This window comes from Litoreibacter meonggei, assembly GCF_003663885.1.
GTDB classification, from domain to species: Bacteria; Pseudomonadota; Alphaproteobacteria; order Rhodobacterales; family Rhodobacteraceae; genus Litoreibacter; species Litoreibacter meonggei.
Genome location: NZ_RCCE01000003.1, coordinates 168,647 through 280,584 on the forward strand (window position 1 = coordinate 168,647; position 111,938 = coordinate 280,584).

Below are 111,938 nucleotides of genomic sequence, written 5' to 3' on the forward strand. Positions count from 1 at the left end.
AGTGGTCTTTGCCGCGCCAGTGTTTTTCCACGTCACGCGCCATTACTACGGAGGCTAGTGCGTCCAAACCCCACGGCGGTTCGTCGCGAAGTTCTCACCGTAGCCGCCCGGACGGATCACCGGTTTGCGTTTCTTGGGGTCAGTGACGACCGCGACGATGCCCTTGTCTTTGGCATAATCCAACGCGGCTTCCTTGCTGTCGAAGGTCAGCTTCACCTGCGCTTGCGTGTCAGCCGACGACGTCCAGCCCATCAACGGGTCCACTTCACGGGCCGTTTCGTTCACGAACTCCAAAACCCAATTTTTGGTCTTGGCCGTGCCCGATTGCATGGCGGTTCTGGTTGGCTGGTAAATGCGTGCGCGCATGGGATTTTCTCCAAAAACTCTATGTATATATCGCGCTCCTGACACCCTATGGCAAGAGCACAAAACAGCACGGGTTGAAGCTGCTGCCAAAAGCATCATCTTAGGGGCAACCTCCGAGGAATCGCGCGACATGCACAGCAACTCCCCTGAATCTATGCCCCAACAGCTTCCGATCCTGTCCAATCCGGCACCGGACGTGAAAACCCGTGGAAAGCTGGAAGGCGGAATCAAATTCCGGCTGGAAACGGAATTCGAGCCCGCCGGTGACCAGCCGACGGCGATCCGCGAGCTGAAAGCGGGTATATTAAGCGGCGACCGCGACCAAGTCCTCCTTGGGGCCACAGGTACCGGCAAAACCTTTACGATGGCTAAACTCATCGAAGAAACCAACCGCCCCGCGATTATCCTTGCCCCGAACAAGACCCTCGCGGCGCAGCTCTACGGCGAGTTCAAAGGCTTCTTCCCCGATAATGCCGTCGAGTATTTCGTCAGCTACTACGACTACTACCAGCCCGAGGCCTATGTCGCCCGCTCGGATACTTTCATCGAGAAGGAATCGCAGATCAACGAGCAGATCGACCGTATGCGCCACTCCGCCACCCGCGCGCTGTTGGAGCGTGACGACGTGATCATCGTCGCCTCGGTCTCGTGCATCTACGGCATCGGCTCCGTCGAGACATACGGCGCGATGACCCAAGACCTGCATGTCGGCCAGGAATACGACCAACGCAAAGTCATGGCCGACCTGATCGCGCAGGCCTACAAACGCAACGACCAAGCCTTCCAGCGCGGCACCTTCCGCGTGCGCGGCGACTCTTTGGAAATCTGGCCCGCCCACCTAGATGATCGCGCATGGCGGCTGTCCTTCTTCGGCGAGGATCTGGAAACCATCGCCGAATTCGACCCGCTCACCGGCACCAAAACCGACACTTTCGACCGCGTGCGCATCTACGCCAACTCCCACTACGTCACGCCGCGCCCCACGATGCAGCAAGCCATTAAAGGCATCAAAAACGAGCTGGCAATCCGCCTGCCGCAGCTGACAGGCGAAGGCAAACTGCTGGAAGCCCAGCGGCTGGAGCAGCGGGTCAATTTCGACCTCGAAATGCTGGAAGCCACAGGCGTGTGCAACGGGATCGAGAATTATTCGCGCTACCTCACGGGCCGCGCTCCGGGGGAGCCGCCCCCCACCCTGTTCGAGTTCATCCCCGACAACGCCATTGTGTTCGCCGACGAGTCCCACGTCTCCGTCCCGCAAATCGGCGGCATGTACAAAGGCGACTACCGGCGCAAATTCACGCTGGCCGAACACGGCTTCCGCCTGCCCTCCTGCATGGACAACCGCCCGCTGAAATTCGAGGAATGGGACGCCATGCGCCCGCAATCCGTCTTCGTCTCTGCCACGCCCGCCGCGTGGGAGATCGAGCAATCCGGCGGCGTTTTCGTCGAGCAGGTGATCCGCCCCACGGGCTTGCTGGACCCGATGATCGAAATCCGGCCCGTCGAGACGCAAGTCGACGACGTCATGGACGAAATCCGCCGTGTGACCGCCAAGGGCATGCGCACGCTGGTCACCACCCTGACCAAACGCATGGCCGAAGACCTGACCGAATTCCTGCATGAAAACGGCATCAAGGTCCGCTACATGCACTCCGATATCGACACGATCGAGCGGATCGAAATCCTGCGCGACTTGCGCCTCGGTGCCTTCGACGTGCTTATTGGCATCAACCTGCTGCGCGAGGGGCTCGACATCCCCGAATGTGGCCTCGTCGCAATCCTTGACGCCGACAAGGAGGGCTTCCTGCGCTCGGAGACGTCTCTCATCCAAACCATCGGCCGCGCCGCGCGCAACGCCGACGGCCGCGTGATCATGTATGCCGATCGCATCACCGGCAGCATGGAGCGCGCCATGGGCGAAACCGACCGCCGCCGCGCCAAGCAGATCGCCTATAACGAGAAACATGGCATCACGCCCGCCACCGTGAAAAAAAACGTCGAGGACATCCTCGCCGGTCTCTACAAAGGCGACGTCGACATGAACCGCGTCACCGCCACCATCGACGCCCCCGCCGGTGCCAACCTGCAAGCCGTCCTCGACGGCCTGCGCACCGACATGCGCAAGGCCGCCGAGAACCTGGAGTTCGAAGAGGCCGCCCGCCTGCGCGACGAGGTAAAACGGCTGGAAACGGTCGATCTGGTGATCTCCGACGACCCGCTGGCACGCCAGTATGCGGTGGAGAAAGCCGTGAGTGACGGTCAGAAAATGAGCGGTCGGTCAACGGCTGGCAGGCCGGGGCAACGAGGTGGTGTTAAGAGACGGGGGGGTAAATTTTCGGACTACTCCTAAAGTTCAAATTTCTAGATTTGAGAGATTTATGTTAGTATGTATTTTTGTGGGGTTTTTTTGGGGATGGCGAACGAAAACTCTTGGTTAAGCGACCTGCTTGGCAATCTGCCAAAAATACTACAAACATTGCCTCAAAATACTGCTGGGATAGTTTCGATGTCCCTGTTTTTTCTGTTTTTTCTCGGTTTGGTTTTCTTTTGGAATTCAGATGCAAAAGTCAAACTAACCGCATTTGTGCTTATGATATTATCCGGAGCCGCGGTAGGCTACACCGCGTATTCACTTACAATAGTAAGTTCAATCACTGGAGGGGGGGGCAGTCTCAAACTTCCTTCTGATGCCAGATTTGGTTTCCTCAAAGGGGATCGAAATGTCCTAATTTTTGACGCTAGTAGTGACAAAAAGAAAGCCAAGGAACTCGCCAAGGCAATTATCGATGAGTCGAGCATTTCCAGCGTCGATATTTTAATCGCTTGGAAAGGCGAGTGGGCCATGGACCACACCAGAATTTACTATCAAGGGGAAGACGAAAACGAGAGTCAGGCGTATGAGATTGCTTCATCGCTCCACGGGACGCAGTTTGTGATCGACTACGAAAAACAACTTGATTTTCAGGACCCAGCCTTCTGGCCAGACAAATCGGAGGGCGATTTCACTAGGATGGTGGGTTTCAACGAAGATAGGGATCTCGTAATTTTTGCCGGAAATGACATTAATCTAAAATAGCAAGCTTAGGATGGGCGCCGCACCCATCACCCTCTCACGCAAACGTTTCTGCCAACTTATTCATTACCCGCTCAAAGCACTCGTAAATACCGCAGATCAACGGGTTGCGATTGTGCGCATCTCGTCGGGGCGAACCGTTGTCTGAAAATCCTCGTGTCTCCTCCATTGGGAACAGCAGCCACAGGGCTGGGTTCACCCCTCACACATTCCTCACGCGCCGTAACCGACCAAATCAGCTACACTCCCTGACATATTAACAAGTTCCTTTGTCAGCCCACGGGGGTGCCCCGATGCTCAATATTGCTCTTGGATACGGATTTTGCCTGCTCACCGCGTTGATCGTCATCACTGGTGACTACCTGCTGAAAGTCGCCGCGGACGGCGGCATGGCCCTCAACTCGCGCCACGTGATTGCAGGCGGCCTGCTCTACGCCTTTTCCGCCATCATGTGGTATTTCGCCATGCGGTATATGACCTTGGCACAGGCGGGCGTGGTGTTCTCGATGCTCACCCTGCTGGCTTTGTGCCTGATCGGATACTACGCCTTCGGGGAGCGGTTCTATTTGCGTGAATACGCCGGTGTCGGCTGCGCCTTGGCAGCCATGGTTCTACTGGTGCGCGTCACCTGAGGGGTAAAGAGACGCTCACCCGAACCCCTCCACCACATCATACATCACCGGCTCAAAGCTCTTGCACAGCCCGCTGATCACACGGTTGCGCTTGCGCATCTCGTCGGTCCTCAGCATCGCCTGAAAATCCTCGCGCCGCGCCCATTGGGAGTAGTTGGCGATCCGCGTTTGCGCGTCGTTCACATGCAAGGCGGCGGAAATGAACCCCTCCTGCTTCGAGATAAATTCCGCATAGGCCAAGGTCAGCTCGTCCAGCAAATCCTGACACGTCCCCGGCGTCATCTCGAAGGTGGTGATCACCGTCTGGCATTGCGATTGTTTTGAGATTACAGTCATTAAATGGCCCTCCTGCAATTAAGTCTAACATATCAATTTCCAGATTGGAGCGGTGCTTTTAACGAAGCCGCAACCCGAATCCGCACAGCATCGGGGGATGACAGACCGCACAACAGACCCGCTGGCCCTGCGCCACGGCCCGCTGATCGCCCAAATCTGGGACCAGATCGCGGAAGCCCGCAACGCAGCACGCCAAAACCCGACCCAAAACCGCGCCGCCTTCTGGCTGCGCCGCATCCGCCATCTGCGACGGCAGGTTCTGACAGCCCATAAACTTGAATTGACGCGGCATGATGCCTCCACACCCGCCATCGACGGCTGGTTTCACCCCGTAACCTCGACACTAGACCGTGCCGAGGCTCATTTTGCGGCTCACCTCGCGGCGAACACGCTGGCCCAAAACGAGAAAACCGCCGCAGCCAGATGACTGCGGCAGCAAATATTATATGTGATCGCCGTTAACGCACCACATGCACGGCGCACTGGGCATACCGCACCACCCGCGCAGCCGTACCACCAAGGAAGTAGTCCTGCACACCGGGTTTGTGCGACGACACGATGATGCAATCATTGCCATGCGTGTCGGCCCATTCCAGAATGGTCCGGGCCGAGTGCCCCGTGACCACCATGGCCTCCCCGCCGGGAACCATGCCAGCGATCTCGTCAAGGCGAGCTTTCACGTCCTCGCGACTCTTCTCGATAAAGTCCCCCGAAACATATCGGGACGCATAACTCGGTAGCTCCTCGATAACGTGCAAAATGGTGACCCGCGCGTCGTCTGCAGAAATGGCTTTCGCCACTTCAAGTGCTGCGTCAGGCGTGTTGTCAGGGTCGAACACAACGGGGACAAGGATTCTGGAATACATGGGGCTTCTCCTATTATTTGCCTGACTTTTACCGCTGAACCTTGGTCGCGCGCCTTGATCCACGTCAAGCAGACCTTCCAGAGAAGGGGCTGGCCGAATGATTGTTAGCATCTTCGGCCAGCCACCATACTCGCCCCTAGTACGGGTTATCGACCCGCGCAGTAACGTTCACTTTACCCTTCACAGCCGTTCCCCAGATAATGTCAACGGTGCCACCGCCAACCCCCTCGTTAGGATCGGTGTAATGCGTCACGAACTGTTTCACGTTATTTGCATTGCGAAGCGCCCCCACCGGCGTCACATCCGTCACATTCCGCGCGCGCCCTCCAAACGGAAGCCAGTCGGAAAAATCACAACTCCAGGTTTCAACAGGGCTACTTTCACTAAAGGACAGCATCACCGGGCTTTGCGTCCACTGGTTGATCGCGTGATACGTATTGCCCGACCAATTGATATTGCGGAAGCGACTGGTGTCTAACGAAGCAACACTGCCATCCATCTTGTCCACGCGGTCGATATTCCCATTGGTCACCTTGAACGTGTTTCCAGATACGTTCAGCCCGTTGATGAAATGGCCCGTTCCGTAAGGCTTGATAACGATGAAGCGAAAATACGACGCAGCTCCGATCGCCGTGAAGATGTTGCCCACAATCGACAGTGCCCCAAAGCTCAGCTCGCTGGAAAAATTCGGCAACGCGTCGTGCTCGTTGTTCCACTCAATGTAGTTGTTGTCGCTGTAATTGCCGTTGATGACAATTTTGGAAGACGGCTTCGTCAGGATCAGCCCCGCCACGCGCGGGGCGCCGTTCAGGTTGTCCCCGTGGAACCAATGATTGCCCAGGATCATATGGCCCGACCCGTGAATTACCGCAAACGCGCCCATCCTGATGCATCGGTTGTCGCGGATCTTCGCGTCATTCGCGTTGATATTGAAGCCGATCGACGTGCGCGCCGTCGCCGCCAGCGATTGCTCGTTGGAAATGAACTGACAGCGGTCAATCATCATCCCCTGACACGCCAACCCGATGGACGTCACCGCACGGTCCAGCGGCTGGTTAAAGAAGCAGTCACGCAGGTGCCAGATCAACCCGGCAGGCGGCAACATCACACAGCTGGCCACGCCGTCCGCCTTCAGATCGACATCCGCGATGTTGAACTGCGACAGCTTCTGGAACCCGCTAAAGTCCAACATGTAGCGGAAGCGCTTGAAACTATAGGATTGCGTCCCCACCGCATCATAAAGCTGCTGGCTAAGGGTCAATGTCTGGGCGCCGACATTCTTGCTGGTCACATAGACCTCGCGCCCGACACCATTTCCGCTGACCAGACTGCCAATCTCGATATTGGCGACATTGGTCACGTTGCTCAGCCGGTAGGGCTGGGACGTGGAATAGGTGCCGCTCGACGTCGCCGTACCCGTGGTCCACGCCGGATCGCTGATCGCGTCAAGCTGGCCATTGCGGATCACCCGCCGCGACGTGAAAGACGACACATCAGGCACCGCAGCGCGCATATCCACCGGCCCACGCAACCCGATGGAGCGTCCGCACAGGTCAAGACTGTCATGGCTCGACTGCTTCAAAAGCGCCTGGAACGCCTTGCGAAACGCCAGTTCTTCATCCCCGAAGGCCGCAGCATAATGGTCGAAGTCGAAATTCTGCGACAGGGCCAGATACTTGTCGGTCGGCATCGTCACCGTGCCTTGGAACCGGACGCGGTTGTCAAACGTCACATTGCCCGCCAAGTGGAAAACCCCGTCAGACACCAGCACCTCGCGCCCGTCGGCAGCCGCGTCAGCGGCCTCGAAGGCGTCGGTGTTGTCCGTGGTCCCGTCACCCACAGCGCCGAAGTCTTTGACATCGACCCAATCCATCATAGTGCGCAGGAAGGCTCCCGTGACATCCTCGATTTGCACATCATCAATGCGAACCACGCCGCCATTCGGGCCCGCCAGATCAATGCCGAAATGCCCGTAAAGCGCGTCACGCCCCCAGCTCAGATCGACACCATTGCGCGCACCACCGCCTACAATTGCGGTGACTTCGACCACATTCCCGTAACTGGTCAGCGCCACGCCCGGCCCCTGCGTCTGCACGCCAGTGATTGCAGTACCGCCCGCACCACCGGCGAAGGCACCCACCCGCACCGTTGGCAAATTGCCCGATATCGCCTTGATCCGCACCTTGATCTGCAAATAGCAGCCCGGCAGCAATGGCGTCTCGCCCATGTAGCGCAGGCGCTGCGTGTTCTCGGTTTTCAAAACCTCAAGACAGCCACCAAAATCCTGATCCGCAGGGACAAAGGCCGCCGTGGCATAGCCGTCATATGTCGCGGTTCCCGGCGTCCCGTCACCGCGAGACCACACGTCCAGACCGTTTGCAAATGGGGGCGGCGTCAACACCAGCCCGTCAGTAATCGCCTTGTTCATCGGTAGCCCTTTTCAACTTGGTTGGAACGGGCGTGTCGGACAAATAGGCGCGCAAGGCACAGGCCAAGCGCCCCTTTGGCAGGGGGTATTAGATTTGCTCTGAATTGGAAGTATCGGACACGCCGTCCTGACGTGGGCGGTTTAACTCCGAACAGTTAAGGCTGGCTTAAAAAGCACCGTGCGCAGGTCGGGCGATCACGCACCAACGGGCGGGGCTACAAGGTATTGCACACCGTCTATCACCCAGCCCTGCGCGGTCTGCATCATTTTGTATTCCAGCACATGCGGCGCGCCGTTTTTGTCCACGAACAGCACCTTCTGGAACAACAACTCTCCTTGTCGGCGCAGCTCCAGAAACCTCACTTCGGCCGGTGCCCACACCATCGGGTAGCCGCTCTGCACCATCGTGCCAAACCGCTCCGGCGTGCCAAACAGGCGCTTTAAATTCGGGGAGGCGTAGGAAAATGCTGTCGCGGTGTCTTCCGCCAAGAAGGCATCCACTTGGCTTTGAATGGTGTTCTCGATGCCAGCCGACGGCTCTTCGGCCATTGCCGAACCCGCCACAAACACCGCCGCTACTATCGCCAACAAAACCCGCATCGCACTCTCCTTGTTGCTTTCAAGGTAGACGCGACGCGGGTTTAGTCAAATCACACGACTGTCAGCCAACCAGCTTGCCAGCCAACGCATCATCAATTAGCGCAATGGTTTCATCCACACCATATAGCGCGATGAACCCGCCAAAACGTGGCCCTTGAGACGCCCCAAGCAGCACTTCATACAGCGCTTTGAACCAGTCCCGCAGCGGATCAAACCGCTCGCGACCGCAGGCGAACACCACCGATTGCAGCGCCTCCGCGTCCAAACCGCCATCCCAGTCCGCCAACTGTCCACGCAGATCCAACAACGCCTCGCGCTCCAGATCGCTGGGCAGGCGGAACACTTTGTTCGGCTTCACAAAATCGTTGTAATAACGCACGGCATACCCCGCCGCCTGATCCAGATCGCCATGCGTCTCCGGCGTCGCGTCCGGCGCATAGCGCTGGATGAAGCCCCAAAGCTGCTCCTTTTCCTCCGCATTCGCCACAGAAGCCAAGTTCAGCAACATCGAGAACGGCACCACCATCTTCGACTCAGGCACATCCGCGCCGTGAATATGGAACACCGGATTATTCGCCCGCGCCACCGCATCCTGATCCACATAAGCCCGCAATTGCTGGTGATATTCGTCCATCGCTTTCGGGATCACATCAAAATGCATCCGCTTCGCCGTCTTCGGCTTGGCATACATGAAGTACGACAGCGATTCCGAGGACGCATAGGTCAGCCACTCGTCAATCGACACGCCATTGCCCGACGATTTGGAAATCTTGTGCCCGTCGGCATCCAGAAACAGCTCGTAAGTGAAATGCTCCGGCTTACGCCCGCCCAGAATTTCGCAAATCCGGTCATAAATCGGCGTGTTGGTCGAGTGGTCCTTGCCATACATCTCGAAATCCACGTCTAGCGCAGCCCAGCGCGCGCCAAAGTCCGGCTTCCATTGCAGCTTCACGTTACCGCCCGTGACAGGCAACGTCCATTCGCGGCCATCCTCGTCGTCAAAGGTGATCTCGCCCTTCTCGGCGTCCACATTCTTCATCGGCACATACATGACGCGCCCGGTTTCGGGATGGATCGGCAGGAAAATCGAATAAGTCTCCCGACGTTCTTCACGAAGGGATTTCAGCATCACCTTCATGATGTCATCATACTTCTCGCAGGCACGCAGCAGCACTTCGTCGAACTGGCCGGACGCATAAAATTCAGTGGCCGAGATGAACTCGTACTCAAACCCGAACGTATCAAGGAACCGGCGCAGCATGGCGTTGTTGTGGTGACCAAAGCTCTCGAACTCGCCAAACGGGTCCGGCACTTTCGTCAGCGGCATTTGCAGGTATTGCGCCAGCTTCTCGGGGTCAGGCACATTCCCCGGCACTTTGCGCATCCCGTCCACATCATCCGAGAAGCAGATCAACCGCGTCGGGATGTCCGAGATCACTTCGAACGCGCGCCGGATCATCGTCGTCCGCGCAACCTCGCCAAAAGTCCCGATATGCGGCAGCCCTGACGGGCCATAACCTGTCTCGAAAAGCACATACCCCTTGTCCGGCGCGCCCTTTTCATACCGTTTGAGCAACGTGCGCGCCTCCACAAAGGGCCAGGCTTTCGAGGTCATTCCAGCGTCACGCATATCCGTCATCGGAGCACATCCAGTTTTATCGCACGGCACACCATATGCCGCAGCAGTGTCGCTACCTATTGTGTGCTATGGCTCAGGTCAATATTCTGCGCTGCAACAATACAATTGGCCGGAGGCCGCGATGACACTCGATACAGCAACCCTGTCCCCTCAAGACGCCCTTGTCGCCATAATGATCTCGGTCTCCATGTCCGACCAGAACGTCCGCACGTCAGAACTGGTCGCCATCCAGCAAGCGGTGAACTATTTGCCGATATTTGCCGGCTACGACGTCGATCGCATCAAAGAAATCTCTCAGATTACAACTGAACTTTTTGAGGAAGAGGAAGGTCTCGATGCCCTGTTCGGTATGGTCCGCGCAGCATTGCCTGAACATCTCTATGAGACCGCCTATGCCTTTGCATGCGACGTCGCAGCCGCAGACGGGGCCTTGTACCAACCCGAACTCCGGCTCTTGGAAGAAATCCGCTACGAGCTGAAAATCGACCGTCTCCACGCGGCGGCAATTGAACGCGGGTCGCGGGCGCGGCACCTGAAAGGCTAGGTTCCGTGCAGCACCGCCCAGCGGTTGATCAACTGCGCCTGTAGCTTCTTCGCCCGCCCGTTCCATGACCGCGATCCGCGCGGGGCTTCCCGTTCAGACTTTTTCAACGCCCTGCGGCGCGGCACATCCGCCATGAAAATCGCGAAGGCCAGATCGCGCCCATCGGGCGTGCGCACATATCCGGCCAGCGCACTGACAAAGTTCAACGTCCCCGTCTTCGCAACGACCTTGGTCGGGCTGTTCTGGACGACTTTGTTGTTCTCATCGCGCACCGCAATCGGCTTTAGAATCGACCGAAGCTCGCCCTTGGCTCCAGCACCCACAAGCGCTTTGACCATTTCCTGAGCACTGATCTGCGACGCATCCCCAAGGCCGGAGTGGTCAACAAACTTCGCCTTCCTCACCCCGTGCCTGGTTTTCAGCCAATCCGTCATCGCTCGTGCGGACGCTCTCAGGCTTCCCGCCCCGCTCGATTGCAACCCCAGCACTTCCGCGGTCAGGTTGGTTGAATACCTCAACATGTCTTTGGCAATCACCCGCACGTCTTGGCTAAGATGCTCAACCAGCAACGTCCCTCGTGGCGCGCTAGAGGCCTGCACAGGAAACGGCAGCTGAATGCCATGCGAGCGGGCAACCGTTTGCAGCACGTCGCCCGCGTAGATCTCGGGGCGACGCACCGGAAGCCAGCGCCCGCCGCCTTTGCCCAGCGCCTTGCTGGCGACGCTCCAATTGTCGCGCCCGCCTTGGCCCGAGTATTTGAAAATCGGCAAACTCCGCGCCTCGACCGTGGTTTTCGCGAACCCGACCCCGGGCCGGATCTTGTTGGATCGCGCGTCCATGGTGACGGCATACCCGCCCCCGTTTCGCTTCCATTCCAGATAGACGCGGTTGAAATTCAGGTTCAGCCCGGCCACGGCAGGATTATACCCCACATGGTCCGGCTGGTCGGCGTCGATGCGGTCGATCACGGACGCACCGCCATACACGCGCAGCTTGCCTTTGACCGAGGTCACGCCCGCGGTCTTCAACCTGCCCGCCATTTTGAACAGATCGTCCGTGCTCAGCGTCGGGTCACCGCCGCCCTTCAGCACTAAATCTCCGGCCAATGCGCCTTTCTGCACCGGCCCGGTCGCGATCAGCTGCGTCTTGAACCGTTTGCCGCCACCCAATCGGTCCAGCGCAAACAGGGTCGTGATTGCCTTCGCCACGCTGGCAGGCGGCTGTCCGGCAAGCGGGTTATGCGCCTCCAAAACCTGCCCCGTCCGGGCGTCGGCCACAACGAAGCTGACCTTGCCGCCCAGTTTGGCGTCCGAGATCAGCGCATCGACGCCTTTGACCGCACGCTTGATCGCGTCAGACGGCTTGCGCACCGGACGCAGCGAAACAGCCGGAGCACCCGCCAACGCGGCGTCAGCCACACCGAACATCAAGAACCCCAAAACGGTACGTCGACCAAATCTTGCCACGGCAGCGCCCTCCTCGTCCTAAACTTAATCGCCGATGCGGTTGATGGTGGCAAGCGCCCTTGCGCCCTGATACGCAGCTGTGATGGAGCGTTCAATTCTTTTGGCCGTCACGACGATGTCGATGGGCATGCTGCTGATCCCCTTGGGGGATACGGCCGGAAAACTGATGACCTCATCAGGCATCGCGCCGTTCTTCGTGGCGTGGACCCGCTACCTGATCGGGCTGGTCGTCCTGCTCCCCTTTGCGATGCACAAGGACGCCGTTCGCCTGCTGTCAAACTGGCGCATCTGGTTGCGCAGCTCCATTCAGGTCGTGACAATCACTACAATCCTCACCGCCCTGCAAACAGAGCCGATTGCCAACGTCTTCGCCGCCTTCTTCCTTGGCCCGACGGTCAGCTACATCCTGTCCGTCACGCTCCTGAAAGAGCAGGCCAGCGCCATGCGGATCATCCTGCTCGCCATTGGTCTTGGCGGGGTGATGCTTGTCGTGAAGCCCGGCTTCGGTATGACCACCGGCCTCGCATGGGCGGCGTTTTCAGGCTGTTGCTACGGTATGTTCCTGACCGCCTCCCGTTGGGTTTCCCCGCTGGGTAAGCCCGTGCATCTGTTGATTACACAGCTTTTCATCGGGGCGCTTTTGCTGACCCCGTTGGGCCTGCTAAACCTCCCGCCGATCACGCCAACGCTTTCGGGCCTCGTGGTATGGTCTGCCATCGCGTCAATGCTGGGAAATCTGCTGCTGGTGTTCGCCTATGCCCGCGCCGGCGCGTCGGTGCTGGCGCCTTTCGTCTATGTCCAGCTGGTCGGTGCCACGGCCTATGGCTGGCTGGTGTTTGACAACTGGCCCGACGGCTTGTCCGCGCTTGGTCTCGTGGTAATCTTCGTTTCGGGCTTCGCCACGCTGTTTCTCAGGAAATCCAAGCCCCGGACGCTCTGATCGCGCTCGAAGACGCATCGCTTAGCGGCAGGTTGATGTAGCACCAACGCGGGGCGGCCCCATGTGCCAACAACTGCGACGCCACACCCGGCAACTGGTCAGTTGCATACCGCTGGGCCGCAACAGACCGACGGGCCGAAATCCGGTCCCCCGGCCGCGCCAACACGCCCACCGGCACGTTTTCCATGATCCAGTCCCAGTCCTGCCACCGGTGAAAACTCGCCAGATTATCCGCCCCCATCAGCCACACGAAATTCACCCTCGGGTATCGGTCCTGCAGGGCTTTGAGGGTTTGCGCGGTATATCGCGTCCCCAGTTTCGTCTCCAGATCGGTGACCTTCACTCTGGGATGCTGCATCACCTTGCGCGCCCGCATCATCCGCGCATCCATCGGCGCAGGCCCGCGCTCTTTAAGCGGATTGCCCGGACTGACAAGCCACCAGACAAAATCCAGATCGAACCTCTTCAAAGCTTCACGCGTGATATGCGCATGTCCCGTATGCGCCGGATCAAACGACCCGCCCAAAAGGCCAACAGTTTGCCCCGCTTGCGCCACAGGCCAGCCCGCCCTCATGGGATCAGTCGGTCTCAGAGGATTTTGCCCAAAGGTTGATCTCCTCCTCGGAAGAAATGCGGTCAATCTCCGCCAGCTCGTCGGCGGTGAACTCAAGATTGGCAACAGCGCCAGCGCAATCCTCGATCTGGCTCGGCTTCGACGCACCAATCAGCGCGGTCGTCACCCGTCCGCCACGCAACACCCAAGCCAGCGCCATCTGCGCCAAGGTTTGCCCACGGGCCTCCGCCACGTCATTCAGCGCACGCACGCTGGCCAAAGACCGCTCGTTAATCATGCCGTCCAGTAGCGATTTGCCTTGCGTGGCGCGGCTTCCTTCGGGAATGCCGCCCAGATATTTCTTCGTCAGTATCCCCTGCGCCAAAGGCGTGAACGCAATCGACCCCATACCCAGATTATCCAACGTGTCCAGCAACCCGTCATGCTCCACCCAACGGTTCAGCAAGTTATACGACGGCTGGTGGATCAGCATCGGCGTGCCAAGGTCTTTCAGGATCGCCACGGCCTCACGGGTTCGCTGCGAGTTATACGATGAAATCCCCGCATACAGCGCGCGCCCCGACCGCACGATATAATCCAGCGCGCCCATGGTCTCCTCCAAAGGCGTGTCAGGATCAAAGCGGTGCGAGTAGAAAATATCGACATAGTCCAGCCCCAGCCGCTTCAACGATTGGTCACAGGACGCCAACAGATACTTCCGACTGCCCCATTCGCCATACGGCCCCGGCCACATGTCGTAACCCGCCTTGCTGGAGACAATCAGCTCGTCCCGATGCCCTGCAAAATCGGTTCGCAAAATCTCGCCAAACGCGCTCTCCGCACTCCCCGGAGGCGGGCCATAGTTGTTCGCCAGATCAAAATGCGTGATCCCGTGATCAAACGCCGTCCGGCACAAACCACGCTTCACTTCATGCGGGGTATCCCCGCCAAAATTGTGCCACAGCCCAAGGCTGATGGCAGGCAGTTTCACACCGGATTTCCCGCAGCGACGGTATACCATGCGGTCATAACGGTCGTCGGCGGGGCGGTAGGTCACGGGGCGGGGCTTTGCGGGGCGGCTGGGTTTTGTCATGCCGCGCAATCTGCGCTGTATCCGACCCGCCGTCAAATCAAAGCGCTACGATTGCCCTTGGCCGCAAGCCCGACTAAACACGGCCCCAAAGCATTCTCATTCTAGTCCGGAGCTCATCCCATGGCAGCCAATCAATTCGTCTATTTTATGGACGGCGTCTCAAAGCATTATCCCGGCGGCAAGAAGGTGTTCGAGAACATCCGCCTGAACTTCCTCCCCGGCGTCAAAATCGGCGTCGTCGGCGTCAACGGTTCCGGTAAGTCGTCGCTGATGCGCATCATGGCGGGCACCGACAAGGACTTCACCGGCGAGGCTTGGGCCGCCGAGGGCGCGCATGTGGGCTACCTGCCTCAAGAGCCCGCATTGGACGAAACCCTCGACGTGCGAGGCAACGTGATGCTGGGTGTGAAGGCCAAGAAGGACATCCTCGACCGCTATAACGAACTGGCGATGAACTACTCCGACGAGACCGCCGACGAGATGGCCAAGCTGCAAGACGAGATCGACGCCCAGAACCTCTGGGACCTCGACGCGCAAGTCGACGTCTCCATGGAAGCCCTGCGCTGCCCGCCTGATGATGCATCGGTCGACACCCTGTCCGGCGGTGAAAAACGCCGCGTGGCCCTGTGCAAGCTGCTGCTCGAAGCCCCTGACATGCTGCTCCTTGACGAGCCGACCAACCACCTTGACGCCGAAACCATCGCATGGCTGCAAAAGCACCTGATCGACTACAAAGGCACCATCCTGATCGTCACCCACGACCGCTATTTCCTCGATAGCATCACCGGCTGGATTCTCGAGCTCGACCGCGGTCGCGGCATCCCTTACGAGGGCAACTATTCCAGCTGGCTGGAACAAAAAGCCAAACGGCTGGAGCGCGAGGCGAAAGAGGACAAATCCAAGCAAAAGACGCTGGAGAAAGAACTCCAATGGATTCGCGCAGGTGCCAAGGCCCGCCAAGCCAAGTCCAAGGCCCGCATCAACTCCTATAACGAGATGGCCAACCAGTCAGAGCGCGAAAAGCTCGGCAAAGCCCAGATCATCATTCCCAATGGCCCCCGCCTTGGGAATAAGGTGATCGAGGTCGAAAACCTCACCAAGGCTTACGGCGACAAGCTGCTGGTCGAAGACCTCAGCTTCTCCCTGCCTGCGGGCGGGATTGTCGGCGTGATCGGCCCCAACGGCGCAGGTAAATCCACGCTGTTCCGGATGCTCACAGGGCAGGAACAGCCCGATTCCGGCACTGTAACCTTTGGCGAGACTGTGCAGCTATCCTATGTCGACCAGTCCCGCGACGCGCTGAAAGCCGACGCCAATGTGTGGGAAGAAATCTCCGACGGCGGGGAAATCATCCAGTTGGGCGACGCCCAGATGAACTCCCGCGCCTACTGCTCCGCCTTCAACTTCAAGGGCGGCGACCAGCAGAAAAAGGTGGGCCTGCTGTCTGGTGGTGAACGCAACCGAGTGCACATGGCGAAACTCCTCAAATCCGGCGGCAACGTGTTGCTGCTCGATGAACCTACCAACGATCTAGACGTGGAAACGTTAAGGGCGCTTGAAGATGCCATCGAAGATTTCGCCGGTTGCGCCGTGGTCATCTCCCACGACCGCTTCTTCCTCGACCGCCTCTGCACACACATCCTGGCCTTCGAAGGCGAGGCCCATGTGGAATGGTTCGAGGGCAACTTCGAAGCCTACGAAGAAGACAAAATCCGCCGCCTTGGGCCGGATGCCGTGGAGCCGAAACGGGTGAAGTATAAGAAGTTTACGAGGTAGCAAATGGCGCCTAAAATTTCGAATACAAAGAGCAGGCAGTTCCCAGTAAGAGTTGCTATAGTCAGTTGGATCGATTTGCTCGGCTTCGGAAGCCAAATCGGAGCTCTAGGCCTCAACCCACTGGCTGAGGGTGCAGACGTAGCGATCAATAGACTCCGTTCATTTCATGAAGTGGTCGCCAGTTGCAGTAAGCGAAATTTTCCAACACTAGTTATAAACGACGGTGCCGTTGCGTTCAGGGACCTGTCTTACAGATCGCAAAGCACTACTTACGACTTTTTCAAAGACAGCTGGAAGTTATTCAAAGCTGTTTCGCATAAAGAAAGTCAAGTAGGTCACCCAGGCCCTAGAATGGTGACGGCAATCGGCTTTAGACGACTCGGCAGGGGTAACGCTATCCGATCTTCTGAGGATCAATTTACGTCCCTTTTAAAGCGACTAAAGGATGGAAAAATCACTAAAGAGCAAGCCATCTATGAAGCGAGAACGATAAAAAAAGACTTTGACATAGTCCCGCAGTTGCAAGCAAATTTCGCGTTTTCCAAAGCTTATGTCGCTGAAAGCGGCGGGAAAAAAGAGGGATTTGAAGGACCAAATTGGTTTGTTGAACTGAAGTGTTTTTCTGGAGGGAAATGTCAGTGTTTTGATTTTTCAAGTCAATTTCCTTGGGAGTCCAAGGAGCTTGGTATTAGCACTGAATTTGGAAAGGTTAGAGAGTTCAGACCACACAAGGGTGACGGCATTTATCCACCAGATTTCCTAAACGCGGAGGATATAGCCAAGATGCTCTCCTCCGATCCAAATGTGATTGCTTCACTACGAAAACATACAAAACCCAACACTAGTTCCCGTGTGAAATCCAGTTAGAGACTTCCCAAAAGATAGTAACTACATGTGCGTAGCTGCGCTCCCTCCCTATATGCCACACAGACCTAACCCTCAAACCTCCCCCTCCTGCGGCCCCTCCTCAATATCGTCCGGCACCGGATCGTTGTACTTGTCCAACGTCTCCTCAACGACAAACTTATAAAAATCCTTCTCAATCGTCAGGTAGTCCGCAATCCTCGCCTGCGCGTAGGTCGCCAGTATCCGGTTGATCCGCGCCTGATAGCCGTTGCCCCAAGCGCGGTAGAACTTCGCCACGCTGCGGTCGACGCGTAGGGTGATCTTCACCTTCGGCTCCTCGACATCAATGTCATGCTCCAGCCGGTGCCATGCCTGCGGGATCAGATCGCGGACCAGTTCGGTCACGTTGTCCTCCAAATCCCCCAGCTGCAAAAGTCGGCCCAGTTTTTCCTTCGCGATGCGTTGCGACTTGGGGCGGGTGTTGGGAGTGAAACTCATGGGGCAATCCTGATGAATATCTGATGGCTCACCCTATCCCATCAGCCGTTAAATCCGCGCAAACCCAGCGCGCGCAACTGCCCGACACATCGCCGACGCTTTGCCGACGGGATGCAGACCCTCCGAAAAACGCAAAAAACGCTCAGGCGGTCCTGAGCGTTTTCTGGGGGGAAGGGACCGACATGTCGGCCCTTGGCGGAGCGCTTTACGTGTAGCGAGCGGCGCTCCTATCGCGGCTTACGCAGCGACGAATAGGTTGTGCATAGGGTTCTGCGCCCGGCGAGACGTAAACATGATCTGATCCGCTTCCCGATCTGCGCTAGGGAACAGCGTAACACGATCAGAACCGGACTTGCGGATCTGGATAGCACGCAGAGCGATGATGCGGTTGTGACGGGCTTTTTCGACGAGGGATACGGTCATGGCAGTCTCCTAAAATTCATTTGGCTGGCGATTGGTTAATGGCAGGTGGCGAAGAACTGATTACGCAACAATAAGGCGAAAATACTTCATTTCACGCAAGTAAGTTTCTCCTTACCGGAGCTCATTGACATAATATTTTCACATTTTCCGCGATTTACGAACACATTTCCGGCGCTTTTCGCTTCATTTTCAGCCATTTAAGGCAGAGATGTGGCGAAAACCACAAGATCATTAAGATTGGTGTGTTAAAAATAAGTTAACTTGGGGCGATTTTTGCCGGAATTCACGCTCAAAATTGCCTCGAACTGGGATGACTTTTTTCCAATTTTGGCAATTTGAGACCGGACTCACCCAAATCGCTGCAGAAATAAGCAGGCCCTTTGACCCATATCAATGCCCCTCGTCACGTCGCGTCCATATTCATCAAGAAGAAACATAGCTAGGGAGCAGAATATGTCTCACACACCCCACGAACTCGCCGAAGAATTCCCGGACAAAGTCGCGCAGATGCACGAACTTAAGGAATCCGACGCCCATTTCCGCAAGCTGTTCGACGAATACCACGAGGTGAACCGCGCCGTGCACCGCGCCGAGACCAATGTGGAGCCGACAGACGAGGCCCATGAGGCAACCTTGCGCAAACAACGCCTGGCTCTGAAGGATCAGATCGCTGCGATGCTATAAGCGGAAAAAGCTTTACTTGCAGGGCGAAGTCTGGCAAACGCGCCCTGCAACGTTTGCCTCTTTCGACCCACTGTCTTCCCTAATACGGCCGCCAGTCTATCGTCACAGACCAATCGAGCCGGGTTGCCGCGATCATGCGGGCAGCATCAATTAAGGAATAACACGATGGCTAATGGCACCGTGAAATGGTTTAACTCTACTAAAGGCTTCGGCTTTATCGCACCAGAAGGTGGCGCTAAGGACGTGTTCGTGCACATCTCCGCACTGGAACGCTCCGGCCTGTCCACACTGGACGACAACCAAGCTGTAACTTTCGACATCGAAGCTGGCCGTGACGGCCGCGAAAGCGCAGTGAACATCGCTCTGGCCTAAGCCACCGCGATCAAGAATTTGAGGGCGTGCGAAGGCAACTTCGCGCGCCCTTTTTCTTTGGGTGTTACTTTTTCTTCACAAACTCGGTCAGAATCACGATCCGCTGACCTTCGACGCGCCCTTCGATATGGCCCGCATTATCCGACACCAGAGAAATGCTGCGGACCGCAGTGCCACGCTTGGCTGTAAAGCCCCCACCTTTGACCGGCAGGTCCTTGATCAGGACCACATTGTCACCAGCGGACAGCAAGGCTCCATTGGAGTCGCGGTGCTCCAACGGCACATCCGCCGCCCATGCTGCCAAGTCATCATCAAGGTAGACCATATCCAGCGTCTCTTGCGCCCAAGGCGCATCCAGCTTGCGCAGCTGACGCACGGCCTGCACCTGAACTGCAGGGACTTCCGACCAAACCGCCCCCTGAAGGCACCGCCAATGGCTGTCATCTGCATCGCCTGATGCGCAAGTCGCACACAAGGCAACGATGTCCTCGCGCGGGGTCACTGCCACGCCTACTGACGCCTCGGCGCCGCAAAGCTCACACGCCCCATTGCTCCGTGTCACTACAGTCTCTGGTATCATGCTGTGCCCTCTAATTGCGTCGCCTGATTTACCGCGAAACCTGCTGAAAGACCATCACGCATTGGCAGCAACGTCCCAATCCCCTAAAAGCCCCCCATGTCAGAATATGATCTCATCATTGTGGGCTCAGGCCCCGCAGGTTCCGCCGCCGCGACCATCGCCGCGAAGGCCGGCTTGTCTGTGGCCGTAGTCGATAAGGCTACGTTTCCACGCGATAAACTGTGTGGTGGGCTTTTCACCGGGCGTAGCGAAAAAGCAATGCGCGCTATTTTTGGACGCGAGGTGACGGACGATCTGTTCGTGACAACCGATCACATGCGGTTCCTCTCAAAAGGTCGCCTGCTCGCTGATATCCCCAACGCGCCACCCGTTCACCTGACCATGCGCCGCGACTTCGACGCGATGCTGCACGCGGAGGCCGTCAAAGCGGGTGCCACACCCTATTTGGGTCAACCGATCACCGAGTTGGGCGACAACGCGCTCACCCTCAGAGATGGCACGCAACTCGGGTTCAAAGCACTGATTGGCGCGGACGGCGTGAACTCTTTCGTCGCGCGGACGCTATTTGGCAGGCCGTTCGACCCCGAAACCATCGGCTTTGGTCTGGAGATTGAGTCCCCACGCGCTCCCTCTTGCGATGGCGCTGTCGAGATTGATTTCGATGCCGCAAGCTGGGGCTACGGCTGGTCGTTCCCAAAGCGCAAAACCGTGACAATCGGCGTTGGTGGCATCAATTCACGCAATGAAGACATGAAGGCCAACATGTCTGATTATGTCTCGCAGACCGCCAGCGATGAAACCCTACGTTATAAGGGGCAGTATCTGCCCTTTGGCGATTACAAAAAGAAACCGGGCCGCGATCACATCCTGCTCGTTGGCGATGCTGCCGGACTGGTTGACCCGATCACGGGGGAGGGCATCGCGCTGGCGATGGAAAGCGGGCAACATGCGGCGCACGCTGTGATTGAAGCGCTCGCACAGGGGCAATCCAAAACCGCCTTGGCCCGCTATATGAAACTGGTGAAGCCCATCCAGAAGTCGATCGACCAAGCGAAAATGTGGCGGATGATCATGTTCCCCAAAGCCACCGAAGGCTACTTCAGGAAAGCGTTCGAGCGGGGAAGCTCGCTGCAAATGAAGTATCTGGAACTTCTTGCAGGGGAAGCGGAATACGCCGATCTGCGCGGTGCGCTGCTACGGCGTATTCCAAAGCTTGGATGGCGGTTAATGAAGCACCGCCTCGGGTTTAAAGGCCCGGCTTAGTCTTCCAGAACGAAGGTGACTTTCAATATCACCCGGTATTCCGAGATTTTGCCGTTCTTAACGGTGCATTTTTGGTCCTGAACCCATGCACCTTCGACGTTTTTCAACGTCTTGGACGCCCGCTCGACGCCGCTTTCGATAGCGTCTTCAAAGCTTTTCTTAGAAGAAGAGATAATTTCGGTAACGCGTGCAACTGACATATTGATTTCTCCGGTTTGAGTATGAACACCTACGCTACGCTGTTTTGCCGATAACTCAACTTGTGCCTGCGGGGAAAATCCGGTCACATCCGCCAATGCAAGATCCATATTTCTTCGGCTACGGCTCACTCGTGAACGCCGCGACCCACGCCTACACCACGACCCACCCCGCGCAACTCACGGGATGGAAGCGCGTTTGGCGGCATACGTCGCTGCGGGAATTGGCCTTTCTCAGCGTCACACCAGCAGATGGCTTTCAAATCGACGGTTTGGTGGCCGAGGTGCCTAATTCAGATTGGCACGCACTGGATTTGCGCGAAACAGGGTATTTCCGCAGTCGATTGCCCGAGACGTCACTAACCCATGGCGCGGGTGCTGTTGACGTACATATGTATCAAACACACCCCGAACATCTGGCCCCGCCCGATCAGCCGCATCCAATCCTGCTCAGTTATCTCGACGTTGTCGTACAGGGCTTCCTTCGCGTGTTTGGCGAAGACGGGGTAGAGCAGTTTTTCGACACAACGGACGGATGGGCCGCGCCAATTCTGAACGACCGCGTCAATCCGCTCTACCCACGCCACCAAGTGCTAACCCCGCAGGAAACGGAGCTCGTGGATAGCCATCTCGCTGACCGCAAAGTTCACTTCATTCTGGCGTAGGGTTCCCTAGACAGACATCGTCGCCGCGACAGCTTTCTTCCAACCGGCATACTTCCGGTCCCGCGTCGCATCGTCCATATCCGGCTCGAAACGGCGCTCCAACGCCCAGTTCTTGGCGAAGCCTTCCATATCAGGATAAACTCCCGCCCTCGACCCTGCGAGCCATGCAGCACCTAATGCGGTCGTTTCCAACACCTCGGGCCGGTCGACCTGCGCACCAATGATGTCACTCAGGAATTGCATCGCCCAGTCACTGGCCGTCATTCCGCCATCAACGCGCAATACATCCTCACCATCCGCATCCCAATCCGCCTTCATCGCCTCTAGCAAGTCGCGCGTTTGGTAGCCCACGCTTTCCAGTGCTGCGCGGGCAAATTCTTCGGGCCCCGTTCCCCGCGTCAGCCCGAAAATTGCCCCACGGCAATCCGCATCCCAATACGGCGCACCTAATCCCGTGAAGGCAGGCACCATGATGACATCCTGTCCCTGATCGGCCTTCTCCGCCAAAGGCTGTGTCTCGCTGGCTTCACGAATAATCTTGATCCCGTCCCGCAGCCACTGAACAACAGCACCCGCGATAAAGATGGACCCTTCCAAGGCGTAGGTAGGTTTGCCGTCAAACTGATAGGCGATCGTGGTCAGCATCCGGTTCTTGGAGGCAACTGGCGTGTCACCCGTATTCAACAGTGCGAAGCATCCGGTCCCATAGGTCGATTTCAGCATCCCCGGCTGGAAGCACGCCTGCCCGACGGTCGCCGCCTGCTGATCCCCCGCAACACCCAAGATAGGGAGGGACTTGCCAAACAAATCCGCGCGGCACATTCCGAAATCCGCCGCACAATCCTTCACCTCGGGCAACATCTGCATCGGGATGCCCAGCATCTCGCAAATCGTACTACTCCAGCGTCCCTTGCGAATATCGTAGAGCAGCGTTCGCGCCGCGTTGGTCGCGTCCGTCACATGCGAGGCACCGCCGGTCATTTTCCAGATCAGAAAGCTGTCAACGGTTCCGAACAACAGCTCCCCCGCTTCCGCCCGCGCCCGAACGCCTTCTACGTTCTCAAGTATCCAGCGCAGCTTGGTGCCAGAGAAGTACGGGTCCAAAAGCAGCCCCGTCCGCTCCGTGAACATCTCCTCATGCCCCGCATCGCGCATCTCACGGCAATAGTCCGACGTTCTGCGGTCCTGCCAGACAATCGCGTTATGCACCGGCTTTCCGGTGGTTTTGTCCCAAACCAAAGTCGTCTCGCGCTGGTTGGTGATGCCGATCGCCGCAATCTCTTCGGCTGTGATCCCTGCGCGTTCGATCGCCGCGCGGCACGTCCCTGCGGTCGTGGACCACAGGTCGTCAGGATCATGCTCGACCCAACCGGATTGCGGGAAGTGCTGTTTGAACTCTTCCTGCGCCGACGCGACGATTTTCATGTCACCGTCAAAGATGATCGCCCTGCTTGAGGTCGTTCCCTGATCAATTGCCAGAATATGTGTCATTGGTCCCTCCTTGCCGCAGCGCGCTCGGCTTGCATCCAGTCATCAAGCAGCTTGATTTCGCCCTCACTCATCCGCAACCCCAGTTTGGAGCGCCGCCAGACAATATCATCCCCGTGTCGCGCGTATTCATTCGTCATAAGCCAGCGCACTTCGCGCTCGGTCAGATTGGCACCGAAACGCTGCCCCAAGTCGGAGGCTGCACCGGCATCACCCAGCATCCGCGGTGCGTCGGTGCCATACGCGCGCACCAAACGTTTCGCCCAAGCATCATCAAGGAAAGGATAATCAACGATCAAACCGTCGATCAAATCTTGAACTCCATCAACCGGGAAGTCACCGCCGGGCATGGCAACGCCCGCGGTCCAATCGCCTTTTACCTCATCAAAGAACGGCGCGATTTTGGCTAAGGCGTTTTCCGCCAATTTCCGGTAAGTCGTGATCTTGCCACCAAAGACATTGAGCAATGGCGGGCCATCATCATAGACGCTCAGCACGTAATCCCGCGTTGCCGCTGTCGCCGATTTTGCGCCGTCGTCATAAAGCGGCCGCACACCGGAATAGGTCCAAACCACGTCCTCAGCCGTTATGTCGTGCTTGAAATACCCGTTCGCGAACTTGACCAGATAGTCCCGCTCCTCATCCGTGCACTCCGGCTTCACGGAGGCATCCGAATGCTCGGCATCTGTTGTGCCAATCAAGGTGAAATCTGTCTCGTAGGGAATGGCGAATATGATCCGCCCGTCTTCGCCCTGAAAGAAATACGCCTTGTCATGTTCGAACAGCCGCTTGGTCACGATATGGCTCCCCCGAACCAACCGAACGCCCTCGCTGGAATTGGTATGTGTCACATGCCGGATCACATCTTCGACCCACGGGCCACCTGCGTTGACCAACATACGGGCACGTCGTTCAGTCGTTTCCCCAGTTTCGCCATCGCGTAATGAGACCACCCAGTGACCCTCCGCGCGCTCGGCTGACACTACTTTGGTTTGCACCATAATCTCCGCGCCGCGCGCCTCCGCATCGCGGGCGTTGAGAACCACCAAACGCGCATCCTCGACCCAGCAATCGGAGTATTCGTAGGCAAAGGTAAAACGGTCCTCGATACCCCGACCCACCGCGTCGGCGGTCAGATCAACCTTGCGGGTCGCGGGCAAAATTTCGCGCCCCCCCAGATTGTCGTATAAAAACAGCCCCAACCGGATCAACCATGCGGGCCGGCGGCCCTTCATCCAAGGCATGAAAATGCCCAGCAGCTTCGACGTAGGTGTATCCCCTTCAAAGCGCATGTCCTTGTGGTACGGCAGCACAAACCGCATCGGCCAGCTGATATGCGGCATCGCGCGCAGCAATGTTTCGCGTTCGATCAGTGCCTTACGCACTAGACCGATCTCGAAATACTCGAGATACCGCAATCCACCGTGAAACAGCTTGGTCGATGCACTCGATGTGGCCCAGCCAAGGTCGTTCATTTCCGCCAAGGAGACCGACAGGCCCCGCCCCGCAGCATCCCGCGCGATTCCAACGCCGTTTATCCCACCACCGATGATGAAAAGGTCAACAATATCCTCTTGCGCCATACCAACGACTCCTCATGCGTTCCCCACCACTAATCACAAGTTTACTTTCGTTTGGTCAAGGTTTGCTTTCGTTTTAGCGCTAAATGGGGCAATTCATGGCCGAATATTACCAAAAATCCGCAAATACAAACACTACACCGTGAAAAGACGGCCCACAAAACCATAACATCGCAATCACTTCCTTACGCAGGGCGGGGAGTTCTCCCATGCTACACCCTCAATCGTCGTCAGGAATACCCATCAATGCCATCGGGCTTTCGCCCAGCTTGGCCGACGCGAACGGCCCGCCGTGGCAGGTCAGCCCCAGATCGTTCAAATCCGCAGGCGGCGTGTCAGCCAAAGTCTCGGTGGCGTACTCCTCGGCATTGTCTTTCGGCCGGTAGCCCAAATGGGACGCTGATGAATTGTCAACGGGCGAGCGGTCATTGTTCGACACCCCATAGACCACCGTGCACCCAACCACAGGCGTATCAATCGCCCGCGTCACCAGTTGCACCAGATCGTCAGGGCTAAGCCACGTTCCCAACGCGCGCGCATTCCCGGGGCGCGAGGTCGCGGTCAAAATACGGATGTGGACTGACTCCAGCCCTTCCTTTTCCCAGAACATGCGTCCCAGATCCTCGGTAAAGCACTTGGCCAGCCCGTAATACGTATCAGGGCGGTGCGGCATATCGGGTGTGATCGCCACGGTTTTCGGATACATCCCCATCACATGGATCGACGACGCATAGATCACGCGACGCACACCATGCTCTTTTGCGGATTGCCAGATGTTGTACGAGCCGACGAAGTTCGGCCCCCAAATTTCCTCAAACGGCACCTCGTCCACCAGCGCACCAAAATGCACGACCATATCCGCACCTTCCAGCAACGGGCGGATGTCGTCCATCTTCGCCAGGTCGGCCTGCACGAAGGTCTCGTTCTCGATCAGATCACCCACGCTTTCGGCAATGTCAGTGGATAAAAGCTCGTCACACATCGCAGCCAGAGGGCCGCGCAGGACTTTCCCAAGGTTTCCGGCGGCGCCGGTCAACACGATCTTTTTCATGGTAATGTCTCCCAAATCTATCGGGGAGACATCAACACTCCGGAATGTTGACCGCAAGCCCCCCTTGCGAGGTTTCCTTGTATTTCGTGCTCATATCAATGCCGGTCTGGCGCATCGCTTCGATGCAATTGTCCAGCGGCATGAAATGCGTCCCGTCCCCGCGCAGCGCCAGAGACGCCGCCGAAACCGCCTTGATAGCACCCAGCCCGTTGCGCTCGATGCACGGCACCTGCACCAGCCCCGCGACCGGATCGCAGGTCATGCCCAGATGATGCTCCAGCGCAATCTCCGCCGCGTTCTCGACCTGCTCGTTGGTGCCGCCCAAAGCCGCGCACAGCCCCGCCGCAGCCATGGAAGACGCGGAGCCGACTTCCCCCTGACAACCAACTTCCGCCCCCGAAATCGAGGCGTTGTGCTTGATCAACCCGCCAATCGCCGCCGCCGTCAGCAGGAACTTGCGCTGTCCCTCTTCCGTCGCGCCAATGCAATGCTCGCGGTAGTAGCGCAGCACCGACGGCAGCACACCCGCCGCCCCGTTAGTGGGCGAAGTCACGACCTTGCCCCCCGCCGCGTTCTCCTCGTTCACTGCCATGGCATAGACGCTCATCCAGTCATTGATGGTATGCGGCTGGCTGCGGTTCATGCCTTGTTCGGCCAGCAACTGGTCATGGATACGCTTGGCGCGGCGCTTCACGTTCAATCCGCCCGGCAAAATCCCGTCCATCCGCAACCCTCGATCAACGCAGTCAAACATCGCATCGCGGATCACCGTCAGGTTCCGGTCCAGCTCCGCGCGCGACAGGTTGGCCAACTCGTTGGCCTCCTTCATCTGCGCGATAGTTTTCCCATGGGCCTTGCCCATTTCCAGCATCTCTGCGGCAGAGCCAAACGGATAGGGGAACCCCGCTTGCTCCTTCTGAACATGCAGGTCCGGCTCGTCATTCGCCAGCTCCGCCTCTGTCATCACAAAGCCGCCACCGACGGAATAATACGTCTCCTGCATATACAGGTTGCCCGCCGCATCCCACGCTTTCAGGATCATGCCGTTGGCATGACCGGGCAACGTCAGATCGTAGTCGAAAACCACGTCTTTCGCTGGATCAAGGGACAACTCGGGCAGCCCGTCAGGCCGCACGACCTTCTCAACCGCCAACGTGTCGATCAACTCGTCCACCGCATCGGGGTCCATCGTCGCGGGCAGATATCCCATCAGCCCCAACATCACCGCACGGTCCGTCGCATGGCCCTTACCCGTAAACGCCAACGAGCCGTGCAGCGACGCCGAAACGCCTGCCAACTCCCCCGCACCGGGTTCTTTCTCCCGACCACCGCGCAGGTCGTTCAAGAAGCGCCCCGCAGCCGTCATCGGCCCCATAGTGTGGGACGAGGACGGGCCGATGCCCACTTTGAATATGTCGAAGATACTTAAAAACATGTGCGCATATACGGCCCAAACGAAAACCGCCGCCTATCGAAACAAGACAGGCGGCGGTGAATTCACGACATGGGGTCGAATTTTAGCTGCGGCCCTTCCAAGGCACCAGCAGACGCTCCGCCCAGCGCATCAGCACGTCGATGGAGAACCCGATCACGCCGATCAGGATAATCCCCATCAACACGATGTCCGTGTTCTGGAACTTCGACGCGACCATGATCATCATGCCCGCGCCCTTCTCGGCAGCGACCAGTTCGGCGGCCACAACCGTGCCCCAACACACACCCATCGCAACCCGCGCGCCGGTGAATATCTCCGGCAAGCTGTTCGGGATAATGACATGGCGCATGATCTGCCACTTGGACGCGCCCAGCGAGTAGGCCGCGTGCACCTTGGTGATGTTGACCCCCGACACGCCGGATCGCGCGGCAATCGCCATGATCCACAGCGCGGCAAGGAACAGCAGCACGATCTTCCCGACCTCACCAATACCGGCCCAGATGATCACCAGCGGGATCAGTGCCAAGGGTGGCACGGGCCGCATGAACTCGACCACCGGATCGAACCAGCCGCGGAACCAGTTGGACAGGCCCATGGCGTAGCCCAGCGGGATGCCCACGGCGGCGCCGATCAGGAAGCCCACGATCACGCGGAACAACGAGTAGCCAAGATGCTCCCACAAAGTCGAGTTACGAAACCCCGTGCTGGAAATCTCCACCAATCTGCTGGCCACCTTTTCAGGGGGTGGCAAGTACAATGGCTGCATTTGCCAGCCCGTCTTCGGAACGATATTCAGCGTGCCTTTCGGTGTCATGGCGATGCGAGCAAAATCAACGATCACCTCTCCGCCCGGCTCGATCGCCTTGCCATTTACGGCGACGATTTTCGCCCCTTCGTCACGACCTTGCTCGTCATTCGCGTCGACGCGCAGCAGCTTGGAGCGGTATTTGGCAATCGAGATGGAATCGTTCTTGGCAAATCCATCGCCTGGTTCAACTTCGGGAACGGCCGCTTCGCCATCGGTTTCATGCACATTGACAGTCACCGTGGCGTCGTCCGTCTGCCCATTGGCGTCCACCGTGTAGTTGAACTCGCCCAGGCCGGTATAGGCTGCCGGAGCATGCAAGAAGGACGGGATCAGGCTTGAGCCGGTAAACGACCCCCACAGCAAAAAGATCGTCACAATGGAAATGATCGACGCCGCACGGTTTGGCCGCACTGCACTTTCGTCCCCGAAGGTCACTGTTTTCAGCGAGGTGTAGTCTTTGGGCTGCGTAGAGGCGGTGATATACTTAACCGCAAAGAAACCGCCGATGAAAATGGCGACGTAGATTGCAAGAATGGTCATGCGCTTTCCTCCGTGCGGCCCATAATTTCCTCTTCCATGTCCCAGATCATGGCGAGGATTTCCTCACGGGTTTTGTTGTAGTCAGGGTGTTTCTTGACCTCCCGCAGGTCTTGGTCGACGCCAAGATCGGCAAACGGCAGACGGTATTCCTTGTGGATACGGCCGGGGCGCGGGGCCATGACCAGCAGACGCTCGCCCAACAGCAGCGCTTCCTCGACCGAGTGGGTGATCAGGATGATGGTCTTGCCCGTCTCTTTCCACAGCTTCAGCACAAGGCTTTGCATCTTCTCACGGGTCAGCGCGTCCAACGCACCCAGCGGTTCATCCATCAAGATTACGTCGGGGTCATTGGCAAGGCAGCGGGCCAAGGCCACACGCTGCTGCATCCCGCCGGACAACTCATAAATGGCTTTCTCTTTGAAATCCTGAAGGCCGACAACGTCGAGCAAATGGTCCACATTCGCCCCGTATTGCGCCTCGCGCTCGCCTTTCATCCGTGGTCCGAAGGCCACGTTCTCGCGAACGCTCATCCACTCGAACAAGGCACCTTGCTGGAACACCATGCCGCGCTCGGCATCAGGGCCATGCACTGTATGCCCGTTCATCGCGATGCGCCCTTCGGTGGGGGCCAGAAAGCCCGCGACGATGTTCAACAGCGTGGTTTTACCGCAGCCTGATGGCCCAAGAACGCTCATCAGCTCGCCCGGTTTCAGGTCGAGGGTGACGTCCTTCAACGCCTGCACTGATCCGCCATTTGGCAGATCGAAGCGCATGGAAATATTCTCGATTGTTAGGCCCGACATGGCTGCCCCACTCCTTGTTTAATCGGTTTCGGAAGCGAAAAGGGTGGAGCGGAAACTCCGCTCCACCCCTAGTCGGTCTTACATTTCAGACGCGGCTTTCAGCGGGCCTGTGTTTACGGTCGCGTCGTAGCTGTCGAGCGCCGCGTCGATGGACTTGGCGTTAACAAAGACGTCAGCCACACCCTTCATGAAGGTTTGAGCACCACCGCCAAGCCACGTGCCGCCAAGCTGATCCGCCATGTTCGGAAACGCGAACCCTGCAAGGGTCGACGCCGTTGCTGCTTCATCCATACCAGCATCTTTAGCAATCACCGGCAGCATTTTCGCGTGGTTGGCCTCGTCAGCCCACATAGCGTTGGCATCAGCAGTTACCTTCAAGAACTTGGCAGCCATGTCACCGTTCTCAGCGACGAAACCCGCAGGTGCGGAGGTGACATCGAACACCAGAATGCCCAGTGCTTCTTTTTCAGCGCCGGTTAGCAGGATGTTGCCGGATTCTTTCATAGTGCGAAGCGCGCCGCCCCAGCCACAGGCCATGTCTACGGAGCCTTGCGCAAGTGCCGCAGCACCTTCAGCAGGGGCCATGTCAACAACGCTCATACCCGAGATGTCGACACCGAAGTGGTTCATCTGGCTCAGGAAACCGTAATGCGCAGCGGTGCCCAGCGGTACAGCGACTTTCTTGCCAGCCAGTTCGGCAGCGGAGGTCTTGTCGATTTCCAAACCGGTCGCAACAACACAGTTGTCGTTCTCGGAATAGGACACAGCAACGTCAAGAATCTGGATGTCTTGACCAGCGGAGGTTGCGACCACGAAAGGTGGCACACCTTGGGAAACGGAAATATCCACATCGCCGGACGCCATGGCAGCCGACATCGCGGTGCCGGTGTCGAACGAAACCCAAGTGACAGGCGCGCCCAGCGCTTCGTCATAGGTGCCGTTTACTTTGGCGTATTGGAACGGCATCGGCCACTCAAGGAAATAGCCAACGGTCAGCCCGTGGCCATCAGCCATGGCAGCTTGCGCGCCGGACAGCAGTGCAACGCCGGCAACGGCGCTCATCAATTTGGTGGTAAGTTTCATATGTTCATCTCCCATGTTGAACAGCGTGCGCCACTCGGCGCGTATATTTCCTTCAATGTCGCCAGCCCGGTTTGCCGGGTCTCGGGCCACACGAAAGGGTCGTTTGAACAGACCACAAGGCCACTAAGAAGCCAGTGCAGTTTGCCCTCGCAGTCGGAGTTTCATGTTTTCGCACGTCTCCATCCTGCTTTTCCACATGCAAACTAGGCGGCGGAGGGCGGGTGCAGTCAATGGATTTAATCAAGTCGGACTCCGTCGCTTTTTTGCGCTTTCACCCATTCCACGCACCTCTAAGCGTATGAAAACAAATGATACCACATTTGAACACCCCATGAAACGCCCGTCTTAAGAGCAGATTCTGGCTATATGCGTGATGGGTTACTGGCCCTATTCCACGCCCAGATAACATGCAGCTTTATGTTTAGCGCCATACTTGGCGTAAAATAATATGGAATCGCCGGGCTCACGCACCCGGCCCCCTCAAAATCTGGAGCAAGCCGATGGACGGTAATCTGCAAAGCAATGATCTCTCCGGCGTTGTCGAAGCCGACCGCGCCCATGTCTGGCACCATCTCAGCCAGCACGCCGGCTACATGGCCGAAGAAAACCGCACCGACCCCAAAATCATCGTCGAAGGCAAGGGCCTGCGTGTTTGGGACCAAAACGGCCGCGAGCATATCGACGCCGTGTCCGGTGGCGTCTGGACCGTCAATGTCGGCTATGGCCGCGAGAGCATCGCCAACGCCGTGCGTGACCAACTGGTGAAAATGAATTTCTTCGGCGGCACCATGGGCTCGATCCCTGCCGCCATGTTCTCCGAGCGGCTGATCTCCAAAATGCCCGGCATGAGCCGCGTCTACTACGCCAACTCCGGCTCCGAGGCGAACGAGAAGGGCTTCAAAATGGTCCGCCAAATCGCCCATAAGCGCTATGGCGGCAAGAAGCACAAAATCCTCTACCGCGACCGTGACTACCATGGCACCACCATCGCAACCCTGTCCGCTGGCGGTCAGGACGAACGCGGCGCGCAATATGGCCCGTTCACCCCCGGCTTCGTGCGCGTTCCACATTGCCTTGAATACCGCGCCATGGATCAGGGCTTGGGCGATCTGTCCGGCGAGGCCTACGGCATCGCCTGCGCCAACGCGATCGAGGAGATCATCCTGCGCGAAGGCCCCGACACCGTCGGCGCACTGTGCCTTGAGCCGGTCACTGCAGGCGGCGGCGTCATCACGCCCCCCGAAGGCTACTGGCCGCGCGTGCAGGAAATCTGCAAAAAATACGATATCCTGCTGCATATCGACGAGGTCGTTTGCGGCATGGGCCGCACCGGCACGTGGTTCGGCTACCAGCATTACGGCGTGCAGCCCGACATCGTGACCATGGCCAAGGGTGTGGCCTCCGGCTACGCGGCCATTTCGTGCTGCGTGACGACCGAGGCCGTGTTCGACATGTTCAAGGACGACAGTTCCGATCACATGAACTATTTCCGCGACATCTCCACCTTCGGCGGCTGCACCGCTGGCCCTGCGGCGGCGATGGAAAACATGCGCATCCTTGAGGACGAGAACCTGCTCGAAAACACCATTGCCATGGGCGACTACATGCTGGGGCAACTTGAAGAGCTAAAAGGCAAACACGCCTGCATCGGCGACGTGCGCGGCAAGGGCCTGTTCCTCGGCGCAGAGCTGGTCGCGGACGTTGAGACCCGCGCGCCCCTGCCGGAGAAGCTGGTGGCCCAAGTCACCGGCCACTGCATGGCAAAGGACGCGGTCATCATCGGCATGACCAACCGTTCAATCCCCGGCTTCAACAACACACTGTGCTTCTCCCCCGCGCTGATCGCCACCAAAGACGACATCGACGCGATCATCTCCTCCGTCGACAGCGCCCTGACGGCAGTGATGGGGTAACAGCTCGTCCCCAGACACGGAAAAGCCCGCGACCTCGGCCGAGGTTGCGGGCTTTTTTTGTTTGGGGCGATGAGCGCTTTGCGTGACGGACAGCAGAGCAAAATTCCGACAAAAGTGGCTCGATAGCTGTGGCCTGCAGTGGACCAATTTGGCGTATGCCGTCTTCAGCAGCCTCAAAACTGAGGCCTTTAGCAACGCTGGAACCGTCAGACTTGAAAACGGTGGTAAAATTATTCATCCTGAGCTGACACTTTTTTGAAAATACCCGATGCAGAGTGCATTCAGTCAGCGCTTTTGAACCCCTGTGAGATATATTTGAATACCGAATTTAACGAACACGATTATTGGACACAGACTGGCGGTGCGACTTCTTCGCCTGAGGACGGGCCGGAGCGGCTTTGGATTAAGACGATTGCTGATATCGAGCCTTTGGGAGATCAGTTCGGGGTTACCGTGCCGCAGTCTTCGCCCGCGCAGCTCCGACAGGCGCTTTTTGGCCACCCGGAGGGTAGGGCTGACGACGCGCCGTTTTACACCTATGCGCTCCTTGACGGGGCGAAGCTGGTTGGCCTTCCTGAAATTCTGGAGGAGTCCGGGCTGGAATGTGCAAGCCTCTTTCAAGGGGCTGCGGAGGAAGACCTGCGTGATGTGGCACCTTGGATCGTGCGGCTAGACGAGAAGAGCCGCCTCACCCGAGGGCTGTTCACACGAGGCAATGCGGCGCATCACCTATGGGACGCGGAACCTGGCCTGTATCTGCGATCGAAACAGTCCTTGACCGGTATTCGAAATCAGTTGCGCAAATTCACGCGGTTGCGGTCCGAGGCGGACAAATGGTACTTTTTCCGCTTCTGGGAGCCTTTCTATTTCCATGTCTATTCCGACCGGATGGCGCGCTTTCCAAATCTGGAAGCCCTTTGGCTGAAGACCTTTGCCGGGATGGACGTTCTGGTGCCACGGGTAACGACGTCGTCGGCAATCCATATTCAGGTGCAAGAACTTAAGCGCAAAGACCCGACGCTGATTGATACGAAGCTGCGCGCCGAGCTAAAACTCTCGGTGTTGTATCGAAACATGATCGGAGCCGCCGAGGACCTGTTTGAGCTGCATGAGGACGAGGCCCGAAGATACGGAGAAAGCCCCGCCGACCTTTGGCCCTTGCTCTATGATTTTGCCGACGAGGTCCGCGCAGTTGGACTGACGGACCCCGAATTGAGAGGCCGCATGATGCTTTTGGCATTTTTGAAGTTTCATCAGCCTTGGCCTGCGTTTCTTGACTTGCCGTTTTGGCAAAAAATCAGGCAATCGCCCGGCCAGGCAAATGATCTGTTCGAAGATTTTTGCGCGCGACTGAAATATCAATCTGGCCGCGCAGAGGCTGACTTAGAGGTGTGGTGGTAGGATGGTCGTTTTCGTTTATCCAATCGCTTGGGGTATCGCGATCCTCGCGGCAGCGGGTGCCAGCGCTCTGGCGCTGCAACGCTACCGAGAGGAGGAATTGGAGCTGGGGCGGATTGAGCTGCCGGACTATCTACAAGGAAACCAGGACCCGGACCCAGACCCGGAGCGCACACCACCAAGACTGTCGCGGCCAACGAACACGGCGCTGCGTCAGGCGTTGGAGCAAATGGTGCGCACGCAACGCCGCATTCGCGACCGCTGCGACGACGAAGAACAAGAGGACTGCCCCTATTGCAAGCCTGCCGTGGACGGGCGGGCGACAAGCCCGTGGCACATCTTTCAAGCCGGGCCGGTTCGCAAACCGTCGCCGCGCGCGCGGGGCGCGCTGTATCAGCACTACGTCATCCCATGGTTCGGCTTCAACGCGGTAGAGTCCGGTGATCAGCTTACTGTACATATCGAGGAATGGGAGTGGAAACGCGGACGAGCGGGCAGCTGGGACGGCTTGCACCATGCCATGTGCAAACTGATCGAATGCAAACTGGGGTATCGCGACTGGCTTGACGAAACCCTAATCGTGCCCCGCGCCTTTGGCGACCCCGCACCCGCGCAGCGGCCACATCTTTCAGGTAACCCCAGAAAGCCTTGGCTTTCGTCCCTGATGGATGAGTGGCAAGGTCAGATCACCGAGCAACACGCGGCGTTTGACCCTGACTGGCCCGTTGTGACGCTGGAATGGACATTCAGCGACAGCAACGTGCTGACCGCCTTCCTTATGATTCTGGGCGACATGGGTATCTACAATATCCAAACCAAGCATGTGCCGTATAGCCTTGCCCCGACAGGGACCACTTTTATCCGCGAGCTTTATGCGAGTGGTGAGGAAGACTACGGCTACTGGGAGGACAATTGATGGCAGATCGAGAAGCATTGCTGCGCGAAGCTGAGCGCAAACTGAAAGAGCAGCTCAGAGAACGCACCAGCGAAGACCCGGACGGCACGCCGTCGCTGGACGCGTGGTTACACCCAGTTCCTCAGACCCTCGATCAGGCGGTAGCGTCGCTGCTCCCGGTGTTGTCGGCACTAAAAGGGCAAAACGACTACGTGCAGGGCTGGCGCGTCGTGCGCACGGCTCAAGAACATGAGACGGCGACCGGCCTTGACGTAATTGCGGATCCGGAGGCCTTGGTAGAATTTTTGCGGGGCAGCCGCGGCATCGGAGATGACAGCTACAGCTTTTCTATCCTTGGCTTCAGCAAGCGCATCTACCCTGATGACCCAAGCAGCTACAGCGCCCAGCTGAGCTACACAGGCGGTATGGCGCCGCGCAACTCCGACGTGGTGCGGTTCACCACCCGCGCCCCACGCGCCGGCGACACTCTGAGCTTTGAGCAATGGGTGCAGCTGGTCGGGACTTTGGTGACATGGCGGCGCGCCCGATTTGTGGGCGTCGGCCCCGCGTCATATGGCATCCACAACGCGGTCTACGACCATCGGGTCTGGCCAGGCTGGATGGGCTGGTTCCCAGATACGCTGGAGCCGCGCCAGCTGCCTGACTTTGCCTTAGTGCGTCCTGTGGGGATGGGCACCTTGGTTGCGGCGCAGGAGCGCACCATTCGGGCGGATAGCCAAGCCGACCTGGACCGCGCGGCGCAGCTTGAAATAGCGCTGGCGGAACTGGGTGTGTTGCCCACGAGCCGCGAGGTGAAGTGAGCACCCAGCGCCTCTAGCATGATCACGCCGTTTGACGTGACGGGCGCAGCGCAGCATCGGTGTAAACTGGACTCCGAGCAGACCATTGCCCCTTGCCACTCCACGCCTGGTAGCAAGCCTTAGGCGCCGGGCGATCACTCACCATTCCTCAACACACTTCACCGCTCCCCGCGTTACCCCCACAAGACACAAGAATGCCCGCAACCTTGGCTGAGGTTGCGGGCTATTATTTGCCATCAGCAGTCACGCTTGGTCGGACAATGCCCGTTGCGATCAATTCCCACTCAAAGGGCGATGCCTGTTTCGCCTAGCCGAGAGCCGTGACCGGCGGGATCTTGCGGCCTTGTGACAGCGCGCTTGCAGACTGGATCAAGGCATCTGCATCAATGCGGAAGTGACGGTATAAATCCGCAATCGTGCCGGTTTGCCCAAAATGCTCCACACCGTGCGAGATCGTCCGGTGTCCGTAAACCGCGCCCAACCACGACAGGGTTGCGGGGTGGCCATCAATGACGGTGATCAGGACACAGTGGCGCGGCAGGTCGTTCAACAATGTTTCGATATGGGCTTGCGCGCCATCCGTCCCGCCCGCCCGCGCGCGCTGTGCCGCTGTCCAGCCTGCATTTAACCGATCCGCAGAGGTCACGGCGAGAACTCCAACATCGCGACGTCCTTGGGCAATAGACCCTGCGGCTTTAATCGCTTCTGAGGCGACGGCCCCTTGATAAGCGATCACTACCTCGCAGTTTGGTCCGGGTTTGCGCAGCCAATAGGCCCCGTCGATGGCCCCTTGGCGGAAGTCGTCATCCGCACGTTTGCCGGTCTGTTCAATCGGATTGGTGGTCAGCCGCAGATAGACAGACCCGCCGGTTTCATCGCGCAGCCAAGTGCGTTCGTCCGGATCGCCCTCGCCGTCCTTTTGCAAATAGGCGAAGGCCCATTCCATGATCACGGCCAACTCGTCGGCAAAGGCGGGCTCGAACGCGGCCAAACCGTCCTGCGACATTCCGATCAGGGGTGAGGCGATGGATTGATGCGCGCCACCTTCCGGTGCCAGTGTGACACCCGAAGGCGTGCCCACGATCATGAAGCGCGCGTCCTGATAACAGGCATAATTCAACGCATCGAGGCCACGAGACACAAAGGGGTCATAGACCGTTCCAATGGGGATCAGGCGTTTACCGAAAACCGAATGAGACAGACCGGCCGCGGCCAGAAGCAGAAACAGGTTCATTTCGGCAATGCCAAGTTCGATGTGCTGACCGTCCGGCGTAAACTCCCATTTGGCAGTAGAGGGGATATTCTCCGCCTTGAACGTATCCGCCTGCGGCGCGCGCGCGAACAGTTTGCGACGGTTGACCCACGGGCCAAGATTCGTCGTGCCCGTCACATCGGGCGAGGTCGTGACGATGCGCTCCGCCAACAAGCTGTCGCCCTTGGACAGATTGTCGAGGATCTTGCCAAACGCCATCTGGGTCGAGATTTCCCGATCCGAGGACAGCTCGATCGCGGGGACATCAATCACATCGTCAGCGTAGCGGCGGCGACCCTTGGCAAAGAAGGGCGCTTTGGCCAGCATTGCCTCAAACGCATCCGGGTCAGCAATGGTGGCGAATTTATCCCATTCCGCGCCTTCGGCCACACCCATGTATTTCTGCCACTCAGCCATCTGGGTCTTGTTCATCAGACCGCCGTGGTTGTCTTTATGTCCCGCAATCGGCGTGCCCCAGCCCTTGATCGTATACGCCAGAAAACAGACCGGACGGTCGTGATCAATGGCGGCGAAGGTGTCCGCCATTGTGGTCACGCAGTTCCCGCCAAGGTTCTCCATCAACGCGGCCAACTCCTTGTCGCTGCGCTTTTCGATCAACGCCGTCACATCGCCCTGATCGCCCAAGGCATCCATCAGGCGCTGCCGCCATACCGCGCCGCCCATGAAGGTCAGCGCGGAATACAGCTGGTTCGGGCAATTATCTATCCACTGCCGCAGCTTCTCTCCGCCCGGCTCTTCGAATGCTGCGCGTTGCAGCACACCGTATTTGACGCGCACGACGTCCCAGCCAAAGGCGTCAAAGATTTTCTCAACCCGCCCGAACAGCCCTTCGCGCACGATCCCGTCCAGCGATTGGCGGTTATAATCAATGATCCACCAACAATTACGCAGGTCGTTCTTCCACCCCTCCTGCAGGGCCTCATAGATGTTGCCTTCGTCCAGTTCCGCATCGCCAACCAATGCGATCATGCGTCCCAACTTTTGCTCCGCTCCCCAAGACTTGGCTTGCACATAGTCTTGAACCAGCGACGCAAATGACGTGATCGCCACCCCAAGCCCCACAGAGCCGGTGGAGAAATCGACATCGTCAATATCCTTGGTACGGCTGGGATAGCTTTGAACGCCGCCGAAGCCGCGGAAATTTTCCATCTTCTCACGGGTTTGATTGCCCATAAGATACTGGATCGCATGAAAGATCGGCGACGCATGGGGTTTGACCGCGACGCGATCTTCAGGGCGCAACGTTTGGAAATAGAGCGCCGTCATGATCGACACCATCGAGGCCGACGATGCCTGATGCCCGCCGACCTTGATGCCATCCGTTTTAGGACGGATGTGGTTTGCGTGGTGTATCATCCAGTGGGACAGCCACAGCAAACGCTGCTCGATCGCTTTAAGGTCTGCGGGCATCGTAAATTTCCTTAGGCTGCTTTGCGGATTCGGGACTTCGGCAGGGCTTGCTCCAGGTCATAGATGACATCATCAATTCCTTCGAGGCCAATAGACAAGCGTACTAGACCCTCGCCGATACCGTGCAAAGCACGTTCTTCTGGGGTGTAGGTGGAATGAGTCATGCTGGCGGGGTGCTGAACCAGTGTTTCGGCATCGCCCAGAGATACCGCACGTTTGATCATCTGCAGCTTGTTCATCATAACGCGCCCCGCCTCCAGCCCGCCTTCGAGTTCAAACGCAATCATGCCACCGAACTGCGACATCTGCCGCTCGGCAACATCATGTTGCTCGAAACTGGCGAGCCCAGGATACCAGACCTTTTGCACACCTTCCGATTGTTCGAGAAACGCCGCGACACTCGCGGCACTGCTGCAATGGCGGTCCATCCGCAATTCAAGCGTCTTGATGCCGCGCAGGATAAGCATGGCGTTGAACGGAGCCATTACTGCGCCTGTCATGTCCTTCATGCCGTAAAGGCGAATTTCCGAGACCAATTCAGCCGATCCAGCCAGCAGGCCCGCAACCACATCGCCGTGCCCGCCCAGATATTTCGTCGCCGAATGCAGCACGATATCTGCCCCATGCTTAATCGGCTGGGTGAGATAGGGGGTCGCATAGGTATTGTCGACCACCACATAAGCCCCTTGCGCATGCGCGATGGCGGACACCGCCTGAATATCGACCAGACGCATGTTCGGGTTGGCAGGTGTTTCGAAATAGACCACTTTGGTCTTGTCACTAATCGCCGCGGTCAGGTTTTCCGGTGTCGTAAGATCCACATGGGTCACGGTCACGCCAAACTTCGCAAGCCCGTGCTGCATGAACGAAAACGTGCAGCCATACAGCGTCTTATCGAGGATCACCTCGTCACCCGGGGCCAGTAGCGTCCACATCGTCGCGGTGATCGCGCCCATTCCAGAGGCCAGCGCCAATCCGGCCTCTGCGCCCTCAAGAACCGCGATGCGCCGCTCCAACAGATCGCAGGTCGGGTTTGAGATGCGTGAGTAGATATGCCCGGGACGATCCCCGGCAAACATCTCGCCGCCCGCTTCTGCCGTCTCGAACGCGAAGGTAGAGGTCAGGTGCAACGGCGGCGTCAGCGCGCCTTCATTGTCCATCGGGTCATATCCGTGATGGATGGCCAAAGTGGAAAAGCTGTCGGGGCGATTGCGCATGGAAATATCTCCTTGATTTTCAAGAAGCAAAATATGGTAATATGCGCCGCCATTTATTCCAATTTATGCTTTATCTTAGCATAATATTGGCATTATATGCTCACAATATGAAAAAACTGGACGATAAAGACCAACAGATCATTCGGGCGCTTCAACGCAATGGTCGAATGACGAATCAAGATCTAGCGGCAGAGGTAAACCTGTCGCCCTCGCCCTGCCTCCGGCGGCTGAAGCTGCTCGAGCAAAACGGGGTCATCACCGGTTACAGCGCCAACATTGACGCCGACGCCTATGGTCTGCCGGTGACCGTCTTCGTTCACGTCACGCTAGAAAGCCACACAGAGACAACCGTAAAGCAATTTGAAGCAGACATTGCGCGGGTTGATCAGGTGCTGGAATGCTTCGTCATGACAGGCACATCGGATTACCTGCTGCGCGTGGTCGTGGCAGACCTGTCCGACTATGAAGCCTTCGTCCGCCGCAAGCTGCACCCGATTGGCGGCATTGCGTCTATCGACAGCAGTTTCGTCTACGGCGTCGTAAAGAAAACCAATGTATTTCCGGTGACGGGGTAACCTAGAAAGCCGCGGTCACGATGATCTCGACCTTCAGATCGGCACGGGCGAGCTTTGCCTCGCAGCAGGCCCGCGCCGGGGCATGGCCAGTTGGCACCCACGCGTCCCATACGTCGTTCATTTCGGCAAAATCAGACATGTCAGCCAGCCAGATCACGGCCTGCAACATCTGCTCGCGCGACGACCCGGCCTTGGTCAACAACGCATCCACGCGCGACAGGCAATCGCGGGTCTGTTCGGCCACGGTCGCGCCCTCACCGACCTGCCCACACAGATAGGCCACACCGTTATGCTTGACGATCTTGCTCATGCGCGCGCTGGTGTCGATCCGTTCGATCATGTCTGTCTCCTATTCCGCTGCATCCAGCGTGTTATCGTCCATCGCCGCAAGCTCGCCCAGTGTGACCGGCTTGATTGGCGGGCGGATGCGGTAATATCCCGTCTCGTCCGCCGTTTGCCCCGTGGCGTCGGCCAGCAGGACGGTGACGCTGAGACCGCAATAGCGGCCCTGACAGGGGCCCATTCCGGCCCGACCGAAAGCCTTGGTTTGGTTCGGCCCGATGCAGCCCAGTTTCGCATAGCCGCGAATGTCGCCTGCGGTGACCTCTTCGCAACGACAAATCAGGGTCTTGTCATCAGGAAGCAGTGCCTCGGCACAGGGGGGATAGGCCGCGTCGAGGAATGGCCGGGCGGCCAGCTCAGACTCCAGTTTGGCGCGTGGGGCGGCAGCAAAACGGTCGCGCTCTGCAAGAGGCAGGCGGCCTGCCTGATGCGCTACCTCCAGCGCCGCGAGCTTGCCTGCGCATTCGGCGGCCTTGGCCCCGCCGATGCCCGCGCCGTCGCCTGCGATGAACAGGCCGTCCTTATCCGTCTGACCCCATTCATCGGCCAGAGGCACGAAGCAGTGCTGCGCCGCGTCCCACCTGTGGGAGACCTCGAGAGACCGCGCGGCTTGCGTGTTCGGGACGACGCCGTGGTGCAGGAATACGGTGTCGCAGGCGATACGGTGGGAGCGGCCCTTGCTGGTAAAGCGCACGGCCTCGGCCTTGCCGTCCCCTTCGATCGCGATGCCGGTCGCGTCGGTATAGCGTGGAACGCGGGCGCGGGTAATTTCTGCAAGCATTTTCAACCCCTTGGCCAGATATCGCCAACCACGAAGCGCCCCGCCCATATGCGGGGCCGCGCGCATCACATCGCCGCGCGACTGGGTCTCGACCATCGCAACTGGCGGCGTACCCGCCCGAACCATCTGGGCCGCGATCAGGTAGAGCAGAGGGCCGGAACCGACCAACACCGCATTGCGCGCCAGAATGCCCGACTGCTTGAGAAGGATCTGCCCGGCCCCGGCGGTCATCACGCCGGGCAGCGTCCAGCCGGGCAACGGCATTGGCCGCTCCAGCGCGCCGGTGGCCAGCAAAATGCGATCCGCCTCGATCTGCGCGCCGCGCCCGCCGCGGGTATAGGAGATGCGGAACTGGTCCTCGATTGCCCAGACGACCGCACCGGTGAGGTGGACAATCGCGTCATGCCGCATCGCCGCTGTCAGCGTTGTGCCATGGGTGAAATCGGGGCCTAGAATCCCGCCCCTAATGGGGGCGATGCGGTCCACGTCGCGGTAAATCTGCCCGCCCGCGTGAGGCTGTTCGTCCAACACGGTGACGCTGAGGCCCAGATCGGCGGCTTGGGCGGCAGCCGCCATGCCAGCGGGGCCTGCGCCGATGATAACCAGATCACGACGGCTCATGGCGGACCTCGGCGCTGTGGGGCGGGGTGATGAGCATGCCTTCGGTGACTTCGACCATGCAGGCCTGCCTTGTGATACCGTCGATGTCGACAAGGCACTCGAAACAGGCGCCCATCATGCAAAACGGCGCACGGGGGGCGCCAGACACGGGGGTATTGCGGAACACGTCGATGCCAGCGGCGAGCATTGAGGCCGCGAGGTTTGCGCCCGTGGGCAGGCTGAGCGTGCGGCCATCGAACGACACCTCCACGCGCGGGGCATCCTCCAGTTCAAGAAACGGCGAAACGGTCTTCACTGAACACCTCCAGATTAGGGGCTGCGCTCGTGCCTTCGAGCCAGTCCGGCAACACACGCGCATGGGCTGCGGCAAGGGTGATGCCACTGTGACAGGTCACCAGATAGGCCCCCGGCATCTCTGCGCTTTGCTGATAGATCGGCAGCCCGTCGGGCGACAGCACCCGCAGCGCACCCCAAGAGCGCACAAGCTGCGCACGGGCGAGGGCTGGGTAGGCGGCAATCGCCTCGGCGGCGAGGCCGGATAGACCCGGCTGCGTGACGCGGTCGTCAAGGCCGACCTCTTCGTTGGTGGCACCGATTTGGATGCCGCCCTCGTCGACTTGCCGCGCAATCAGCGACGGGCGGTTGATAAGTTTCGGCAGCTTTTCGGTGATCAACACCTGACCGCGCTGCGGGCGTATCGGGGCCTTGAAACCCATGGAGGGGCCAAGCTGGGTCGCGCCCAGCCCGGCAGACAGGACAACCTTGCCGGATGTGACCGCGGTGCCGTCAGCGCAGGTGACGCGGAAGGCGTCGGGCTTTGTGACCTCGGTTACGGTTTTACCAGTCAGCACGCGCCCGCCCAGGCGGCGCACGTCGGCGGCCAGTGCGGTGAGTAGTTTCAACGGGTTCGCGTGCCCGTCCTGATGGTGCAGGATTGCGCCCACGACCGTTGGCCCGATGTTGGGCTCTTCCTTACGCAGAGCGTTGTGGCCCAGCACCTCGTAGGGGTAGTTGCCGCCGAGCTTCCCTTTGAGAACCTCGTATTGTGCAACAGTGGCTTCCAGCGTCTCTTCGGAGAAATGCAGATCGTATCCGCCTTTCTGCTCCAGCGGGACGGTCTGGCCGGTGTTGTTCCCCAGCTCATCCGCAAAGGCGGCCCAGATCGCGGCGGAGTGTTGTGACCATTCGGCATAGCGGGGTTGCTTCATCCCTTTGGATTGCACCCACACCAACCCGAAATTTCCCCGACTGGCGCGGAATGATCCGTCATCGCCATCCAGAACGGTGACCGTCAGCCCGCGCCGGAGAAGACCCCAGGCGACAGACAGGCCAACAATGCCGCCTCCGACAATGATATAATCGGTATCCATGACTGGGTTTCCAAGGGTGAGAAAAGATGTGTCAGGGCGGCCAAAGCCGCCCTGACGGAACGTAGGCCTAGTTGCCGGCTGCGGCAACCTTGTCGAGGATCGCCTGACCCCAGTCTGCGCCGACATCTTCCAGAACGGCGGGCCAGACGTCTGCGCGGACCTTGGCCGCCATCGCGGCCAGATCGTCATCGCTCAACTCGGCAACGGTGGCACCCAGATCATCGACCAGACGCTGCTCGTTCTTGCCCTGATCGGCTTCGGCCACTTCCCAGCGGGTCGCCTCGAATGCGGCGGCTTGCTCTTTCAGGGCGGCTTGATCTTCGTCGGACAGGCCAGCGAGGCTTTCATTCGAGATGATCATGTACCAGACCTCGAAGTGGGTGTTGGCGGGGATGTAGGTCTTGGTCACGTCGCGGAATGATGCGTAGTAGCCCTCTGCGCCGGAGCCGATCACGCCGTCAACCACGCCGGTTTGAACCGCCGTGAAAGCCTCCGAGAACGGGATGGGAGCAGGAATGTAGCCCAGTGCCTCGCCGGTCAGCTGGAAGCTCTTGATGCCGGGAACACGCACTTTGATGCCATTGGACTCGACCGAGGCGGGGTTGGCGTTCTCGACGTTCAGCGCGATGCCGCCGAAATACACCGGATAGGCGGCGAGCATGGTGATGTCTTGTTCCGCATAAAGACCGGCCATGGTGTCACGCACCACGCCGCCCGGCCCGTAGACCGCACGGGCCTGCGCCCAATTGCCTGCCAGATAGGGGAAGGAGCTGATCTGCATCCGGCGGTCGGCGGCTGCGGCGGCTGGTTGTGTCGCCATGTCGATGGCGCCCACGCTGATGCGTTCCTGCACTGTCGTATAGTCGCCCAAGGCGGATGCCGGGAACAGCTTGACGTTGACGCTGCCATCCGTGGCTTCGGACAGGGCGGCGGAAAACGCGCGCAGTTCCATGTCGATGGTGGCGTCCTGCGGGCGCACGTGGCTCATCTTCAGGTCGGCCGCGCTGGCATAGCTGCCAATCGCCATAAGCGCCGCTGCGGCTGTCGTCAGGAATGCATGTTTCATTTTTGGTTTCCTCCGTGTTGAGTTGCATTATTCGTGAAGTTAAGGGGCCACGTCATATCCAAAGAAGCGTGGCAGGAAGAGCGACAAGTCCGGCCAGAGCGAGGTCAAGAAGACGACGGGGACATAGCCGAACAGGATCAGTTTCATCGCGGGCGGGATGACCTTGGTCACCTTCACGTTGCCGATCCGCGCGCCGAGATACAGGATCGAGGCATAGGGCGGGGTCACGCCGCCCATGGCGGTGTTGACGCCCATGATGGCGGCAAACTGCACGGGGCTGACGCCGATGGCGTTCATCAATGGCAGCAGCAGTGGCGCGATCAGGATGATCGCAGTCACGTCATTGACGACCATTCCGACCAGAAACAGCATGATGTTGATCATAATCAGCAGCAGGATCTTGTTTTCGGTGATGGCAAAAATACCCTGCACCAACTGCTGCGGGATGCTTTCATAGACGAACATCTGGCTGAGGATCATCGAGAACAGGACCATCATCATGATCGCGCCCACGGCGGTGGCAGCTTCCTTGCCAGCAGAGAAGAAGTTTTCCCACCGCAGGCCCTTATAGATCAGAAAGCCCACCGGCACGGCGTAGATCACCGCAACAGCGGCAGCCTCGGTCGGCGTCATGATACCGCCATAGATGCCGCCAAGTATGATCACCGGCATCAGCAGCGCCGGGAAGGCGTGGAAGCCGCGGCGGGCCACTTCACCCGACAGCTCGGAAAAGGACGGCTTGTCGTCAAGGATCAGATCGAACTTGCGCGACATGTAGATGTTGATCACCGAGAACGACGTCATGATCAGCAGGCCGGGGCCAAGCGTCGCCAGAAAGCAGGCCAGAATGGACGTATCGGTGACCCAGCCATAGACGATCATCGTGACCGATGGCGGGATCAGCAGTCCAAGGATCGACGAATTGGCGATCAGCGCGGTGGCGTATTCACGCGGATAGCCACGCTTTTCCATCTCGGGGATCAGCAGCGGGCCAATCGCGGCGATACCGGTCAGACCGGACCCAGAAATCGCGCCGATGACGGCACAGGACACCGCCGCGACGACACCAAGCCCGCCGCGTACATGGCCGATAAAGGCGTTCACGAAGCGCAAAAGCGAGGCGGCAATCCCGCTTTCGGACATGATTGTCCCCGCCAGAACAAACAGAGGAATGGCCAGCAGCACAGGGTTGCCCAGCTGCTGGACCCCCCAAAGCATCATGCCTTTCATGGTCACGCCGCCCATGAAATACATCACCATCAGGGCGGAGCCGAAACAGTAGGGCAGCGGCACGCCCAGCGTCAGTGTGATCACCAGCAAGGCGATGGCTAATAGGGCGATCTCAATCATGTGGGTTCTCCGGTGCGCAGGCTGCGGACATGGCGCAAAAGGTGCCAGGCGGTGTAGACCATCATCAGGGCCAGTCCCACGACGAGGGCGACGTCAGAATAGAAGGTCGGGATGTAAAGCGTCGGGCTTTCGCGCCAGACGCGCCACGCGTAGCGGGTGTAGTCCCACGCCCAGGACAGCAGCCACAGGCCGACGATCAGGCTGATAATTTCGCCGATGATGGCCAGAATGGTGTGGCCGCGTTCGGTCTTGATGATAATTTCCAGAACGTTGGCGCGGATATGCGTATTCTCACGGGACGCGTTGACCGAGCCGAGGATGTAGAGCCACACCGTCGGGAAGGCCATCGTCTCTTCCAGCCCCATCACCGGCACCTGCAAGACATAACGCGTAATGACCTGCACGAACTGGCCCATAGCCACGGCACAAATCAGCGCTGTCAGCAGATATTTCGAAAATCTGTCCATCTGTTCCCCCAGGCCCAAACGGCGTCAAGCGTGGGCTGCCAACATCTCACTGGACTTGTGGCATCAAATCAATTTTAAAATATCTCTAATATCATAAATTGGATTTATACCTGATGAACCTCACATTGCGTCAACTCACGACCTTCCGGGAGATCATGCGCGCGGGCTCGATCAGCCAAGCGGCTCGTGCTGTAGGGCGCACGCAACCGGCCGTTTCGACCATGGTACGAACGCTTGAAGATCAGCTGGGTTTTGCGCTGTTTCTACGCACACACGGAAAGCTGATTCCGACGCCCGAGGCACGGTTCTTCTTGGAAGAATGCGAAGATATTCTGGGCCGGTTGGAGCGCACCGAACGGACACTGGAGCGGATCAGCTCGCTCCAGTCAGGCAAGCTCAAGATCGCATGCCACCCTGCCGCCTCAAGCGTATTTCTTCCCCGACTCCTGACCCGGTTTCTGGACGGGCGGGAGGATCTTGAAGTCTCGCTGATCATGCGATCGTCAGCAATGATCGAGGATATGATTGCCTCTCAACAATTCGACATAGGATTTTCCGAAACCCCCACACCCCGCGCGTCGATTCACCAGACCGACTATGACATGGAATGCGTTTGCATCCTGTCCGCGGATGACCCGTTAGTGGAAAAGTCGGTGATTACGCCAGACGATCTTGATGGCCACCCCATGGCGGTCTTGTTCGATGAACACAGCACCGCGATACAAACCGAGGCTGCATTTCGCACGACGGGCAACCGGTTCAACAAACGGTTCGAGCTGCGAACTTTTCTGCCCGGTCTGCAATTCGTTTCAGCAGGACTATGCGTGATGGTCTGCGACATGATCACGGCCTACAGCCACATCCTGCACGCCCCCGATAGCAGCGGCCTCGCCTTCCGGCGATTCAGGCCAACAATCTCCAGCCACATCTCCATCCTGACACCGGGTTACACGACCCAATCCATGGTAGGTCTAACGTTCATCTCGGAACTCAAGGCCGCTGTGGCTGGTGTTCAGGACGAAGTTGAAACAGCTCTGAATTCGACTTGGCCGCTCCGGAATCCAAGCTGACTTTGGCTTCAGGCCACGCTGCCCGACGAGGTGCCGACGCAATGCCGACAGGTTGCCGACTGCCAAAACCCGCTACTTTTCACGTGTTCACTCTCGATTTGCGGGCCTGCGTTGCGCCGCACACGCGCACATGTCCACGGGTTAACCCTTCCGCTGCGCCCCAATTCTCGATATAGCCAAATCACAACTGACTTAAGGCCAGCCCATGCCCATCGCCGTCGAAACCTTCTTTCTGGACCCCACATTTGAGGGCACATTGCAGCAGCAAATCCAGCAGATGGTTGCAGGCGGCATCCTGTCCGGCCGCTTCCGCCCCGGCGAGAAACTCCCCTCCTCACGCAAGCTCGCGCTGCACTTGGGCGTCAGCCGGATCACCGTCACCCTTGCCTATAACGAGTTGATGGCGGACGACTACCTGTCCTCCGCAGGTCGCTCCGGCTACTTCGTGTCCGAGAACGCGCCAGAGCCGCCCCAGATCAGCCCGCGATCCTCATCGGACACCGTCGATTGGTCGCGTGCTATCGGCAACAGGTTTTCCGGAAGCTTGCAAATTTCCAAGCCGCTGGATTGGCGAAAATACAAGTACCCTTTTATTTACGGGCAGGTAGACCCTGCACTATTCGACCGCCAGAACTGGCGCCTATGTGCGCTACGCGCACTTGGCCAACGTGACTTTGACAGCCTGACCGCCGATCAGGTTGATCGCGACGATCCTCAGTTGCTGGAATTCATCGCCAGAAACACGCTTCCGCGTCGGGGCATATTAGCCAACTCGGACGAAATCCTGATTACCGTCGGGGCGCAAAACGCCTTGTGGCTCGCAGCGCAGGTATTGCTCACACAACGACGTACCGCCGCACATGAAGACCCGTGTTATCCGGGGCTGCGATCCATTCTCCATCAATCGCGTTGCCACCGCATAGAGGTGCCCGTGGACGGCGACGGGTTGCCGCCCGATCTCGTTCCACCCGAAACCGACGTGGTCTTCACAACCCCAAGTCATCAATGCCCAACAGCGTCGACCATGCCGGTCGCGCGCAGAAAAGAGCTTTTGCGACGCGCGTCGCAAGACGACTTCCTGATCGTGGAGGACGACTACGAATTCGAAATGTCGTTCCTCAAACCCCCGTCCCCCGCCTTGAAGTCCCTCGACGAAGACGGCCGCGTCATCTACGTCGGTTCCTTCTCGAAATCCCTCTTTCCCGGTCTGCGCTTGGGTTATCTTGTTGGCCCCGCTCCGTTTATTCGCGAAGCGCGCGCGCTTCGATCTGCGGTTCTCAGACACCCACCCGGCCATATGCAACGTACAGCCGCGTATTTCTTGTCACTTGGCCATTACGATGCACTGGTTCGCCGATTGCGAAATGCCTTCCATGATCGCCGCCGTATCATGGACAGCGCCTTTGACGAATACGGGCTGACGGTCGCGGGGGTGGGGGCTTTTGGCGGGTCGAGTTATTGGATGCGCGCGCCCGACGGGATCGACACCAAAGAACTGGCCGAGCGCCTGCGTGATAAGTCTGTCCTGATAGAACCCGGCGCGGCGTTTTGTGAACGGGATCAGCGCGAGTACAAGCACTACCGATTGGCATATTCGTCAATCGGAGCGGGGCGGATCTCACCCGGGGTGGCCCTCATCGCAAAAGAAATAGAGCATATGCTTCGCTGAATTAGTGTATTTTTGAGACTCATTTCATATTCGAAACCCCTCATAGCAATGGGAAATCTAAGAATTCTGAATTTTATTGGACTTATAGTCCAGATAAACTGGTCATAACATGACTCTGTCTCACGGCATAGTTTCCGCCCAGACACCTTCAAAACGGGCACCTGCGCCCGCATTTCACCACACTGGGAGATCGCCACCATGAAAATGACGACCGAAGAAGCTTTCGTCAAAACCTTGCAAATGCACGGCATCCGTCACGCGTTTGGCATTATCGGCTCCGCTATGATGCCAATCTCCGATATTTTCCCTGCCGCCGGCATCAAGTTCTGGGATTGCGCCCATGAGATGACCGCCGGCATGATGGCTGACGGCTTCACCCGCGCCACTGGCGAGATGTCGATGATGATCGCGCAAAACGGCCCCGGCATCACAAACTTTGTGACCTCCGTTAAAACTGCATACTGGAACCACACGCCGTTGCTGCTGGTCACGCCTCAAGCCGCGAACAAGACTATCGGCCAAGGTGGCTTTCAGGAAATGGAACAGATGAACCTGTTCAAAGATTGCGTCGCCTACCAAGAAGAAGTGCGTGACCCGACACGTATCGCCGAAACGCTGAACCGGTGCATCATGCAGGCGCACCGCGCCTCCGCTCCTGTTCAGATCAACATCCCGCGCGATTTCTGGACTCAAGTCATCGACATCGAATTGCCCGTCGCGGTTGAATTCGAGCGCCCGGCTGGCGGTCAAGACGCTGTTGCCAAGGCCGCTGATCTGCTGTCCTCCGCCAAATTCCCTGTCATCCTGAACGGCGCTGGCGTCGTTCTTGCAGGTGGCATCGAGGCATCCGCAAAACTGGCCGAAGCACTCGACGCGCCTGTTTGTGTTGGGTACCAGCACAATGACGCCTTCCCCGGCAACCACCCGCTATTCGCTGGTCCGCTGGGCTATAACGGTTCCAAAGCCGGTATGGAGTTGATCGCCAAAGCCGACGTCGTGTTGGCATTGGGCTCCCGCTTGAACCCGTTCTCGACCCTGCCCGGCTACGGCATCGATTACTGGCCAACAGATGCGAAAATCATTCAGGTTGACCTGAACCCTGACCGCATTGGCCTAACCAAGAAGGTCACCGTTGGCATCGTGGGCGACGCCAAGGCAGTTGCAGAAAGCATCTTGTCCAAACTGGGCTCCGGAGCTGGCGACGCAGGCCGCGCCGACCGCAAAAACCTGATCGCGCAAACCAAATCCGCTTGGGCACAAGAGCTAACCTCGCTCGATCACGAAGAAGACGATCCGGGCACCACATGGAACGAGCGTGCCCGCACGCGTGAGCCGCAAAAAATGGCGCCCCGTCAGGCTTGGCGCGCGATTCAGGCCGCTCTGCCCAAGAACGCCATCATTTCCTCGGATATCGGCAACAACTGCGCAATCGGTAACGCCTACCCGTCATTTGAAAATGGTCGTAAATACTTGGCACCGGGCCTTTTCGGGCCTTGTGGCTACGCCTTCCCTTCCATTGTTGGTGCGAAAATCGGCTGCCCTGATGTTCCAGTGGTTGGCTTTGCAGGTGATGGTGCCTTCGGCATCTCGATGAACGAAATGGTCTCGGTTGGCCGTGGTGATTGGCCCGCAATGACGATGGTCATCTTCCGCAACTACCAATGGGGCGCTGAAAAGCGGAACACCACTTTGTGGTTCGATGACAATTTTGTTGGCACCGAATTGGACACCAACGTATCATACGCCAAGATCGCAGACGCCTGTGGTCTGAAAGGCGTACAGGTCGCAAGCATGGACGAACTGACCGATGCACTGAACACAGCTGTGAAAGAGCAGATGGAAGGCAATGTGACGACTTTCATCGAAATCTTGCTGAACCAAGAACTAGGTGAGCCCTTCCGCCGCGACGCTATGAAAAAGCCCGTCGCAGTGGCTGGCATCTCATCTTCGGACATGGCGGCCGAGTAAGTCTCGCGCCATACTACGAACCTTACCCGCCCCAAGAAATTGGGGCGGGTTTCGTGGTGAACAGGCCGCGTTTTGGGAGAGACCGCAATGACCACCGACAATCCATTCCTATCCCAACACGACGCCGTATGCCCAAGCTGGCTTTTGGACATGGCCCAAAAAGCCGCGACCCCGCGCGTTGCAATCGCCCGCGCTGGCGCGCCCCTGCCCATGGAAGCCGCCCGTGACGCCACCGAGGCGAACATCATGGAGCCGGTCTTCACCGGCGAGCGCGCGATGATCGAGGCCGAAGCCGAGAAGCTGGGCTGGGACATCTCCCAATTCCAACTGATCGAAGCGACCGGCGAGCAGGAAAGCGGCCAAGCCGCTGCCATGGCCTGCGGCGAGGGCCGCGCCGATGTAATGATGAAAGGCCAGCTGCACTCCGACACCTTCATGCGCGCTGCCTTGGCGCGTGACGCAGGGCTGCGCACCGGCAACCGTCTGGTGCATATCTTCCACATCACCCATCCGGATGGCACCAAGTCGATCACAATCTCCGACGCGGCGGTCAACGTGGACCCCAATTTAGAGACCCGCAAAGACGCCACCCGCGAAGTGGTCAAACTGCTCCAGACGCTCGGAACGAGCCGCCCCAAGGTCGCCTTCCTGTCCGCAACTGAAAGCGTGCTGCCAGCCGTCCCCTCCTCTGTCGAGGCGGATGAATTGGCAACATGGGCCAAGGCCGAAATCACCGGCGCCGACTTCTCCGGCCCGCTGGCCCTCGACCTGATCCTGTCGCCCGCCGCCGTTGCCACCAAGAAACTCACCGCCGATCCCGTAGCAGGTCAGGCGGATGCGATCATCGTGCCGGATATCGTATCGGGCAATTCGCTGTTCAAATCCTTCGTCTACCTTTCTGGCGGATGTGCTGCGGGCATCGTCATGGGGGCGAAAGTCCCCGTACTTCTAACCTCGCGCGCCGACCCGCCTGCTGCCCGCATGGCGTCCTGCTGCCTCGCGGCGATCGTCAACGCCGCCAACAAAAACAGCTGACCGGAGTCTTCCCATGAACCAACCCGTGATCGACCTCTCCCCCAAGGTCAGTGACGAAATCCGCAAAACCACTTGCTATATGTGCGCCTGCCGCTGCGGGATCGACGTGCACATGAAGGACGGCAAGGTTGCCTATATCGAGGGCAACCGCGATCACCCCGTCAACCAAGGCGTGCTCTGCGCAAAAGGCTCGGCGGGCATAATGCAGCACAACGCGCCATCCCGCCTGAAAGCCCCGATGAAGCGCACAGGCCCGCGCGGCTCCGGCGAGTTCGAGACGATCACGTGGGACGAAGCCTACGACATCGCCACCGGCATCCTGAAACCCATCCGCGAAACCGCTCCCGAGAAGCTCGCCTTCTTCACGGGCCGCGACCAGTCGCAAAGCTTCACCTCGCTTTGGGCGCAAGGTTTCGGCACGCCGAACTATGCAGCCCACGGCGGCTTCTGCTCGGTCAACATGGCCGCCGCCGGCATCTACACCATGGGCGGCGCGTTCTGGGAGTTTGGCCAGCCCGACTGGGACCGCACCAAAATGGTGATGATCTTCGGTGTCGCCGAAGATCACGACAGCAATCCGATCAAGATGGGTCTCGGCAAGGTCAAGGCACGCGGCGCCAAGGTCTACGGCGTGAACCCCATCCGCTCCGGCTACAACGCCATTGCAGACGAATGGGTCGGCATCACACCCGGCACAGACGGGTTGTTCATCCTGTCCATGGTCCACGAGCTGTTCAAAGCCGGTAAGTTGGATCTCGACTATCTGGCCCAATTCACCAACGCGCCAGTCTTGGTCAACGGCGACGAGAAATCCGAAGATTTCGGCCTGCTGATGCGCGACAAAGACAACAAGCTGATGGTGATGGACCGCGCCACCGGTAAGCCTGCGGCCTTCGACGCCAAGGGTGTAAAACCCGATCTGGCAGGCTCCTTGCGCGACGCGGGCATAAGCCACCGCTCGGTGTTCCAGCACATGGCCGAGAAATATCTCGACCCTCAATACGCCCCCGAGGCTGTCGCCGAACGCACCGGCATAACCGCCGACCGCATCAAACGCATCGCGGCCGAACTCGCCGATGTGGCATTCAACCAATCCATCGAGCTGGATCGCGAGTGGACAGATTTCCGCGGCCACAAACACACCAAGATGGTCGGCCGTCCGGTCTCCTTCCACGCGATGCGCGGTATTTCGGCCCACGCCAACGGGTTCCAGACCTGCCGCGCCCTGCATGTGTTGCAGATCATCCTTGGCAGCGTCGAGACCCCCGGCGGCATGCGCTTCAAGCCGCCCTACCCCAAGCCACCAGAAGCCCACCCGAAGCCACATTATGGCGTCACACCCGGCCAAGCCCTCGACGGCCCGCATCTGGGTTTCACCCACGGCCCCGACGATCTGTGCCTGAAAGACGACGGCACCCCCGCCCGCATCGACAAGGCCTTCACATGGGAAAACCCCATGTCGAGCCACGGCATGATGCATATGGTCATCTCCAACGCCCATGCTGGTAACCCGTACAAGATCGACACGCTGTTCATGTATATGGCCAACATGTCGTGGAACTCCTCGATGAACACGCGTGGCGTGATCGAGATGCTGACCGACCAAGATGCCGACGGGAACTACGTGATCCCCAACATCATCTATTCCGACGCCTATAGCTCGGAAATGGTGGCCTATGCCGATCTGATCCTGCCCGACACGACCTATCTGGAACGCCACGACTGCATCTCGCTGCTGGACCGCCCGATCTGCGAGGCCGACGCGGTCGCCGACGCCATCCGCTGGCCTGTGGTCGAGCCGGACCGCGACGTCAAAGGCTTCCAATCGGCACTTTGCGATCTTGGCGGACGCTTGGGCCTGCCGGGCTTCGTCAACGAAGACGGCACCCAGAAATACAAAGACTACGCCGACTACATTACCAACCACATCCGCCGCCCCGGCGTCGGCCCCTTGGCAGGCTTCCGTGGTGACGGTGACGACCACGGGCGCGGCGACAGCAACCCCGAGCAGCTTGACCGCTACATCGAAAACGGTGGCTTCTGGGTGGAGCACGTCCCCGAGGACGCAGCATTCTACAAGCCGTGGAACATGAATTATCAAGACTGGGCGGTGAAGAAGTCCTTTTTTGATAAAACCATGCCCTACCTGTTCAATCTCTATGTCGAGCCGATGCGCAAATTCCAGCTCGCCGCCGAGGGCGTTGGCACCCGCCAGCCACCAGAGCATCTGCGCGAGCGGATCAAACGCACGATGGACCCGCTGCCGATCTGGTATTCGAACGAGGACGAGAACAAGGCCGACGAATATCCCATCACCGCGCTGACCCAACGTCCCATGGCGATGTATCACTCGTGGGGGTCGCAAAACGCATGGCTGCGCCAAATCCACGGCCACAACCCGCTCTACGTTCCTCAGAAAATCTGGGACGACAACAACTTCAAGGAAGGCGACTGGGCACGCGTCACCTCCCCCCATGGCGAGATCACAGTCCCCGTCGCGCTGCAAAAAGCGCTGAACGACAACACTGTCTGGACTTGGAACGCCATCGGCAAACGCAAAGGCGCATGGGCCTTGGAACAGGACGCGCCGGAGACCACCAAGGGCTTCCTGCTCAACCACCTGATCCACGAGCTGCTGCCCCCCAAAGGCGACGGTCTCCGCTGGGCCAACTCCGACCCGATCACCGGCCAAGCTGCATGGTTCGACCTGAAGGTCCGCATCTCCAAGGCCGCACCCCCCGCGCACAACCAGTCGCAACCAGAGGTCGAAGCACAGAAATCGCCAGTCGGCACAGGGTCATCGAAACTGGCATGGAAGGTGGGGAAATGACCGCTCGTCTCGATCGTTTTAGCTGCCATACAGAAATCCGACGCAATGCCGACGCATTGCCGACAGCCGGAAAGGGCCTGAAATGACCCAACTCCCGACCCACACCGAAAAGAAGCTGGGCCTTGTGATCGACCTCGACACTTGCGTCGGCTGCCATGCTTGCGTGATCTCGTGCAAAGGATGGAACACCGAAAACTACGGCGCGCCATTGTCGGACCAAAACCCCTATGGCGCGGACCCGTCCGGCACCTTCCTGAACCGCGTCCACAGCTACGAGGTGACCCCCGACGAGGGCGCCGCGATGACGGTGCACTTCCCGAAATCCTGCCTGCATTGCGAAGACGCCCCCTGCGTCACCGTCTGCCCCACAGGGGCGTCCTATAAGCGCGTGGAAGACGGCATCGTGCTGGTGAACGAGAGCGACTGCATCGGCTGCGGCCTCTGCGCATGGGCCTGCCCCTATGGCGCGCGGGAGTTGGACCAAGCCGAAGGCGTGATGAAGAAATGCACCCTCTGCGTCGACCGCATCTACAACGAGAACCTGCCCGAAATAGACCGTGAACCGGCATGCGTGCGCACCTGCCCCGCAGGCGCGCGGCACTTTGGTGATCTGGGCGACGAGACGTCCGACGTGTCCAAACTGGTGGCCGAACGCGGTGGCATGGACCTGATGCCAGAGCTTGGCACCAAACCCGTCAACAAATACCTTCCGCCCCGCCCCAAGGACGACCAGATCGACATCCTCGCCCCCTTCCTCGAGACCGTCGCGGAGGAGCCGACAGGCTTCCTTGGCTGGCTCGATAAAACGCTCGAAAGGATCGGCTGATGCATCCCGCTCCCTCCATTATTTTCTTCACCGTTTTCTCGGGGTTGGGCTTTGGCCTGCTGACATTCCTTGGCTTCGGCAAACCTGACTATTCGGGCTTCACCGCGTTCATATTCTTCCTCATCGCTTACGTGTTCGCGGTAGGTGGCTTGATTTCGTCGGCCTTCCACCTTGGAAACCCTCAGCGGGCGCTCAAGGCCTTCTCGCAGTGGCGCAGCAGTTGGTTGTCGCGCGAAGGGTGCTTGGCTGTGGCGGCCCTAACGGTCATGGGCATCTACGCAATCGGCGTAGTTTTCCTCAATACCAGTTGGACGATACTCGGGCTGTTGGGCGCGGCCCTTAGCCTTGCCACCGTGTTCGGCACCTCGATGATCTATACACAGATCACTACCGTGCCGCGCTGGAGTCATTGGACAACGCCAGTGTTGTTCATCTTGTATTCGCTGACGGGTGGCGCATTTTTGGCGGGCCAGACGTCTATCGCGGCCCCCATGCTGCTCGTGCTTGGGGTGTTTCAATGTGTGTACTGGATCATCGGTGACAAGCTGTTCTCGGCCTCCGGCTCCACCATCGAAACCGCTACCGGACTGGGTAATATGGGCAAAGTTCGCATGTTCGAGGCCCCGCATAGTTCCAAGAATTACCTGATGAAGGAAATGGTCCATGTGGTCGGCCGCAAGCACGCCCGCACCCTGCGCATCATCGGCGTGTTATGCCTGTCGCTGCTGCCCTACCTGCTGCTGGTGCTCCCGCCGTTTTATCACCTGATATCTCTTCTGGCGTTGCTGTTGCACATCGGCGGCGCACTCATCCTTCGCTGGCTTTTCTTCGCGGAGGCCGAGCACACCGTTGGTCTTTACTACGGTCAGCGCTAAGCCAATCACGCAACAAAAAAAGGCCCCGCCAATCACAGCGGGGTCTTTTTTGTCTCCAGTAGTCGGGACTTAGATGTCGACGCTTTGCACCGCTGTCTGTTCAGCATGCAGATCCGCCAGCGTCGTCTCGCCAGCAACAGCAGTTGTCCCGACCGAAACCGCTGGCAGGATCCCTGCGGGCAGATACACGTCCAAACGGCTGCCAAAACGGATAAGACCAAACACCTCGCCCGCCTTCAGGGCATCGCCGGTTTTGACAAAGCACACGATGCGGCGCGCCACCAAACCGGCAATCTGGACTACACCAATCCGGTGGCCGTCAGGGGACTCGATGGCCAAACCGTTGCGCTCATTGTGCTCGCTTGCCTTATCCAAAGACGCATTCACGAACTTGCCTTTGTGGTAAACAATCTGGGTGATCGTCCCATCCATCGGGGAGCGGTTCACGTGGCAGTTGAACACGTTCATGAACACCGAGACGCGATAGACCGGAGCATCGCCAAGACCAAGTTCGGGCGGCGGGACCACTTCAGAAATCAAAGACACGACGCCATCCGCTGGCGACAGGATCAGGCCCGCGCGCTGTGGCACCGTGCGCACTGGATTGCGGAAGAAATAGTAGCACCACACCGTGGCACCAAGTCCCAGCCAGAAAAGGGGCTGCCAAATCAGACCAAGCAGCACAGCGATGCCGGCGAAAATCGCGACAAACTTGCGGCCTTCTGGATGCATTGGCACCGCCACAATCTTAAGCATGTTCATAGGTATGTCCTGTCCATAACAAAGCTGGCACGCTCAGTGACAGCAAAGGCCGAGCGGGGCAAGTGCGCCTAGCTTTCAGCCAATCGGGATTCGCGCTCTCGCATGTAGGATACCGGCAACGAGCCGAGATACATCAGGTTCGCAAAGATGAAGGTGTGCCATGGATATACCATCAAACAGATCACCACGATTGCCGACCCGATCGCGATCATAGGCAAGTGATTCCGGCTCACCGACGCGTGCTTGATCGAGAATGTCGGGATCATGCTGACCGCCAGCAAGGCAATCGCAATCTCGTAGACTGCGATAATGTGCGAATGCGTGCCCAGATTGCTCCACCCCACGAGGCTTAGGAAAACAGGCATCAACGCCAGTGACGCCAGAGCCGGTGCAGGGACGCCGGTGAAGTAATCGCGTTGCCCAGCTTTCGGTGGCACGGAGAGACCCACATTGAACCGCGCAAGGCGCAAAGCGCAGCATATCGCCAGAACAAGGCAGCTAAGCCACCCCAGATTTTGATACTCCGACGCGTGGTAAAACGCGTTGTAAATCAGCAAACCCGGTGCAATGCCGAAGTTGAAGAAGTCCGCGAGCGTGTCCAGCTCCGCGCCGAACGGGCTGGCCGTATCCAGATACCGTGCGATCTTGCCGTCTGCCGCATCCAGAAACACCGCAAGCATGATCAGATACAACGCGGCAGGGATATTGCCCTCAATACTCATGCGTAACGACGTCAGCCCGGCGCAAATCGCGAACACTGTGACAAGGCTCGGTACGATGTGACGCAGCTTGATACGCCGCTCAGGCACAAGCGGCGCTACCGGTTTGCTTTTTCCCTCGTCCTTTTCGATCTTCATGTCAGCCAAGTTCACTACCCTTACGGCTCAAAGCCCAAATCCTTGCGCGCCACCTCTGTCGCGACCCACAACCTCCACCCGGTAACACGTATTCCCGATAGAGACGTTAGTCTTTAACATCTCGATCTCGCGCCGCCCAGTCCGGAGAGAGATTTAGGCCGCTATTTGATTGTAACGGCGCTCAGCAAGTTCGGATCGCTCGCGCTACATTCGCGAAACCTGACCCCGCGCTTTCACCTAATCGTTGTCTTGCAGGCCCGCGCCCGCGCCAGACATGCGCGACGCATCCGATGACGGAACCAGAGTCTTTGCGGCCAACTGCTCCAGCTGGGCCAAAGGCACCAACGGAACCGCCTGAGGATCACCAAGCGGCTTCAATCCTTGCTCCGTCTTCAAAATCATAACCGTGCGCCCATCCGGCCGGTGAATGCCCAAGGTGACGCCGTAGACCTGCTGCGCCCACACCAAAATCGGCCACAACAATTGCGGCCAATCCAGATCATGCAACACTACACGCGTCGCCCCACAAACAAACGCGTCCGTCACCGCGGGTGCCGCCATTGCGATGCGCGCGTCGTCGATGACCATGTGCTCTGTGGTGCCCTCGAAGTGCACCGGACGGTGCACGCCTTCTAGGGCGGCGGCAGCCATCGCAAAGAGTTTCGGATCGCTCATAAATAGTGCAGTCATTCCCGAGAAATCTTGAGCATTGCCCAAGGGCAGCTTCGCCCCGAGACCTGCCTTCAGAAATAACGCCTGCATCTCTGCGACAGACCTGCGTTCTGCGACGTAATCCGGGCCGCCGTCCAGAAAATCGTCAATCCAGCTCACGGCTCGAACACCGGCAACCACCAATCGTCTGCGTCGTCTAGCTCGTCATGCAACGGCGCGCCTTGCGCCAACGTGATGCGTGTCCATCGGTCGGATTTAGGGTCAAATTTGGCCGCACCAAAGAACGACAATTTGCAACGCAGCATATCAATCGGCTTGCAGCGCTCGCAGATCAGATTGTCCCGAATTTCCGCATAGGGATGTGTCGCCAACCGCTGGACCCTGCGGGCCGCGCTACGATGCTGCGGGTATGCCCGCAAGAAGTCGGCCAGCAGACCATCGGCATGACGCAAATCTTGCGCCAAGTGTTGAATCTGGCGCGCGGTGTCCAACGGACTTTCCAACTCGCTCCCCGCTTCGGAATATCTGGAGCCCAGTCGCGGTTCCTGCTTTTCCTCGCTCACATACCAAAACTGTGCGTCCTCACGCGGATCATCGAAGTCACAACCTAGCGCCCAAGCGCAATCGCGCTGCATTGCTTCCCGCAAATCCGCCACATCCATCCGTGGATCAATCGGAACACCAGCACCAACGCCCATGCAGTCAGTCAAACCATCAATCAGGTCGCCAAACGGCTCTAGCACCAATGAAACCACCAGTTCCTGACACTCCACCGACAGGACTTGAGATACTCGGATCAGCTGATCTAGCGGCTTTGGTTGATCCAGCAGATCGGGCAACTGAGGGGCCAAGTCCGCCCAATGCTGTCGCAGCCGCTTTATCCGCGCTTGTTGGCTTTCGTCAGGCACGGTCCATTGGTTCAAATGCCGGGCCACTCGCTCGGCGAGCACGACAAGCCTGTCGCTTTGAGCCCGAGACAAAACACGCACTGCGCGGACCCGCGCTAAAGCAGTTTCACGCACCATCATCCAGTTGTTCAACAATTCAGGGTGAGACACCAAAAACGGCGCCATCCCCAAGCCGGTCGAGTTGCCGATTCCCAAATGTCGCTTCAACGCGCGATCCAAAGTCGCGCCGCCCACATGCTCCGCTAAATCATGGGTAAATCCCCGGATCAGCCAGACGGTTAACATTTCGGCAGCGAATGGCCCTTCCAAGCCGGGCCGGTCGGCTATCACATTTCGGTCCGCTATTCCGAATTTGCCATTCCCATACACCGCAGTCGTGCGCATCAGATACCCGATATCACCGACCATTTTAGCATCGGGTTGGCGGCCTTCGCGTAGGGCCTTGGTGACTTCAGCAAACAGTCGCACCGATTTGTTGGCACGGCTCAGGACCAAATCCCGCTCGGAGAACCGTCCGGCTTCCTGCTTAGGGGCGTTCTCGGATAAACGTTGGATTTCCGCCATATCGGGCACGCCGTCATATAAAACAAAAGCCGCGTCCCAAGCCTGTGCGATAACGCGGTCCGTGCGTTGATCAGGGTCAAGTTTGTTAGAGAATGCCACCAACGAATAGACATGCCCACCAAGCGTCAACGAGTAAACTGCGTGGCCAAATCCATCCGGGTCCATCTGCCATACTGAGCGAGTGACCACTGCCTTGTCGGCGCTTAAGCGTCTGGTCAAAGATCGTAAGAAGCTCAGGCGTGACGGGAACATTGACCCCATACGCTCTAGGCGCATGACCTCATCTGGGCTGCGCAGAGGTTCTTGTGGCGGCAGCGCGATCGTCACGAGAGCCCCGCGAACGACTGGTCATAAAACCGCAGCCAGTTGCCCCCCATGATGCCATCGACATCGGACTGCGCGAACCCGACCTTAAGCAGACCCGCGCTGATGTTTGCCATGTCGCGGTTGTCTGTGAACCAGCTTGGCTGCACCGGGAACCCGGCATTCGTTGCGGAGCCTTCGCCATAATCCAGCTGCTTGGACCAACGACCGTTGCGCATCCAGGTGACTACGCTATCAGGTTGGTCCTGACAAAGATCAGAGCCCAGCCCGAGGTTCTGTGCACCATACCGCGTTGCGGCCTCCGCGATCATCTGGCAAAAGCTCTCCAGCGTGCAGTCCGAGCCATCTTTCAGGTGATGCGGATACATCGAAAACCCCAGCATTCCGCCAGAACCCGTCAGCGCTCTCAGCACCTCGTCCGTCTTGTTGCGCAGCGCGTTATGCCACCATTTCGGATTTGCGTGAGTAATCGCGATCGGCCTGATTGAATGCTCGATCGCCTCCAGCGTCGAACGGTCGCCAGAATGGCTCATGTCGACCACCATGCCAACGCGGTTCATCTCATCCACCGCCTGCCGTCCGAAACGAGTCAATCCAGTGTCGTCGTCCTCGTAGCAACCAGTCGCCAGCAAAGATTGGTTGTTATAGGTCAGCTGCATGAAGCGAATGCCGAGTTGGTGCCAAACCTCAATCAGACCAATATCGTCTTCGATGGGCGACGGGTTCTGGAAGCCAAAGAACACCGCTGTGCGACCAGTTTCCATAGCCTTGCGCACGCAGTCACCAGACACGCCACGCATGATCAGATCGGGGTATTGCTCAAACCAGCGGTTCCATTGCGAGACGTTCAGAACCGCCTCGCGAAAACTCTCATGATAGGCAATCGTGACGTGGATTGCGTCCACACCTCCCGCCCGAAGCTGGCGAAAGACGGTCTCGGACCAATTCACGTATTGCAGGTTGTCAATTACAGGTGTTTTCATAGCCATACCCTGCCAGAAACTTATTCAAACGCAAGAAAAAGGGGCGCTTGAAGCGCCCCCTCGTTCAGAAATCCACAGCGGTGTATTTCACGTCCAGATAGTCGGCGAGCCCCTGACTTCCGCCCTCTTTGCCAAGCCCGCTTTCCTTCACGCCGCCAAATGGCGCTTCGACGGTAGTAATCAGGCCTGAGTTTATCCCGATCATGCCGTATTGCAGCTTCTCGTTAAGCTTGAAAATTCGGCCAACGTCGCGGGTATACGCGTAGGACGCCAGCCCGAATTCGGTGTCGTTGGCCCAAGCAATCGCATCATCTTCATCAGTGAAGCGGAAGACAGGCGCGAGCGGTCCGAAGATCTCTTCTTTGGCGAATTTCATGTCCTGTGTGGCTTCAGTCACGATTGTCGGCTCGAAAAAACTATGCCCGTTGCCGTGACGCGCGCCACCAGTGGCGATCTTGCCGCCTTTGGCAGTTGCATCCGTGATGAACTCCTCGACCTTTGCAACCGCATCCATGTCGATCAACGGCCCCTGCTCGACACCGTCATCACGGCCGTCACCCACCTTCAGGTTTTCCACAGCTACCTTGAGTTTGGCCACGAACTCGTCGTAGACGCCGTCCTGCACGTAGATACGGTTTGCGCATACACAGGTTTGACCGGAATTGCGGAATTTCGAGACCATCGCGCCAGTAATCGCCGCATCCACGTCGGCGTCATTGAACACCAAGAACGGCGCATTGCCACCCAGTTCCATCGAAACCTTTTTCACTGTGTCCGCAGACTGGCGGATCAGTTCTTTGCCGACCTCGGTCGAGCCCGTGAAGGTCACCTTGCGAACGCGTGGATCATCCATGATCGCACCACCGATTTTGCGCGCCGACCCCGTGACGACGTTAACAGATCCTTTCGGGTAGCCGACTTCCTCGGCCAATGCCCCCCACGCCAATCCGCTATAGGGCGTCGCGGTCGCTGGTTTGGCTACCACCGTGCAGCCGACGGCCAACGCTGGCGCAAGTTTTCGAGCCAACATCGAGGACGGGAAGTTCCAAGGAGTAATCATTCCAACAACGCCAATCGGATGGTTGGTCACCAGAAAGCGGCGGCCGTTAGTCGGGGCAGGCACAATCTCGCCCTTGGCGCGACGCACCTCTTCGGCGAACCAGCGCACATATTGCGCCCCGATGCCAATTTCCCCCATGGCTTCGGCCATTGGTTTGCCCATCTCCACGGTCAGCAACTCGGCCAGCGACTTTTGATTGTCCATCAAGGCGTCGTGTAGTTTCCATAGCAGGCCAACACGCTCCATCAGACCCATGCCTGCCAGCCCATCAAATGCACCGGAAGCCGCGTCAATCGCGCGGCGCGTCTCGACGTCACCACAAGCAGGTACCGTTCCGATCACTTCGCCAGTCGCGGGGTTCGTCACCTCAATCGTGCCACCACTATCAGCGCCAACCCATTCGCCACCTATGTAGTTGGCTTCTTTCATGTATTTCGAATAGCTCATAACGGATTATCCTTTGGAAAACGCAAATTGCGTGTGTTGTTTGTAGGTCTCTCCGGGGCGCAATATCGCGTTTGGAAAACCCTCGTGGTTGATGGCATCAGGCCAAATCTGAGGCTCCAGCGCGAGGCCCGCATTTGCCCCATAGTGGCGGCCGCCAAGTCCCGTAGGCTTCAATGCCAGCTTGAAGCCGTCATACACCTGAAGCCCCGGCTCCGTCGAGCGCATCTTCATAGCCAAGCCAGACTTTAGCGAGCGTAGCAACCCAATCCGGCGCAGCCCTTGCCGCGTGCCCGACAAGCACAGGTTGTGGTCAATAAATTGATCATCCCGAATGGGACGCTCTTTGCGAAAATCGTAGCGTGTGCCCGTTACATCGCGGCTTTCACCTGTTGGGATGAACCCGTCGTCAACGACCGTCATCTGATCCGCGTCAACCTGCAAAACGTGGTCATCCGTATTCGCCCCGCCATCTAGATTCCAATATGTGTGATGGGCGAAGTTGCACAGCGTCGGCGCATCTGTCACGGCCTCGATCTGCAAGTCAAATACACCGCCTTCCAAACAGGCATAGGTGCACCGAGCGGTCATATTTCCGGGGTAACCCATCTCGCCATCCGCCAGATCAATTCGCAGCGTTATGCGGTCCTTAGCTACGTCCTCGACCGTCCAATTGCGCTTGCCGACCCCTGAGGACCCGCCATGCAAGTGGTGTTGCCCGTTGAAGTTTCGGTCGACTTGATAATGATTGCCGTCAATTTCGAACTGCCCGTCGCCGATCCGGTTTGCACACCGCCCTGCGATAGCGCCAAAATAAGGACTGTCAGTCAGATACGGCGCGAAATTTTCGAAGCCCAGCACCAATGGCGGCTCGTGGTTCTCCAACCGCAAGTCCTGCAAAACGGCACCGTAAGACAAGATGTGGGCGATCAGCCCGCCCCCTTCGATGCGGTGTCGTACGACTGCGCTGCCGTCAGGCATGTCTCCAAATTTCAAGGGTCTGCTCCTCTCAGGTTGACGTTCGCAGGCGCGCTTCGTCACTCACCCACCAAACCTGACCAGCTACCTCCCTGCAAGGACAGTTCCGACTTTGGACTCATCAAATTGAACTATTCCGGCCCAAGCATTGTTAATTTTTATAACTTCCGTGCCTCGGGGGCTTGGTCACAGGTGGTAGTGTGATAGTAACCGACAAATGCAAAATGAACTTACATATCCCGACTGGATTGCAGTCGACTGGGGCACCTCGAATCTACGGGTTTGGGCCATGACTGCGGACGGTGAAGTGCTTGCCCAGAACGGGTCAGATCAAGGCATGTCTGGCCTTTTGCCTGACGAGTTCGAGGTCACGCTGCTCTCTCACATTGCTCCGTGGCTGGGGAACGATCATATTCCTGTCGTCGCCTGCGGAATGGTCGGGGCGCGCCAAGGATGGGACGAAGCCCCCTACCGCGCAGTGCCGACAACACCGCTTGGGGGGCTGCACACCGTCGCCTGCCGGGACAGCCGTATTTCTATGCATATCCTTCCGGGGCTAAAGCAAGAACGCTCTGCAGATGTCATGCGGGGCGAAGAAACTCAGATCGCGGGCTTCCTGGCGGACAACCCCGACTTCGATGGCATCTTATGCCTCCCCGGCACGCACACGAAATGGGCACATATCAGCGCGGGCGAAGTCGTATCCTTCCAGACCTTCATGACCGGAGAGCTTTTCGATCTTCTAAGCCGCGAGTCCGTCCTTCGTCACTCCATCGGCGAGGGCAAGGCAATAGATCAAGAGGCCTTCGCGGGTGCCATTGCCGATACCATCAGCCGCCCCGAGGCCGTCGCCACCCAGTTGTTCAAAATTCGCGCAGTAGATTTGCTGCACGGTGCTGATGCGTCGGTGTCGCGCGCGCGCTTGTCTGGGCTCTTGTTGGGGTTGGAATTGGCGGCCGCACGGCCGTATTGGCTGGGCCAGTCCGTCGCTTTGATTGGGGCTTCCGCATTGAATGCGCTTTATGAAAAGGCGCTTTTGGCCCAAGGAGTTACCCCCTCTGTGCATGACGTGGATACAACGACGCTCAAAGGGCTGTTCGCAGCCTATAAGGACCATGTTTAATGGGTGCAAAGGTCTACGATCAACGCGCCTGTATTCTGGGTGAAGGCGCTTTTTGGCACCCTGAGCTCAAGAAACTGTTCTGGTGCGATATTATAGGCCGCCGTTTGTTGTGTGATGATGGTTCCGAATGGATGTTTGACGAACATATCTCGGCTGTCGGTTGGATAAGCGAAGCCTTGCTTATGATCGCCAGCGAGACGGCGCTGTTCACCTTCGATCTTGGCACGCATGTTCAGACAAAGCTCTGTGACTTAGAGGCCGACAACCCGGCCACCCGTTCAAATGACGGCCGCGCCGACCCGCATGGTGGGTTCTGGATTGGCACGATGGGCAAGCAGGCAGAACTGGAAGCTGGTGCAATCTATCGCTTCTTCAAGGGAGAGCTTCGCCGTCTTTTTGCCCCGATAACAATCTCAAACGCGATCTGCTTCTCGCCCGACGGCAGCGTCGCATATTTCACCGACACCTATTACTCCCGCGTGATGCGTGTCGCGCTAGACCCCGATGGCTGGCCGCGTACTGCACCTCAGCTTTTCTTGGATCTTAGCAAGGAAGGCCTGAACCCCGACGGGGCCGTGACTACTGCCAACGGTGATATTCTTATCGCGCTGTGGGGGGCCGGTCGTGTTGCCCGATACGATAGATATGGCAAATCCAAGGGTAGTTTCGACATGCCAACCGATCACATTACCTGCCCCGCCGTGGGAGGCGCTGATATGTCGACATTATTTGCTACGTCGGCTCAACAAGGTCTGTCCTCGGCAAAACGTCTTGCCCAGCCCGACGCAGGGAAGACCTTTGCTGTCGAGACAGGCCTAAGCGGAATTCCTGCGCCACAGGTCATCTTGTAGAGACCGTTCAGCCAAACAAAAACCCGCGGAGGCTTCGAAGCATCCGCGGGCTTATTGTGGTGGCGTTACCTGGACTTGAACCAGGGACCTAACGATTATGAGTCGTTCGCTCTAACCAACTGAGCTATAACGCCGCTGGGCGGGGGATATGAAAACGCGGCGGCGGGGTCAAGCGGGAATCGCTGGTTTTGATCTTGCCATTGCGGCCCCGGCGGGGGAACTTCGCGGCAAAGACGGAGGACCCCATGACACTGCTGACCCAATTGCGCGACATTGTGGGCGCATCCCACGTGCTGACAGACGCCGACACTAGCAAGTATGACCACGACTGGACGGGCAAATATCAGGCGACGCCGATTGCAGTCGTCCGCCCGGCCTCGACCGAAGAGGTCAGCGCGGTTGTCAAAGCCTGCGCTGTTAGCAAGACCGCAATCGTTCCGGTGTCTGGCAACACTTCGTTGGCGGGTGGCACCTACGGCAAAGACGCTGTGATGATCTCGATGGAGCGGATGAACGACATCCGCGAAATCCGACCCGACGCCCGTATCGCAATAGTCGGTGCAGGCGTGGTGCTGTCCTCAATTCACGACGCTGCTGACAAACATGGTCTGGTCTTTCCGCTGACGTTTGGGGCGAAAGGCTCGGCTATGATTGGAGGTGCGCTCAGCACCAATGCGGGCGGCTCCAACGTCGTGCGCTATGGCTCGACCCGTGGGTTGTGCCTTGGATTGGAGGTCGTGCTACCTGACGGGCAAATCATGAACCTGATGAGCGAGTTGCACAAAGACAACTCCGGCTATGACCTGAAAAACCTTATGATTGGTGCCGAAGGCACGCTGGGCCTGATAACCTCCGCCGTGGTCAAGCTGTTCCCTAAGCCGCGCGCCTACGCAACGGCGATGGTGGCCGTCCCGGCCCTGCCCGATGCCCTTACGCTTCTGAACGATCTGCAAGCTGCCACTGGCGGGTTGGTCGAGGCGTTCGAATACATGGATGCGCTTTATATCTCGGACCATTTGACGATGTTCCCGAAAGCCCGTTCGCCTTTCGAGGACAAACACGACATTAACATTATGGTCGAGGTGGGCGCCACCGCCCCTAATCTGACTGACCTGCTGCCAAATGGCACGATCCCCCTGACCACACTGCTAGAAGACACCTTGGCCCAGATGATGGAAGATGGCCGCGTGTCAGATGCCGTGGTCGCGCAAAACGACGCCCAACGGCGCGAGATGTGGGAACGGCGTGAAGCAGCGGGTGAGGTGATGCTGATCCGCAAATTGATGATCAACAACGATATCTGCGTGCCCGTCGACAAGGTGGCAAGCTTCTTTGAACGTATCGACGCGAGATTGGCCGATCTTGATCCCGAAGCCTTACACACATCCGTCAGTCACCTTGGGGATGGCAACATTCACTTCTTGCTCTTCCCCACCAGGAATGACGCTCAACATGTGGATGTACTTACCGAAGCGGTGGAGGACGTGGTCTTGTCCCTCGGCGGCAGCTTCTCTGCGGAGCATGGGATAGGGTTGACTAAGAAACCCTCAATGGCGCGGCGCAAGGACAAGGTGGCATTGGCGGTCATGCGCGCGGTGAAGGCTGCGATTGATCCCGACAACATCATGAACCCCGGGAAAGTGTTGCCTCAGACCAACTGAGAAACCAGCGCCTCCAACTCGCTCAAATCCTGCATCACCCGAAATCTTGGGTGATGCACAGGCGCCTCCGCCCGCTCCATTTCCCACTCAAATTTCGACGGGACATGTATACCCCAACCGCCAGCCTCAATTGCTGGCACGACGTCGGACTTCATCGAGTTGCCTACCATGATGGCACGGTCCGGCCCGTGCCCGTGGCGCATAAACGCTCGGATATAGGTTTCAGGGGTCTTGTCTGCCACGATCTCGACGGCATCGAACATCTCACCCAAGCCCGATTGTGCGAGCTTGCGTTCCTGATCCAGCAAATCGCCTTTGGTAATCAGCACAAGGCGGAAATCACGCCCTAACGCCTCTACTGCGTCGCTGGCGTGGGGTAACAGGTGGATCGGATGGCTCAGCATCTCCTGGCCTGCTTCTATAATTTTCTGAATAACCTCCGCGGGCACCTGTTGATCCGTTACCTCAATGGCGGTCTCGATCATCGACAGCATGAAGCCTTTAATTCCAAAGCCATACTGCCCAAGGTTTTTGCGCTCGGATTGCAGCAAGCGCTCTGCAAGTTGGTCGGGATCGGCATAGTCGCGGAGCAGGTCGTAAAAGAGACCTTGAGTCAGGCGGAAGAACTCCTCATTCTGCCACAGTGTGTCGTCGGCATCGAAGCCGATAGTCGTGATCTTGTGAACCATTTAGCGCGATGCCCCCTTTTCTGGACTCCTGACACGCTTATATAGTAGGCCTCGCCAACCGAAAGCCTGCCGCTGCAAGGGAAAGCCAAAAGTGACCCCGTTTGAGATCACCATGTCTGACAAAGATGATGACGCCGAGGGCGATACCTCCGTTGTTACCAAGACCAAACCAAAGACGAAGCGGCCACCGCTATATAAGGTGATGCTGCTCAACGACGATTATACTCCTATGGAATTTGTCGTACTGGTGTTGGAGAAATTCTTTGGCCTCAACCACGCGCAATCGGTCGAGATCATGCTGACGGTCCACAAAAAGGGGTTGGCCGTGGTCGGCGTATTCGCGTTTGAAATTGCGGAAACCAAAGTTGCTCAGGTCATGGAATCGGCACGCCGAAATCAGCATCCACTGCAGTGCACGATGGAGAAGGAGTAGGCTCGCGCCTGCCGGACCCTTATGACAGAAACCCGTTTTTCCTTGGCTTTAGACCAAGACCTCTTGAGCCTGCCTGAAGGTGACGTCGCCGTACTCAATGCAGCGGGTGATATGGATCTGAGCTTTGCTAGCGCAGACCAGCTACACCTGAACCAAAGCTTCTACCCAGATCACAAAGCTCTCGCCTCGCGCGGCTTCAACGTCACCGTAAACGCGCCCGCGTCGGTCGCGGCCAGCCTTGTAATGTGCCACCGTTCCAAACCCGCCACCTTTGACTTGCTCGCTCGCGCGGTGGAACAAACAACCGTGGGCGGTATCGTCGCGGTTGAAGGCGCCAAAACCGATGGCGTGGAATCTGTGCTTAAGGCCGTGCGCGCGCGGTTCGACGGCGTGGAAGTCTACTCCAAGGCGCATGGCAAGCTTTTCTGGTTTGCCCGCCCGGACGCGTTGCCTGATCTGTCCGACTGGAAGGCTAAACCCATTCTCCTTGAGGGCGGGTTCACCACCTATCCCGGCGTGTTCTCGTCTGATGGCGTGGACAAAGGTTCTGCCATGCTCGCCCAGCACCTGCCCGAGTTCAAAGGTCCGGTCGCCGATCTTGGTGCCGGCTGGGGATATCTGGCACGTAAGATTCTGACCTCTGACGGTGTCAAATCGCTTGATCTGATTGAGGCCGACTACCACGCTCTAGAAGCCGCAAAGCTCAACATCACCGATCCGCGCGCAGCGTTCCATTGGGGCGATGTAACCTACCATGTAGGCAGCAACTATGCGGTCGTCGTCTCGAACCCACCGTTCCACCTTGGCCGCAAACCCACGCCGGAGCTTGGGCAAATGTTCATCCGCCGCGCTGCTGATATGTTGATGCCCAAGGGACAATTCTGGATGGTTGCCAATCGCAACCTCCCCTACGAGCAAACCCTGAACGAACGTTTCGGGCAGGTCGACACCATCGCCCAAACCGCAGGCTTCAAGGTGATCTGCGCGCGCCGCCCATTGTCGGTATCGCAAAGCGCTCGCGCTAGACGCTGAATCCCCCTATTTTGACCGAATCCAACCGGAGACATTCCCATGTCATTTTCCATCGCTGGTAAAACCGCCATCATCACTGGTGCCGCAAACGGGGTCGGCCTCGCTATTGCCCGCCACTTCATCGAAGAAGGCGCGAACGTCATGATGGCAGATCGCGACGAACAACATCTGCGCAGCGAGATGGGAGATATCGCAGGCGAAGAAGGCACCGCCCGCATCTTTTCTTGCGATTTGCGTGAGAAGTTATCTCAGGCCAACCTGCTTTCAGCCACCATCGACGCGTTTGACCGTGTCGACATTTTGGTAAACGCATCGCGTCAGGTCCTTCCAACAGACCCGATGGATGACGAAGACGACTCGGTAGAGCAGTTGTTGCAGCAGAACCTCATGTCGGGCTTGCGCCTAAGCCAGTTGATCGCCAAGCGCATGATCAAGCAGGCCGAGGGCGCTGAGGAAGGCGAGATGGCAGGCTCCATCGTGAACCTATCGTCAATTGCGGCCCGCCGATCCCGACCGGGGCTGATGGGCTATTCGATTTCTTGTGCGGCGCTTGACCAAATGACCCGCACAATGGCCATCGCGCTGGCACCCAACCGTATTCGTGTCAACGCCGTAGCTTTCGGCTCCGTCATGAGCGCTAGTTTGAAAAGTTCACTAAAAGAAACCTCCGATTTGCGCGATGACATTATCGAACACACTCCGCTAGGGCGCATCGCCCCCGCCAACGAAGTAGCGGAGGCCGTGCAGTTCCTGTGCTCACCCGGATCAAGCTTCATCACTGGTGAAATCATAACAGTCGACGGTGGTCGTGCACTTCTGGATCCGGTCGGAACAGCGGCGCACTAGCCAGCGACCGCCTCACATTGCGCCCAGAAATCGTAATTCACCCATCCAAGCAGCGGGCTTTGCGACCCCGCACCCGCGCTCTTGTAGGATACGAACTGCCAGCCCTCAAACATTGAGTAGTGGGCCAGCCCGATATTGTCGCCTGCAAGGATCAGACCAATTTGAGCGGTGTTAGTACTGGCCCCTGCGAAAACCACAATGTTAGCTCCTCGATAGTTCAGGCAACCACTTTCCAGCCCGTCATTGACCGCCACGTCCACAAGTTTGCGGCGCAGGTCCATGCGGTCCAGCTCAAGGTAAGTGGAGTTGGTGTTGATCTTGCACTCCGCCCGCGCTTCCTCCTCGCGAATGGCGGATATGGTTTTGGCGGCCCCCGCTGGCAAACTGGGAACCGCCTTGGCTGTGCAGTCGCTATTGTCGAAGACGGCTTGCCCCAAAACCGAGGAAAAGCAGTAACCCGCTTGGTTGAACAAGTGGTTGCGCGACCACCAAAGATCAGGACACGGCTCGTCTGCGAATGCAGGCCAAGGCGGCAACAATGCCAACAAGAGCAGGAAACCGCGTATCATGGCCCAGAACACTCCCGCCTCTCGTCAGCCACTTCGCGCGCCTACAACGCGATGCGGAACCGGGCGAAGCCATCTGGGCCGTCACCTGCCGCTTCGATTTTCACGCTCGTCACGTCTCCAATGTACTTGTTGGCGGCTGGTCCAGTGTCAAACAGCACCGACGTCCCCTCCATCGGGGCAAACGTCCAGTTGGCGTCGGCACGCGGGCTGACGGTGCCCTTCTCCACGATGTAGCGCACAATCACGTCGCGATTGGTGTCAGGCCCCTCGAACACGATGGTATCGCCCGTGCCGGGGAAGCTGCCCCCACCGGATGCGCGGTAGTTGTTCGTCGCGATGATGAACTCCTGTGCAGGATCAATCGGCTTACCTTCAAATGTCAGGTTCACAATGCGGTTGGCGTCCGGGTTCTGCGGCTCTCCCTTGGAGGTGAACTTGGACGGCTGGGACAGATCGATCTGGTATTCCACCCCGTCGATCACGTCGAAATTGTAGCTTGGAAATTCGGGGTTCAGCAGCACCTGATCCGGCTGTCCCGGCTCCACCTGATTGAACATGCCAGCAGAGCGTTCCAGCCAGTCCTTCACCTGCGCCCCCGTCACACGCACCGCGCGCACCGTGTTGGGGTAGAGGTACAGGTCGGCCACGTTCTTGATCGCCACCGCGCCCACGGGCACGTCGGTGAAGTATTCCGGCCCGCCGCGGCCACCGGCCTTGAAGGGCGCCGCGGCTGACAAGATCGGTAAGCCCTCGTGTTCGGTGCCTTTCAGCTGGTCTTCAATGTACCAGACCTGCGCGTTGGACACGATCTGCACAGACGGGTCATCCGCCACCAGCGCAAAATAGCTGTGCAGTGCGGCGTCGGTCTTGCCCACCGCACGGCGCACATAGGCCAGCGTTTCCTCGTGTTCCTTGGCCACTGACGCCAGAACAGCCTCGTCACTTTCCACCAATGCGGTGGTGGAGCGGTCTTCGTTGCGCTTCGAAATCGGCCGCGCCTCCGACATATGCGAGACGATCTTCCACTCGTTGCCAGACCGTTCCAGCATCAGGTCAATCACCCCAAGGTGCGACCCCCAAAACCCGCCCATCGCGGCGGGTTTGCCGTGTATAGTGCCTTTCTCGGCATCCACGCCTGCGAACTCTGCAAACTTCGGCCCCGGGAACACCAAGTGGCTGTGACCCGTCAAAATCGCATCAATCCCGTCCACCATCGCCAGCGGCACGGATGCGTTCTCCATCCCGTCCGTGTGATCCGCCGCCCCGATGCCAGAGTGGCTCAGCGCGATAATAATATCCGCGCCCTGTTCCTTCATCACAGGCACATAGGCCTTGGCGGTGTCCACAATGTCACGCGCCTGCACGTTGCCTTCCAGATGCTTGCGGTCCCAGTTCATCACCTGCGGCGGTACGAAGCCGATGAGACCCACCTTGATCGGATGGCTGTTGCCCTCCCCGTCGGTCACTGTCCGGTCCAGAATGACGAATGGCGGCAACAGGGTTTTGTCCTTCGTCGGCTCCGCACCCATTTCCTTGACGATGTTCGCCGACACCACGGGGAAGTCGGCCCCCGCCAGCGCCTTGGTCAGAAACTCCAGCCCGTAGTTGAACTCGTGATTGCCTAGCGTCGAGGCATCGAAGCCAACTGCATTCATCGCTTGAATTACAGGGTGCATGTCCCCCTCCTTCATGCCGCGCTCGTAAGCAATGTAGTCGCCCATCGGGTTGCCTTGCAGGAAGTCGCCATTGTCGATCAGCATGGAGTTGGTCGCCTCGGCGCGAATATCGCCAATGATCGAGGCCGTGCGCGCCAGCCCGACCGTGTCGCGCGGCTTGTCGGCGTAGTAGTCATAGGGGAAGACATGCACGTGCAGGTCGGTCGTCTCCATGATCCGCAGGTGCGCCTGATTGGCAGCCGCGCGGGCCGAAAACGGGTGCACTGCGATCAGGGCGGCAGTGCCCATCAGGAAATGGCGGCGGTCGAGTGTGAGCTTGGTCATATCAGTCTCCCCTTGTGTGTTTCTCTGATTGAGCAACGGATTGCCTGAGTCTCACAACAGATTTCTGACACCGTCAGGGTTTTGCGCCCGATTTGGCCGCTTCTTCGGCTGTACGTCCGGTAAGATGACAAAAGACGCCCGTTGCCTAGCCCCACGAAAAACGCCGCCGCCCATCGGGCAGCGGCGCATTCATTAACGCGGCTGAATTAAATCAATCGTCGTCGTCATCGGCGCTTGGCGCATCTGGCAGGTTGAACAGGGTGTCGGCATCAACCAACAGATTGTCATCCTCTTCCTCGTCAGCCTCGTCATTGCCGGACAGCGTGAAGGTTTCGAGACCCGAAATAGCCGTGGGAAGCTCTGGCTCTGGCGCAAGACCCAGCGACTGTTCGGTCGACACCAGTTTGCGGCGCTCTTCGTCGGTCAGGGCGGTGCCCTCTTTCAGACGTTTGGCGTTGGCCTTTTGCACAGCGGCGTCCAACTCTGACTGCTTACACAGGCCCAAGGCAACCGGGTCAATCGGCTGGATGTTCGAAATGTTCCAGTGTGTACGTTCGCGGATCGCGTTGATCGTTGGCTTGGTCGTGCCGACCAGCTTGGACACTTGCCCATCCGACAGCTCCGGGTGAAATTTTACCAGCCACAGGATCGACGCGGGGCGGTCCTGACGCTTGGACAGTGGGGTATAGCGTGGGCCACGACGGACTTCTTCACCCTCGGCAGCGGCGTTATACTTCAGCTTCAGACGGTACTTCTTGTCAGCTTCTGCTGCATCAATCTCGTCTTGCGTCAGTTGATTGTTGGCAATCGGGTCAAACCCTTTCACGCCTTGCGCCACATCGCCATCGGCGATGCCTTGGACTTCCAGCTCGTGCAGGCCGCAAAAATCGGCGATCTGCATGAAGGTCAGTGTGGTGTTGTCTACGAGCCAGACGGCGGTGGCTTTCGCCATGATGGGTAGTGCCATTTTGCTTTCTCCTAATTGCCGCATCTGCGGACACATCTTCCCCGTCACCCGGCTTAGGGGCTGTCCCGATTGGAACAAGTTCGTGATGTTGGGGAACTTGAGGCGTATATAGGGGCGGATTGATCGTAGGGGAAGAGAAAATGCGCATGATGTTACTTGGCCTGCTTATCTGGGGGTCACCTCTATGGGCCGAAGGAGAGCGTGCCGGTAAGTTTGACTACTTCGTGCTATCCCTAAGTTGGTCACCAAATTGGTGCGCACTGGAAGGTGACGCGCGCGGGGCGGATCAATGCGACAACCGGCACGACTATGGCTGGACGCTGCACGGGCTTTGGCCTCAGAACGAGCGCGGCTGGCCATCTTATTGCCGCACCGCGGAGCGTGATCCATCCCGCGGGCAAACCAAAGCCATGACCGACATTATGGGATCAGGAGGCCTAGCGTGGCACCAATGGAAAAAACACGGGCGTTGCACGGGACTGTCAGCTTCGGATTATTTCGAGTTGTCGCGCAAAGCCTATAGTGGGATCGTACGCCCTCCGGTGTTCAGAAAGCTAACCAAACCCGTCACGCTACCTGCAAAGGTTGTGGAGGAGGCTTTTCTTGAAGCCAACCCAACGCTGTCGCCGGAGATGATTACAATCACATGTAAAAAAGACCGAATCCAAGAAGTGCGGATTTGTTTAACGAAATCTTTGTCTCCACGCCAATGTGGCAAGGATTCGCTGCGCGATTGCACACTTAGAAATGCTGCATTTGCGCCAATTCGTTAAACAGTAGGAGCAAACCCACCAGATTGGTTATCGCTGTTGCAAGGCAAACGTGAAAAACGATTGGCCGGTGAAAAATAATTCATCCGCCCAATTCCTTGAAAAATATATAAAATAAGGCACTTCGTGCAATGAATTGGTCAAAACCACCGCTTCAGAGCAAAATTTCCCCTTAGAATCTCCAAGCCGGGTATGTTATTCCTTACCTGTGCGGTACTTCCGGGGGGAAGGAAATATGTGTTTTTTAAAAAGCCTGATTTGGCGGAAATGCGCTTGAGTTTAGTGTAAATCCGATACGCAACATCTGGCAATTGTCACGAGTTTTATAGCCTGTACGGCTATCAAAGGGGTTAAGTGGTACAAGCCGGGTCGCCCCCGACCCGGCTTATTTTTCAAACCTTCAATACAATCTTTCCAATATGCGCCGAGCTTTCCATATGCGCATGCGCCTTCGCAGCGTCTTCCAACGCGAATTCACTGTCCATAACTGGTGCAATTCGGCCCGCTTCAATCATTGGCCAAACATTGCGCTTCAACTCTTCCGCTATCCGCGCTTTTGCGAGGTCGCTTTGCGGGCGCAGGGTCGAGCCTGTTATCGTAAGACGGCGCATCATCACTTGGGCGAAATTCAACTCGACCTTGGGGCCTTGCAGAAACGCGATTTGCACCAACCGCCCGTCATTGGCCAGCGCCCGCACGTTACGAGGCAAATAATCCCCGCCGACCATATCAAGGATCAGGTCGGCACCGCCCTCGGCCTTTAAGACATCCACAAAGTCGACATCGCGATAGTTAATCGCCCGCTCTGCCCCCAGCTTCACACAGGCCGCACATTTCTCGTCAGAGCCAGCAGTTGTGAAAACCCGCGCGCCCATAGTGTTGGCCAACTGTATCGCCGTCGTTCCAATGCCAGAGGAGCCGCCATGCGCCAAGAAGCGCTCGCCTGCCTTTAGGCCACCGCGCATGACGACGTTTGAGTAAACCGTAAAGAATGTCTCCGGCAGCGCCGCGGCTTGCGCCATACTCAACCCGCTTGGGACACTCAGGCAATGTGCCGCTGGCGTGCGAACGTATTCGGCGTAGCCACCGCCGGGAAGCAACGCGCAAACCTCGTCACCCACGCTCACACCAAAGACACCGCTACCAATCGCGGCGATCGTACCAGCGCCTTCTAGACCCGGTAACGGCGATGCGCCTTCCGGCGGGTCATACATGCCAGCGCGCTGCAGCGCGTCAGGGCGGTTCACACCCGCGTAGGCCAGCTTGATCAGCACCTCGCCGTGACGTGGGCTGGGAAGCGGCATCGTTGCGGACTGCAACACGTCTGCTGAGCCGGGTTTGGTGATCTCCACCACCCGCATAGTCTCTGGTAGCGCCATGAGAGGTCCTTACTTAGAGTTAGTGTGGCCCGGAAGATCAGAGTCGAACCCCGATCCCGGCGCTTTGAGTTGTGACAGCAACCAATTCGGCCCCGCCATCAGCTTGGAGGCCACAGGGTTTGCATTCACCTGCGCTTTGACCTTTTCGAACTGCATGACATTGTCGATACGCCGGTCGAGGAACTCCCACGTTGCCGCATGATCCTCGCTATCGTCACCCAGCCAGAACAAAACTGTGGCGCCGTATACCGCCGACAAGGTCGCCCGCTTGGTGTACCAGTTGTGATCTTTGGATTGGTCGCCCAAGGCACTCCAGATCGCATCTGCGGTGCCCCATACCAGCTTCGCCCCTTCTGCCGCGTTTGTCGGCACCGCAAAGAAGGACGATCCGCGGCGCACCGCTTCCTTGTCTACGGCAGCTGCTTCCAAGCGGTAGCGCACGCCTGCTGCGATTCGGTCGCGAAAGCGCATCGCCAGCAGGTTTTCGGATTTAAGCCGCGCCACCATCTGCGCGTCGCCACGCTTGTGAAAGGCAATCGCCAGATCAAGCGGCCCACGCGGGAATAGGGATTTGGCCAGCCCCACTTCAATACCGGTGTCTTCTACCGCGGCATCAAACGTCTCTTTAGACCATCCGTCAAAGGTCACATGTGGCAGGCTTGCATCTAGGATTCGGGTCTTTGCGTCGTCCATAGCGGGCTCCTTTCGGGGGCTTGCATCCTTGGTAGACAAGTTAGTGCGGCTTTGCTATATCGCCACTTCCTGCAATCTTGCAAATTTAACCTAGGAAGGTGGTGACACCACATGCAGGTAAGCGTTCGCGACAACAACGTCGATCAGGCTCTCCGCGCACTGAAGAAGAAACTTCAGCGTGAGGGCGTTTTTCGGGAAATGAAGCTCAAGCAACATTACGAAAAGCCGTCTGAGAAGAAAGCACGCGAGAAAGCCGAAGCAATTCGCCGTTCCCGCAAGCTGGCTCGCAAAAAGCTCCAGCGCGAAAACGGCGGTTAAGTCCGGTTTTTGAGCACGAAATAAATCACCCCCGCAGCCTAGGCTACGGGGGTTTTTTTGTTTTTTGGCACCGACGAGAACCACCTACATGAGGGGTATCAGCAGATCTTGCAGCAAACACACGCCGCCCGCTCTGCTGAACATGGGTAAACTACTAAATGGGTAATCAAACTCGCTACGCTTCCCCAGAACTTAAACACTATCGCCTACAAGACTTATATTGACGCAAGGTTAACCAAAATGCGCGTGCAAAAAGTGTGAAAAGTAGCGTGAAATCACCGAGAACTACGCCCCGCCGGGAAGCTTTGCAGAGTTATCGTCAGGATCGTCGTCGTAAACCTTGCGGGTTTTAACGCCAGGGAACTTCGCGAAAGCTTCCATAGTCTTGACCGGAAAGAAGGTCACTTTGATGCTCTCGAAGCCCGGTAACCGGTTGAGAATAGCACTCGTCGACTGCGAACAAGACGCTTTGGACACCGCGCCGTAACCGGCGGCTTCCTTGAGTGCCAGCTCAGCCACTTCGGGAGAGACCCGAATTTCCTGCAAAATCGTATGGTAGGTCTCGCGGGTGTGGTAATCCACATACACATCGACCATGCGATCCGTCATACCGTAGTGAAGATCATTTCGCTCTGGGGCGTTGGGACTCCACCATGTTCCAGCGGGGTCCCAGACCACCCGTTGTGAGCCGTTGATAAGCAGGCCAGTATGCCCGCCCGCCCCGGAACGGTTGTTGATCACGGTGATCAGCGTCAGAGATGCGGGGCCATTATGTCGATATGCTTTGGCACGAATATCCTCGTCCGGTGCCCAGACAGGTTCGGCACCACAGGCCGCCAATACGGCGACCAGCCAGAATGACAAAAACAACCGTTTCATGGGTGGCGCGGTTTATCCGTTCACCATCGCCAGAAGCACCAGAAAGATCAGGATGCCAATAACTGCATAGGTGGTGAATTTAACGAAGCCTTGAAAAGTCTTCTCGTGGTCTTCGGTATCCATCGAGCCATGTTTGTGCTCAGCCATTGGGTCTCTCCATTGTTGGCGTTTCAGGTGAATTAGCGGATTCTGTCGGCGCTGTCACGCGTCAGGGGGACGCGGGTTCAAGCTTTTTCCAAATCCTCTGCCAGCCGGAAGCCGATACGATTGGGCTCAGGCTGATCCACATGCTTGGGCAACGTCCGCAATTGCACATTTAGCTGACCAACATGTTGGATTTGCTGGGTCCGCGCACCACCGGGGTCGGAGCCGTAAAAGGTGATAATATCCGGCGCATAGAAGCCGATCCCTTCAATCCGCATCACGCCAGTATCCCCGCCAACAAAGCCCATGGCGATCTCGTGGTCGTTATCCAGCTTTTCTTCAAAATTCTTGATATACAGGATCAGGCGTTCATAAGCCCATTCGGCAGGGGATTTTTGTTCAATTGGCGTCTTGGACATCGACTCCGGAAGCGGTTCTTCTTCGGGTGTCGGGCTGCACTCACGAACATGTACGACTCCCGCGCGGCGCAAAGCAGCGGCCTCAACCAGCTCGGCAGTGGTCTCGATTTTGTCGTCCATAGGTCAGGCCCCTTTGCGCTGGTAAACATATGCCCCATCTTCGCGCAAAGACCGGGTCGCTTGTCCAGCCAAATATAAGTGAGCACAATGCGCCACGCTTTCTACCAAGGCCAGCCCGTACTCACCGCCACGGATTTCACGCTTGAACAGCGGCAGGAAACACTCATGTGCGGTTTTGGGTGTGTCGAGGTGCTGCAATAGCCGCTCCAACGCGCCGTGATGGTTGTCGATCAATTGCCGCATCCGCAGCGGCAAGCCTGTAAACGGCAGTTTGTGTCCCGGTAAAACCAGCTGCTCCGGCGTCGCATACGCCCCCAACCGCTCGCACGCCTCCAGCCAGTCTGAAACGGGGTCAGCCTCCGGCTCGGTCGGGTAAACGCCCAAGTTCGGGCTGATCGACGGTAGCAACTGGTCGCCGCCCAATACGACGCCATCCGCCCACAAGGTCGCGTGTTCCGGTGCATGGCCATTGCCCATACGCACTGTCCAGTCCCGACCGCCTGCAGTCAACGTGTCGCCTTCACGGATACGACGATACCCAAGCGGCATTGGCGCAACGCAATCGGCAAAATTGAACGGTCGCTCAGCTGCCCGTTGCGCAAAAATCTCGGGCTCCATCCCGGCGCGTTTCCAGAACTGTAGAGACTCCGCCGTGGGGCGATCCTGCTCGTCCAGCACCAGCATCCGCGCCATGAGCCACGCGGTGCGCGTTGTCACCAGTTCCGCGCCATGTTCGGACTGGAACCATCCCGCCATGCCGATGTGGTCGGGATGGTGATGGGTCACGATCACGCGGCGAACCGGCTTGCCCGCCAGAGGCCCGGCAAGCAGCTTTTCCCAGATCGCGACGCCACGTTTGGAATGGAACCCCGTATCAACAATCGTCCACCCATCCCCGTCATCCAGCGCGTAGATATTGACGTGGTCCAGCTTCATCGGCAGCGGCAGGCGCATCCAAAGGATGCCTTCCGCGACCTCTAGCGCTTCGCCCTCTGCGGGGATATCGGGGAACGGGTAGCGGAGCGCTTCGCTCAAGCCACCAAATCCTCTTCGCTCAAGGCATATAAGTCATCTGCCCCTTGGCGTGCTTGATCAGCCAGACTTCCATGCTCCGGCAAAAGACGCTGAATGTAGATTGTCGCCAAACGCCCGCGCGCACTGTCCAAGCCCGCGGCATTCGCAGCACAGAGGTGGTAGTACCCCCCCAGAACACGCGCGAACATCCGCAGATAGGAAACAGCGCCTGCAAAACGGTCATTCATCTCCTGCTCGACCAACCATTCCGTGGTTTCGCGCAAGGTTTCAGCTGCGGTGAAGACAGGGCCAGCCAACTCCGGCATCGTTGCTTTGCAGCTTTCTGCATAAGCCTCGATCTCGTCGATCAGGGCATAAGCCGCCTCACCGCCATCCATCATCTTGCGGGCCACAAGGTCCATCGCCTGAATGCCATTTGTGCCCTCGTAAATCGCCGTCACCCGCACGTCGCGCAGGTACTGCGCGGCACCGGTTTCCTCGATGAAACCCATGCCGCCATGGACTTGAATGCCTTGCTGCGCGACCTCGATACCGGTGTCCGTGCCGAACGCCTTGGCGATCGGTGTTAGCAAGGCGGCGCGAGCGGTCCATTCAGGGGCGCCCGTGGCCGTTTGCATATCAATCGCCGCCGCACAGGCCGCTGCAATCGCACGGGCCACAAAAACATCCGCCTTCATCTGCGCCAGCATCCGGCGCACGTCGGCATGGCCCAAGATCGTCTCGCCCTCTGCCGCTTTGCCCTGCTTGCGCTCCTGCGCATAGGCCAGCGCGTGTTGATACGCAGCCTCAGCCACCGCGATACCCTGCCCGCCGACGCCCACGCGGGCGTTGTTCATCATGGTGAACATCGCCGCCATGCCGCCATGGGGCTTGCCCACCAGCCAGCCCGTCGCGCCGTCATATTGCATCACCGCGGTGGGCGAGCCGTGCAGGCCCATCTTGTGTTCCAGCGACACCACTTTCAGGGAATTCGCCACGCCGGGCTTGCCGTTCTCGTCGGGGATCAGTTTGGGGACCATGAACAGCGAAATGCCCTTCGTACCCGGCACGCCGTCAGGCAAACGGGCCAGCACCAGATGGCACACGTTCTCGCTGAAATCGTTATCGGCCCAGCTGATGTAGATTTTCTGACCGGAGATCGCGTAGGTGCCATCGCCATTATCCTCGGCCTTCGACTTCAACGCGCCCACGTCAGAGCCCGCCTGCGGCTCTGTCAGGTTCATCGTGCCGCACCATTCGCCCGAGATCAGCTTGGGCAGGTAAAGGTCCTTGATCGCGTCGGACGCATGATGCTCAAGCGCCTCGATCTGGCCTTGGCTCATCAGCGGGTTCAGCTGCAACGCAAGGCAGCTGCCGCCCATCATCTCATTTACCGCATTCTGAATGGAGAATGGCAGCCCCATGCCGCCGTATTCGGGGCTGGCGGCCATGCCGATCCAACCGCCTTCCGCGATCGCCTTGTACCCGTCCGCAAATCCCGGCGATGTCCGCACGACACCGTTTTCCAGCTTCGCGGGGTGCAGGTCGCCATTTCGGTTCAACGGCGCAAGGACCTCGTTCGACATTTTGGCCGCTTCATCAAGAATTGCCGAAACCATGTCCGGTGTCGCTTCCGCAAAGCGTTCGGTTGCAGCGACTTCGTCGAACCCCACGATATGATCAAGTAGGAACTGGTAATCAGCGGCGGGGGCACGATAAGGCATAGTAGTCCTCGAATAGATGTCACACGGCTTTGCAAGGGGCCACGCGATCAGATAAAGGGGTCCATCAATATATCGCTTACTGTGCCGCTCTGACGCCAATGCATCAAGCGAAACGCAACGTCAAAAACAGGTTCCTTGCTATGGCCAGCCTCGACACGCTTTTACTTGGCCCCGCCGAATTGGCTAAGGCTGCCAAGATGTTGCAGGCTGGTCAGCTTGTCGCCTTCCCGACAGAGACAGTCTATGGCCTCGGTGCCGATGCCCGCAACGGCGGTGCGGTTGCTGCCATTTATGCAGCCAAGGGGCGCCCCAGTTTCAACCCCCTGATCGTGCATGTCGCCACCATGGAGCAGGCAGAAGCGTTGGCCCATTTCGACCACGACGCCCGCGCCTTGGCACACGCGTTCTGGCCCGGCCCACTATCCTTGGTGTTGCCATTGAAAGATGGTCACGGCCTATCATCGCTGGTAACCGCTGGCCTTGATACAGTGGCCATTCGCATGCCCGCGCAGCCTCTGGCGGGCGATCTTTTGGCGCTGGCTGATTGCCCCGTCGCCGCCCCCTCAGCCAATCCATCCGGCCAGATCAGCCCCACCACCGCCGCGCATGTGCTTGCGGGGCTATCGGGGCGCATTGATGCGGTGTTGGATGACGGTCCTTGCGAAGTGGGTGTGGAGAGTACGATCGTGGCAACCGCCCCCGTTCGCCTGCTCCGCCCGGGCGGCCTGCCCGTCGAGGCGCTTGAGGCCGCGCTAGGTCGCCCGTTGGAGCAAGACCTTAACCCCGACATGCCCAGCGCACCGGGCCAGTTGACGTCGCATTACGCTCCCAGCGCGCGTGTGCGATTAAATCAGCTAGAAGGTGCGTTGATGCTGGGTTTTGGGCCGATTGACGGGACTCTAAACCTGTCCCCCTCCGGCGATCTACACGAAGCGGCAGCCAATCTGTTTGCAATGCTGCGACAGATGGACGAGCTGGTCTCTGACGGAAACACGATCAACATCGCTCCCATCCCGATGATAGGCCTTGGCCTTGCGATCAATGACCGTCTGACACGGGCCGCAGCGCCGCGCTTAGGCTGAACCGCCACCCGGCGACAGCATCAGCGGATTTATCCCCATCAAATCAAGCGCCCCAGTCCACTTGTCATCATTCGCGCCCATGAAAACCAAGTCACTATCGGCATCGCAAATCAGCCAACCGTTGCGCTGAATTTCATCTTCCAGCTGCCCCGGCCCCCAGCCCGCGTAGCCCATTGCCAGCAGGCAGCGTTCCGGCCCATCGCCGACGGAAATATCCTCCAGTATATCCAGCGTAGCGGTCAAACCGTAGCCACCCTCGACGGTCATGGTGCTGTCGTCGCTGTGATAGTCAGGTGAGTGCAAAACAAAGCCGCGGCCATAGTCAACGGGCCCTCCGACATGCACCCTGATTTCGCGTGATCTCGGGGCCTCGGGAATATCTAACTGTTTGAGCAGGTCGTTGAACTTCAAATCGCGGGCGGGTTTGTTCACAATCAGCCCCATCGCGCGCTCGTCGGAATGGGAGCATATGAAGATCACCGACCGCTCAAATCGAGGGTCGCCCATATCGGGCATGGCTATCAGCAGCTTTCCTGCCAGCTTGGTAGAATCAAAACTCATTCCGCCAAGGTGGCGTTTTGGATCAACTCATTCAAGCGATCTTGAGGACGCAGGCTGCATCTTGTGTCAGCGTCTCGCTCAAACGTGAGTTTATTGTCATACGAAGAGCCGCTATCGAAGTTGGGATGACCCGACCCCGTTTCGCCCTATTTGCTGCAGCGTTTGCCGCCAGCTTGTCCCTGCTCAGCCCCGCTGAAGCGCAGGTACTGCAAAACGACGCATCCGATGTAGTAAAGGTCACAATGCTCCCCGGTTGGCGCGACGACAACGGGACCCACTTCGCCGCGCTAAGGTTTGCCTTGGCCCCGGGGTGGAAGACCTATTGGCGCGCGCCCGGCGATGGCGGACTACCGACACAGCTTGATTGGTCGGGTTCGTCGAATTTACGCGGCGCTGGCATTCAATGGCCCACGCCCGAGGTGTTTCGCCAAAACGGGTTACGTTCCGTCGGATATCGCGGCGAATTCGTTTTGCCTTTGGCACTCCAACAAGCCTCCGAAGGCCCAATAGTTATTGACGGCCATTTGAAGTTCGGGGTTTGCGAAGAAATATGCCTGCCCGTAAGCCTAGACCTTCATATGTTGTTGCCGCCTGATCAAACGACACCTGTCGTGGAAATTGCCGCTGCATTGAACAATCACCCGATGAGCTCCAAGCAAGCGCAGGTGCGCCGTGTGGAGTGCCGTGTAGATTACCGCGGTGGCCGCGCCCGGGTTGATGTTGAAATCGACATGCCGCCACTAGTAGGTCAGGGGGAGGCAATGGTCATCGAGGCGATAAATCCCGATCTGTGGATCGGCGAGCCGCATTTGTCCCGTATCGGTGACACGCTGCGCGCGACGGCAGAGATGGCCAACCGCAGCGGCGCGCCGTTTCGGCTGGATTTGGAACATATGCGCATTACGGTTATCACCACCCAAAGTGCGGTTGATATCCAAGGCTGCCACTAAGCTTGCTTGCTGTGCGCAACTCCATGGGCCACTGCCGCGATCAGCCAGCCCGCTACAAGCAATATTGCGGTTCCCCCTAGAAACAGCAGCAAAGCAGACGACACGGTTGAACCTGCAATCGCGAGGACTCCAAGCGGCCCAGGAAGACTTCCGCCGAAGATCGCGCTTCCAAGTGTCGCGGTGAACAAAGCGACAATCGCAGCGCTTAACCCAAGCGTAACCCAACGCAAACCGCCTGTTGCCGTCACCGCCCGTCGCAACGCCTTAAACTGACGCGACACATCAGCCTGCATTGCCATCAAGGACGGCACGACCAGCAATACAAGCACCAGCCCGAAACCAAGCCCATAGCACAGCGTGATAACAGTAGGTTTGAGGAATTGCGCCTGCGACGATGTCTCAAACAAGAGCGGCGCCAAGCCCAGAACCGTAGTCAACGTGGTGAGCAACACGGGGCGCAAGCGGTCGGCAGTCCCGTCAATAATTGCTGGTATCAGCCCCCGCTCTTGCGCGTATTCGTCCACGGTCGAGACCAGCACAATCGAGTCGTTGATGATAATTCCCGTCATGCCGATAAGCCCGACTACCGTGAACATCGACAGCGGGACGTCCCATGCGTTGTGGCCGTAAATGGTACCGACCAGCCCGAACGGAATAATAAGCATGATCACAATCGGGCGCGTCCAACTGGAGAACACCCAAGCTAGCGCCAGATATATGCCGATCAGGCAAAACAGGAACCCAAGGCTTGCATCCGTCAGGAAGTCCGCCTCCTGCTCCGCGAGGCCGGACATGTTAGTCGCCACGCCAAAGTCCTGCTCGATCATCGGCAAAATTTCAGCCTCGAGGCTTGCCATGATCTCTTCGGCGCGCACGGGATCATCCTCGGAAATATCACCCGTCACCGAGACCAGCCTAACCCCGTTTTCCCGCCGCACGGTTGAGAAACCTGATTGCCGCACCACCGCCACGATGTCGCTCAGCGGGACGTATTCCCCCGATTGCGCCCGCAAGAAGGTGCGCTCCAGAAAGTCGGCCGTCAGCTCGCCCTTGGGCAACTCGACACGGATCGCGGCAGATCGTGGGCCATCGGGATAAGTCGCCGCCTCGATACCATTCAGCCGGTTGCGTAGCACGCGGCCCAATCCGTCGATGGTGAAGCCCAAAGCCTGCCCCTGCGCCGTCAAATCAAGGATCAACTCTTCTTTGTCATAGGCAAGGTTGTCCTCCAGCGCCGACACTTCCGAGAACTTCGCAAGCGCGGCCTTCAGCCCCTCTGCCGCGAGTTTCAGTGTCTCGGCATCCGCGCCGTAAAGCTGCACATCAAGCGCATCACCGCCCGGGCCGGAGCGCCAGCCACGAAAGCTAACCGTTTCCAACATCGGGTGACGGCGCACAGCGTCTTGCAAATCGCCCACGAACTGGAAGCTCGAATAAGGTCGCAAATCCGCGTCAATTAACTCAATCGCGATGGATCCAAGCTGATCTTTGTCCTTGGTCTCTTGGCCAGCCAGCCCTCGCCCTGTGGTGCCACCGACCTCGGCCAGCACATAGTCGATAGGGTTGCGCCCGTGCTCGGCCTCGTATTTTGCGGCCAACTCAGCCGTGGCGCGCTGCATCTCGCGCATCATTTCTTTGGTATCGTCACGGGTGGCCCCCGGCAGCATCGAGAAGTTCCCTGAAATGGAGCCCCGCTCCGGCGCGTTAAAGAACCGCCATGTGACATCGCCTTTGATGAACAGCGCAGCTTGCGACATCAGCAGCAAAATCGCGCCCGCCATCACCGGATAGCGCGCCCAGATCACACCGGCGATGAAGGGTCGGAAAAGCTTCTCGCGGGCCCAGTCAAACCCGCGGGTCACGGTGCGCGACGGCCAGTCATACCACCTATCCTTGGCCTGCGCCGCCAAGGCATGGGACATGTGGTGTGGCAGGATCAGGAAGCACTCGACCAGCGAGGCGATAAGCACCACGATCACCGTGAACGGAATATCCGCGATCAAATCGCCAAACCGGCCACCCACGGCAACCAGCCCGAAAAACGCAATCACCGTGGTCAGGGTTGCTGCAAACACCGGCTGCGCCATGCGCCGCGCTGCGTTTTCAGCGGCGGTGGCCGGATCTTCACCCAACCTAGTGGCACGAAAATCCGCGTGCTCGCCCACCACAATGGCGTCGTCGACCACGATCCCCAGCGTGATAATCAAAGCAAACAGAGACACCATATTAATGGTGATCCCCGCCGCATACATCAGCGCGATGGCCCCGAGCATGGCCACGGGAATCCCTGCTGCCACCCAAAAGGCCGTGCGCGCATTCAAAAACAGGAACAGCAGCAGAACCACTAGCCCGAGCCCTACCAACCCGTTGTCGAGCAGGATGTTCAAGCGTCCGGAAATTGCCTCGGACCGCGTGCGGATCAACTCCACCTTGGTGCCTTCGGGTAGCGTGAGTTCAAGCTCGTTCGCGACATCCTGAACCTTGGCTTGAATGGCGATGGCATCACCGCGGTTACTCCGGTCGATCCGCACCGACATGGCAGAATTTTCGCCCACAAAATAGGCCCGTTCACGGTCGGTGCCTTCCACAAGGATCGTCGCTACGTCGCCAATGGTCAGTTTCGATCCATCCGCATTTGACCGCAAAACGATCCCTGAAATCTGGTCAGCGCTGCGCTTGGCGACGCCAGTGCGAACACGGGCATTCGCGCCGTCGACATCACCCGCAGGATCAGCGGAAGCTTCGCCGCGAATGGCTTCGGCAATTTCCGCCATGGTGACGTCGTTGCGGATCAACGAAAGCGAGGACACCTCGACAATCGTCTCCGGTGCGGCCACGCCACGGATGGTGGCACGGGTCACGCCCGCGGCAAACAATCGGGTTACGAATTCATCTGCAAATCGACCCAACTGGTCAACCGAGACAGGGCCGGAGATAACTACATCCGTCACCCTGTCACGCCATGCGCCGCGGCGCACATTTGGCTCTTCGGCGTCGTCGGGCAGGTTAGTGACGCTATCCACCGCTACCTGCACATCATCGGTGGCACGGGACATATCCCAGTCCGGCTCGAACTCAAGGCTGATATTCGCGCTACCTTCGCGGGATTGCGAGTTGGAGCTCTCGACCCCCTCCACCGCCAAAAGCGCGGGTTCCAACAATTGGACAATCGCGCCGTCAACGTCATCGGCACCTGCACCGTCCCATTTGACACTGACCGACACGTTATCAATTACCACATCGGGGAAGAACTGGGTGTTCATTCGCGGTACGGCTGCGGCGCCGATGGCAATCATCATCACCAGTAGCAGGTTGGCCGCTGTGCGGTGGCGCGTGAAGTAAGACAGAAACCCGCCAGTTTTGGACGCAATTGTCCCTTTCATGGACTAGCTCCCCATGCGGCTTTCCAGCCGCTCGACCATATCGGCAGGCACCTGCGGCTCCGCCAGTCTGGCCAGCATGCGGGTTTTCACTTCCGCGGGAATACGCGAATTGGCTTCGACAAAGGCAATCAGCTTGGCGCGGCGGTCTTGGTCCAGTTCAACCATTTCCGGCGCCTCCGGCATAGCGCGGCCCCCACGCAACGGCTTGACTTTGATGCCCGCCCCCAGAAGTTGAGACCGCTCGGCGACGATTTCCCGCCCGCGCAAGCCACGTGCGCGGACAATCACATCATCCCCTTGACGACGCAGAACGATTACCTCGCCACTTTCAAGGCGATCCTCCTCACCCAAAACCAAAACGGTGCCCGCAGCATCCACCGCTGTAGACGGCACCACCGCGACGCGTTCCAACACAGGCTCTTCAATCGCGACGGTCACAAAATCACCGGGGCGTAGCCCTCGCGCATCTGATAGAACAGCAAACAAAAGCCGCCCCGTCGTGCCTTCACTGACCGCTGCACTTTCACGCGTCAGGCGACCTTCAAAATTCAGATCCGTGCCAAGCACGTCAAGCGTGACGGTCACAGGAGCCACCGTCAGGTTGCCTTCTTCATCCAAAAGCCGCGCGTATTGCGCCGTCGAGACGCGGAAGGACACTTCCAGCGCATCGGGGTCAATGAGTTCCGCCAGTTGTTCGTTGTTGGCAACCAGCCCCCCCTCGGTTGCAGTCACCCCGGATAGGCGTCCGTCAAAGGCGGCAAATACTTCGGTGTCCGCCAAAAGACGCTCTGCATTGGTGAGGTTGATCCGGCGGCGTTCAATCAATGTCTGCGTCTGGCTCACCCGCGCCTCGGCCTGTTGGATGGCCTGACGGCGTGACAACACGGCTTGCTTGGCACTGGCTTCCGCCAGCTCTGCCGTCTCCACGGTGGCTTCGGTGCCAACGCCGCGTGCTTTCAGGTCGCGTTGGCGCTGCAACGCACGTTCGCGCAACGCTAGTTGTTCTTGAGCTGCGGTCAGATCATCTTGCGCCAGCGCCAGCGCACTACGTGCCTCACGCAGGTCGGCTTCGGCCTCCACCAGATCGGTACGGGACACGTCAACCGCAGTTTGGGCGTCGGCAGGATCAATACGCGCCAATAGCTGGCCCCTGCGCACGGTGCCGCCTTCTTGGAAATCCGGCGACAGCTCGACCACAGTGCCACCAACTGGGGCACGTAAATCAAGCGTTCGGCGGGATCGCACTTCGCCAAAACTGGTCAACACCGGGGTTACAGTTGTCGGCTCCAATGTCATCACGTTGACCGAAAACACGCGTTCGCGGGCAGGTCGCGATGTACTTTCGCGCGCCCAAACTTCTTGCAAGGAACTATACACCATGTTCCCGCCCACCGCGAGCAGGCCCACGGTTAGCGCCATCAAAAACAGGCCTACAAGGCTACGACGAAAAAAACGCATGCGCGATCGAACTCCGAAAAATCACTTATAACATGTAGAGCGCAAACATGCGCGCGTCCAACTCCGCTGACTTAAACGTGTCGTTTCGTCATTTCCGTCGCTTATGCTCGTCCAATCGAGGGAAAATCTCCACAAAGTTGCAAGGACGGTGACGATAATCCAGTTGGAGCGACAGAATTTCGTCCCACGCATCCTTGCAAGCGCCGGGGCTTCCGGGCAGCGCAAACAGGTATGTCCCGTTCGAGACTCCGCCTGTGGCGCGGCTTTGAACGGCGGATGTCCCGATTTTGTTCATCGAGACGATGGTGAACACGGTTCCAAAAGCCTCGATCTCTTTCTCATACACATCGCGATGCGCCTCAACGGTGACATCACGGCCCGTCAGCCCCGTGCCTCCCGTCGTCAGGATCACGTCAATTTCAGGGTTCGCACACCACGTGCGAAGCTGTGCGGCAATCTCGGCCCGCTCGTCTCGCAAGATCATGCGGTCCGCCAGCTTGTGGCCCGCGCCGACCAAACGATCCACCAAAGTCGTGCCGGATTTGTCGTCGTCGGGCGTGCGCGTGTCCGAAACGGTCATCACCGCAATTCGGACCGGCACAAAGTCCATCGTTTCGTCAATACGGCTCATCTCAAATCCTTCAACGATAGAGTCCTCATCCGCGCAGCTTTGCCTGAAGGCTCAGCAAATCGGTCCATGCCTCGCGTTTGGCATGGGGCATCCGCAGCAAATATGCGGGGTGAAGCATTGGCAGCGCCGGTTTGCCAAACACCTCGTCCCAATGCCCGCGCATTTTGGTGATCCCCTTGCGGCCCAGCAGGGCCTGACAGGAATGGTTGCCCATCAGCACCAGAAAATCCGGATTGGCGAGCGCGATGTGACGCTCCAGAAACGGCAGCATCATCGCCACCTCGTCGGGCTTCGGGTCGCGGTTTTGCGGCGGGCGCCATGGCAGCACATTGGTGATGTAAATCGGGTTCTCGGCATGGTCGCGTCCATGATCAATGGCAGCGAACATCGCGTCCAGCAACTGCCCAGTCGGTCCAACGAAAGGCTTGCCTTGCTGATCCTCCTCGCGGCCGGGGGCCTCGCCGATCACCATGACCCGCGCACCGGCATTCCCATCGCTGAACACCAGATTGCGCGCGCCGTTTTTCAAGTCGCAATGCGGGAAGGACGCCATCGCCGCCTTCAACCCGTCCAGATCCTGCGCGCCTTGGGCCAGCTGGCGGGCGATGCCCACCACGTCGGGGCCTTGCTGCGCCACAACGGGCGAGGCTGTGACAGGTTCGGGCTTGGCGGCTTTCGGGGCTTCTTTGGGCACCTCATAGCGGTTGATCGGCACGTCCCCGATCGCCTCGTCAGCGCCAAGGTCCACATGCCATTCCAACAGCGCTTTGGCCGTATGAAAGTCCAGTCCCGATTCCATGGGGGTAAACCTAGTCTGGCCGCACTGGCGCCACAATGGCATAACCGTCGCAGGGCGGCCTTGCCCGACTGAACGCTCCCCCTTATAACCCGATAAAATCACGAGAGGGCCTCCATGACATTCCGCGCGAAGCATCTGCTAGGGATTGAACATCTTGCCCCCGATGAAATCACCACCCTGCTTGATCTGGCCGACCAATATGTCGACCTCAACCGCCGCGACGTGAAGCATTCCGACACGCTGGCGGGGCTGACCCAGATCAATATGTTCTTCGAGAACTCCACCCGCACGCAGGCGTCGTTCGAAATCGCAGGCAAGCGCCTTGGCGCGGATGTGATGAACATGGCGATGCAGGCATCCTCGGTGAAGAAGGGTGAAACTCTGATCGACACCGCCCTGACGCTGAACGCCATGCACCCCGACCTGCTGGTCGTACGCCACCCGCATTCCGGTGCGGTGGATTTGTTGGCCCAAAAAGTGAACTGCGCCGTGCTGAACGCGGGCGACGGGCGGCACGAGCATCCCACGCAGGCCCTGCTGGACGCCCTGACCATCCGCCGCGCCAAGGGGCGGCTGCACCGCCTGTCCATCGCCATTTGCGGCGACATTGCCCATAGCCGCGTGGCGCGTTCCAACATCCTGCTGCTGGGCAAAATGGAAAACCGCGTCCGCCTGATCGGCCCGCCGACCCTGATGCCATCGGGAATGGAGGAATTCGGCGTCGAGGTCTTCGAGGACATGCGCGAGGGCCTTAAAGACGTTGATGTCGTGATGATGCTGCGCCTCCAAAAAGAGCGCATGGATGGCGGCTTCATCCCGTCCGAGCGCGAGTATTACCACCGCTACGGCTTGGACCCCGAAAAACTGTCCTACGCCAAATCCGACGCCATCATTATGCATCCCGGCCCGATGAACCGCGGCGTGGAGATAGACGGCGTGCTGGCCGATGACATCAACCGCTCGGTGATCCAGGAGCAGGTCGAAATGGGCGTCGCCGTCCGCATGGCCGCAATGGAGCTGCTGGTCCGCACCCGCCGCGAGGCGGCGCAAGAACAAGGGGTAATGGTATGAACGAACCCAAAGACCCGCGTATGTCCGGAAAGGTGGCCGCCTATGTCCTTCTGGGCACTTTCGCTTTCACTTTTTTGATGATCTGGCTTGGAGGCTAACGGCATGTCGGACCTTTCAATCAGCTCCACCGAGCACGGCAAACTGCGCGTCTTCGCGCTCAGCGATCAGCTTTCGATGAAGATCGATAATGCAGGCACACTTGACCCGTTGGTGCAGGTGTTGGGTTCTCAAACTCTTGGAGTGCAAGACGTACAGATTGTACCGACCGACGCCGTGGATGATATGGGGCTCAGCGGCCTCCTATTAGACGGATACGAAATTGCCCTCTCCTCCGAAGAGGCTGCGCGTCTGGACGCATTGGAAGGCACCGTCGCGCTCATCCGCACCGGCGCATTCCAAACGCCGGTGACCTTGCGCCGTACGGGCGAGGCAAATTTGATCGCCACCTTAACTGAAGGCAAATCGCCTGCACCAAGGTTCACCCCGCTGGAAAGCGACGCCGCCAAGGGCGTGCTGGAAGGCCCTGCCGCCGACGCGAAACCTGCTCGCAGCTTTGGCGCACGGCTGTCGCTGATAGCGCTGGCGGCGATGGTCTCGGCTTTTGCCTGCCTTTACATTTACTACGTGGGTTTCTGATGGCTGATTTGCTTCTCACCAATGCTCGATTAATTGACCCCGAGGCTGGAACCCAGACTCTTGGCGCGCTGCTCGTCAAGGACGGGCGGATTAACGAAATACTAACGCAAGATGTTGATCTGAATGACAAAAGGTTCCCCGCGGGGAACCGTGTGGATTGCGGCGGCAAGTGCCTTGCCCCCGGCATCGTCGATATCGGCGTGAAGGTTTGCGAACCCGGCGAGCGGCATAAAGAAAGCTTCCGCACGGCAGGGCTGGCGGCGGCAGCAGGTGGGGTCACCACCATGGTCACCCGCCCCGACACTATCCCCACAGTGGACACCCCCGAGACGCTGGAATTCACCAAACGTCGCGGCGCGGAGATGGCCCCCGTCCGCATCGCGCCGATGGCGTCGCTGACCAAAGACCGCGCAGGCCGCGAGATGGTCGAGATGGGTTTCCTGATGGACGCAGGCGCGGTGGCGTTTTCCGATGGCGACAACGTGGTCACCGACAACAAAGTTCTCAGCCGCGCGATGACCTATGCCCGTGGCTTGGGCGCGTTGGTGATGGGCCACCCGCAAGACCCCGGCTTGTCGAAAGGCAGCGCCGTGACGTCGGGCAAGTTCGCCTCGCTGCGCGCCTTACCGGCGGTGTCCCCGATGGCGGAGCGCATGGGGTTGGAGCGGGACTTGGCCTTGGTCGAGATGACAGGCGTGCGCTACCACGCCGACCAGATATCCACCGCCGTGGCCCTGCCGGTTCTGGAACGCGCCAAGGCGGCAGGTCTGGACGTGACCGCTGGCGTGTCGATCCACCACCTGACGCTGAACGATCTGGACGTCGGCGATTACCGCACCTTCTTCAAGGTCAAACCACCCCTGCGCTCCGAAGATGACCGCGTGGCGATGGTGGAGGCCGTGGCGTCGGGGTTGATCGACGTGATCTGCTCCATGCACACGCCGCAGGACGAGGAAAGCAAACGCCTGCCCTACGAGGAAGCCGCGTCAGGCGCCGTAGCGCTCGAAACCCTGCTACCCGCCGCGATGCGCCTGCTGCATGTGGGCGCTATCGACTTGCCGACCCTATGGCGCGCCTTGTCACTGAACCCCGCCAAGCGGTTGGGTTTGGAAGGCGGTCGCCTAAGCGTAGGTGCGCCCGCCGATCTGGTGCTGTTCGACCCTGATGCACCGTTCGTCATGGACCGCGAAACGCTCCGGTCCAAATCCAAGAACACCCCGTTTGACGGGCAACGGATGCAAGGCCGCGTGCTGCGCACCTTCGTTGGTGGCACGGAGGTGTATGCCCGTGCCTGACATCGTTACCGCGCCTTACCTGCTAACCTTTGTCGCCGTCGCGTCCTACCTGCTTGGCTCCATCCCGTTCGGCTTGGTAATCGCCAAACTCATGGGATTGGGCGACTTGCGCCAAATCGGATCGGGCAATATCGGGGCGACGAATGTGCTGCGCACCGGCTCGAAAAGTGCCGCTTTGGCGACGTTGCTGCTCGATGCTGGCAAGGGCGGCATTGCGGTTTTGCTGGCACGGTTCTTCGTCGGTGAAGACGCGGCGCAACTGGCGGGGCTGGCGGCGTTCATCGGCCACATCTTCCCTGTCTGGCTGAATTTCAACGGCGGCAAGGGCGTCGCGACATACCTTGGCACCCTGCTGGCGCTGTCGTTCTTCGCGGGGCTGGCGGCTTGCCTGACATGGCTGGCCTTCGCCCTGGTTTTCCGGATTTCGTCGCTTGCTGCATTGGCGGCGGCGGCGCTGATGCCGCTTTGGCTGCACTTCATGGGCCTGCCGAGCTATGTGATGCTGGCCGCGCTGCTGGGCGCGTTGATCTGGATGCGTCACGCGGGCAATATCCGTCGAATTCTGAGCGGGACCGAGAAAAAAATCCAGCTTAGGAAAAGCTGATGGGACCGCTCGCAGCCCTCCGGTCCTGCCTGACGAAAAGCTTTCGGTGGCGCGGTCGTGCCGCGAGGTCGGAGTTCTGGTGGTTTTTCCTGATCTTCTACGGGGGCCTGATTGTCACCGCCATTTATACCATTCTCTCGGTGGAATCCGGCGAAGATGTGCTTTGGCCGCCTGTGGTCTTCCTGCTGGGGCTGTTTCCTGCATCCCTCGCCGTGATGGCGCGTCGGCTGCATGACAAAGGGCTGACCGCGTGGTTGATGTTGCTGGGGTTCGTGCCTTTCGGCCAACTTGCCCTGCTGATCCTTGCGGTCTTGCCGGGTGACGAGGGGCCGAACGGGTATGGCGACGACCCGCTGGGCCGCGTCAAGCCGGAGGGGCTGACCTATGGCAGATCACGCGTGCCGCTGGTCCGCGACAAAGACTAGTAGCTGTACTCGTCGTAGATGCGGCTGAGGTCGCCGTTCCAGTCGCCGTGATACTTGGCCAGCAATTCGTCGGCAGGGGTTTGCCCTGTCTCGATGCTTTCCTTCAGTGCGTTAAGGAAATGCGTCTCGTCAGGGACCAAACCGCCAGCACCGGGTTTGGCGCGGGCTTTCAGGCCGGCTTCGGAGATCGCGACCACCTCGCGGGCGAGGTCGATCATTTTCATACCGTTCACTTCCGCGGCCAAACCATCGACGGAGGCCGCAACGCGCCATGCCTCGCGGGTCTCGGCGTCCCAGCCTTTGGCGACGTCCCACGCGGCGTCGAGCGCGGTTTGGTCATAACAAAGCCCCGTCCAGAACGCAGGCAACGCGCAAAGCCTGCGCCACGGACCACCATCCGCACCGCGCATTTCGATGAACTGCTTGACGCGGGCTTCGGGGAATACTGTGGTCAAGTGATCGGCCCAGTCTGACAGCAACGGCTTTTCACCCGGCAAAGCAGGTAATTCACCTTTCAAGAAGTCGCGGAAAGACATGCCCAGCGCGTCGATATATTTGCCGTCGCGGTAGACGAAATACATCGGCACATCGAGCACCCATTGCACCCATGCCTCGAACCCCATGCCTTCATCGAAGACGAAGGGCAGCATGCCGGTGCGGTCGTCATCCAGCGCGCGCCAGATGCGGGAGCGCCATGATTTGTGGCCGTTGAGCTTCCCTTCAAAGAAAGGCGAGTTGGCGAACAAGGCGGTCGCCACGGGCTGCAATGCCAAGGCGACGCGCATCTTTTGGACCATGTCGGCCTCGGACCCGAAATCGAGGTTCACTTGCACGGTGCAAGTGCGGCGCATCATGGCGGTGCCCATGGTGCCGACTTTTTCCATGTAGTTGTTCATCAGCTTGTAGCGGCCCTTGGGCATGAGGGGCATTTCCTCATGGCTCCATTCAGGCGCGGCCCCGAGACCGATAAACTTGACGCCGATCTCGTCGGAGACGGATTTTACCTCGGCCAGATGGGAGTTCACCTCGTCACAGGTTTGGTGAACTGTTTCCAAAGGGGCACCGGACAATTCCAACGCGCCGCCGGGTTCCAGCGACACGTTCGCGCCGTCCTTGGTCAGCCCGATCAGGTATCCGCCTTCCTCAACCGGTGCCCAGCCAAAGCGGTCGCGCAGGCCGGACAGAACGGCATTGATGGAGCGGTCGCCTTCGTAGGGCAGCGGTTTGTGGGTGTCTTGGCAGTAGCCGAATTTCTCGTGCTCGGTGCCGATGCGCCAGTCTTCCTTGGGCTTGCAGCCGTCGGCCAGCAGTTGCGCAAGTTGGGAATGGTCGGTGATCAGGCCGCCGCCGGATTGAGGAATGGACATATCGGAGGCTCCGCCTAACTGGTTTGACGTCTAGGGGTGAGGCGATTTGCGGGGGATGTCAATGCAGGCGAACCGGCTCTTTGGCCCAGATCACAAAGCTGTCAGGGGTGGTCGACCCCATGGCGCGGATCGCGGCCTCGAAATCCACGCCCTTCAATGGTGCGAGTGCATCAAACAGTTGGGCCGCCCCTTCGGCTGAATTCGGGATAAGCAGGCGGGGTCCGCCGTTTTCTTCCAGCAGCCAATGGATATCTTCGGCAAACGGCCCTTGGTCATTGGTCAGAATGGTCACGCGCGCCAGATCATTAATCGACACGGCCCCGCCACCGAGAGGGGCGAAATAGGTGATCTGGCGTTCGTCCACCTCGACCACGCCGGGGCCGTCATGGCGTTTGGAAGTTAGGCGTGCGCGACGCCATGCCGTCCATGAAAACGCCAAACCTGCGATAATAAACACGCCGCCGATCCCCTGCCAAAACAAGCCACGGATGTTGAAGATCATCACGCCCACCACGACGATCGCAACGCCGATCAGCAGCTCGAAATAGCGCCAGAACAGGTCTTGCAGTTCGGGACGGATCACACCCAATCCCCGAGGGCTGTTTGCCACAAGGCCAAGGCCGCAACCGCAGCCGTGTCAGCGCGCAGGATGCGCGGGCCAAGGCTGATGGCGTGGCTGTTGGGATGGTTGCGAAGGGTGTCCCGCTCGCGTTCAGAGAAGCCGCCTTCGGGACCGATGACGATGGCCCACGGGCCTTGGGGCAGGTCTTTCAGGCGGGATGGCTCTCCCACCATGGATTCGTCGCAGAACAGAAGGTGGCGATCCTCGGGCCAGTTGTCGAGCATGGCAGACAGCTTCTGAATATTCGCCACCTCCGGCACGTAGGTTCCGCCGCATTGCTCGGCGGCCTCGATGGCATGGGCTTGCAGCTTGTCCTGCCGGATGCGGTCGGAGTTTGTGTAGTCGGTGTTTACGGGGAAAATCTTGGCTGCGCCCATCTCGGCAGCTTTTTCCACGATGAAATCCGTGCGGGCCTTTTTGATCGGCGCGAACAGGAGCCACAGGTCGGGCGGCGTTTGCAGGGGCAGGGTTTGCGCCTCGCACACCACCATACCGCGCCGCTTGGCGGCATCGACGACGCGACACGTCCATTCGCCGTCCTGCCCGTTGAACAGGGCCACCACATCGCCCACGCCAAGGCGCATGACGTTGAAAAGATAATTCGCTTGCGGCTGCGTCATCGGGACGGAATTGCCCTGCCCCAATGGCTGCTCTACAAACAACCTGATTTTTGCGCGTTCCATGGGGCTGAACATATGAGCGAGACACGCCAAACGCCAGAGGGCCAAGTGATTGATGCTGTCGATCAAAACTGGGTCGACACGTGGGCCCCTGCTGTCACCCGTCCCTATCTGCGGCTGAGCCGTGCAGACCGGCCAATTGGCACTTGGTTGCTGCTGTTGCCGTGCTGGTGGGGTGTCTTGCTGGCGGCTGCCGCCGACCCCGCCGGATTGGCGTGGTTTGACCTCTGGATCATCGTAGGCTGCGCCTTGGGCGCGTTTTTGATGCGCGGTGCGGGATGTACATGGAACGACATCAGCGACCGTGATCTTGATGCCCAAGTGGCGCGCACCAAGTCGCGACCGCTGCCGTCGGGGCAGGTTACGGTCAAAGGCGCCGTGGTCTGGATGGGGGTGCAGGCATTGGTGTCCTTTTTCATTTTGCTCACGTTCAACACCGCAGCAATTGTGCAGGGTATTCTGGCCCTGCTGCCGGTCGCGATCTACCCGTTTGCCAAGAGGTTCACGTGGTGGCCGCAGGTGTTTCTGGGACTTGCGTTCAACTGGGGGGCGCTGCTGGCATGGACCGCGCATACGGGGGCTTTGAGTGCCGCTCCGGTGATTTTGTACCTCGCCGGTATCTCGTGGACGCTGTTTTACGACACGATTTACGCCCACCAAGACAAAGAGGACGACGCGTTGATCGGCATCAAGTCGACCGCGCGGCTGTTTGGCGAGGACTCTGTTTGGTGGTTGCGCCTGTTCATGGCAGTGTCTGTGCTGTTGATGGCCATTGCGATCATCGTGGCTTTGGTACCGCATGCCAATGTCATGGCGCTGACACTGGCGCTTTCGGGCGCTTGGGCTTTTGGGTGGCACATGGTCTGGCAGTTGCGCCGGCTTGATACAGAAGACTGGACCGTTTGCATGCGCTTATTCCGGTCAAACCGGGATGCGGGGTTGATTTGTGCGCTGTTTCTTGCCGCAGCGGCGTCGCTATGATTGTACAAACCAGCCGCGCCCGTTAGGACTGTGCGAGTGCCTTGCAGCACCTTCAATGGTAGACGAACTGTATGAGACTAAAGACAATTGCCGCTTTTTGCATCGCTGCCACCATGTCTGTTGGTGGCGCATGGCTTTCTGCCGGATTGGTGGAAACGCGGTCGGCTGAGGTTGTCACCTCCAAGCTGATCGACGGGGAGCATGATTGGACAACGGTCACGACCGACGGGCTTCTTGTGGCATTGGGCGGCGAAGCTCCTGATGAAGCGACACGCTTCCGTGTTGTGTCTGCGGTCGGCAGAGTGGTCGATCCAGATCGCATCGTCGACAACATGGATGTCAAAGCGCGTGAACGAATCGAAGCGCCGCGCTTCTCCGTTGAGATGCTGCGTAATCGTGATGGGGTGTCGCTGATTGGTTTGATCCCGCCCGCGGAAGAGGGCGAAGGCATTGCCGCACAGTTGAGCGATCTTGTCGAGGGTTCTGACATTACCGATTTGCTTGAGACCGCCAACTATCCGGTTCCAGCCAATTGGGAAAAAGCGCTGGAATACTCGATTAAAGCGTTGCGTGATCTGGAACGCTCCAAAATTTCGGTCTCTGCCGATTTGATCGAGATTACCGCTATCTCTGACAGCCCCGAAAGCAAGCGCCGCATCGAGTCGCAACTGGCACGTAGCGCCCCGAATGGCGTGCGTCTGGCCCTGAATATCTCGGCCCCGCGCCCTGTTATCACCCCATTCACACTACGGTTCACGCTTGATGCCAACGGCAACGCTGCGTTCGACGCATGCTCAGCGGAAAATGACGCGTCCAAGGCTCGTATTCTTAGGGCGGCAAGTGCTGCTGGCAGCATCGAGAAGCCCGAATGTGCCATCGGATTAGGCGTCCCGTCACCGAACTGGGCTAAGGCTGTCGAGGTGGCTATCGCTGGCTTGAAGGATCTTGGGGGTGGTTCGCTAACGTTCTCGGATGCAGATATCACTATGGTGGCGCTTGATACGACAGACCAGGGCACCTTTGACCGCGTGGTCGGCGAAGTGGACGCTGCATTGCCGGATGTCTTCTCGATGCATGCCGTGCTGCCCGAGAAAGTTGTCGTGGACGGTACCGGCGCCGAAGCGGCCATCGAATTTGTTGCAACCCGCAGCCCCGAAGGGTTGGTACAACTGCGCGGCCGTCTTCCCGACGACGGGATAGAGAAGATCGTCGGCTCCTTCGCCCGCGCGCAGTTCGGTAGCGACAAGGTTTACTTGGCGACCCGGGACGATGCGACCCTGCCCGAAAGCTGGCCTGTACGTGTTTTGGCCGCTCTGGAGGCGCTAGCCAGTCTGGAGAATGGCAGTGCTGTGGTTCAGGAAGATTACGTCGAAATCCGCGGCGTCAGCGGGGACCAATCCGCCTCGGACACGATCTCCAGAAAGCTTGCTGACAAACTGGGTGACGCAGAGAATTTCGAAGTCAACGTGCGCTATGACGAGATGCTGGACACAACTCTAAACATCCCGACGCCTGAAGAATGCGTGTCGCGGATCAACGCGATCCTGAATTCAGCCAAGATTGTATTCGAGCCGTCGTCATCCGAGATCACAGAAGCGGCCAGCCGCACCGTCGACAGAATTGCCGAAATCGCAAAACAATGCGAACGTGTGAAGATGGAAATCGGCGGCTACACCGATAGTCAGGGTCGTGAAGAAATGAATGCAGACCTTAGCCAGCAGCGGGCGGATTCGGTACGTGCCGCCTTGTTGGCCCGCAGGGTCCTGACAGGCAACATCACCTCCAAGGGGTATGGCGAAACGGATCCGATTGCCGATAACGGCACTGCGGAGGGCCGTGAAGCCAACCGCCGCATCGAGTTCAAGCTGTTGACAGACGCCCGCGCGGCGGCCACAGACGAACCTGAGGGCGACACCACAGAAGCAGAAACCGAGACATCAAGTGAATAGATCAGAATTCATCATTGCCACCGCATTTATCCTGTTTCTGGCGTTCTGTGTTGGCTGGTTCACCTGCTGGCTGGTGCAGCGGTTCAGCCGCGTGACAACGGCGGATGTGGCGGAGCTGGACGAGATGGCGAAGGCCCTGCACGACGCGGAAGAAACCCGCGATCAGGCGATCACCTATCTGCAACAGCGTGAGGCGGAGCTGACCAACCAGCTGTCACAGACCGAAGCAGAGTTGAGGGCGGCCATGGACGGGTTGCGGGATGCACGCCACGAGGCGGAAGAGCTGCGCGGCTATATCGAGCGGGCCAACCAAGGCGCCTGACGGCGTTAGTGGCAAGGGCGGATGCCTCCGGCGGGAATATTTTTGCCAAGATGAAACCTGAATTGAGTTAGTTCCAGCGGTCGAGCGCGTCCTCGTCGCTGTCTTTTGCCGCGACCCAATCGGCACCATCTGTGGTGACTTCCTTCTTCCAGAACGGCGCGCGGGATTTCAGGTAATCCATCAGAAAGTCCGCGGCTTTGAATGCGTCCGCGCGGTGCCGTGACGCGGCGGCGACCATCATGATGTTGTCACCCGGCTCCATGGTGCCGAACCGGTGGATCACCAGCACATCTGCGAGGCTCCACCGTGTTTGCGCCTCTTCGCAGATTTGCGTCAGCGCGCGTTCGGTCATGCCGGGATAGTGCTCTATCTGCATGCGGCTGAGTCCGCCGGAGACATCGCGCGTCACCCCCGTGAAGCTGACAACCGCACCAATGTCGGTGTCGTCTTTGGCGAAAGCGTTCAATTCTGCGCCGGCATCGAAAGGGGCTTCCTGCACGACGACACGCATGGGTTAACCGCCCGTCATAGGCGGGAAGAACGCCACTTCGCGCACGCCGTCCAAGGGGGCATCGAATTCGGACAGGTCCTGATCGAGCGCCACGCGTAAGGCCGACAAGTCGGAGAACGCCACCGCGTAGCGTTCCTCGCGCGCGCGAAGTTCCTCGACCAAATCCATCACCGTGACGGCGTTGGTTTGGAGCTTTTCTTTCGGGATGCCGATGCGTTCGCGCACCCAAGCGAAGTACAAAACGTCGATCATGTTTTACCCTCCTCTCGCAGGAAGGGCATCGCCTTGCGCAGGTAATCCCATCCGGTCATCAAAGTGAGAAGCGCCGCTGCCCAGAGCAGGACGGCGCCGATGTTGAATGTCACTGTCGCAGCCCCCGCGAACCATGTCAGGCCAAGCGGGTCTTCGGCCGCACCCGACATGATGGCGTCCAGCGTTTCGTTATCCATGCCGGAGGTGCGGTCTAGAAACTCGTGCTCGAACAAGCCGGTGGCGAACAGCACCGCGATGGCGGTCATTTGCGCCGTGGTTTTCCACTTCGCCAGATTGGTCACCTTCAGCAGGCCAGCCGTATCGCCAAGGAATTCGCGCAGGCCGGAGACGAAGACTTCGCGAAACATGATCAGAGTCGAGGGTAGCAGCACCCAAGGGTTCATGCCGGAAAAGCCGGTGATAACCAGCAATGCGATGATCACCATCGCCTTGTCGGCGATCGGGTCCAGCATCGCGCCGAACTTGCTTTCCTGCTTCCATGCGCGCGCGAGGTAGCCGTCGATCCAGTCCGTCAGCGCCGCCGTCACGAACAGGATCAGCGCAAACCAGTCGGCCCACGGTCGCTGAAAATACAGGAACATGACGACCACACCCGGGGCCGCCAGAAGACGCAGAAGCGTCAGGATATTGGGAATATTCCACGTCATGCGCCATGTGTAGCCGAGGGTCGCGTCGGGGGGAAGTCACGAGTTCGGATGGCACCAGGGGGGCATGGACCATGTCGAGACCTCAAGACCTGCACTGCCTATTGCTGCGTTAAGCCAGAACGCACGCTAGGGAATTCCCGCAGCGATCAGAGCTGCAATGACTTTGCGACCCAGATCTGCGTTGGCGACGGGATGCGCCGCCTTGTAAGCATCAAGATTAAACCCCGGAGACCTGCGCATCAGCTCAACCGCAGTAGCACGGGCTTCTTCACCACGGCCCAAAAAGTGCAGTGCGGTAATTTTTGCGCGTAGCGTGGAAAGATGCCGTTCGTTGGACGCCAAAGACTCGTCTGCAAGCCCCAAGGCGCGATCATAGTCTTCGGCAGCCAGATACGCAGTGCTGGACAGGCTTTCATAATAATATCTGAACGGATCAATTGGCGACAATCCGCGGGCTTTCTTTGCCGCAGCTACCGCACCAGCGCCATCGTCCTGAAACGCCAAAAGCGCCGCGCGCAACAGCCATGACAGGCTTTCGCTCGGGTTGATGTCGATCGCGCTGTCATAGCGCTGGCTGGCAACCCCCATCTGCGGCGGCAGATTGTTGAGCGCGATCCCGTCAATCACCAAAGAGAAGGAACTGTCGGGATTGATATCAAGCGCCCTCGATGTCGCATCCAACGCTTTTTGGGTGTCGCCCGCCTTATCCGTTGTCCAGCCGTTGAACACGCATAATACAAACCACCGTGCCAGCCACGCATGTGTTTCCGCGGCCATGGGCGTACGAGACACGGCGTCTTCCAACAGGGCGCGGGACCTGGCGAAATCACGAAACGTCAGGCTGTGCATCAGCGACACGCCCCCGATAAGCACGTGATGATCTTCAAGCTCCGGCACGGGGCGGTCGTTGATATAGGCAATGGCCTCGTCGGCGATAGAGCGGCCAATCGCGCGCACAACATCATCTAGCCCGCTGGAGACGTCATCCCAGAAACGCGCAGGTGGGCCGGAAATCTGCCGGGTCCACATGATATTGCCGTCACGCGCGTCGACGAAATCCATGTCCACGACGATCCGCCCGCCCATTTCGCGGATCGAGCCAGTGACGAAATAATCAACGTCCAGCTTTTGGCGGACATCCAAGATGTTGGTCGTGCTTGTCGCCAAAGCGCGGCTCGACAGATGGGAAATGACGGATAGCAGGTTGGAGCGTGACAGCGAGCGGCAGATTTCTTCCGCCAGCCAATCGCCCAGTACCCACAGGTTTTCGTCCCCCAGAACCCGCCGGAACGGCAATGCGGTGATACGTGGCAAGGGGCGTCCAAGCGCCGAGCGTGGTGATGTGCGATACAGGGCTGCAATCTGGCTTTCGTTGGCCCGCATCGCGGCAACCCAGTTTTGAAAGCCCGCGACATCAATGCCGATACCTTCCAAGAACGCCCCGTTCCCCGGTGCGCCCGAAAAGTGAACCGACGACAAGTCCAGTTCGATATCGCTGTTGGTGCATTTGATGAAGCGATCAAAGTTCGCGCCCAGAATGTTGCGCAGATCGGACAGCGCACGGCGCAAGTTCTGGCGCCCGTCATCGTAGGAATACGGCCCCCATAACGTGCGCTCCAGATAAGACCGGGTACGCCGCCCGAGAGGTGCGGTTGCCAGAAGCGCGAACAGCGCCCTGTGCTTTGCGCCCGTGATCTCTACCCCGTCGGTACCTTCCACGCGCACTTCGCAGGGCCCGAACAATGAAATGTTGAGTTTGTCGGCCACCAAGACCTCGCTGCTTGTTCTGAAGATAAGCTACCGAGTTGGCGCAAAGTGCTCCAAGGGCTTCACGATTTTCTCACATGGGAAAAACCTTCTAAATGGAAGGCCTTAGCACCTCGCTTCGAGTGTTCCGAGGTTAACTGGTGGTCAACAACCAGCGACCACTTGCTGCACCACTGCGTCGAAATCTTGCGCAATGTCGACGGCGAAGCCTGCCTCGTCAGCTTGCAACGGCTCCAGCGTCGCGAATTGGCTGTCGAGCAGGCTGACGGGCATGAAATGGCCGCTGCGCGCGGACATGCGGGCCTCGATCACCGCGCGGTCGCCCATTAGGTGCGCGAATTGCGCCTGCGGGCAGGCCACACGGATGCGGTCGCGGTAGGCACGTTTGAGGGCAGAGCAGCCGATCAGCGTCGGGCCGTTGGCCTCGGCCAGTGCCGCGCCCACTTTGTCGAGCCATGGCGCGCGGTCGGTGTCGTCCAGCGGCGTGCCTGCGGCCATCTTGTCAATATTGCTTTGCGGGTGCAGGTCATCGCCGTCGAAGTAAAGCGCCCCGAGGCGGTCCGCCACGGCTTGCCCGACCGAGGATTTACCGCACCCGGCGACGCCCATGACGATGACTTTCAGCATCTACAGCGACGCCGTGATGCCACCATCGACATAGAGGATATGCCCGTTGACGAAGCTGGACGCGGGCGAGGACAGGAACACCGCCGCGCCCACAAGCTCGTCGACATTGCCCCAGCGGCCTGCGGGGGTGCGTTTTTCCAACCAAGCGGAGAAGTCCGCGTCGGCGACCAGTGCAGCGTTGAGCGGCGTGTCGAAATAGCCCGGCGCGATGGCGTTACATTGCAGCCCGTGCTTGGCCCAGTCGGTGGCCATGCCTTTGGTCAGGTTGCCCACCGCGCCCTTGGTCGCCGTGTAAGGCGCGATGCCGGGGCGGGCCAAGGCGGTTTGCACGGAGGCGATGTTGATGATCTTGCCCGCGCCCCGCCCGATCATGTGGCGCGCGACGGCTTGGCCGACATGAAAGACCGAGGCGATATTGGTTTGCAGCAGCTTCTCGAACGCATCGGCGGGGAAGTTTTCCAGCTCTGTGCGATGCTGCATGCCGGCGTTGTTGATCAGAATGTCGATGGGGCCGTGATCGGCCTCGAAGGTGTCTACCGCCTTGCGCACTGCCTCGTGGTCGGTTGCATCGAAGGCAAGCGTGTGCGGGGTGTCGAGCGCCCTTGCTGCGGCGGCGAGCTTGGCCTCGTCACGACCGTTCAGGATAATCTCGGCCCCCGCGTCTTTCAGCCCTTGGGCCAAGGCGTAGCCGATGCCCTGAGAGGAACCGGTGACAAGCGCGCGCTTGCCTGTGAGGTCGAAAAGAGCGGCGCCCTTGGTCATGGTGTCATCCTTGATGTGTGAGTTCCGGCATTGTGGCATGAAAAACCGCGTGCCGAAAAGCGCTTAAGTTTCGGGGGCGAAGCAGGGCAGCGGGTCGTTGTCGGCGGGCGTCGCTTCAAAGATCGCGCGGGCGATGGCGCGGGCAAGGCACGTCGCGGCGGCATGGCCGATCATCAGCGGATCGCCTTGTTTGTCGCCTGCGGAGACCGCAAAAACCAAGTCCCCGTCCATCGGCGTGTGCGACGGCACTATGGCGCGCGCCATGCCGTCATGCGCGGCGACGGCCATGCGTTTGGCCTGCGGCTTGGTCAGCTTGGCGTCGGTGGCGACGATGGCGATGGTGGTGTTCGCGCCCTCGCCCGCGTCGGTTTTGAGGGGCAACCTGACCGCGCCGTAAGAAGCGGGGTCACCGCCAAGACCGCCGAATTCGGCGTCGATCTCGGACTGTGCGGCCCAGAATTTTCCGGCGGGCGTGACGACCGAGCCGATGGGATTGGCGGCGACGATGGCGGCTACGGTGACGCCGTCATCGAGGATGATGGAGGCGGAACCCAGACCACCCTTGTAGGTGGCGGAGGTGGCACCTGTGCCAGCGCCCACGGACCCCAAAGCGAAGTCTTGTGCCGCGTTTTCGAGCGCTGTGCGGCCCAGCTTGGCATAGGGGTTCTCGCCCCAGTCTTTACGCCCGCCATTGAGCAGATCGAAGATGATCGCGGCGGGAACAATTGGCACGCGCATGTCGCCCACGGCGAAGCCACGCCCCTGTTCGCGCAGGCCGGACACCACGCCGGAGGCCGCGTCCAGCCCAAAAGCAGAGCCACCAGAGAGGACCAGCGCGTCCACGCCTTCGACGGATTTATCGGGGTCGAGCAGGTCGGTTTCCCGCGTGCCGGGTGCGCCACCCATGACATGCACCGACGCCATGAACGGCGCATCGGCGGTCAGGACTGTGACGCCTGATTTCAGCGTGGCGTCTTGGGCGTTGCCGACCCTTAGTCCTGCAACATCGGAGATCAGGTTGCGCGGACCGGCCTTCATCAGATGCACCGCCCGCCGTCGACTTCCATGCAGACGCCAGTGATCATCGACGCCTCCTCCGAGCAGAGGAAGCAGGCGGCGTTGGCCATGTCTTCGGGCGTGGAGAAACGGCCAAGCGGAATGGTGGACAGGAACTTGGCGCGGATTTCCGGCGTGTCTTCGCCCATGAAACTTTTGAGCAAGGGCGTCTCGCCCGCCACCGGGTTGATCGCGTTGACGCGGATGCCTTCGGGGGCAAGCTCCACCGCCATGGCCTTGGTCGCGGTGTTCATCCAGCCTTTGGACGCGTTGTACCAGTTCAGCCGCGGGCGCGGGCTGACGCCTGCGGTTGAGGCGACGTTGAGGATCGCGCCGCTGCCCTGCTTCTTGAGCAGCGGAACGATGTGTTTGGCGGTCAGGTAGACGGACTTGCAATTCACCGCGAAGACCTTATCGAAGTCGTCTTCGGAGACGTCTTCCATAGGGGTCGGAAGGTGCGTGGTGCCCGCATTGTTGATCAGGATGTCGATGCGCCCGAAGGCGTCGAGCGTGGCTTGGACCATGGCCTGAACGCTTGAATCCTGCGCAACATTCGCCTTCACCGCGCGGGCGGATTTGCCCAGTTCCGCGACCAAGTCATCCGCCATGTTCAAATCTGCGATCATGACATTCGCGCCTTCGGCTATAAACTTGCGCGCGATGCCTTCGCCGAAGCCCGACGCGCCACCGGTGACGATTGCTGTTTTTCCTTCAAGCCGCATGTGAGGTCTCCCTAATGTTTCGTTCAGCCGTGCAGGGCGGCGACGGTTTTGAGGGTCGAAAAGCCATAGAGTGCCTCGAACCCTTTTTCGCGGCCATGGCCGGACAGGCCGGTGCCGCCGAAGGGCAGCTCCACCCCGCCGCCTGCGCCGTAGTTGTTGAGGAATACCTGACCTGCGCGCAAGGCCTTGGCCAGCCGCATTTGCCGCGCACCGTCGCGGGACCAGACTGAGGCGACAAGGCCGAACTGGGTGCCGTTGGCGATGGACAGCGCCTCGGCCTCATCATCGAAGGGGATGACCACCTGTACGGGGCCGAAGATTTCTTCCTGCGCGAGGATGTGGCCGGGGCTGACGCCTGCGAATAATGTGGGGGCAACGTAGTGTCCGCCTGCGGGGGCGTCGCTAACGATTTGACCTTGGGCAGCTTTTTCCAGTGATGCGCCTTGGGCGAGGAAGCCTGCAACAATTTCCTTCTGGCGGGCGGAGATCAGCGGGCCGACGTCCAGATCGGACATGGCGGGGCCGACTTGTAACTCGCCGTAGCGGGCGGCCATGCGGTCCAGCACCTCATCAAACACGCCGCGCTGCACGAGGATGCGTGACGAGGCAGAGCAGGTCTGGCCTGCGTTCTGCACACCCGCGTTGACGAGGAACGGCAAGGCCGCGTCGATGTCGGCGTCGTCGAAGACCAGTTGCGGGGACTTGCCGCCAAGCTCCAGCGTGACGGGGACGATGTGCTCTGACGCTTGGCGCTGGATCAGCTTGCCCACACCGACGGAGCCGGTGAAGGAGACGTGGTTTACGCCCGCATGGCCCGACAGCGCCGCGCCTGCTTCGATGCCCAAACCCGGCACTACGTTTAGCACGCCGTCGGGCAAGCCCGCTTGGCGGGCGAGGTCGGCGAAGGCCAACGCGGTAAGGCAGGCCTCCTCCGCCGGTTTCAGCACGGCGGCGTTGCCCATCGCCAAGGCCGCACCGACGGAGCGACCGATGATCTGCATCGGATAGTTCCACGGGATGATGTGGCCGGTGACGCCATGCGGCTCGCGCAGAGTGTAGACGGTGTAGCCGTCGAGATAGGGGATCGTGTGGCCGTGCAGCTTATCCGCTGCACCGCCATAGAATTCCATATAGCGAGCCAGCGCGAGGGCGTCGGCTTTCGCCTGCTTCAGCGGTTTGCCGACATCCATGGCCTCCAGTCGCGCGAGTTTGTCGGCGTTTTCCAGAACAAGTTGGCCGATGCGGGCAAGGATCCGACCGCGTTCGGGGGCCGTCATGCGGGCCCATGGGCCTTGCAGGGCGTCCTGCGCCGCGGTCACCGCGCGGTCGATATCGTCTTGCTGGCCACGGGCGATCAGGCAGATCACGTCGCCCGTAGAGGGGTTCTCAAGCTCAAGCGTCTGCCCCTCCACTGGATCAACCCATGCACCGCCGATGAAGCACAGGGCAGTGTCGAACCAGATGTCTTGGATGCTCATTGGAATGACCTTTCTACAAGTCGGGCAGCGTCGGTGCGGCGGCGATCAGGGTTTGAGTGTAGGGGTGCGCGGGGGCGGTGAACAGGCGTTCTGTCGGCCCCTCCTCCACGATTTTTCCCGATTGCATGACGAGGCAACGGTCGGTGATGGCGCGCACGACGCTGAGGTCGTGGGAAATGAACAGGTAGGTCAGGCCGAAGCGGTCGGACAGATCGGCCAACAGATCAAGGATCTGCGCCCTGATCGACACGTCGAGGGCCGATACGGCTTCGTCCAACACGATGAGTTCGGGCTTGATGATCAGGGCGCGGGCGATGGCGATGCGTTGGCGCTGACCACCGGAAAATTCGTGGATGTATTTGGTCTTGTCGGCGGGGGTGAGGCCGACGGAGATGAGCGCTTCGTCTATTTCGGCGTCGGTGGCTTTGCGGCCCAGAAGGTGGAACGGTTCTGACACCAGACGGGCGACCTTGTGGCGGGGGTTGAAGCTGCCATAGGGGTCTTGGAAAACGACCTGCATCTTGCGGCGCGCATCGGGGCCGACGGGTTGCCCGTCGAGCACGATGGTGCCGCCTTGCAGAGGTTCCAGCCCCAGAATGGCCCGCGTCAGGGTCGATTTTCCGCAACCACTTTCGCCGACAAGGCCAAGGCTTTCGCCGCGCTTGATATGGAAGCTCACGTTGTCCACGGCACGGAAGGTATCGGCAGAGCCGAACAGGGAGGTGCGCGGCAAGGTGTAGTCGCGGATGGCGTCGTTGACCTCCAGCAGCGGTGTATCTTCTGGAGTAGCGGTGCGGTCGGGCTGGTGGCTGGACGCCGCGAACAGGGCCTTGGTGTAGGGGTGGGTCATGGTGCGGTGCAGGTCCGCGCCGCCCTCCTCCACCACCGCGCCGTCTTTCATGATTGCGATGCGGTCGGCCATATCAGTGACCACTGCAAGATCGTGAGAGATGAGCATCAGGCCCATGTCGTCCTCGCGTACAAGCCGGGCCAACAGGTCGAGGATTTCGGCTTGTGTGGTCACGTCGAGGGCCGTCGTCGGTTCGTCCGCGATCAGCAGTTTCGGCTGCAAGGCAATCGCCATGGCGATCACCACGCGCTGGCGCTGGCCGCCGGACATCTCGTGCGGGTAGCGGCTGAGGGGGAACTTGTCTTGCGGCAGTTCGCAGCGGGTCAGGGCATGGGCGGCGCGCTTCATCGCCTCCGGTTTGGGGGTGTTCGGCTCGTGGATCAGGATGGTCTCGGCCACCTGCGCGCCGATGGTTTGCACGGGGTTGAGCGCAGTCATCGGTTCTTGAAACACCATGCCCACGTCGCGACCCCGCATGGCGCAAAGGGCGGGCTCGGGCTTGGTCAACACGTCCTCGCCAAGCAGGTTTATGCGCCCTTGGCACGTCGTCCCACTCGGCAGCAATTGCAGGACGGAGAACGCGGTCAGCGATTTGCCGGAACCACTCTCGCCGATAACACCAAGGATTTCGCCGCGGCCCACGGACAGGGATACGTCGCGCAGAATCGGGAGGCCGTGGATCGACAGGGACAGGTTTTCGATGGACAGGAGGGTCATCGTTGCACCCTCAGTTTCGGGTCCAGAACGTCGCGCAGCCCGTCGCCTGCAAGGTTCAGGCCAAGCACGGTAAACAGGATGGCAAAGCCCGGGAACAGGGCGACATGCGGGGCGAGCGCGATGAGGGTTTGCGCGTCTGCCAGCATCCGGCCCCAGCTTGGCGTGGGCGGCTGCGCACCGAGGCCGACATAGGACAGAGCGGCCTCGGCCAAGATGCCCAAACTGAACTGGATTGTGCCCTGCACGATCAGCAGGTTGGCGACGTTGGGCAGGATGTGTTCGACCGAAATGCGAGTAGCACCCTTGCCTGCGACCCTTGCCGCTAGCACATAGTCACGGGTCCAGAGAGACAGCGCCGCGCCGCGCGTCAGGCGGGCGAAAACGGGGATGTTGAAGATGCCGATGGCGATGATAGCGTTGACCGCGGAGGGGCCGAAGATGGCGGTGATCAGGATGGCGATCAGCAGCGACGGGAAGGCAAAAATCAAGTCGTTACCACGCATGATCACCTCGTCCAGAAGCGAGCCTTTGCGGGCAGCGGCGGCAAGGCCAAGGGGGACACCCAGCCCCATGCCGATGACCACGGCGACGACGGCTACCGCGATGGACGTGCGCGCGCCGACCATGATCATCGAGAAGATATCGCGCCCGAAATGGTCGGTGCCGAACCAGTGGTCGGCGGTGGGGGGCTTCAGCTTGTTGGCGATCTCCAGAACGGTGACGTCGTAGGGGGTCCAGACGAAGGAGACCAAAGCGCCCAGCGCAAACATAGCTGTGAGGGCAAGACCGAAAATGAGGCTCCTCATGCGCGGCCCCTCAGGCGGGGGTCGACCCACGCATAGGCCAAATCGACGGCGAAGTTGACCATGATGACGGCAAAGACCAGCAGGAAGACGACGCTTTCCACCATGATCAGATCGCGCTGCGATATGGCTTGGAAGACGAGGCGTCCAAGGCCTGGCAGGTAGAAGACGTTTTCGATGATGATAGCGCCGGCCAGCAGGAACGAGAATTGCAGGCCGATGATGGTCAGCACGGGGATCATGGCGTTGCGCAGGGCGTGCCGCCAGAGCGCTTGGCGTTGGGTTAGACCCTTGGCGCGGCAGGTGCGGATGTAGTCCTCCGACAACGTGTCCAGCAGGGCGGATCGCATGACGCGGGCGAGGATGGACGCTTGCGGCAGGGCCAGCGCGATGGCGGGTAAGGTCAGGGCTTTGAGGGCCGCTAGCGGATTTTCCCAGCCCGGAAAGCCGCCTGCGGAGAACCAGCGCAGGTTGATAGCGAACAGCAGCACCATGAGCATGGCGAACCAGAAATTGGGGATCGCAATGCCAAGCTGCGTGGCCCCCATCACCGACATATCCGCCCAAGAGCCGCGCTTGGTGGCCGCGAGGATGCCGACGGGGAAGGCGATCAGGACGGTGAGGCCCAGCGCGATCAGCGCTAGCGGTAGCGATATCCATAGACGGTCACCGATGATCTCCGCCACTGGCGAGCGGTAAGTATAGGAGGTGCCGAAATCACCCGACAGCATTCCGGTCACCCACGACAGATAGCGCGCGCCGAGGGAGGCGTTGAGGCCCAATTCCTCGCGCAATGCGGCCACGGTGTCGGGCTGTGCGTTGATGCCCAACATAAAGGAGGCGGGGTCGCCGGGGATGACCTCGATACAGGCGAAAATGACGAGGCTTGCCACGATCAGCGAGATCGCGAGCGAGCCTACTCTTTTGATGGCATAGCGTAGCATTATGGTGCGCTATGCCCCGCGCTTACTCGGACCAGCTGACGGCGGTCAGATCAATCGCCTGCGTCGGCGCGTCGGCCCAGATACCTTGCAACTTGGCGTTGACCACCGTGGTCAAGGCCAGCTGGAACAGGTAGGCGTTGACGTAGTCCTCGGAAATGATCGTCTGCGCCTGTTGCAGCATCTCGGTGCGTTTAGCGCCATCCGCCTCGACATCGAAATCGGCCATCAGCTTTTGCAGATCGGCATTGTCATACTGGAAGTAATAGTCGGGCCGCGCATAGATGCCGATATCCATCGGCTCCGTATGCGACACGATGGTCAGGCCGAAATCCTTGCCACGGAAAGCCTGTTCCAGCCACTGCGCCCATTCAAGATTACTGAT

General features: G+C 59.0%; 111 protein-coding genes and 1 tRNA gene (2 of these 112 running past the window's edge). 43 read left to right on the plus strand and 69 right to left on the minus strand.

Annotation, left to right across the window (positions count from 1 at the left end):
- Window positions 1–58, plus strand: partial view of a phosphatidate cytidylyltransferase gene (locus tag BCF46_RS09250; protein WP_342768420.1) — the final stretch only. It extends 902 nt beyond the left edge of the window; only the last 58 of its 960 coding nucleotides appear in the window; the start codon falls outside the window, past its left edge; the stop codon is at window positions 56–58.
- On the opposite strand, the gene BCF46_RS09255 is transcribed toward BCF46_RS09250, so the two are convergent.
- On the minus strand, window positions 55–366 hold the full coding sequence (locus BCF46_RS09255) for an ETC complex I subunit (RefSeq protein ID WP_121023539.1): 312 nt from the start codon (window positions 364–366) through the stop codon (window positions 55–57). The two genes, BCF46_RS09250 and BCF46_RS09255, sit on opposite strands and share 4 nt — an antisense overlap.
- 130 nt (window positions 367–496) lie before the next feature.
- On the opposite strand from BCF46_RS09255, the gene uvrB reads away from it, so the two are divergent.
- From uvrB to BCF46_RS09270, 3 genes are all read left to right on the plus strand, one after another.
- Window positions 497–2,716, plus strand: a complete 2,220-nt coding sequence (uvrB, locus tag BCF46_RS09260) for an excinuclease ABC subunit UvrB (protein ID WP_121024478.1) — start codon at window positions 497–499, stop codon at window positions 2,714–2,716.
- A gap of 36 nt (window positions 2,717–2,752) precedes the next feature.
- Entirely contained in the window at window positions 2,753–3,442 is a 690-nt protein-coding gene (locus BCF46_RS09265) for a hypothetical protein (protein WP_121023542.1), read from the plus strand.
- A gap of 290 nt (window positions 3,443–3,732) precedes the next feature.
- Window positions 3,733–4,071, plus strand: coding sequence for a hypothetical protein (locus BCF46_RS09270; RefSeq protein WP_121023543.1), 339 nt, complete (start codon window positions 3,733–3,735; stop codon window positions 4,069–4,071).
- A 15-nt stretch (window positions 4,072–4,086) separates the two neighbouring features.
- On the opposite strand, the gene BCF46_RS09275 is transcribed toward BCF46_RS09270, so the two are convergent.
- Window positions 4,087–4,407, minus strand: a complete 321-nt coding sequence (locus BCF46_RS09275) for an antibiotic biosynthesis monooxygenase family protein (protein ID WP_121023545.1) — start codon at window positions 4,405–4,407, stop codon at window positions 4,087–4,089.
- Window positions 4,408–4,504: 97 nt separating this feature from the next.
- On the opposite strand from BCF46_RS09275, the gene BCF46_RS09280 reads away from it, so the two are divergent.
- Window positions 4,505–4,834, plus strand: coding sequence for a hypothetical protein (locus BCF46_RS09280; RefSeq protein ID WP_121023547.1), 330 nt, complete (start codon window positions 4,505–4,507; stop codon window positions 4,832–4,834).
- A 31-nt stretch (window positions 4,835–4,865) separates the two neighbouring features.
- Here BCF46_RS09280 and BCF46_RS09285 read toward each other — a convergent pair whose 3' ends face one another.
- The 4 genes from BCF46_RS09285 to BCF46_RS09300 form a co-directional block, all read right to left on the minus strand.
- The gene (locus tag BCF46_RS09285; RefSeq protein ID WP_121023549.1) at window positions 4,866–5,273 is read right to left on the minus strand and encodes a universal stress protein; all 408 of its coding nucleotides are present in this window, start codon (window positions 5,271–5,273) and stop codon (window positions 4,866–4,868) included.
- A 136-nt stretch (window positions 5,274–5,409) separates the two neighbouring features.
- On the minus strand, window positions 5,410–7,701 hold the full coding sequence (locus tag BCF46_RS09290) for a glycosyl hydrolase family 28-related protein (protein WP_121023550.1): 2,292 nt from the start codon (window positions 7,699–7,701) through the stop codon (window positions 5,410–5,412).
- Window positions 7,702–7,896: 195 nt separating this feature from the next.
- Complete coding sequence (locus tag BCF46_RS09295; protein ID WP_121023552.1) at window positions 7,897–8,301, minus strand: DUF4864 domain-containing protein; 405 nt, start codon at window positions 8,299–8,301, stop codon at window positions 7,897–7,899.
- Window positions 8,302–8,362: 61 nt separating this feature from the next.
- Window positions 8,363–9,940: a lysine--tRNA ligase gene (locus BCF46_RS09300; RefSeq protein ID WP_121023554.1), complete on the minus strand. Its 1,578-nt coding sequence runs from the start codon at window positions 9,938–9,940 to the stop codon at window positions 8,363–8,365.
- A 121-nt stretch (window positions 9,941–10,061) separates the two neighbouring features.
- On the opposite strand from BCF46_RS09300, the gene BCF46_RS09305 reads away from it, so the two are divergent.
- Entirely contained in the window at window positions 10,062–10,484 is a 423-nt protein-coding gene (locus BCF46_RS09305; protein ID WP_121023556.1) for a tellurite resistance TerB family protein, read from the plus strand.
- Here BCF46_RS09305 and dacB read toward each other — a convergent pair.
- Complete coding sequence (gene dacB / locus BCF46_RS09310; protein WP_245989970.1) at window positions 10,481–11,950, minus strand: D-alanyl-D-alanine carboxypeptidase/D-alanyl-D-alanine endopeptidase; 1,470 nt, start codon at window positions 11,948–11,950, stop codon at window positions 10,481–10,483. The two genes, BCF46_RS09305 and dacB, sit on opposite strands and share 4 nt — an antisense overlap.
- Before the next feature lie 127 nt (window positions 11,951–12,077).
- Between dacB and BCF46_RS09315 the strand changes: the two genes are divergently transcribed.
- On the plus strand, window positions 12,078–12,890 hold the full coding sequence (locus tag BCF46_RS09315; protein ID WP_245989972.1) for a DMT family transporter: 813 nt from the start codon (window positions 12,078–12,080) through the stop codon (window positions 12,888–12,890).
- Here BCF46_RS09315 and BCF46_RS09320 read toward each other — a convergent pair.
- The gene (locus BCF46_RS09320; RefSeq protein WP_121023562.1) at window positions 12,862–13,464 is read right to left on the minus strand and encodes a nicotinate-nucleotide adenylyltransferase; all 603 of its coding nucleotides are present in this window, start codon (window positions 13,462–13,464) and stop codon (window positions 12,862–12,864) included. The two genes, BCF46_RS09315 and BCF46_RS09320, sit on opposite strands and share 29 nt — an antisense overlap.
- Window positions 13,465–13,468: 4 nt before the next feature.
- Window positions 13,469–14,500 carry an L-glyceraldehyde 3-phosphate reductase gene (mgrA, locus tag BCF46_RS09325; RefSeq protein ID WP_121024480.1) on the minus strand — a complete coding sequence of 344 codons (1,032 nt, stop codon included), beginning with the start codon at window positions 14,498–14,500 and terminating at the stop codon, window positions 13,469–13,471.
- Window positions 14,501–14,656: 156 nt separating this feature from the next.
- Between mgrA and ettA the strand changes: the two genes are divergently transcribed.
- Both ettA and BCF46_RS09335 read left to right on the plus strand, forming a co-directional pair.
- Window positions 14,657–16,312: an energy-dependent translational throttle protein EttA gene (gene ettA / locus BCF46_RS09330; RefSeq protein ID WP_121023564.1), complete on the plus strand. Its 1,656-nt coding sequence runs from the start codon at window positions 14,657–14,659 to the stop codon at window positions 16,310–16,312.
- A 3-nt stretch (window positions 16,313–16,315) separates the two neighbouring features.
- The gene (locus tag BCF46_RS09335) at window positions 16,316–17,179 is read left to right on the plus strand and encodes a hypothetical protein (protein WP_121023566.1); all 864 of its coding nucleotides are present in this window, start codon (window positions 16,316–16,318) and stop codon (window positions 17,177–17,179) included.
- 72 nt (window positions 17,180–17,251) lie between these two features.
- Here the strand turns inward: BCF46_RS09335 and BCF46_RS09340 are convergent, their stop codons facing one another.
- Both BCF46_RS09340 and BCF46_RS09350 read right to left on the minus strand, forming a co-directional pair.
- Complete coding sequence (locus BCF46_RS09340; protein WP_121023568.1) at window positions 17,252–17,656, minus strand: BrnA antitoxin family protein; 405 nt, start codon at window positions 17,654–17,656, stop codon at window positions 17,252–17,254.
- Between the two features lie 237 nt (window positions 17,657–17,893).
- On the minus strand, window positions 17,894–18,079 hold the full coding sequence (locus tag BCF46_RS09350; protein ID WP_121023572.1) for a hypothetical protein: 186 nt from the start codon (window positions 18,077–18,079) through the stop codon (window positions 17,894–17,896).
- Between the two features lie 453 nt (window positions 18,080–18,532).
- Between BCF46_RS09350 and BCF46_RS09355 the strand changes: the two genes are divergently transcribed.
- Both BCF46_RS09355 and BCF46_RS09360 read left to right on the plus strand, forming a co-directional pair.
- Entirely contained in the window at window positions 18,533–18,763 is a 231-nt protein-coding gene (locus BCF46_RS09355) for an HP1242/YdcH family protein (protein ID WP_121023574.1), read from the plus strand.
- A gap of 165 nt (window positions 18,764–18,928) precedes the next feature.
- Entirely contained in the window at window positions 18,929–19,135 is a 207-nt protein-coding gene (locus BCF46_RS09360) for a cold-shock protein (protein ID WP_121023575.1), read from the plus strand.
- Between the two features lie 64 nt (window positions 19,136–19,199).
- Here the strand turns inward: BCF46_RS09360 and BCF46_RS09365 are convergent, their stop codons facing one another.
- Complete coding sequence (locus BCF46_RS09365; protein ID WP_121023577.1) at window positions 19,200–19,715, minus strand: PhnA domain-containing protein; 516 nt, start codon at window positions 19,713–19,715, stop codon at window positions 19,200–19,202.
- A gap of 96 nt (window positions 19,716–19,811) precedes the next feature.
- On the opposite strand from BCF46_RS09365, the gene BCF46_RS09370 reads away from it, so the two are divergent.
- A complete protein-coding gene (locus BCF46_RS09370) occupies window positions 19,812–20,978 on the plus strand; it encodes an NAD(P)/FAD-dependent oxidoreductase (protein ID WP_121023579.1) in 1,167 nt (388 codons plus the stop codon).
- Here the strand turns inward: BCF46_RS09370 and BCF46_RS09375 are convergent.
- Window positions 20,975–21,178 carry a dodecin family protein gene (locus BCF46_RS09375; RefSeq protein WP_121024482.1) on the minus strand — a complete coding sequence of 68 codons (204 nt, stop codon included), beginning with the start codon at window positions 21,176–21,178 and terminating at the stop codon, window positions 20,975–20,977. The genes BCF46_RS09370 and BCF46_RS09375 overlap by 4 nt on opposite strands.
- A gap of 95 nt (window positions 21,179–21,273) precedes the next feature.
- Between BCF46_RS09375 and BCF46_RS09380 the strand changes: the two genes are divergently transcribed.
- The gene (locus tag BCF46_RS09380) at window positions 21,274–21,840 is read left to right on the plus strand and encodes a gamma-glutamylcyclotransferase family protein (protein ID WP_121023581.1); all 567 of its coding nucleotides are present in this window, start codon (window positions 21,274–21,276) and stop codon (window positions 21,838–21,840) included.
- A gap of 6 nt (window positions 21,841–21,846) precedes the next feature.
- Here BCF46_RS09380 and glpK read toward each other — a convergent pair whose 3' ends face one another.
- The 7 genes from glpK to BCF46_RS09415 form a co-directional block, all read right to left on the minus strand.
- Window positions 21,847–23,331 (minus strand): glycerol kinase GlpK, encoded by a 1,485-nt coding sequence (glpK, locus tag BCF46_RS09385; RefSeq protein WP_121023583.1) that lies wholly within the window; start codon window positions 23,329–23,331, stop codon window positions 21,847–21,849.
- Window positions 23,328–24,911: a glycerol-3-phosphate dehydrogenase gene (gene glpD / locus BCF46_RS09390; protein WP_121023585.1), complete on the minus strand. Its 1,584-nt coding sequence runs from the start codon at window positions 24,909–24,911 to the stop codon at window positions 23,328–23,330. The genes glpK and glpD overlap by 4 nt, the downstream gene beginning before the upstream one ends.
- A gap of 217 nt (window positions 24,912–25,128) precedes the next feature.
- Entirely contained in the window at window positions 25,129–25,959 is an 831-nt protein-coding gene (locus BCF46_RS09395) for an NAD-dependent epimerase/dehydratase family protein (protein WP_121023587.1), read from the minus strand.
- A gap of 31 nt (window positions 25,960–25,990) precedes the next feature.
- The gene (locus BCF46_RS09400) at window positions 25,991–27,394 is read right to left on the minus strand and encodes an L-serine ammonia-lyase (RefSeq protein WP_121023588.1); all 1,404 of its coding nucleotides are present in this window, start codon (window positions 27,392–27,394) and stop codon (window positions 25,991–25,993) included.
- Window positions 27,395–27,476: 82 nt separating this feature from the next.
- The gene (locus BCF46_RS09405) at window positions 27,477–28,742 is read right to left on the minus strand and encodes an ABC transporter permease (protein ID WP_121023590.1); all 1,266 of its coding nucleotides are present in this window, start codon (window positions 28,740–28,742) and stop codon (window positions 27,477–27,479) included.
- Entirely contained in the window at window positions 28,739–29,545 is an 807-nt protein-coding gene (locus BCF46_RS09410) for a taurine ABC transporter ATP-binding protein (protein ID WP_121023592.1), read from the minus strand. Before BCF46_RS09410 ends, BCF46_RS09405 begins: the two co-directional genes overlap by 4 nt.
- 78 nt (window positions 29,546–29,623) lie before the next feature.
- Complete coding sequence (locus BCF46_RS09415) at window positions 29,624–30,628, minus strand: taurine ABC transporter substrate-binding protein (RefSeq protein ID WP_121024484.1); 1,005 nt, start codon at window positions 30,626–30,628, stop codon at window positions 29,624–29,626.
- A gap of 500 nt (window positions 30,629–31,128) precedes the next feature.
- On the opposite strand from BCF46_RS09415, the gene BCF46_RS09420 reads away from it, so the two are divergent.
- The 4 genes from BCF46_RS09420 (at window position 31,129) to BCF46_RS09435 (ending at window position 35,655) form a co-directional block, all read left to right on the plus strand.
- Entirely contained in the window at window positions 31,129–32,541 is a 1,413-nt protein-coding gene (locus BCF46_RS09420) for an aminotransferase family protein (protein WP_121023594.1), read from the plus strand.
- Between the two features lie 315 nt (window positions 32,542–32,856).
- A complete protein-coding gene (locus BCF46_RS09425) occupies window positions 32,857–33,942 on the plus strand; it encodes a DUF4123 domain-containing protein (protein WP_170157906.1) in 1,086 nt (361 codons plus the stop codon).
- A gap of 1 nt (window position 33,943) precedes the next feature.
- Window positions 33,944–34,855 carry a hypothetical protein gene (locus tag BCF46_RS09430; RefSeq protein WP_121023598.1) on the plus strand — a complete coding sequence of 304 codons (912 nt, stop codon included), beginning with the start codon at window positions 33,944–33,946 and terminating at the stop codon, window positions 34,853–34,855.
- Window positions 34,855–35,655, plus strand: coding sequence for an Imm52 family immunity protein (locus tag BCF46_RS09435; protein WP_121023599.1), 801 nt, complete (start codon window positions 34,855–34,857; stop codon window positions 35,653–35,655). The genes BCF46_RS09430 and BCF46_RS09435 overlap by 1 nt, the downstream gene beginning before the upstream one ends.
- 307 nt (window positions 35,656–35,962) lie before the next feature.
- Here BCF46_RS09435 and BCF46_RS09440 read toward each other — a convergent pair whose 3' ends face one another.
- The gene (locus BCF46_RS09440; RefSeq protein WP_121023601.1) at window positions 35,963–38,338 is read right to left on the minus strand and encodes a 1-deoxy-D-xylulose-5-phosphate synthase N-terminal domain-containing protein; all 2,376 of its coding nucleotides are present in this window, start codon (window positions 38,336–38,338) and stop codon (window positions 35,963–35,965) included.
- Between the two features lie 11 nt (window positions 38,339–38,349).
- A complete protein-coding gene (locus tag BCF46_RS09445) occupies window positions 38,350–39,555 on the minus strand; it encodes a methionine gamma-lyase (RefSeq protein WP_121023603.1) in 1,206 nt (401 codons plus the stop codon).
- Between the two features lie 116 nt (window positions 39,556–39,671).
- Between BCF46_RS09445 and BCF46_RS09450 the strand changes: the two genes are divergently transcribed.
- Window positions 39,672–40,130 carry an Lrp/AsnC family transcriptional regulator gene (locus BCF46_RS09450; protein ID WP_121024486.1) on the plus strand — a complete coding sequence of 153 codons (459 nt, stop codon included), beginning with the start codon at window positions 39,672–39,674 and terminating at the stop codon, window positions 40,128–40,130.
- A gap of 1 nt (window position 40,131) precedes the next feature.
- Here BCF46_RS09450 and BCF46_RS09455 read toward each other — a convergent pair whose 3' ends face one another.
- From BCF46_RS09455 to BCF46_RS09485, 7 genes are all read right to left on the minus strand, one after another.
- Complete coding sequence (locus BCF46_RS09455; RefSeq protein WP_121023605.1) at window positions 40,132–40,470, minus strand: RidA family protein; 339 nt, start codon at window positions 40,468–40,470, stop codon at window positions 40,132–40,134.
- 9 nt (window positions 40,471–40,479) lie between these two features.
- The gene (locus BCF46_RS09460) at window positions 40,480–41,874 is read right to left on the minus strand and encodes an FAD/NAD(P)-dependent oxidoreductase (RefSeq protein WP_121023607.1); all 1,395 of its coding nucleotides are present in this window, start codon (window positions 41,872–41,874) and stop codon (window positions 40,480–40,482) included.
- Window positions 41,861–42,169, minus strand: a complete 309-nt coding sequence (locus BCF46_RS09465; RefSeq protein WP_211332798.1) for a (2Fe-2S)-binding protein — start codon at window positions 42,167–42,169, stop codon at window positions 41,861–41,863. Before BCF46_RS09465 ends, BCF46_RS09460 begins: the two co-directional genes overlap by 14 nt.
- On the minus strand, window positions 42,144–43,244 hold the full coding sequence (locus tag BCF46_RS09470) for an NAD(P)/FAD-dependent oxidoreductase (RefSeq protein ID WP_121023611.1): 1,101 nt from the start codon (window positions 43,242–43,244) through the stop codon (window positions 42,144–42,146). The genes BCF46_RS09465 and BCF46_RS09470 overlap by 26 nt, the downstream gene beginning before the upstream one ends.
- Before the next feature lie 67 nt (window positions 43,245–43,311).
- Window positions 43,312–44,310 carry a TRAP transporter substrate-binding protein DctP gene (gene dctP / locus BCF46_RS09475; protein WP_121023613.1) on the minus strand — a complete coding sequence of 333 codons (999 nt, stop codon included), beginning with the start codon at window positions 44,308–44,310 and terminating at the stop codon, window positions 43,312–43,314.
- Window positions 44,311–44,349: 39 nt separating this feature from the next.
- Window positions 44,350–45,660, minus strand: a complete 1,311-nt coding sequence (locus BCF46_RS09480; RefSeq protein WP_121023615.1) for a TRAP transporter large permease — start codon at window positions 45,658–45,660, stop codon at window positions 44,350–44,352.
- A complete protein-coding gene (locus BCF46_RS09485) occupies window positions 45,657–46,127 on the minus strand; it encodes a TRAP transporter small permease (protein ID WP_121023617.1) in 471 nt (156 codons plus the stop codon). Before BCF46_RS09485 ends, BCF46_RS09480 begins: the two co-directional genes overlap by 4 nt.
- Before the next feature lie 113 nt (window positions 46,128–46,240).
- Here BCF46_RS09485 and BCF46_RS09490 point away from each other — a divergent pair, with 113 nt between their 5' ends.
- The 7 genes from BCF46_RS09490 (at window position 46,241) to BCF46_RS09520 (ending at window position 56,400) form a co-directional block, all read left to right on the plus strand.
- Window positions 46,241–47,197: a LysR family transcriptional regulator gene (locus BCF46_RS09490; RefSeq protein WP_121023618.1), complete on the plus strand. Its 957-nt coding sequence runs from the start codon at window positions 46,241–46,243 to the stop codon at window positions 47,195–47,197.
- Between the two features lie 205 nt (window positions 47,198–47,402).
- Window positions 47,403–48,866 carry a MocR-like pyridoxine biosynthesis transcription factor PdxR gene (gene pdxR, locus BCF46_RS09495; RefSeq protein WP_121023620.1) on the plus strand — a complete coding sequence of 488 codons (1,464 nt, stop codon included), beginning with the start codon at window positions 47,403–47,405 and terminating at the stop codon, window positions 48,864–48,866.
- Window positions 48,867–49,064: 198 nt separating this feature from the next.
- Window positions 49,065–50,834, plus strand: coding sequence for a sulfoacetaldehyde acetyltransferase (gene xsc, locus BCF46_RS09500; protein ID WP_121023622.1), 1,770 nt, complete (start codon window positions 49,065–49,067; stop codon window positions 50,832–50,834).
- An 87-nt stretch (window positions 50,835–50,921) separates the two neighbouring features.
- Entirely contained in the window at window positions 50,922–51,869 is a 948-nt protein-coding gene (locus BCF46_RS09505; protein ID WP_121023624.1) for a phosphate acyltransferase, read from the plus strand.
- Window positions 51,870–51,882: 13 nt separating this feature from the next.
- Window positions 51,883–54,699, plus strand: coding sequence for a molybdopterin oxidoreductase family protein (locus BCF46_RS09510; RefSeq protein ID WP_121023626.1), 2,817 nt, complete (start codon window positions 51,883–51,885; stop codon window positions 54,697–54,699).
- Between the two features lie 82 nt (window positions 54,700–54,781).
- Window positions 54,782–55,525: a 4Fe-4S dicluster domain-containing protein gene (locus tag BCF46_RS09515; RefSeq protein ID WP_121023628.1), complete on the plus strand. Its 744-nt coding sequence runs from the start codon at window positions 54,782–54,784 to the stop codon at window positions 55,523–55,525.
- Window positions 55,525–56,400 carry a dimethyl sulfoxide reductase anchor subunit family protein gene (locus BCF46_RS09520; RefSeq protein WP_121023630.1) on the plus strand — a complete coding sequence of 292 codons (876 nt, stop codon included), beginning with the start codon at window positions 55,525–55,527 and terminating at the stop codon, window positions 56,398–56,400. Before BCF46_RS09515 ends, BCF46_RS09520 begins: the two co-directional genes overlap by 1 nt.
- A gap of 69 nt (window positions 56,401–56,469) precedes the next feature.
- Here the strand turns inward: BCF46_RS09520 and BCF46_RS09525 are convergent, their stop codons facing one another.
- The 7 genes from BCF46_RS09525 to BCF46_RS09555 all read right to left on the minus strand — a co-directional run bounded on the left by BCF46_RS09525 (window position 56,470) and on the right by BCF46_RS09555 (window position 63,970).
- On the minus strand, window positions 56,470–57,162 hold the full coding sequence (locus tag BCF46_RS09525) for a phosphatidylserine decarboxylase (RefSeq protein WP_121023632.1): 693 nt from the start codon (window positions 57,160–57,162) through the stop codon (window positions 56,470–56,472).
- Window positions 57,163–57,230: 68 nt separating this feature from the next.
- Window positions 57,231–58,019, minus strand: coding sequence for a CDP-alcohol phosphatidyltransferase family protein (locus BCF46_RS09530; protein ID WP_170157907.1), 789 nt, complete (start codon window positions 58,017–58,019; stop codon window positions 57,231–57,233).
- 237 nt (window positions 58,020–58,256) lie between these two features.
- Window positions 58,257–58,850: a hypothetical protein gene (locus BCF46_RS09535; RefSeq protein WP_147435987.1), complete on the minus strand. Its 594-nt coding sequence runs from the start codon at window positions 58,848–58,850 to the stop codon at window positions 58,257–58,259.
- Entirely contained in the window at window positions 58,847–60,439 is a 1,593-nt protein-coding gene (locus tag BCF46_RS09540; RefSeq protein ID WP_121024488.1) for a hypothetical protein, read from the minus strand. Before BCF46_RS09540 ends, BCF46_RS09535 begins: the two co-directional genes overlap by 4 nt.
- Window positions 60,440–60,486: 47 nt before the next feature.
- Window positions 60,487–61,470, minus strand: a complete 984-nt coding sequence (locus BCF46_RS09545) for a membrane dipeptidase (RefSeq protein ID WP_121023645.1) — start codon at window positions 61,468–61,470, stop codon at window positions 60,487–60,489.
- Between the two features lie 64 nt (window positions 61,471–61,534).
- Window positions 61,535–62,977 (minus strand): NAD-dependent succinate-semialdehyde dehydrogenase, encoded by a 1,443-nt coding sequence (locus BCF46_RS09550; protein WP_121023647.1) that lies wholly within the window; start codon window positions 62,975–62,977, stop codon window positions 61,535–61,537.
- 6 nt (window positions 62,978–62,983) lie between these two features.
- The gene (locus tag BCF46_RS09555) at window positions 62,984–63,970 is read right to left on the minus strand and encodes an aldose epimerase family protein (RefSeq protein WP_245989977.1); all 987 of its coding nucleotides are present in this window, start codon (window positions 63,968–63,970) and stop codon (window positions 62,984–62,986) included.
- Window positions 63,971–64,169: 199 nt separating this feature from the next.
- On the opposite strand from BCF46_RS09555, the gene BCF46_RS09560 reads away from it, so the two are divergent.
- Window positions 64,170–65,075 (plus strand): 2-dehydro-3-deoxygalactonokinase, encoded by a 906-nt coding sequence (locus BCF46_RS09560; protein WP_121023651.1) that lies wholly within the window; start codon window positions 64,170–64,172, stop codon window positions 65,073–65,075.
- A complete protein-coding gene (locus tag BCF46_RS09565) occupies window positions 65,075–65,926 on the plus strand; it encodes an SMP-30/gluconolactonase/LRE family protein (RefSeq protein WP_121023653.1) in 852 nt (283 codons plus the stop codon). The genes BCF46_RS09560 and BCF46_RS09565 overlap by 1 nt, the downstream gene beginning before the upstream one ends.
- A 57-nt stretch (window positions 65,927–65,983) precedes the next feature.
- Here BCF46_RS09565 and BCF46_RS09570 read toward each other — a convergent pair.
- Window positions 65,984–66,060 (minus strand) — tRNA-Met (locus BCF46_RS09570).
- Window positions 66,061–66,171: 111 nt separating this feature from the next.
- Here BCF46_RS09570 and BCF46_RS09575 point away from each other — a divergent pair.
- A complete protein-coding gene (locus BCF46_RS09575) occupies window positions 66,172–67,587 on the plus strand; it encodes an FAD-binding oxidoreductase (protein ID WP_121023655.1) in 1,416 nt (471 codons plus the stop codon).
- On the opposite strand, the gene BCF46_RS09580 is transcribed toward BCF46_RS09575, so the two are convergent.
- Window positions 67,575–68,276, minus strand: coding sequence for an HAD family hydrolase (locus BCF46_RS09580; protein ID WP_121023656.1), 702 nt, complete (start codon window positions 68,274–68,276; stop codon window positions 67,575–67,577). The two genes, BCF46_RS09575 and BCF46_RS09580, sit on opposite strands and share 13 nt — an antisense overlap.
- Window positions 68,277–68,388: 112 nt before the next feature.
- Between BCF46_RS09580 and clpS the strand changes: the two genes are divergently transcribed.
- The 3 genes from clpS to BCF46_RS09595 are packed head-to-tail and all read left to right on the plus strand — an operon-like array spanning window position 68,389 to window position 70,587.
- On the plus strand, window positions 68,389–68,709 hold the full coding sequence (gene clpS, locus BCF46_RS09585; protein WP_121023658.1) for an ATP-dependent Clp protease adapter ClpS: 321 nt from the start codon (window positions 68,389–68,391) through the stop codon (window positions 68,707–68,709).
- Window positions 68,710–68,730: 21 nt separating this feature from the next.
- Window positions 68,731–69,741, plus strand: a complete 1,011-nt coding sequence (locus BCF46_RS09590; protein ID WP_121023660.1) for a class I SAM-dependent methyltransferase — start codon at window positions 68,731–68,733, stop codon at window positions 69,739–69,741.
- A gap of 39 nt (window positions 69,742–69,780) precedes the next feature.
- Window positions 69,781–70,587: an SDR family NAD(P)-dependent oxidoreductase gene (locus BCF46_RS09595; protein ID WP_121023662.1), complete on the plus strand. Its 807-nt coding sequence runs from the start codon at window positions 69,781–69,783 to the stop codon at window positions 70,585–70,587.
- Here BCF46_RS09595 and BCF46_RS09600 read toward each other — a convergent pair.
- The 3 genes from BCF46_RS09600 to BCF46_RS09610 all read right to left on the minus strand — a co-directional run bounded on the left by BCF46_RS09600 (window position 70,584) and on the right by BCF46_RS09610 (window position 74,123).
- Window positions 70,584–71,156 carry a DUF4453 domain-containing protein gene (locus BCF46_RS09600; RefSeq protein ID WP_121023664.1) on the minus strand — a complete coding sequence of 191 codons (573 nt, stop codon included), beginning with the start codon at window positions 71,154–71,156 and terminating at the stop codon, window positions 70,584–70,586. The genes BCF46_RS09595 and BCF46_RS09600 overlap by 4 nt on opposite strands.
- Before the next feature lie 41 nt (window positions 71,157–71,197).
- Window positions 71,198–73,156, minus strand: a complete 1,959-nt coding sequence (locus tag BCF46_RS09605) for a bifunctional 2',3'-cyclic-nucleotide 2'-phosphodiesterase/3'-nucleotidase (protein WP_121023666.1) — start codon at window positions 73,154–73,156, stop codon at window positions 71,198–71,200.
- Between the two features lie 211 nt (window positions 73,157–73,367).
- Window positions 73,368–74,123, minus strand: coding sequence for a DUF1013 domain-containing protein (locus BCF46_RS09610; protein ID WP_121023668.1), 756 nt, complete (start codon window positions 74,121–74,123; stop codon window positions 73,368–73,370).
- A 140-nt stretch (window positions 74,124–74,263) separates the two neighbouring features.
- Here BCF46_RS09610 and BCF46_RS09615 point away from each other — a divergent pair, with 140 nt between their 5' ends.
- The gene (locus BCF46_RS09615) at window positions 74,264–74,896 is read left to right on the plus strand and encodes a ribonuclease T2 family protein (protein ID WP_121023670.1); all 633 of its coding nucleotides are present in this window, start codon (window positions 74,264–74,266) and stop codon (window positions 74,894–74,896) included.
- A gap of 389 nt (window positions 74,897–75,285) precedes the next feature.
- Here BCF46_RS09615 and BCF46_RS09620 read toward each other — a convergent pair whose 3' ends face one another.
- Together BCF46_RS09620 and BCF46_RS09625 are read right to left on the minus strand one after the other, a co-directional pair.
- Entirely contained in the window at window positions 75,286–76,272 is a 987-nt protein-coding gene (locus BCF46_RS09620; protein WP_121023672.1) for an NAD(P)H-quinone oxidoreductase, read from the minus strand.
- A gap of 9 nt (window positions 76,273–76,281) precedes the next feature.
- Window positions 76,282–76,965 (minus strand): COQ9 family protein, encoded by a 684-nt coding sequence (locus BCF46_RS09625; RefSeq protein ID WP_121023674.1) that lies wholly within the window; start codon window positions 76,963–76,965, stop codon window positions 76,282–76,284.
- A gap of 111 nt (window positions 76,966–77,076) precedes the next feature.
- Here BCF46_RS09625 and rpsU point away from each other — a divergent pair, with 111 nt between their 5' ends.
- Window positions 77,077–77,283: a 30S ribosomal protein S21 gene (rpsU, locus tag BCF46_RS09630; protein ID WP_121023675.1), complete on the plus strand. Its 207-nt coding sequence runs from the start codon at window positions 77,077–77,079 to the stop codon at window positions 77,281–77,283.
- Between the two features lie 285 nt (window positions 77,284–77,568).
- On the opposite strand, the gene BCF46_RS09635 is transcribed toward rpsU, so the two are convergent.
- The 5 genes from BCF46_RS09635 to BCF46_RS09655 all read right to left on the minus strand — a co-directional run bounded on the left by BCF46_RS09635 (window position 77,569) and on the right by BCF46_RS09655 (window position 81,583).
- Window positions 77,569–78,162, minus strand: a complete 594-nt coding sequence (locus tag BCF46_RS09635; protein WP_121023677.1) for a hypothetical protein — start codon at window positions 78,160–78,162, stop codon at window positions 77,569–77,571.
- A 12-nt stretch (window positions 78,163–78,174) separates the two neighbouring features.
- Window positions 78,175–78,309: an aa3-type cytochrome c oxidase subunit IV gene (locus BCF46_RS09640; protein WP_121023679.1), complete on the minus strand. Its 135-nt coding sequence runs from the start codon at window positions 78,307–78,309 to the stop codon at window positions 78,175–78,177.
- Between the two features lie 77 nt (window positions 78,310–78,386).
- A complete protein-coding gene (locus BCF46_RS09645) occupies window positions 78,387–78,845 on the minus strand; it encodes a DUF6173 family protein (RefSeq protein WP_121023681.1) in 459 nt (152 codons plus the stop codon).
- 3 nt (window positions 78,846–78,848) lie between these two features.
- The gene (locus tag BCF46_RS09650; RefSeq protein WP_245989980.1) at window positions 78,849–79,880 is read right to left on the minus strand and encodes an MBL fold metallo-hydrolase; all 1,032 of its coding nucleotides are present in this window, start codon (window positions 79,878–79,880) and stop codon (window positions 78,849–78,851) included.
- Window positions 79,877–81,583 (minus strand): acyl-CoA dehydrogenase, encoded by a 1,707-nt coding sequence (locus BCF46_RS09655; protein WP_121023683.1) that lies wholly within the window; start codon window positions 81,581–81,583, stop codon window positions 79,877–79,879. Before BCF46_RS09655 ends, BCF46_RS09650 begins: the two co-directional genes overlap by 4 nt.
- 140 nt (window positions 81,584–81,723) lie before the next feature.
- On the opposite strand from BCF46_RS09655, the gene BCF46_RS09660 reads away from it, so the two are divergent.
- Window positions 81,724–82,665, plus strand: coding sequence for an L-threonylcarbamoyladenylate synthase (locus BCF46_RS09660; protein ID WP_121024491.1), 942 nt, complete (start codon window positions 81,724–81,726; stop codon window positions 82,663–82,665).
- Here BCF46_RS09660 and BCF46_RS09665 read toward each other — a convergent pair.
- Window positions 82,657–83,226: a YqgE/AlgH family protein gene (locus BCF46_RS09665; protein ID WP_121023685.1), complete on the minus strand. Its 570-nt coding sequence runs from the start codon at window positions 83,224–83,226 to the stop codon at window positions 82,657–82,659. The genes BCF46_RS09660 and BCF46_RS09665 overlap by 9 nt on opposite strands.
- A gap of 125 nt (window positions 83,227–83,351) precedes the next feature.
- Here BCF46_RS09665 and BCF46_RS09670 point away from each other — a divergent pair, with 125 nt between their 5' ends.
- Entirely contained in the window at window positions 83,352–84,176 is an 825-nt protein-coding gene (locus BCF46_RS09670) for a protein-disulfide reductase DsbD domain-containing protein (RefSeq protein ID WP_121023687.1), read from the plus strand.
- Here the strand turns inward: BCF46_RS09670 and BCF46_RS09675 are convergent.
- The 4 genes from BCF46_RS09675 to BCF46_RS09690 form a co-directional block, all read right to left on the minus strand.
- The gene (locus BCF46_RS09675) at window positions 84,173–87,559 is read right to left on the minus strand and encodes an efflux RND transporter permease subunit (RefSeq protein ID WP_121023689.1); all 3,387 of its coding nucleotides are present in this window, start codon (window positions 87,557–87,559) and stop codon (window positions 84,173–84,175) included. The genes BCF46_RS09670 and BCF46_RS09675 overlap by 4 nt on opposite strands.
- Before the next feature lie 3 nt (window positions 87,560–87,562).
- Window positions 87,563–89,017, minus strand: a complete 1,455-nt coding sequence (locus BCF46_RS09680) for an efflux RND transporter periplasmic adaptor subunit (RefSeq protein ID WP_121023691.1) — start codon at window positions 89,015–89,017, stop codon at window positions 87,563–87,565.
- Window positions 89,018–89,105: 88 nt separating this feature from the next.
- Window positions 89,106–89,648, minus strand: coding sequence for a molybdenum cofactor biosynthesis protein B (gene moaB, locus BCF46_RS09685; RefSeq protein ID WP_121023693.1), 543 nt, complete (start codon window positions 89,646–89,648; stop codon window positions 89,106–89,108).
- A gap of 25 nt (window positions 89,649–89,673) precedes the next feature.
- Window positions 89,674–90,447: a uracil-DNA glycosylase gene (locus tag BCF46_RS09690; RefSeq protein ID WP_121023695.1), complete on the minus strand. Its 774-nt coding sequence runs from the start codon at window positions 90,445–90,447 to the stop codon at window positions 89,674–89,676.
- A 114-nt stretch (window positions 90,448–90,561) separates the two neighbouring features.
- Between BCF46_RS09690 and BCF46_RS09695 the strand changes: the two genes are divergently transcribed.
- The 5 genes from BCF46_RS09695 to BCF46_RS09715 all read left to right on the plus strand — a co-directional run bounded on the left by BCF46_RS09695 (window position 90,562) and on the right by BCF46_RS09715 (window position 94,478).
- Window positions 90,562–91,518 carry an aspartate carbamoyltransferase catalytic subunit gene (locus BCF46_RS09695; protein WP_090213109.1) on the plus strand — a complete coding sequence of 319 codons (957 nt, stop codon included), beginning with the start codon at window positions 90,562–90,564 and terminating at the stop codon, window positions 91,516–91,518.
- Window positions 91,519–91,620: 102 nt separating this feature from the next.
- A complete protein-coding gene (locus tag BCF46_RS09700; RefSeq protein ID WP_121023697.1) occupies window positions 91,621–92,154 on the plus strand; it encodes a hypothetical protein in 534 nt (177 codons plus the stop codon).
- Window positions 92,154–93,449 carry a dihydroorotase gene (gene pyrC / locus BCF46_RS09705; RefSeq protein ID WP_121023699.1) on the plus strand — a complete coding sequence of 432 codons (1,296 nt, stop codon included), beginning with the start codon at window positions 92,154–92,156 and terminating at the stop codon, window positions 93,447–93,449. The genes BCF46_RS09700 and pyrC overlap by 1 nt, the downstream gene beginning before the upstream one ends.
- Window positions 93,442–94,053 carry a glycerol-3-phosphate 1-O-acyltransferase PlsY gene (gene plsY / locus BCF46_RS09710; protein WP_245989983.1) on the plus strand — a complete coding sequence of 204 codons (612 nt, stop codon included), beginning with the start codon at window positions 93,442–93,444 and terminating at the stop codon, window positions 94,051–94,053. The genes pyrC and plsY overlap by 8 nt, the downstream gene beginning before the upstream one ends.
- Window positions 94,053–94,478, plus strand: coding sequence for a DUF805 domain-containing protein (locus BCF46_RS09715; RefSeq protein WP_121023703.1), 426 nt, complete (start codon window positions 94,053–94,055; stop codon window positions 94,476–94,478). The genes plsY and BCF46_RS09715 overlap by 1 nt, the downstream gene beginning before the upstream one ends.
- Here the strand turns inward: BCF46_RS09715 and BCF46_RS09720 are convergent.
- From BCF46_RS09720 to BCF46_RS09730, 3 genes are read right to left on the minus strand one after another with little or no spacing between them, the layout of a single operon-like run.
- Entirely contained in the window at window positions 94,475–95,845 is a 1,371-nt protein-coding gene (locus BCF46_RS09720) for a glutamate--cysteine ligase (RefSeq protein ID WP_121023705.1), read from the minus strand. The genes BCF46_RS09715 and BCF46_RS09720 overlap by 4 nt on opposite strands.
- Before the next feature lie 58 nt (window positions 95,846–95,903).
- On the minus strand, window positions 95,904–96,428 hold the full coding sequence (locus BCF46_RS09725; RefSeq protein WP_121023707.1) for a hypothetical protein: 525 nt from the start codon (window positions 96,426–96,428) through the stop codon (window positions 95,904–95,906).
- Window positions 96,425–97,150 (minus strand): 16S rRNA (uracil(1498)-N(3))-methyltransferase, encoded by a 726-nt coding sequence (locus BCF46_RS09730; RefSeq protein ID WP_121024493.1) that lies wholly within the window; start codon window positions 97,148–97,150, stop codon window positions 96,425–96,427. Before BCF46_RS09730 ends, BCF46_RS09725 begins: the two co-directional genes overlap by 4 nt.
- Before the next feature lie 12 nt (window positions 97,151–97,162).
- On the opposite strand from BCF46_RS09730, the gene ubiA reads away from it, so the two are divergent.
- The 3 genes from ubiA to BCF46_RS09745 all read left to right on the plus strand — a co-directional run bounded on the left by ubiA (window position 97,163) and on the right by BCF46_RS09745 (window position 100,399).
- Window positions 97,163–98,128, plus strand: a complete 966-nt coding sequence (gene ubiA / locus BCF46_RS09735) for a 4-hydroxybenzoate octaprenyltransferase (protein WP_121023709.1) — start codon at window positions 97,163–97,165, stop codon at window positions 98,126–98,128.
- 71 nt (window positions 98,129–98,199) lie between these two features.
- On the plus strand, window positions 98,200–100,077 hold the full coding sequence (locus BCF46_RS09740; protein WP_121023710.1) for an OmpA family protein: 1,878 nt from the start codon (window positions 98,200–98,202) through the stop codon (window positions 100,075–100,077).
- A complete protein-coding gene (locus tag BCF46_RS09745) occupies window positions 100,070–100,399 on the plus strand; it encodes a hypothetical protein (RefSeq protein ID WP_073145018.1) in 330 nt (109 codons plus the stop codon). Before BCF46_RS09740 ends, BCF46_RS09745 begins: the two co-directional genes overlap by 8 nt.
- Window positions 100,400–100,466: 67 nt before the next feature.
- Here BCF46_RS09745 and BCF46_RS09750 read toward each other — a convergent pair whose 3' ends face one another.
- The 13 genes from BCF46_RS09750 to BCF46_RS09810 all read right to left on the minus strand — a co-directional run.
- Window positions 100,467–100,910, minus strand: coding sequence for a molybdenum cofactor biosynthesis protein MoaE (locus BCF46_RS09750; protein ID WP_121023712.1), 444 nt, complete (start codon window positions 100,908–100,910; stop codon window positions 100,467–100,469).
- 3 nt (window positions 100,911–100,913) lie between these two features.
- A complete protein-coding gene (gene moaD / locus BCF46_RS09755; protein WP_121023714.1) occupies window positions 100,914–101,162 on the minus strand; it encodes a molybdopterin converting factor subunit 1 in 249 nt (82 codons plus the stop codon).
- Window positions 101,159–101,830, minus strand: a complete 672-nt coding sequence (pgsA, locus tag BCF46_RS09760; protein ID WP_121023716.1) for a CDP-diacylglycerol--glycerol-3-phosphate 3-phosphatidyltransferase — start codon at window positions 101,828–101,830, stop codon at window positions 101,159–101,161. The genes moaD and pgsA overlap by 4 nt, the downstream gene beginning before the upstream one ends.
- A gap of 126 nt (window positions 101,831–101,956) precedes the next feature.
- Window positions 101,957–103,597 (minus strand): hypothetical protein, encoded by a 1,641-nt coding sequence (locus BCF46_RS09765; protein WP_211332799.1) that lies wholly within the window; start codon window positions 103,595–103,597, stop codon window positions 101,957–101,959.
- A 144-nt stretch (window positions 103,598–103,741) separates the two neighbouring features.
- The gene (locus tag BCF46_RS09770; RefSeq protein WP_121023720.1) at window positions 103,742–104,224 is read right to left on the minus strand and encodes a gluconokinase; all 483 of its coding nucleotides are present in this window, start codon (window positions 104,222–104,224) and stop codon (window positions 103,742–103,744) included.
- Window positions 104,225–104,986, minus strand: coding sequence for an SDR family oxidoreductase (locus BCF46_RS09775; RefSeq protein ID WP_121023722.1), 762 nt, complete (start codon window positions 104,984–104,986; stop codon window positions 104,225–104,227). It abuts the gene before it with no gap.
- 63 nt (window positions 104,987–105,049) lie between these two features.
- The gene (locus BCF46_RS09780) at window positions 105,050–106,024 is read right to left on the minus strand and encodes a P1 family peptidase (RefSeq protein ID WP_121023724.1); all 975 of its coding nucleotides are present in this window, start codon (window positions 106,022–106,024) and stop codon (window positions 105,050–105,052) included.
- On the minus strand, window positions 106,024–106,764 hold the full coding sequence (locus BCF46_RS09785; protein ID WP_121023726.1) for an SDR family oxidoreductase: 741 nt from the start codon (window positions 106,762–106,764) through the stop codon (window positions 106,024–106,026). Before BCF46_RS09785 ends, BCF46_RS09780 begins: the two co-directional genes overlap by 1 nt.
- A 23-nt stretch (window positions 106,765–106,787) precedes the next feature.
- Window positions 106,788–108,242: an aldehyde dehydrogenase family protein gene (locus BCF46_RS09790; protein ID WP_121023728.1), complete on the minus strand. Its 1,455-nt coding sequence runs from the start codon at window positions 108,240–108,242 to the stop codon at window positions 106,788–106,790.
- Between the two features lie 13 nt (window positions 108,243–108,255).
- On the minus strand, window positions 108,256–109,809 hold the full coding sequence (locus BCF46_RS09795; protein WP_121023730.1) for an ABC transporter ATP-binding protein: 1,554 nt from the start codon (window positions 109,807–109,809) through the stop codon (window positions 108,256–108,258).
- Window positions 109,806–110,615: an ABC transporter permease gene (locus BCF46_RS09800; protein ID WP_121023732.1), complete on the minus strand. Its 810-nt coding sequence runs from the start codon at window positions 110,613–110,615 to the stop codon at window positions 109,806–109,808. The genes BCF46_RS09795 and BCF46_RS09800 overlap by 4 nt, the downstream gene beginning before the upstream one ends.
- Complete coding sequence (locus tag BCF46_RS09805) at window positions 110,612–111,556, minus strand: ABC transporter permease (RefSeq protein WP_121023734.1); 945 nt, start codon at window positions 111,554–111,556, stop codon at window positions 110,612–110,614. The genes BCF46_RS09800 and BCF46_RS09805 overlap by 4 nt, the downstream gene beginning before the upstream one ends.
- A gap of 22 nt (window positions 111,557–111,578) precedes the next feature.
- Window positions 111,579–111,938: the 3' portion of an ABC transporter substrate-binding protein gene (locus BCF46_RS09810; RefSeq protein WP_121023736.1), read on the minus strand. The gene runs 1,113 nt beyond the window's last position; only the last 360 of its 1,473 coding nucleotides appear in the window; the start codon falls outside the window, past its right edge; the stop codon is at window positions 111,579–111,581.

What these genes read in the sequence shown, in the direction of transcription:
- BCF46_RS09255 (WP_121023539.1), bottom strand. Translation starts at nt 366, where the DNA reads ATGCGCGCACGCATTTACCAGCCAACCAGAACCGCCATGCAATCGGGC.
- uvrB (WP_121024478.1), top strand. Translation starts at nt 497, where the DNA reads ATGCACAGCAACTCCCCTGAATCTATGCCCCAACAGCTTCCGATCCTG.
- BCF46_RS09265 (WP_121023542.1), top strand. Translation starts at nt 2,753, where the DNA reads ATGTATTTTTGTGGGGTTTTTTTGGGGATGGCGAACGAAAACTCTTGG.
- BCF46_RS09270 (WP_121023543.1), top strand. Translation starts at nt 3,733, where the DNA reads ATGCTCAATATTGCTCTTGGATACGGATTTTGCCTGCTCACCGCGTTG.
- BCF46_RS09275 (WP_121023545.1), bottom strand. Translation starts at nt 4,407, where the DNA reads ATGACTGTAATCTCAAAACAATCGCAATGCCAGACGGTGATCACCACC.
- BCF46_RS09280 (WP_121023547.1), top strand. Translation starts at nt 4,505, where the DNA reads ATGACAGACCGCACAACAGACCCGCTGGCCCTGCGCCACGGCCCGCTG.
- BCF46_RS09285 (WP_121023549.1), bottom strand. Translation starts at nt 5,273, where the DNA reads ATGTATTCCAGAATCCTTGTCCCCGTTGTGTTCGACCCTGACAACACG.
- BCF46_RS09290 (WP_121023550.1), bottom strand. Translation starts at nt 7,701, where the DNA reads ATGAACAAGGCGATTACTGACGGGCTGGTGTTGACGCCGCCCCCATTT.
- BCF46_RS09295 (WP_121023552.1), bottom strand. Translation starts at nt 8,301, where the DNA reads ATGCGGGTTTTGTTGGCGATAGTAGCGGCGGTGTTTGTGGCGGGTTCG.
- BCF46_RS09300 (WP_121023554.1), bottom strand. Translation starts at nt 9,940, where the DNA reads ATGACGGATATGCGTGACGCTGGAATGACCTCGAAAGCCTGGCCCTTT.
- BCF46_RS09305 (WP_121023556.1), top strand. Translation starts at nt 10,062, where the DNA reads ATGACACTCGATACAGCAACCCTGTCCCCTCAAGACGCCCTTGTCGCC.
- BCF46_RS09315 (WP_245989972.1), top strand. Translation starts at nt 12,078, where the DNA reads ATGCTGCTGATCCCCTTGGGGGATACGGCCGGAAAACTGATGACCTCA.
- BCF46_RS09320 (WP_121023562.1), bottom strand. Translation starts at nt 13,464, where the DNA reads ATGAGGGCGGGCTGGCCTGTGGCGCAAGCGGGGCAAACTGTTGGCCTT.
- ettA (WP_121023564.1), top strand. Translation starts at nt 14,657, where the DNA reads ATGGCAGCCAATCAATTCGTCTATTTTATGGACGGCGTCTCAAAGCAT.
- BCF46_RS09335 (WP_121023566.1), top strand. Translation starts at nt 16,316, where the DNA reads ATGGCGCCTAAAATTTCGAATACAAAGAGCAGGCAGTTCCCAGTAAGA.
- BCF46_RS09340 (WP_121023568.1), bottom strand. Translation starts at nt 17,656, where the DNA reads ATGAGTTTCACTCCCAACACCCGCCCCAAGTCGCAACGCATCGCGAAG.
- BCF46_RS09350 (WP_121023572.1), bottom strand. Translation starts at nt 18,079, where the DNA reads ATGACCGTATCCCTCGTCGAAAAAGCCCGTCACAACCGCATCATCGCT.
- BCF46_RS09355 (WP_121023574.1), top strand. Translation starts at nt 18,533, where the DNA reads ATGTCTCACACACCCCACGAACTCGCCGAAGAATTCCCGGACAAAGTC.
- BCF46_RS09360 (WP_121023575.1), top strand. Translation starts at nt 18,929, where the DNA reads ATGGCTAATGGCACCGTGAAATGGTTTAACTCTACTAAAGGCTTCGGC.
- BCF46_RS09365 (WP_121023577.1), bottom strand. Translation starts at nt 19,715, where the DNA reads ATGATACCAGAGACTGTAGTGACACGGAGCAATGGGGCGTGTGAGCTT.
- BCF46_RS09370 (WP_121023579.1), top strand. Translation starts at nt 19,812, where the DNA reads ATGTCAGAATATGATCTCATCATTGTGGGCTCAGGCCCCGCAGGTTCC.
- BCF46_RS09375 (WP_121024482.1), bottom strand. Translation starts at nt 21,178, where the DNA reads ATGTCAGTTGCACGCGTTACCGAAATTATCTCTTCTTCTAAGAAAAGC.
- BCF46_RS09380 (WP_121023581.1), top strand. Translation starts at nt 21,274, where the DNA reads ATGCAAGATCCATATTTCTTCGGCTACGGCTCACTCGTGAACGCCGCG.
- glpK (WP_121023583.1), bottom strand. Translation starts at nt 23,331, where the DNA reads ATGACACATATTCTGGCAATTGATCAGGGAACGACCTCAAGCAGGGCG.
- glpD (WP_121023585.1), bottom strand. Translation starts at nt 24,911, where the DNA reads ATGGCGCAAGAGGATATTGTTGACCTTTTCATCATCGGTGGTGGGATA.
- BCF46_RS09395 (WP_121023587.1), bottom strand. Translation starts at nt 25,959, where the DNA reads ATGAAAAAGATCGTGTTGACCGGCGCCGCCGGAAACCTTGGGAAAGTC.
- BCF46_RS09400 (WP_121023588.1), bottom strand. Translation starts at nt 27,394, where the DNA reads ATGTTTTTAAGTATCTTCGACATATTCAAAGTGGGCATCGGCCCGTCC.
- BCF46_RS09405 (WP_121023590.1), bottom strand. Translation starts at nt 28,742, where the DNA reads ATGACCATTCTTGCAATCTACGTCGCCATTTTCATCGGCGGTTTCTTT.
- BCF46_RS09410 (WP_121023592.1), bottom strand. Translation starts at nt 29,545, where the DNA reads ATGTCGGGCCTAACAATCGAGAATATTTCCATGCGCTTCGATCTGCCA.
- BCF46_RS09415 (WP_121024484.1), bottom strand. Translation starts at nt 30,628, where the DNA reads ATGAAACTTACCACCAAATTGATGAGCGCCGTTGCCGGCGTTGCACTG.
- BCF46_RS09420 (WP_121023594.1), top strand. Translation starts at nt 31,129, where the DNA reads ATGGACGGTAATCTGCAAAGCAATGATCTCTCCGGCGTTGTCGAAGCC.
- BCF46_RS09430 (WP_121023598.1), top strand. Translation starts at nt 33,944, where the DNA reads ATGGTCGTTTTCGTTTATCCAATCGCTTGGGGTATCGCGATCCTCGCG.
- BCF46_RS09435 (WP_121023599.1), top strand. Translation starts at nt 34,855, where the DNA reads ATGGCAGATCGAGAAGCATTGCTGCGCGAAGCTGAGCGCAAACTGAAA.
- BCF46_RS09440 (WP_121023601.1), bottom strand. Translation starts at nt 38,338, where the DNA reads ATGCCCGCAGACCTTAAAGCGATCGAGCAGCGTTTGCTGTGGCTGTCC.
- BCF46_RS09445 (WP_121023603.1), bottom strand. Translation starts at nt 39,555, where the DNA reads ATGCGCAATCGCCCCGACAGCTTTTCCACTTTGGCCATCCATCACGGA.
- BCF46_RS09455 (WP_121023605.1), bottom strand. Translation starts at nt 40,470, where the DNA reads ATGATCGAACGGATCGACACCAGCGCGCGCATGAGCAAGATCGTCAAG.
- BCF46_RS09460 (WP_121023607.1), bottom strand. Translation starts at nt 41,874, where the DNA reads ATGAGCCGTCGTGATCTGGTTATCATCGGCGCAGGCCCCGCTGGCATG.
- BCF46_RS09470 (WP_121023611.1), bottom strand. Translation starts at nt 43,244, where the DNA reads ATGGATACCGATTATATCATTGTCGGAGGCGGCATTGTTGGCCTGTCT.
- dctP (WP_121023613.1), bottom strand. Translation starts at nt 44,310, where the DNA reads ATGAAACATGCATTCCTGACGACAGCCGCAGCGGCGCTTATGGCGATT.
- BCF46_RS09480 (WP_121023615.1), bottom strand. Translation starts at nt 45,660, where the DNA reads ATGATTGAGATCGCCCTATTAGCCATCGCCTTGCTGGTGATCACACTG.
- BCF46_RS09485 (WP_121023617.1), bottom strand. Translation starts at nt 46,127, where the DNA reads ATGGACAGATTTTCGAAATATCTGCTGACAGCGCTGATTTGTGCCGTG.
- BCF46_RS09490 (WP_121023618.1), top strand. Translation starts at nt 46,241, where the DNA reads ATGAACCTCACATTGCGTCAACTCACGACCTTCCGGGAGATCATGCGC.
- pdxR (WP_121023620.1), top strand. Translation starts at nt 47,403, where the DNA reads ATGCCCATCGCCGTCGAAACCTTCTTTCTGGACCCCACATTTGAGGGC.
- xsc (WP_121023622.1), top strand. Translation starts at nt 49,065, where the DNA reads ATGAAAATGACGACCGAAGAAGCTTTCGTCAAAACCTTGCAAATGCAC.
- BCF46_RS09505 (WP_121023624.1), top strand. Translation starts at nt 50,922, where the DNA reads ATGACCACCGACAATCCATTCCTATCCCAACACGACGCCGTATGCCCA.
- BCF46_RS09510 (WP_121023626.1), top strand. Translation starts at nt 51,883, where the DNA reads ATGAACCAACCCGTGATCGACCTCTCCCCCAAGGTCAGTGACGAAATC.
- BCF46_RS09515 (WP_121023628.1), top strand. Translation starts at nt 54,782, where the DNA reads ATGACCCAACTCCCGACCCACACCGAAAAGAAGCTGGGCCTTGTGATC.
- BCF46_RS09520 (WP_121023630.1), top strand. Translation starts at nt 55,525, where the DNA reads ATGCATCCCGCTCCCTCCATTATTTTCTTCACCGTTTTCTCGGGGTTG.
- BCF46_RS09525 (WP_121023632.1), bottom strand. Translation starts at nt 57,162, where the DNA reads ATGAACATGCTTAAGATTGTGGCGGTGCCAATGCATCCAGAAGGCCGC.
- BCF46_RS09530 (WP_170157907.1), bottom strand. Translation starts at nt 58,019, where the DNA reads ATGAAGATCGAAAAGGACGAGGGAAAAAGCAAACCGGTAGCGCCGCTT.
- BCF46_RS09540 (WP_121024488.1), bottom strand. Translation starts at nt 60,439, where the DNA reads ATGCGCCTAGAGCGTATGGGGTCAATGTTCCCGTCACGCCTGAGCTTC.
- BCF46_RS09545 (WP_121023645.1), bottom strand. Translation starts at nt 61,470, where the DNA reads ATGAAAACACCTGTAATTGACAACCTGCAATACGTGAATTGGTCCGAG.
- BCF46_RS09550 (WP_121023647.1), bottom strand. Translation starts at nt 62,977, where the DNA reads ATGAGCTATTCGAAATACATGAAAGAAGCCAACTACATAGGTGGCGAA.
- BCF46_RS09560 (WP_121023651.1), top strand. Translation starts at nt 64,170, where the DNA reads ATGCAAAATGAACTTACATATCCCGACTGGATTGCAGTCGACTGGGGC.
- BCF46_RS09565 (WP_121023653.1), top strand. Translation starts at nt 65,075, where the DNA reads ATGGGTGCAAAGGTCTACGATCAACGCGCCTGTATTCTGGGTGAAGGC.
- BCF46_RS09575 (WP_121023655.1), top strand. Translation starts at nt 66,172, where the DNA reads ATGACACTGCTGACCCAATTGCGCGACATTGTGGGCGCATCCCACGTG.
- BCF46_RS09580 (WP_121023656.1), bottom strand. Translation starts at nt 68,276, where the DNA reads ATGGTTCACAAGATCACGACTATCGGCTTCGATGCCGACGACACACTG.
- clpS (WP_121023658.1), top strand. Translation starts at nt 68,389, where the DNA reads ATGTCTGACAAAGATGATGACGCCGAGGGCGATACCTCCGTTGTTACC.
- BCF46_RS09590 (WP_121023660.1), top strand. Translation starts at nt 68,731, where the DNA reads ATGACAGAAACCCGTTTTTCCTTGGCTTTAGACCAAGACCTCTTGAGC.
- BCF46_RS09595 (WP_121023662.1), top strand. Translation starts at nt 69,781, where the DNA reads ATGTCATTTTCCATCGCTGGTAAAACCGCCATCATCACTGGTGCCGCA.
- BCF46_RS09600 (WP_121023664.1), bottom strand. Translation starts at nt 71,156, where the DNA reads ATGATACGCGGTTTCCTGCTCTTGTTGGCATTGTTGCCGCCTTGGCCT.
- BCF46_RS09605 (WP_121023666.1), bottom strand. Translation starts at nt 73,156, where the DNA reads ATGACCAAGCTCACACTCGACCGCCGCCATTTCCTGATGGGCACTGCC.
- BCF46_RS09610 (WP_121023668.1), bottom strand. Translation starts at nt 74,123, where the DNA reads ATGGCACTACCCATCATGGCGAAAGCCACCGCCGTCTGGCTCGTAGAC.
- BCF46_RS09615 (WP_121023670.1), top strand. Translation starts at nt 74,264, where the DNA reads ATGCGCATGATGTTACTTGGCCTGCTTATCTGGGGGTCACCTCTATGG.
- BCF46_RS09620 (WP_121023672.1), bottom strand. Translation starts at nt 76,272, where the DNA reads ATGGCGCTACCAGAGACTATGCGGGTGGTGGAGATCACCAAACCCGGC.
- BCF46_RS09625 (WP_121023674.1), bottom strand. Translation starts at nt 76,965, where the DNA reads ATGGACGACGCAAAGACCCGAATCCTAGATGCAAGCCTGCCACATGTG.
- rpsU (WP_121023675.1), top strand. Translation starts at nt 77,077, where the DNA reads ATGCAGGTAAGCGTTCGCGACAACAACGTCGATCAGGCTCTCCGCGCA.
- BCF46_RS09635 (WP_121023677.1), bottom strand. Translation starts at nt 78,162, where the DNA reads ATGAAACGGTTGTTTTTGTCATTCTGGCTGGTCGCCGTATTGGCGGCC.
- BCF46_RS09640 (WP_121023679.1), bottom strand. Translation starts at nt 78,309, where the DNA reads ATGGCTGAGCACAAACATGGCTCGATGGATACCGAAGACCACGAGAAG.
- BCF46_RS09645 (WP_121023681.1), bottom strand. Translation starts at nt 78,845, where the DNA reads ATGGACGACAAAATCGAGACCACTGCCGAGCTGGTTGAGGCCGCTGCT.
- BCF46_RS09655 (WP_121023683.1), bottom strand. Translation starts at nt 81,583, where the DNA reads ATGCCTTATCGTGCCCCCGCCGCTGATTACCAGTTCCTACTTGATCAT.
- BCF46_RS09660 (WP_121024491.1), top strand. Translation starts at nt 81,724, where the DNA reads ATGGCCAGCCTCGACACGCTTTTACTTGGCCCCGCCGAATTGGCTAAG.
- BCF46_RS09665 (WP_121023685.1), bottom strand. Translation starts at nt 83,226, where the DNA reads ATGAGTTTTGATTCTACCAAGCTGGCAGGAAAGCTGCTGATAGCCATG.
- BCF46_RS09670 (WP_121023687.1), top strand. Translation starts at nt 83,352, where the DNA reads ATGACCCGACCCCGTTTCGCCCTATTTGCTGCAGCGTTTGCCGCCAGC.
- BCF46_RS09675 (WP_121023689.1), bottom strand. Translation starts at nt 87,559, where the DNA reads ATGAAAGGGACAATTGCGTCCAAAACTGGCGGGTTTCTGTCTTACTTC.
- BCF46_RS09680 (WP_121023691.1), bottom strand. Translation starts at nt 89,017, where the DNA reads ATGCGTTTTTTTCGTCGTAGCCTTGTAGGCCTGTTTTTGATGGCGCTA.
- moaB (WP_121023693.1), bottom strand. Translation starts at nt 89,648, where the DNA reads ATGAGCCGTATTGACGAAACGATGGACTTTGTGCCGGTCCGAATTGCG.
- BCF46_RS09690 (WP_121023695.1), bottom strand. Translation starts at nt 90,447, where the DNA reads ATGGAATCGGGACTGGACTTTCATACGGCCAAAGCGCTGTTGGAATGG.
- BCF46_RS09695 (WP_090213109.1), top strand. Translation starts at nt 90,562, where the DNA reads ATGACATTCCGCGCGAAGCATCTGCTAGGGATTGAACATCTTGCCCCC.
- BCF46_RS09700 (WP_121023697.1), top strand. Translation starts at nt 91,621, where the DNA reads ATGTCGGACCTTTCAATCAGCTCCACCGAGCACGGCAAACTGCGCGTC.
- pyrC (WP_121023699.1), top strand. Translation starts at nt 92,154, where the DNA reads ATGGCTGATTTGCTTCTCACCAATGCTCGATTAATTGACCCCGAGGCT.
- BCF46_RS09715 (WP_121023703.1), top strand. Translation starts at nt 94,053, where the DNA reads ATGGGACCGCTCGCAGCCCTCCGGTCCTGCCTGACGAAAAGCTTTCGG.
- BCF46_RS09720 (WP_121023705.1), bottom strand. Translation starts at nt 95,845, where the DNA reads ATGTCCATTCCTCAATCCGGCGGCGGCCTGATCACCGACCATTCCCAA.
- BCF46_RS09730 (WP_121024493.1), bottom strand. Translation starts at nt 97,150, where the DNA reads ATGGAACGCGCAAAAATCAGGTTGTTTGTAGAGCAGCCATTGGGGCAG.
- ubiA (WP_121023709.1), top strand. Translation starts at nt 97,163, where the DNA reads ATGAGCGAGACACGCCAAACGCCAGAGGGCCAAGTGATTGATGCTGTC.
- BCF46_RS09740 (WP_121023710.1), top strand. Translation starts at nt 98,200, where the DNA reads ATGAGACTAAAGACAATTGCCGCTTTTTGCATCGCTGCCACCATGTCT.
- BCF46_RS09750 (WP_121023712.1), bottom strand. Translation starts at nt 100,910, where the DNA reads ATGCGTGTCGTCGTGCAGGAAGCCCCTTTCGATGCCGGCGCAGAATTG.
- moaD (WP_121023714.1), bottom strand. Translation starts at nt 101,162, where the DNA reads ATGATCGACGTTTTGTACTTCGCTTGGGTGCGCGAACGCATCGGCATC.
- pgsA (WP_121023716.1), bottom strand. Translation starts at nt 101,830, where the DNA reads ATGACGTGGAATATTCCCAATATCCTGACGCTTCTGCGTCTTCTGGCG.
- BCF46_RS09770 (WP_121023720.1), bottom strand. Translation starts at nt 104,224, where the DNA reads ATGCTGAAAGTCATCGTCATGGGCGTCGCCGGGTGCGGTAAATCCTCG.
- BCF46_RS09775 (WP_121023722.1), bottom strand. Translation starts at nt 104,986, where the DNA reads ATGACCAAGGGCGCCGCTCTTTTCGACCTCACAGGCAAGCGCGCGCTT.
- BCF46_RS09780 (WP_121023724.1), bottom strand. Translation starts at nt 106,024, where the DNA reads ATGAAGGCCGGTCCGCGCAACCTGATCTCCGATGTTGCAGGACTAAGG.
- BCF46_RS09785 (WP_121023726.1), bottom strand. Translation starts at nt 106,764, where the DNA reads ATGCGGCTTGAAGGAAAAACAGCAATCGTCACCGGTGGCGCGTCGGGC.
- BCF46_RS09790 (WP_121023728.1), bottom strand. Translation starts at nt 108,242, where the DNA reads ATGAGCATCCAAGACATCTGGTTCGACACTGCCCTGTGCTTCATCGGC.
- BCF46_RS09795 (WP_121023730.1), bottom strand. Translation starts at nt 109,809, where the DNA reads ATGACCCTCCTGTCCATCGAAAACCTGTCCCTGTCGATCCACGGCCTC.
- BCF46_RS09800 (WP_121023732.1), bottom strand. Translation starts at nt 110,615, where the DNA reads ATGAGGAGCCTCATTTTCGGTCTTGCCCTCACAGCTATGTTTGCGCTG.
- BCF46_RS09805 (WP_121023734.1), bottom strand. Translation starts at nt 111,556, where the DNA reads ATGCTACGCTATGCCATCAAAAGAGTAGGCTCGCTCGCGATCTCGCTG.